Here is a 111,771-nt window from a genome sequence, read left to right as displayed (position 1 = left end):
TACAGCCACATCCGGTGGATCGACGAGATCACCACCACAATTGATGTGGCACAAAGAATTCCGACCAGTATTCGCACCAGCCGGCGGTCGGCAGCAGTGACCCTTCCCGCCACCCGAATCACCCCACTGAGCACCAGCAGCGTCAACGCGGACACCCACAGCAACTGCCAGAACCCCTGGCGCGCGTACTCGGCATACGTCAGCCCCTCGGTCTCCAGCACATGGGTGTGCCCGCCGAACAACACAGTGGCCTGTACCGCGACGAACGCGACGAACAGTGCGTCGAGCACTCCCAGCGGCAGCGCCCACTCCCACCGCGGGACCGGCTGCATGGGCGCCGGGGCCAGCGCATCCAGCCTCGGCGGGAACCGCACCAGGTATGCACCGCCCAGTACGAATGTCACCACGATGCCGAAGACGACTGCCCGTGCCGCGAAGTCGACGCCGCCGAAGGAGGGCACCAGGTTTCCGGCGAGGTGCGCGAACGCCGGGTCGGCGGCGGCGAACAGAGCGCCGAAGATCACCACCAGGCCGACGGTGAGTCCGGCCACCGCCGCCACGCGACCCAGGCTGGGCAGACCCGAGCGATCCGGTAAACAGGCCTTGACCGCCTGCTCCACCCAACCGCGCAACCGACCGAACAACACCCACGGAACGAACGGCCCGGTGAACACGGCAGTCCAGGTACGGCCACCGACCAGAGTGCACCAGCCGACGATCCAGGCGGCCGCCAGACACAGGCCACCCATCCACTCGGCGGCCAGCAGTGCAGGCACGGCCAGCAAGGCCAGCGTCAGACCGATACCCACCCATTCGGAACGGCTCGGCCGGCGCGGCGCCGTGCCGTAGACGACCCCGAAGACCAGCACACCGACCACCAGATAGCCGACGCTGAGCACGGACACCCGCCAGACCGCCGTGCCGACCAGTCCGGCGACCAGGGCCGACGCCAGGACCCGGCGTGGCGCAGCGGCCAGCGGGGCAAGCGGCCACACCCGGCGGGACCACACCGTCCAACCCGGCTCACCCTGGCGCGGCAGCGCCGGCCCGATCAGTGGTGCCGGCAATCCCGAAACCGTTGTCGTCATCGTGGCCTCTCCCCCGTCGCGGACTCAGGGATGCTGACCCTGATCCGACATCCCGTATCGGTGTCCATCACTTCGATGACACCGCCGTGCAATTCGACGGCCCACCGTGCGATCGCCAGACCCAGACCGGTGCCGCCGTCGGAGGTGGCACCACGGGTGAATCGTTCGAAAACCCGCTCACGTTCGGCGGGTGCGATGCCCGGCCCCTGATCGGTCACCTCGATCCGCAGACCCGATGCCTCCCGAGTCGCGAGCACCGTCACCCGGCCGCCGGCCGGACTGTGCCGAATCGCGTTGTCCACCAAGTTCACCACGACCTGCCGCAGCCGCGCCGGGTCCGCCACGGCCTTGAGGTCCGGCGGCGACACCTTGAGCGCCACGGACACGTCGGTGGCCGACACAGACACGTGTTCGACGGCCTCACGCAGGAACTCGTCGACATCGAACCTGCTGATCTGCAACGGAATTGCGCCACCTTCGACGCGCGACAGGTCGAGCAGATTGGTCACCAGCTCACCGAGGCGTTCGGTTTGAGACAGCGCCATCCGCATGGTCTCGGGATCGGGTTCGACGACCCCGTCCACCACGTTCTCCAGCACGGCCTGCAGCGCGGTGATGGGCGTGCGCAGCTCGTGAGACACGTTGCCGATCAACCCGCGCCGATACTCGTCGGCGGCCCCGAGGTCGGCGGCCATCTGGTTGAATGCCGTTGCCAATTGGCCGATTTCGTCGCGCGAGGTGGCGCGCACCCGGAGGCTGTAGTCACCACGGGCCATGGCCCGCGCGGCCGCGGTCATCTGCCGCAGCGGTGAGGTCATGCCGTGGGCGAGGAACTGCGTCAGGATCAGCGAGGTGGCGAGCGCGGCCAGCAGCGCATACCGGAACTGCCAGCTGGCGCCGACCCAGAACGTGAAGGAGGCCAACAGGATCGCCCCGCCCACCAACAGTCCGGTCTTGACCTTGAACGACGCGAACGGGTCCAGTGGTCTGGGTAGCCGGTCCCAGAACTCGGCGATGGCGCTCACCGTGGAATCTCCAAGGCGTAACCGACGCCGTGCACCGTGCGGATCAATTCAGATCCGAGCTTGCGCCGCAGCGCCTTGACGTGGCTGTCCACCGTCCGGGTCTCCACCTCCGACGCCCAACCCCAGACGTGTTCGAGCAGCGTCTCGCGGGGCACCGCAGCCCTGGGCCGCCCGGCCAGAAACGCCAGCAGGTCGAATTCAGTTCGGGTCAGGTGGATCTCCTGATCGCCCTGATGGACCCGGCGCTCGGTCAGGTCGATGCGGTAGTCACCGACCGACAACGGCTGATCACCGGCCGCCCGGTCCACCCGTCGCAACAGGACCCGTACCCGCGCCACCAGTTCGCGCATGCTGAACGGCTTGGTCAGGTAGTCGTCGGCGCCGATACCCAGACCGATCAGCATGTCGATCTCGTCGCTGCGCGCGGTCAGCATGAGCACCGGCACCACCCGCTCGGCCTGGATACGCCGGCACACCTCCAGGCCGTCGAAGCCCGGCAGCATGACGTCGAGTACGACCAGATCGGGCTGGGTCGTCGCAGCGGTTGCCACGGCCGAGGGTCCGTCGACCGCGGTCTCGACCTCGAACGCCTCCGCCCGCAGCCTGGTCGCCACCGCGGACAGGATCGTCGGCTCGTCGTCGACCACCAGGATTCGCTTCACGGATCTGAGCGTAAGCGCAGGTTGTGGCGCTTCTCGGCAGTCATTGTGAAGATCCGGTGGAGGAGACCGTCAGATGCGGAGACATTTGCATCCATTCCACCGTCGCGAGGCCGTTGCCGTCGATACACTCCCGCGCATGGCCATGAAGCCGTGGGACGGTGACCGACCCCAGACTCCACGTACGGTGCTCAAGCAGGACATCGTCTCGGCCCGCGGCTTGTCGTTCAACTTCGTCAGCGAACGGATATCCGCACCCACCGATTGGTGCAGCGTCGACGCCACCAACCACGTGATGTACGTATATCGGCACGGAGCCATGCGCTCAATGGAGACGCTGCTCGACTGGGGCCCCTCAGGACGTGTTCCGCCCAGCGCGGGAGACATCTGGTGGAAACCTGCCGGCCTTGCCTGCGCAGCACTGGTCCAAGGCGACACTGCGGGATATTGCGAGATCTCAATTCCTGGTCGTGCGATTGGCGATGCGGCTTTGATTCCGCGGGTCAAATATCGAAACCCGCTGATCCATCATCTCGTTGAGGAGATCTGCAGCGTTGCCGGTCGTGAGGACACGGTCGCTCGGTTACTCAAAGAATCTTCGGCAGAGACACTGCGACTGCTCATCGTCGACGCCCACACGCTAGGCCGGCAAGGAAAGCGCGACGAGCGTCGGTCTCTGGACGCCACCACTCAGGCGGCGATCGTCGAGTACCTGAACGACGGCTTGGACTCCGAGATCAGCGTGGACTCGCTGGCGCGGTTCGCCGGGATGCCCGTCGAAACATTCATCAAGGCATTCCGGCGGGCGTTCCACACCACCCCGTATCAATTCCTGTTGGATCGCCGCATCGAGCAGGCCAAGACCTTGCTGGTGAGCACCTCCTTGTCGATGACAGAAATCGGCTCTGCGGTGGGCTTTCCGAACCCGAGTCACTTTGCCGCCACGTTCGGACGTCGTGTCGGTCTATCGCCTCGCGCCTACCGCCGGTCAGTGCGATAGACCCTGATACAGGGCCGAATCCCGAATTCACCTCACCCCTACGCCGTCCCGAGCCATTAGATCGGAATCGTTGCGGATTGAAGTAATTGAAACGTGTTCCACAAGAATCGAAAAGTAGCCAAGAATTGAAAAGCTTTCTCAGCTGACTCTCAGATACCTTCGTCCGGTCACTGACACCTAGTGCCCTCGAAGGGGTTTTGATGCACAGAGCTCTACGTCCGTTCTCCACGGCTGCAATAGCCCTGACTGCGGCGAGCGTGGTCGCCGTCGCGCCTATTACGGCACCCATGCCGGAAGTCCAAACGCCGGCGATGTCGTCGGCCTCCGTACAACTCGCCGCCTCCACCTTCGTGGACCCCATCGCCCGCTGGAGCGAGGTGCTCACGACGACGCAGACAAATCTGCAGAGGATCGTCGACGCGGCATCCGCCAAACCGTTTCCAGTGCTGACTCAGGTCATCGAGAACCAGACGCGGTACGCGAACACAGTCGGCACCGCCCTGTCGTCAAGCGCTCAGGGCCTCTTCACGTTTGTAACTGGCAACGGCGCCGGCGACCTACCCACGTTACTCACAAAAGCCCAGGAGTCGCTCGCCGACGGCAATGTGAAAGATGCTGCACAACAGATCAGCTTCGCCCTCACGGCCATGGGCACCGCGCTCTTCCCGATGCTCTCGATGCTCTCGATTCCTGGCCAAATCACCCAGAACATCGCGAACGTAGCGAAGTTGATTGCGGCGCAGGGCTTGGACACCGGAATCATAGGCAAGCCCGCGTTTGGCTTGCTCAGTCTGGCGCAGAATATGATCGCCGTGACGGCCACCATCGCTCAATCCTTCGTTGATGCAGCAACTGCCGGTGACCCGATCGCCGCAGTCAGCACGATCGTCAACGCTCCCGCCGAGTTCACTGACGGAATGCTCAACGGGCAACTCATCATCCGACGGCCACCCTGGCCCCCGGCACGAGGTGTCGGGATCCTGACTAAGAGCGGATTCACCTACTGGTCCCCCGCCGAGGCTTTGTTCGTCAAGATTCCGCAGGCGATCGCGGCAGCGATCACCCCTCCCGCACCACCCACCGCCGTGGCAGCTTCCACAACCGACACGTCGCCCCAGCCGGACATTGCGGCCGTGTCGGCGCCCGAGGCTCCATCCGTGCCGACCGAGGCCGACACGGCCACGGATGACACCACCGAAGCTGCCGCTCCCGCCGCAGCGACCGTCAGTTCCAATGGCGCAACCGATCTTTCGGCCGGAAACAAGGCAGAACCCGGCAAGATCGGTACCACTTCAAGCCGGCCCGCCCAGCAGATCCGTACCTCGGTGGAGAGTGCGGCCAATGAAGTCAACAAGGGCCTCAACGACATTCGCCAGGGTATCGAGAAGTCGGTCACCGGACTGAAAGATCGAATCAGCAAGACGACCACCACTAGCGAGGCCAGCAGCAGCGCGAAGGACGCAACCGGTAGCTCCGACTCCGGCAGCGACAGCTAGCACCACACAATGCGGCCCCTGCCCGGAGTTCCGGACAGGGGCCGCATTGCAGGAACCAGATCAGGCGCGCTGGCTGGAAACCGAGATGACCTCGCCGGTCAGGTAGCTGGAGTAGTCGCTGGCCAGGTAGGCGATCGTGGTGGCGATCTCCCACGGTTCGGCCGCGCGGCCGAACGCCTCGTCCGAGGACAGCCGGTCCAGCAGGGCCGCATCCGCCGACTTCTCGAGGAACTTGTGCCGCGCGATGCTCGGCGAGACCGCGTTGATCCGCACGCCGTATTCGACGGCTTCGATTGCGCTGCAACGGGTCAGTGCCATCACGCCGGCCTTGGCGGCGGCGTAGTGCGACTGCGAGTGCTGTGCGCGCCAGCCGAGAACGCTGGCGTTGTTGACGATCACACCGCCGTGTTCGACGTCGCGGAAGTACCGCAGCGCGGCGCGGGTGGCCCGCATGACCGAGTTCAGCGTCACGTTGAGAACGCGATCCCACTCGTCGTCGGTCATGTCGACCAGCGGGGTCTCGCCACCCAGTCCGGCGTTGTTCACCAGGACGTCGAGGCGACCCATCTTCTCGACCGACCGGGCGATCAGCGCGTCGACCGCCTCGGTGGAGGTGACGTCGCAGACCACGGCCTCGACCCGGCCCAGGCCGAGCTCGGCGAGCTGGTCGCGGGTCTCGTTCAGTCGCCGCTCGTGGTAGTCGGACACCACGACGTCGGCACCCTCGAGCAGCGCGCGACGGGCGGTGGACGAGCCGATGCCGGTGCCGGCGGCAGCCGTTACCAGGACGACCTTGCCCTTCAGCAGGCCGTGGCCCTCAACCTCTTTGGGGGCGACTGAAAGGTCACTCATCCCTTTGCCTCTCGGGGTAGGCCGAGCACCCGCTCGGCGATGATGTTGCGCTGGATTTCGTTGGACCCGCCGTAGATGGTGTCCGACCGCGAGAACAGGTAGAGCCGCTGCCACTCGTCGAATTCGCCCTCGGGCAGCGTCAGCCCGGCCGTGCCCTGCACGTCCATGGCGATCTCGCCGAGTTCACGGTGCCAGTTGGCCCACAACAGCTTCGACACATTGTCCTGCCCGGGCTGCTCGACATCCATGGTCGCCAGGGCGTAAGACCGCATGGCCTGCAGGCCGGTCCACGACTCGGTCAGCTTTTGGCGGATCAGCGGATCGTCGGCCGCGCCGCTGCGCTTGGCCAGCTCGACGAGGTTCGAGTGCTCACGGGCGTAGCGGATCTGCTGACCCAGCGTGGACACCCCGCGCTCGAAAGTCAGCGTGCCCATGGCCACGCGCCAGCCGTCACCGGGCTGACCGACCACCAGCGAGGCATCGGTGCGGGCGTCGTCGAAGAACACCTCGTTGAACTCGGAGTCGCCGGTCAGCTGGATGATGGGCCGGATCTCGACGCCCGGCTGATCCAGTGGCACCAACAGATAGGACAGGCCGGCGTGCCGCTTGGAGCCCTTCTCCGTCCGCGCCACGACGAAGCACCACTGCGCCCAGTGCGCCAGCGACGTCCACACCTTCTGGCCGTTGATCACCCATTCGTCGCCGACCAGCTCAGCCGTCGTCGCCACATTCGCCAGGTCACTGCCGGCGTTGGGCTCGGAGTAGCCCTGGCTCCACAGCTCGGTGACGTCGAGGATCTTGGGCAAAAACCGCTGCTGCTGTTCGGGGGTGCCGTACTCGATGAGCGTCGGCCCGAGCAGTTCCTCGCCCAGGTGGTTGACCTTGTCGGGCGCGTTCGCGCGGGCGTACTCCTCGTAGAAGGCAACGCGGTGTGCGACCGACAGGCCGCGGCCGCCGTGCTCCACCGGCCAGCCGAGGCAGGTCAACCCCGCCGCGGCCAGATGCTGATTCCACGCCCGACGCTCTTCGAAGGCTTCGTGTTCACGCCCCGGTCCACCCAGGCCCTTGAGCGCTGCGAATTCGCCAACAAGATTGTCTGCGAGCCACTGCCGGACCTCGGCCCGGAACTCCTGGACCTCTATCACCCTTGTAGGCTAACCTACCAAGCACTTGCTTTGTTAGGGGAGTCGATGGCCAGGGCACACCACCCGCTCGCGGGGCAAGATCGCCGCACCGTTCCGGCGGTGCTGGACCGGGTTGCCGAGCAGTTTTCCGACCGTGACGCGCTGGTCAGCGATCATAAGAGCCTCACCTACTCGGAACTGCGCGCCCACGTACGCCAGGCCGCCGCGGCGATGATCGACCTCGGTGTCGAGCCCGGCGACCGAGTGGCGATCTGGTCTCCCAACACCTGGCACTGGGTGGTGGCCTGCCTGGCCACGCATTACGCCGGCGCGGAGATGGTGCCGCTGAACACCCGCTATACCGCCAGTGAGGCCACCGACATCCTGGCCCGCACCGAGGCCCCGTTGCTGATTGCCTCGGGCGAGTTCCTCGGTTCCGACCGCGCGTCCGAACTGGACCGCGAGGCACTTCCCGCGCTGCGACACATCGTGCGGGTGCCCGTCGAGAAACAGGATGGAACCTGGGACGAGTTCGTCGCCCGGGGCACTGACCTGGAAGCGGTCGACGCGCGTGCGGCCGCGGTGCAGCCCGACGACGTCTCCGACATCCTGTTCACCTCCGGCACCACCGGACGCAGCAAGGGTGTGCGCTGCGCCCACCGCCAGTCGCTCGACGGATCGGCCGCCTGGGCCGAGTGCGGACAGGTCACGAGCACCGACCGCTACCTGTGCATCAACCCGTTCTTCCACAATTTCGGCTACAAGGCCGGCATCCTGGCCTGCCTGCAGACTGGCGCGGCGCTGTACCCAGTGCTCACGTTCAAGCCCGAACAGGTGCTGAAAACCATTGCCGAACAGCGCATCACGGTGCTGCCCGGCCCGCCGACGATCTTCCAGACCCTGCTGGACCATCCCACGCGGGCCGACTACGACCTGTCCTCGCTGCGCTTCTCGGTGACCGGCGCGGCTGTGGTCCCGGTGGTTCTGATCGAGCGGATGCAGTCCGAGCTCGACATCGACATCGTTCTGACCGCCTACGGCCTGACCGAGGCGGCCGGCTTCGGCACCATGTGCAGTGCCGACGACGACGCCGTCACCGTGGCCACCACCTGCGGCAGGCCCATCGCCGATTTCGAACTGCGCCTCGCTGATTCGGGCGAGGTGCTGCTGCGCGGGCCCAACGTCATGCTCGGCTACCTCGACGACCCCGAAGCCACCGCGGCCGCGATCGACACCGAGAGCTGGCTGCACACCGGCGACATCGGGACGCTCGACGCCCGCGGCAACCTGACCATCACCGACCGGCTCAAGGACATGTACATCAGCGGCGGGTTCAACGTGTACCCGGCCGAGATCGAGCAGGTGCTGGCCCGGTTGGACGGTGTCGCCGAGACGGCGGTGATCGGTGTGCCCGACGACCGGCTCGGTGAGGTCGGCAAGGCCTTCGTGGTGCTCAAGCCGGGCGTGACGCTCGACGAGGCGGCCGTGATCGCTTACGCACGTGAGCATCTGGCGAACTTCAAGGCGCCGCGATCAGTTGAGTTTCTGGATGTGCTGCCGCGAAATCCGGGCGGCAAGGTGATCAAACCGGTGCTGCGCAGCAGAGGGACCCGAGAAGGGGTGCAATGGACCTGACATTCGACGACGAGACCGAGGCCTTTCGGGCCGAGGTCCGTGAATTCCTGACGGCCAATCGGGATTGGTTCCCGACGAAGTCATACGACACCCTTGAGGGTTTCGAACAGCACCGCCGCTGGGACAAGGTGCTTTTCGACGCCGGACTGTCGGTGATCGCCTGGCCCAAGTCCTACGGCGGCCGCGACGCCACCTTGCTGCAGTGGGTGGTGTTCGAGGAGGAGTACTTCCACGCCGGCGCTCCCGGCCGGGCCAGCGCCAACGGCACCGCCATGCTGGCGCCGACGCTGTTCGCCCACGGCACCGAAGAGCAGCTCCAGCGCGTGCTGCCGAAGATGGCCAGCGGCGAGGAGATCTGGGCGCAGGCCTGGTCCGAGCCCGAGTCGGGAAGCGACCTGGCCTCGCTGCGCTCGACGGCCACCAAGGTCGACGGCGGCTGGAAGCTCAACGGGCAGAAGATCTGGAGCTCACGCGCGCCCTTCGGTGAGCGCGGCTTCGGCCTGTTCCGCTCCGACCCGGAGGCACAGCGCCACAAGGGTCTGACCTACTTCATGTTCGACCTCAAGGCTCCCGGGATCACCGTCCGCCCGATCGCCCAGCTCGGCGGCGACACCGGTTTCGGCGAGATCTTCCTCGACGACGTGTTCGTGCCCGACAACGACGTGATCGGCGGCGTGCACGAGGGCTGGCGCGCAGCGATGAGCACGTCGAGCAACGAGCGCGGCATGTCGCTGCGCAGCCCGGCACGCTTCATGGCGCCGGCCGAACGCCTTGTCGAGCAATGGAAGTCCAACCCCGATCCGGTGTTCACCGACCGGGTTGCCGACGCCTGGATCAAGGCCCAGGCCTACCGGCTGCACACCTTCGGCACCGTGACCCGCCTGGCCAACGGCGGTGAACTGGGTGCCGAGTCCTCGGTGACCAAGGTGTTCTGGTCCGACCTGGATGTGGCACTGCACCAGACCGCCCTGGACCTGCAGGGACCCGACGCCGAGCTGGTTGACCACTGGACCGAGGGGCTGCTGTTCGCGCTCGGCGGCCCGATCTACGCCGGCACCAACGAGATCCAGCGCAACATCATTGCCGAGCGCCTTCTTGGCCTGCCCCGGGAGCCTAAGTGAATTTCGAGATCGACGAACAGCAGCGGGACTTCGCGGCCAGCATCGACGCGGCGCTGGGCGCCGCTGATGTCCCGGCCGCAGTGCGTGCCTGGGGCGAGGGTGACACCGGTCCGGGCCGCAAGGTGTGGGCACAGCTGGCCGACCTCGGGGTCACCGCGCTGCTGGTGCCCGAGAAGTACGACGGCATCGAAGCCCATCCGGTCGACCTCGTCGTCGCTCTGGAGCGGTTGGGGTACTGGGCAGTGCCCGGTCCGGTGACCGAGTCCATCGCCGTCGCACCGATCCTGCTGGCGAACGACGAGCGTTCCGGAGCGTTGGCCTCCGGTGAGCTGATCGCCACCGTCGCCATGCCGCCACAGGCACCGCGGGCCGTCAACTCCGATTTCGCGGGATTGACGCTGCTGGCCGCCGACGGTCAGGTCGGTGACGCGACTGCCGGCGCCGGCCACGATTCCGTCGACCCGGCCCGAAAGCTGTTCGACGTCACCGCATCCGGTGACACCCAGGCCGCCGACACCGCGCGGGCCTACGAGTTCGGTGTGCTGGCCACCGCCGCCCAACTGGTCGGTGCGGGCCAGTCGATGCTGGACCAGTCGGTCGAATACGCCAAGCAGCGCACCCAGTTCGGCCGGATCATCGGGTCCTACCAGGCCATCAAGCACAAGCTGGCCGACGTGCTGATCGCCGTCGAACTCGCCCGCCCGCTGGTGTACGGCGCTGCCCTGTCGCTGGCTAGCGGTTCGCCCGACACCGCCCGTGACATCAGCGCCGCCAAGGTGGCCGCCGCCGATGCGGCGCTGCTGGCCGCCCGCTCGGCGCTGCAGACCCACGGCGCCATCGGGTTCACCCAGGAACACGACCTGTCCCTGTCTCTGCTGCGTGTGCAGGCGTTGCGCAGTGCCTGGGGCGATCCGACCGCACATCGTCGTCGACTGCTGGAGGCCATCTCGTGAGTGAAGAACGGCAACTGCTGCGCGAAACCGTCGCCGCACTGGTGGACAAGCATGCCTCCCCTGAGGCCGTGCGCGCCGCGATGGAATCTGAGCGCGGCTACGACGAGAAGCTGTGGAGCCTGCTGTGCGAGCAGGTCGGCGCGGCCGCCCTCGTGGTCCCCGAGGAGCTCGGCGGCGCCGGTGGCGAACTTGCCGATGCCGCAGCCGTTCTCGAAGAGCTCGGCAAGGCCCTGGTGCCGACCCCGCTGCTGGGCACCACACTGGCCGAGCTCGCGCTGCTGGCCGTCGAAGATCACGAACCGCTCGAAGGCCTGGCCGAAGGCACCTCCATCGGCACCGTGGCCTTCGATGCCGACTTCGTCATCAACGGTGACGTGGCCGATGTCGTCATCGCCGCTGACGGGGAGAACCTGACCCGCTGGACCACCTTCACCGCCACCCCCAAATCCACCATGGATCTGACCCGCCGGCTGTCCGCGGTGATCCCCGGTGACACCGTCGTCCTCGGAGCCGATCCCGGCCTGGCCGACACCGCAGCCCTGCTGATGGCCGCCGAACAGATCGGCGCCGCGTCGCGCTGCCTCGATCTGACGGTCGCCTACACCAAGGACCGGGTGCAGTTCGGCCGCGCCATCGGCAGTTTCCAGGCGCTCAAGCACCGGATGGCCGACCTGTACATCAAGGTGTCCTCGGCGCGTGCCGTCGTCAACGACGCCATCGCCGCCCCGTCGCCCGCCAATGCGTCGCTGGCCCGCTACTTCGCCAGCGAGGCGCTGTCGGCGGTGGCCGCCGAGGCCGTCCAGCTGCACGGCGGCATCGCGATCACCTGGGAAAGCGACATCCAGCTGTACTTCAAGCGGGCCCACGGCAGCGCCCAGCTGCTGGGCCCGCCGCGCGAGCACCTCCGCCGACTCGAGGCTGAAGTCTTCTAGCCTGCAATACATGACCAACCACGTCGCCCTACGAGCCGGGATCCCGCCGTTCCACGTCATGGACGTGTGGCTGGCCGCGGCCGAACGCCAACGCACACACGGGGACCTGGTCAACTTGTCGGCCGGGCAGCCCAGTGCCGGTGCGCCGACGCCGGTGCGCGACGCCGCCGTCGCCGCCCTGAACCAGGGCCCGCTCGGTTACACGGTCACACTCGGCATCCCGGAGCTACGCGCCGAGATCGCCGCGTCGTACCGCAGATACAACGTCGAGGTGAGCGTCGACGAGGTGGTGCTCACCACCGGATCGTCGGGCGGATTCCTACTGACTTTCCTGTCCTGCTTCGACGCCGGCGATCGGGTCGCGATCGCCAGCCCGGGCTACCCCTGCTACCGCAACATCCTGACCGCGCTGGGGTGTGAGGTGGTCGAGATCCCGTGCGGCCCCGAGACTCGGTTCCAGCCGACGGTCGCCATGCTCGAGGCGCTGGATCCCCCGGTGGCCGGCGTGGTCATCGCCAGCCCGGCCAACCCGACCGGCACCGTGATCCCGCCCGCCGAATTGGCTGCGATCGCCCACTGGTGTGACCAGAGCGGCGTGCGGTTGATCAGCGATGAGATCTACCACGGCCTGGTCTATCCCGGTGCGCAGAGAACCAGTTGCGCGTGGGAGACCTCGCGGAATGCCGTGGTGGTCAACAGCTTCTCCAAATATTTCGCGATGACCGGGTGGCGGCTGGGCTGGCTGCTGGTGCCCACCGAACTGCAGCGGGCGGTGGACCGGCTCACCGGCAACTTCACCATCTGCCCGCCGGCCCTGGCCCAGTATGCCGCGGTGGCCGCGTTCACCCCGGACTCGCTGGCCGAGGCCGAGGGCCTGCTGTCGCACTACGCCGACAACCGGCAACTGCTGCTGGACGGGCTGCGCGGCCTCGGCATCGATCGGCTGGCCCCGACCGACGGCGCCTTCTATGTGTACGCCGACGTCAGCCAGTACACCGACGACTCCTTGACCTGGTGTTCAAAGCTGTTGGCCGAGACCGGCGTCGCCATCGCACCCGGCATCGACTTCGACACCGTGCGCGGCGGCTCGTATGTCCGGCTGTCATTCGCCGGCCCGACCAGCGACATCGAAGAAGCTCTGCGCCGGATCGGTGCCTGGCTGGCTTAGCTCGACGCTGCGACGGCCTTCAGATCGGCACCGTCCACGTCGGCCAGGTCGATGCCCTTGGTCTCCCTGGCGAAGTAGACCGCGATCAGGGTGATCACCGAGGCCCCGGCCAGGTAGATGGCAATCGGCACCGATGAGCCATAGACGTCCAGCAGTCGTACCGCGATGATCGGCGCCAGCGATCCCGCGACGATCGCGGTCACCTGATAGCCAAGGGAGACACCGGAATAACGCATCCTGGTGGGGAACATCTCCGACATCATCGCCGGCTGCGGGGCGTACATGAAGGCGTGGAACAGTAGGCCGATCACCACGGCCGACATGATCACCAGGTGGTTGGTGCTGTCCATCATCGGGAACGCGAAAAACCCCCAGGTGCCGGTGGCGACCGTGCCGATCAGGTACACCGGACGCCTGCCGATGCGATCCGACAATCTTCCGACCAGCGGGATGGCCACCAGGTGCACGGCATGGGCGACCAACAGCCAGCGCAGGATCGCGCCGGTGTCGGCGTGCGCCTGCACCTTCAGGTACGTGATCGAGAAGGTGACGACCAGGTAGTACATGATGTTCTCGGCGAAGCGCAGACCCATCGCGGTCACCACCCCGCGCGGGTAGCGTCGCAGCACTTCCACGGCGCTGAACGACGACGCCTTGATCTGCTCTGCTTCCTGTTGCGCCGCAACGAAGATCGGCGCATCGGTGACCTTGGTGCGGATGTAGTAGCCGATGAGCACCACTACCGCCGACAGCCAGAACGCGACCCGCCAGCCCCAGGACAGGAAATCTGCGTCCGACAGGGTGCTGGTCAGCACCAGCAGCACGACGGTGGCCAGCATGTTGCCGACGGGAACACCGGCCTGCGGCCAACTCGCCCAGAAACCCCGGCTGCGGTCGGGACTGTGCTCGGCCACCAGGAGCACCGCCCCACCCCATTCGCCACCGACGGCGAACCCCTGGAGGAAGCGCAGCACCACCAGCAGGGTGGGCGCCCAGGATCCGATCTGCCCGTACGTCGGCAGACAACCCATCAGGAAGGTCGCGACACCGACGAGCAGCAGCGAGAACTGCAGCAGCTTCTTGCGGCCGTACTTGTCGCCGAAGTGGCCGAACACGATGCCGCCCAACGGCCGCGCCACGAACCCGACGGCGTACGTGACGAACGCCGCCAGGATCGCGTCGAGGTCGCTACCGGACTGCGCGAAGAACACCTTGCTGAAAACCAGCGTCGCAGCCGTGCCGTACAGGAAGAACTCGTACCACTCGACCACCGTGCCGGCCATCGACGCGATGACGACGCGTTTCAGGCCGGAGGTTGGTGAGAGGCCCACGGTGGCATCGCGATCGGCAGCACACATGGTGTGTGAGTATGCAGGCCGGTGCAACCCCGCGGTGGGCTAACCCTGAATCAGCACTGCGCCGGTGGCAGCCTGAACCTCGTCGAAGGTGAGGCCCGGAGCGGCTTCTACCAGGGTCAGCGTGCCGTCGTCGGAGATGTCGATGACGGCCAGATCGGTGATGATCCGGTGGACGACGCGTTCTCCGGTCAACGGCAGCGTGCAGCTTTCGACGATCTTCGGCTGCCCCGACTTGTCGACGTGTTCCATCAGGACGATGACCCGGCCTGCGCCGTGGACGAGGTCCATCGCCCCACCCATGCCCTTGACCATCTTCCCGGGCACCATCCAGTTCGCCAGGTCACCGAAGCGCGACACCTGCATGCCGCCGAGGACCGCGACGTCGATGTGGCCGCCGCGGATCATCCCGAAGGACAGCGCCGAATCGAAGAATGCGGCCCCGGGGAGCACCGTCACGGTTTCCTTGCCCGCGTTGATGAGGTTGGCGTCGATCTGATCGGCGGTCGGGTACGGGCCCGTGCCGAGGATCCCGTTCTCCGAGTGCAGCGTGACATGGACGTCGGGGTCCAGGTAGCCGGGAATCAGTGTCGGGAGGCCGATTCCGAGGTTGACGTACTGACCGTCGGACAGTTCGCGTGCGGCCCGGGCGGCCATCTGCGCACGGTTCCAACCTTTGGTGATCACCGAACCGGTCATGCGGACACCTCCGTCTCCTCGCGCACGGTGCGCTTCTCGATACGCTGCTTCTGCGGTCCGGTCTCGACGACCCGCTGCACGAACACACCCGGTAGGTGAACCGCTTCCGGGTCCAGTTCGCCTGGCTCGACCAGCTTTTCGACCTGGGCGATGGTGATCCGGCCGGCCATCGCGACCAGCGGGTTGAAGTTCATCGCGGTCTTGTCGAACACCAGGTTGCCGTGGGTGTCACCGACGGCGGCGTGCACGAGGGCGAAGTCGGCGTTGATACCGGTTTCCATGACGTAGCGCCGGCCGTTGAACTCCCGGGTCTCCTTGGGAGGCGAGGCGACCGCGACAGAACCATCGGCCGTGTACCGCCACGGCAGCCCGCCGTCGGCGACCAGCGTGCCCACCCCGGCCGGCGTGTAGAACGCCGGGATACCGGCCCCACCGGCGCGCAACCGCTCGGCGAGTGTGCCCTGCGGCGTCAGCTCGACCTCAAGCTCGCCGGCCAGGTACTGCCGCGCGAATTCCTTGTTCTCCCCGACGTAGGACGCCGTCACGCGTCGGATGCGCCCGAGGCCCAGCAGCACACCGAGACCTTCACCGTCGACACCACAGTTGTTGGAGAACACCGAAAGATCTCCGACGCCGGAATCAGCCACCGCCTGGATCAGGCTGTCGGGGATGCCGCAGAGTCCAAATCCTCCGACGGCCAGCGAGGCGCCGGCGCCGATGTCGGCGACCGCCTCGTGGACGTCAGCCACCTTCTTACCGGCCATACTCCATGCTCCTACGTCTGTCTGTGGGTCGCTTGCCTAGGCGAGAACATCATCATCAACTGCTCAACGCAAGCCCCTGCCGGTCAATGATGGTGTTCTGTCCGCTCAGGTGACACGGAACGGCAGTGGCGTCCACTGAGTGGACGCTACAGTCTGTAGTTGTGGCTGAAGGTGGATCCGGCACGCCGGTGATCACGCGGGCTGCGGCGATCCTGCGCGGGCTCGCCGATGCCCGCTCGGACGGAGTCACCACGACCGAGCTCGCGCGCTCGACGAACATGCCGCGCGCGACGGCGCACCGCATGCTGACCGCGATGGCCGGCGAAGGCCTTGTCGACCGGGCGGCCGACTCCGGGTTGTGGTTTCTGGGCCCGGAGGTCTATCTACTGGGCTCGGTGGCGGCCGCCCGGTACGACGCGGCACCGCTGGCCACCGACATCCTCCGCGCCCTGACCCGGGACACCGGGGAGAGCGCCTTCCTGTCTGCCCGGCGCGGTGACGAATCGGTCTGCGTCAGCGCCGAAGAAGGCAGCTTTCCCCTGCGCTCCCACGTGCTACATCCGGGCAAGAGGTTCCCGCTGGGTGTCGCGTCGGCGGGAATCGTCATGCTTGCCCACCTGTCCGATCCGGAAATCGCGGCGTATCTCGATCGGGTCGATCTGACCGCGGATTGGGGCGAAACGCATTCGGCCGCCCAGCTTCGACGCCGGATCCAGCAGACCAGGCTCAAAGGGTATTCGGTCAACCCGGGCCTGGTCGTCGAGGGCAGTTGGGGCATCGGCGCGGCGGTGTTCAACGAGCTGGGCCAGCCCATGTGGGCGTTGAGCCTGACCGGCGTGGAGATACGTTTCGGGGCGCAACGCCAGGCTGCCCTCGGGGAGGCGCTGTTGCTTGCTGCGCACACTCTCGGCCAACGCCTCAAGCGCAAGCGGTAGCCGGTATCGGCTGATTGCTTGCGAACCGCCCCTGATGTTGCTGCAGTGGGGGGATGCCATTCATCGAGCACGGTCGCGGTCGGGCCTACTGCCGGCACTGGGCCACACCCGAACCCCGCGCAGCCGTCATCTTCCTGCACGGATTCGGTGAACACACCGGCGTCTACCACCGCTACGGTTTCGCGCTCAATGCTGCGGGCATCGACCTGTGGGCGGTCGACCAGTTCGGGCACGGCCTGACCCCGGGAACCCGAGGGGATTTCGGCAGCATCGAGGACAGTTCGTCGCTGGCCGAGGCACTGACGGCACTCGCCGAGCAGGAGACTCCGGGCATACCACTGGTGGCACAAGGACATTCATTCGGCTCGGTGGTGACCCTGTTCCGACTACTCGGTGAACCGGCCCGGTACCGGGCCGGCGTCATCTCCGGCGCCCCGCTGGTTCCGATCCCCGAAATGCTCGACACGAACACCTCATTGGACCTGGATCCGAACTGGCTCTCGTCCGATCCGTTCTACCTCGACAGCCTGGAGAACGACCCGCTGGCCTTCGTCGACGCCGACGGGGCTGCGCTCACCCGCGAGCTGGACCGGGCCTGGGACCGGTTCGGCGCCGAGCTGCCCAAACTCACCGTGCCGACCCTGGCCCTGCACGGATCGGCCGACGTCATCGCCCCGGCCGGTGCGGTGAGGGCCTATGCCGAACAGATAGAACCGCTGCAGTTCAAGGAGTTTGACGGCGGCCGTCACGACATCCTCAATGAGTCCGCGCACCGCGAGGTCGCTGCGGACATCGTCGAATTCCTCGACGGGCAGATCCGCTAACGTCCCGCGTCGTAGCCCGCGGTGAGCCAGTAGACGGTCCGGTCCAGGCTGGGCAGGATCTCGGTGATGTCGATCTCGCCTGCGGTGAAGCGGCCGACCAGTCCGAACACCAGACTCGTCACGATGTTGTCGAGATCGTGGACGAAGGTCTCGTCGACCCCGGACAGGATGGACAAGCCAGCAGGCACCACGGCGTCGAGGCCGCGGCGCACCAGTCGGTCCCCACCCGGCGCCGCCCGGGCCCGCGAGTAGGCCCTGAGCATGTCGGGGTGCTTCTCCCAGGGTTCGAAGATGATGCGGAACATCCGCATCAGCGCCTCGTACAGCGACTCCTCCGGCCCGCGCGTCTGACCGGCCACTCCCGAATACCGGTTCTCCGCCATCCAGGAGTCGAGCGCGGCCAGGATCAGCTCGTCGCGGGTGGAGTAGCGCTTGTAGATCGTGGCCAGCGAGGTCTTGGCCCGGCGCGCCACCTCGCGCAGTTGCACGGCCTCATAGCCCTCGGACTCGAGGATCTCCACGACGATGCCGAGGATCCGATCACGCTCATCTGCCACTTCGAGAACACCCTTGCCGCCGGAGAGTAACCACGTTACCGTACCGCTGTAACACGGTTACACCCATTCGAGCGAAGCGAGGATCAATGGGGAATCTGGACGGAAAAGTCGCCTTCATCACCGGGGTAGCCCGAGGTCAAGGCCGCAGCCATGCGGTAGCGCTTGCCAGTGAAGGCGCCGCCGTCATCGGCATCGACATCTGCGCGGATATCGCATCCAACCCGTACCCGATGGCCAGCCGCGACGAGCTCGACGAGACCGTCGCCCTGGTCGAAGCGGCCGGCGGCAAGATGCTCGGTTCGGTCGCCGACGTCCGCGACTTCCACGCCGTCAAGAGCGCACTCGATGCGGGGGTCGAGCAGTTCGGGCGGCTGGACATCGTGCTCGCCAATGCCGGCGTCGCCCCCACCGCGTTTCGTGAGGTGACCATCGAAGAAGACCTCGAGATGTGGTCCGATGCGGTCGGCGTCAACCTGGTCGGCTCGTTCCACACCGCCAAGGCCGCCATTCCCCACCTCATCGCAGGCGGGCGAGGCGGGTCGATCGTGTTCACGAGTTCCACGGCCGGACTGCGCGGCTTCGGCGGCATGCAGGGCGGCGGCCTGGGCTATGCGGCGTCAAAGCACGGCATCGTCGGACTGATGCGCACTCTGTCCAATGCCCTTGCCCCGCACAGCATCCGGGTCAACACCGTGCACCCCACCGCGGTGAACACCATGATGGCCGTCAACCCGGCCATGACGGCCTTCCTGGAGAACTACCCCGACGGCGGTCCGCACCTGCAGAACCCGATGCCGGTCTCATTGCTCGAGCCCGAGGACATCAGCGCGACGATCAGCTACCTGGTCTCCGACGCTGCCAAATACGTCACCGGGGTCACCCTCCCCGTCGACGCCGGCTTCACCAACAAACTCTGATGGGGCGCGTCAGCGGCAAGCGCGTGCTGATCACCGGCGCAGCACGCGGCATGGGCCGAAGCCACGCGGTACGTCTCGCCGAGGAGGGCGCCGACGTGATCCTCGTCGACATCTGCGAATCGTTGCCCGAGGTCGAATATCCGTTGGCCACCCGCGATGAGCTGGACGAAACCGCCCGTCTGGTTACCGAACTCGGCCGTCAGGCGCTGCCCTATGTGGTCGACGTCCGTGACGGCGGGGCGTTGAGCGCCGCGGTGGCCGACGGAGTCGAGAAGCTGGGCGGCCTGGAGGCCTCGGTCGCCAACGCCGGGGTTCTGACCGCGGGCACGTGGGACACCACCACCGCGGAGCAATGGCGCACCGTCGTGGACGTGAACCTGATCGGCACCTGGAACACCTGCGCGGCCGCACTGCCGCATCTGGTGGAACGCGGCGGCAGCCTGATCAATGTCAGTTCGGTGGCGGGGATCAAGGGCTCACCGCTGCACACGCCCTACACGGCATCCAAACACGGCGTGGTCGGCCTCAGCCGTGCCCTGGCCAATGAGCTTGCCGCGGTGAATGTCCGGGTCAACACTGTGCATCCCACCGGGGTCGCCACCGGACTGCGGCCCGACACCCTGCACACCCTGATCCATGAGACCCGTCAAGACCTGGGGGCGATCTTCCAGAATGCGCTGCCGATCCAGATGACCGACGCGCTGGACATCAGCAATGCGGTGCTGTTCCTGATCTCCGATGAAGCCCGCCACGTCACCGGGCTGGAGTTCAAGGTCGACGCCGGGGCGACGATCCGATGACCGCCTCCGATACCCGCGCCGAGCGGGGCAGGCGCGAGTTCGCCGAGGTGATGACGTTCGCGGCGCCTTCCGACGATTCCCCGGCGACCGCGAACCTGATCGACTTCGTGTTCGCCGAGGTATGGCCGCGGGCCGCCTTGAGCCGCCGGGATCGGCGATTCGTCACGCTGCCGTGCGTCGCGGCGGCCGATGCCGACGGGCCGTTGCGCGACCACGTGTACGCCGCACTCAACAGCGGCGATGTCTCCATCGTCGAAATGCGGGAAACCGTCCTGCATTTCGCGGTGTACGCCGGCTGGCCCAAGGCCTCGAGGTTCAACGGCGTGGTGGACGAGCAATGGGAGCGCATTCACCACGAACGCGGTCTCACGCCGCCGGCACCGAGTCCGCTCCTGCCGCTGACCACACCGAGTGATCCAGAGGACCGCTTGGCCTGCGGCGAGCAGTCCTTCCGGGACGTCAACTGCATGCCATACACGCCGATTCGGGACAATCCCTTCTCAGGTGCCGGCATCCTCAACTTCGTCTTCGGGGAGATGTGGTTGCGCCCCGGACTCGGGATGAAGGAACGTCGACTGGTAACGGTGGCCTGTGTGGCGTTTCAGGACGCGCCCATTCCAATCGTCAGCCACGTCTACGCCGCGCTCAAGAGTCGCGACGTGTCTTTCAAGGAAATGGACGAACTGGCATTGCATTTCGCGGCCTATTACGGATGGCCCAAGGCCTCGCACCTGAACCAGGTGATCGGAGAGCAGAAGCAGCGGGTGTTGCAGGAATGGGAAGCCGAAGCGTGATCTTCGAGCACATCTACCCGGCGACCGGCCAGCCGAATGGGACGGTGGACCTGGCCGGTGCCGCCGAGATCGACGACGCGGTCCAGGCCTCGGCGAAAGCGCAGCGGGAGTGGGTCTCGCTGACCGTCGACCGGCGTCGGGACCTGCTGATCGGCCTGGCTGACGTGGTGCACGAGCACCTTGACGAACTCGCGAAACTCAATGTGGCCGACTACGCGGTGCCGATCTCGTTCGCCGGCACCGCAATGCTTCTCGAACGGTTCCTGCGGCATTTCGCGGGCTACACCGACAAGCCACACGGAGTGACGACCCCGGTCAACGGGTCGTTCGACATCAATCTCGTCGAGCGCGAGCCATACGGCGTCGTCGGGGTAATCACTCCCTGGAACGGCTCTCTGGTCGTCACCGGATCGTGCGTTGCCCCGGCCCTGGCCGCCGGCAATGCCGTCGTCCTAAAGCCTTCGGAGCTCGCACCGTTCGCGGCGCTGCGTTTCGGTGAACTGTGCGTCGAGGCGGGGCTACCCGAGGGACTGGTGACCGTCGTCCCCTCTGACGCCGAGGGCGGCGACGCCCTGGTCCGTCATCCCCGCATCGGCAAGATCGCCTTCACCGGCGGAGGCGCGACGGCACGGAAGGTATTACGGTCCGCCGCAACGAATCTCACCCCGGTGGTCACCGAGTTGGGTGGCAAATCAGCCAACCTCATCTTCGCCGACGCCGATCTCGACCTCGCCGCCACGCTGTCGGCACATCAGGGCCCGCTCATGCAGGCCGGGCAGAGCTGTGCGTGTGCGAGCCGGATACTCGTCCACGATGCCGTTTACGACGAATTCCTGGAGAAGTTCCTCGGCGTCGTCAGCGCAGCCCGCATCGGTGACCCGATGGATCCCGCGACGACGTTCGGTCCGGTGATCAGCGAGGCCGCGGCCGACCGGATCCTGTCAGCCGTCGACACCGCATTATCCAGCGGCGCGGGTGAACTGCTGTTAGGCGGCAAACGGATCGGAGGCGACCTCGCCGAGGGCTACTACGTCGAGCCGACGGTATTCGGCGGCGTGGACAACGCCTCGGAACTCGCGCAGCTGGAGACCTTCGGCCCGGTGGTATCGGTGATGCGGTTCAGCGACGAAGAGGACGCGGTACGGATCGCCAATGACACCCCGTACGGCCTCAACGCCTTCGTCCAGACGACGGATCTCAACCGTGCGCACCGGGTGGCCCGGCAGCTGGAATCCGGGTCGGTTTGGATCAACCAGTTCAGCGACATCTCACCACAGGGTCCCTACGGCGGTTACAAGCAGAGCGGTTCGGGACGCACCGGCGGTATCGAGGGACTCAACGAGTTCCAGCAGGTGAAGAACGTCCGTATCGCCGTGCGTTGATACGGTTTGCCGGTGAAGTTCAGGACGAGAACTTCCGGATCGGCAATGCATTTTCGCGTCGAGAACACCACCCGGCTGCTGGGCCTGGGCGCCGACCCCAACCCGGTCGACAACGTCGGGATGACGCCGCTGCACTTCGCTGCGCAGAGCGACAGCGTCGACGTCGTGAAGATCCTGCTCGACGCCGGCGCCGACGTGAATGCCGTAGCCGAAGACCGCCACACACCGCTGTATCCGGCGGTCCGCAACACCAACGGGAAACGTGCCGACATCGTGGCGCTGCTGATGGCGGCCGGCGGTGCTGAGATTCATTGCCCCCTTCGGAGACACCGAACTGCGCGACATCATGACCCAGTACGGGTACCGCGGCTAGCCTTTCGCCGGGGTAAACGTGATGTGTAGTTCAGTGAGACCCCGCAGCAGGAACGTCGGCTCGTAGGCGTAGTTCCGCTGCCCGGCCGGGCCGTGTGCCGACTCGTCGATGGTGATGTCACGCATGCGATCCAGCAGGCGTCGGACGGTAATCTGTCCTTCCACCCGCGCCAACGGGGCGCCGGCGCACGTGTGGATGCCGCGCCCGAAGGCGATGTGCTCGCGGACGTTCTTGCGATCCGGGCGGAACACGTGGGGATCATCGAACTTTCGGGGATCGCGGTTGGCCGCGCCGAGGCACAGCATCACGATGGTCCCCGCCTTCAGATGGACGCCGCCGAGCGTGGTGGTCTTACGGACCAGCCGGAAATCGATCTTCGTCGGCGAATGCATCCGCAGCGCTTCCTCGATGAAAGTCGGGATGCGGTCGGGGTTCTCACGCAGCATCTGCTGGTATTCGGGGTGGTCCCCCAGCGTCTGCACCGCGGCGGTGAGCAGCTTGGTGACGGTCTCCTGCCCGGCGGCGAACAGGAAGGTGGCCGGCTTGACGACCTCCAGGAGTTCCGGCGTCGAGCCGTCGGGGTAGGTGGCGGTGGCCATGCCGGAGAGCACATCACCACGGGGCTCTCGCCGGCGCTCGGCGAGGTACCCGGCGAACTTGTCGTCCAGGTACTGCAGCGGGTCGAGGCCCACCGGCTCGCCGTCGAGTGCCCCGACCCGGTTGCCGTCAGGCCGCTCGGCACCAAGTGCGGCAAGGAATTCGGGGCGATCTTGCTCGGGGACCCCCAAGAGATCGATGATCGCCGAAGTGGCGAAGGGTTTGGCGTACTCCGAGAGGAACTCGCATTTCCCGTTCTCGATGAACTGGTCGAGCTGGTGGTCGACCAGCTGCCACATGTAGTCCTCGTTCTCCTTGAGCCGACGAGGCGTGAGCAGCCTGCTCAGCAGCGAGCGGGCCCGCTCATGCTGCGGCGGGTCCATCACCACCATGTGCTCGTGGATCGGGAACAGATGGCGGTGCGCCTCGATCTGCTCGCTGATGTCGTCACCCTCGGGCTCGAACGGCAGCGGCGGGAACAGGCCGCCGATCGCGTTCACGGCTGAGAACGACCCATGGTCCTTGAAGGCCGCCATGACTTCCTGGTAGCCGGTCACTGCCACCACACCGTGATGCGGTTCGGCGAACACCGGCCCGTTGCTACGCAGATATTCGTAGTACTCGTACGGATCCTGGGCGACGGCCGGGTCGGCGAAGTAGTCGACGGAGGCGAAATCGGTCATGGCTCACTGGCCTTTCGTGCTGATGTCGAGCAGGCTGATCGCCTGGCGCGGACAGGCGTCGACGGCGGATTTGACGTTGTCCCAGGTGTCTCGATCCCACGGTCCCTCCGCCTCGGCGGCGCCGGCCACCTCGTCGTCGGACAGGTCGAACACCTCGGGGGCGAGCTGGATGCACAGTGCATGGCCCTCACACAGGTCGGCGTCCACCCGGACCCGGGCTGTGGTCAAATCTTCGGGCATCTGATTCCTCAGTTCTAGATTTGATCAATCGATCAAATCGTTAGGATGGCTCATGCTTACCACCCCCGGCCTTCGGCGGTCAAGGATCTCACTTGGCGATAAACAACTGTTGTCGGGCAATGATTTTCGGAAGCAACACTGATGCCGGCCGCACGCGCCGCCAAAGAGAAGGACGCGGGCACCCGTCGGCGCCTGATGGAGGCAACCGCCCAGGTCATCCGGGACGAGGGGTACGCCGCGGCCACCACCCGGCGAATCGCGGCCGTCGCCGGCGTGCGTTCGGCGCTGGTCTACTACTACTTCGACACCCTCGACGACCTTTTCGTTTCGGTGCTCCGTAGCGGCGCAGACGCGGCGCTGGCCCGGCTGCGCGAAGCCGTCACCGCCGATGATCCGCTCCGGGCGCTGTGGCTGATCAACTCCGACTCCAGGGTGACCGGGCTCAACACCGAGTTCATGGCGCTGGCCAACCACCGCAAGGAGATCGGCGCCGAACTCAAGGCCTACTCCGAGCGGGTCCGCGACATCGAGGCCACGGCCATGGCCGGGGTGCTGCGCGCCCACGGTGTGGACATGGATGAGTTCCCGCCGGTCGTGATGTCGATGCTGCTCACCCAGTCCGCCCGCAGCCTGTGCAACGAAGAGGCGGTCGGCGTGACCGAGGGCCACGCCGAGTTCCGCGCCTTCGTCGAGCGGTTCCTGCGCCGGTTCGGCAGCGATCAGGCCGCTACTTGAGCATGCTGCCCGCATCCACCGTGACCGGCAGACCGGTGATGTAACGGGCCTCATCCGAGGCCAGGAACAACACCGCATTACTGATGTCGACCGGCTCGACCCAGCCGATCGGAAGCACGTGCATCAGCTGGGCGACCACGGCCATGTCGTCGGGACCCGGGTTCTCCAGGTCGGGACGGAACAGCTTCATCGTGCCCTCGTTCATGAACATCGGCGTGTTGACGTTCGTCGGGCACACCGAGTTGACCCTGATCGAGTGCTGCCCCAATTCCACCGCGAAGCTGCGCATCAGACCGATCACCCCGTGCTTGGCCGCGATGTAGTGACCGGTGTGCGGGTAGGCCTTGAGCCCGCCGACCGAGCTGGTCAGGATGATCGAACCGCCACGTCCACCGGAAAGAATGTGCGGCACTGCGGCTTTCACAGACTTCCAGACGCCGGACAGGTTGACGCCGATCATGTCGTCCCAGTCGGACTCTTTGGTCTCGTGCAGGACATCGCCACCGTTGCCGATGCCGGCGTTGGCAACCACGATGTCGAGACGGCCCAACTGCTCGACACCGCTGTCGACGGCCTCCTTGAGCGCAGCGAAGTCACGGACATCGACCTCGGTGGTGACGATGCGGCGATTGAGACCCTTGACCAGATCCGCCGTCTCGGCAAGGTCGTCCGGCGTGGACGCCGGAATGGCAGTGGTGTCGGTGACCGGGCCGCAGACGTCGACCGCGATGATGTCAGCACCCTCTTGCGCCAATCGCAGTGCATGACTGCGTCCCTGTCCGCGCGCCGCACCGGTAACGAAGGCGACTTTGCCCTCTACCCGACCAGTCATGTGTGTCCTCTCGCCGATGTTTTGATCGATTGATCAAACTTTGGCAGAGCACAAGATGTTCGTCAAGAGCTGGTTTGATCAACTGGTCAGCTTTGGAACGCTTCCGACCGCGCCCCGATTTCTACCGTGGGGTCGTGATCCGCGTCGGCGAGCAGCCCAGGCGCAGAAAGCGGCGAGCGGTAGCGCGGCCATCCGTCCAAACGTAACTGGGCCCCACCCTGACGGATGGGGCCCAGCTACACACCGTGCTACCTACTAGGACTCAGAGCTCGAGTTCCCCTTGGAATCGCTGGACTTGCCGGCATCGCCGCCCTTGGTCTCCGTGGCTTTGGTTTCCTTCGAGGTGGCTTTGGTCTCCTTCGAGGTGACCTTCGCCGCCTTGGACTCCTTGGCTTCCTTCGCCTTCGCCTGCCTGCCTTCCTTGGCCTCACTGACCTTGGCCTTGATCCGGTCCGCGATCTTGGTCTTGCCCTTGGTCTTCGCCTCGTCCTCGGTATTGACCGACGTGCCGGTGACCGACGTGCCGGTTGCCGACTCGGTTGCCGGGCCGGACACGGAGCCGGCAGCAGCCTCATCCGTGGCAGCCGGAACGGCAGCGACGGCAGGGGTCTCAGCCTTCAGCGACGCGGCAACCGGGGCCTCAACCTTCGGCGCCTGAACCTTCAGCGCCTCGACGGCCGGGGTCTCGACGTTCACAGCCTCAACAGCGGGCGCGGGCAGGGCCGCAGGTGCCGGACTGCTCAGGTCAGCCGCAACCCGCTGCGTCGCGGTGCCTTCCGGGGTGTTGTCGATGGCCGCGGCAAGCTTCGCCGGGATGTCCACGAACAGACTCTGCAGCAATCCGCCGACGACCTTGACGCCCGGTCCGGCCTGGCCGGGGACGGCGAACCTGATCAGGCCCGGCCACTCGGTGACGCCGCCGGCACCCTCCTCATCGGCGTCGGCATAGTCGAATCCGTTGAGGAAGGCGTTGGCCAGCACGCCCGGCGTGTTCGCCAGGACGTTGGCCGCCCCCTGAATGTCCTGGGCGGCCACACTCGTGGAGAACGCCTCACCGACTCGGGAGAGCTCGAACATCGTCCCGCTGACCGCGCCGAACGCACCCTGGAACACACCGCTGACGAGCACGCTCGAGGTGAAGGTCGCGCCGATCAGATTCGTGAAGTTCTGGGCGATCTGTTCCGGAATTCCGGTCAGGTACTCGGTACCGCCGCGCGGGATGCCCGAAAGGATGAACCCGGGGGCGATCAGCGGGCCGAAAGCGCCCTGGAACGCGTACAGCATGGAGTGGTTGAACCACTCGTACGCGTCGCCGATCTCGCCGGCCACCAGGTGGGCCTGCGCTTTCTCCAGCATCACCTTGCCCTTGGGGCCCTCGTACCACGTCTTCAGCGAGGCCGGGACAGCCTCGAACGCCGCGCCGAACTTCGCCGCGTAGCCCAGTTGGTTGTCCAGCACCTGGCTCAGCAACGGGGCCGGATTGGCGGCGAGCGCTGCGCCCAGCCCGGTGAGGTTGGTGAAGGTGTTGTTGGCCAGCGCTCCGTAGATGACGGTCGGCGAGGCGGTGGCGTCCATCACGGCCGTCAGATCGTAGGCAAGGGTTTGGGCCTGCTGAACGACCACCGAGTTCTGGGCGACCGGGGTTACCGCGATGGCGCCGGCACTGACCATGGCGACGCCGGCGAGAAGGAACTTGTCCTTGCGACTGACCGCCGGGGTTTCACCGGAGGAGAGGGCGGGAAGGTGCACAAAAACTCCCTGAAAGCTGATAGTTGACTGAGGAACGACCAGAAATTAGCTTAGGTTTGCCTAAATTGCAATAGGTATGCCTACCCTGAGTTCCCGCTTGTCAATGCACGCGAAAGGTGCCGTAAACGCAGCCTGGGCACCCTCCCGAGGGAGAGGGCCCAGGCTGTGTCAACGACGAAAAGTCAGAGCCAGGTATCAGGCGTGGTGGCGGTGAGGAATGCGTCCAGATCATCACGCCACTGCGCCGGAGTGTTCTTGTCCGGCTCGATCCCGGTGTACTCGCCGCGGTAGAACAGCAGCGGCCGGGGCTTGCGTTTGGGGACCTCGGACAGCGAATGCACCGCACCGAACACCACGAAGTGATCCCCGCCGTCGTGCACGGAATGGACGTTGCAGTCGATGTGGGCGAGGCTGCCGTCAATGACCGGAGAGCCGAGTTCCGATGGCGTCCAATCGATTCCGGCGAACTTGTCCGGCGCCTTGGAGCCGAACTGCGCGGACACATGCTGCTGATTCTCGTGCAGCATGTTCACGCAGAATTTTCCGCTGGCCTCGATCGCCTGCCACGCCCGCGACTGCTTGGTGGGGCAGAACAACACCAACGGCGGATCGAGCGACAGCGCCGCAAATGACTGGCAGGCAAAGCCGATCGGTACGTCATCGTGCAGGGTGGTGATCACCGTGACGCCAGTGCAGAACTGGCCGAGCACATTTCGGAACGTGCGCGGGTCGAGCGGCTGAGCCTGGGTCATGAGAACGCCCGTGTCACTTGAACCCGACGGAGAAATCGTGGCCCCATAGGCTGACGCCCACGCTCTCGCGTGCGATCCAGCTCTCGTCCTCGACTTCCAATCCCTCACAACCGAATTCCATGTCGAACCCACCTGGGGTCTTCATGTAGAACGACAGCATCTTGTCGTTGATGTGCCGGCCCAACGTCGCCGACATCTTGACCTTACGGCGGTTGGCGCGGTCCAGGCACAGCCCGACATCGTCGGAGTTCTCCACCTCGACCATCAGGTGCACAATGCCGGTCGGGTTGGGCATCGGCATGAACGCCAGCGCGTGGTGGCGCGGATTACAGCCGTAGAAGCGCAGCCAGATCGGATCCCCGTCGGCCGGGCGACCCGCAAGCTGCGGTGGCAGCTGCATCGAGTCGCGCAGCTTGAAGCCCAGCACATCCTGGTAGAACGCCTGTGCCGCGGCATCGTCGTCGCAGGTCAACACGACGTGCCCGAGCCCCTGCTCGGAGGTGACGAACTTGTGGCCGTACGGGCTGACGAACCGGCGCCCCAGGTACTGGGCGCCGTAGAACGCCTCGAGGACATTGCCTGCGGGATCGGAGAACCGGATCAGGCCCTCGACCCGGCGCTCGCGGATCTCGTCCTTGGTGCCCTCGACGAAGTCGACGCCCGCCTTGGACAGCGTCTCGCGCAGACCTTGCAGCGCGGGTGCGTCGGCGACCTCCCAGCCGGAGATCAGTAGCCGGTCGCGGTCGCCGGGCACGATCACCAACCGGGCCGCGAAGTCGTCCATCCGCAGGTACAGTGCGCCCGGGATGCCCACGTTGTCAGGGGCCGAGCCCTCGACCATGCCCAGAACCTTCAGCCCGAACTCGCGCCAGGCGGCCACGTCGGTGGCCTCGATGCGCATGTAGCCGAGTGCCTTGATGCTCATCTGCTAACCCCCAAGGAAATCGATGGTGAGTTGGTTGAACTCGTCGAACTTCTCGACCTGAGCCCAGTGTCCACACTGCCCGAAGACATGCAGCTGGACCCTCGGAATCTGCTTGAGTGCCACCAGTGCGCCGTCGAGCGGATTGACCCGGTCCTCACGGCCCCAAATCAGCAGCACCGGCTGGCGCAGCTTGTAGACCTCGCGCCACATCATGCCGAGCTCGAAGTCCGCACCGGCGAACGACTTACCCATCGCGCGGGTGGCAGCCAGCGATTCGGGCGTGCTCGCGATGGCGAACCGCTCGTCGACCAGTTCCGGAGTGACCAGCTTCTGGTCGAACACCATGATCCGGATGAAGGCCTCGAGGTTCTCCCGCGTCGGTTCGAAGTTGAACTTCGCGAGGGCCTTGACACCTTCGGTCGGGTCGGGCGCGAACAGGTTGACGCTGAGTCCGCCGGGGCCCATCAGGATGAGCTTGCCCGCCCGGTCGGGGTAGTCCAGCGCGAAGCGCACCGCGGTGCCGCCGCCGAGCGAGTTGCCCAGCAGCGGGATCCGGCCCTGCAGACCGAGGTGGTCGAACAGGCCCAGCAGCGCCTTGGCGCTGTAGCGGTTGTACTGCTCGTGCTCGGTGTGCTTGTCCGAGTGCCCGTAACCGGGCTGGTCGACCGCGATCACGTGGTAGTGCTCGGCCAGCACCGCGATGTTGCGGCCGAAGTTCGACCAGCTCGAGGCACCGGGGCCACCGCCGTGCAACAGCACGATGGTCTGCGCGTTGGGATCGCCCGCCTCGTGGTAGTGCAGCCGCATGTCATCGCGGACCTGCGCGTACCTCGAGGTGGATTCGAACGTGATCTCTTGAGTGGCAGTCATGTATCAGACCATGGTGTCGGCCGGGGGCAGGCCGAACTCGTTGTTGCCGAAGATCAGGTAGGCACGCTCGGGATCGTTGGCCGCGTGCACCCGGCCGGCGTGCGCGTCACGCCAGAACCGCTGCACCGGAGCATCATTGGACAGCGCGGTGGCACCCGAGGCCTCGAACAGCCGGTCGATCGAGGCGATCGCACGGCCGGTGGCACGCACCTGATCGCGCCGCGCCCGGGCCCGCAACTCGAAGGGGATCTCCTCACCGGCGACCAGCAGGGCGTACTCGTCGGCGACATTGCCCGACAGCTGACGCCAGGCGGCGTCGATGTCGCTGGCAGCCTCGGCGATCCGGATCTTGGCGAACGGATCGTCCTTGGCCTTCTCACCGGCGAACGCGGCGCGCACCCGCTTGCCCTGGTGCTCGACGTGAGCCTCGTAGGCGCCGTAGGCCATGCCGACGATCGGAGCCGAGATGGTGGTGGGATGGATTGTGCCCCAAGGCATCTTGTACACCGGAGCGGTGTTGGTCTGGTAGCCGCCGGCGGTGCCGTCGTTCATCGCCTTGTAGGACAGGAAGCGGTGCTTGGGCACGAACACGTCCTTGATCGGGATCGTGTTACTGCCGGTGCCGCGCAGGCCGACCACGTGCCACACGTCATCGATCTGGTACTCGGTGCGCGGGATCAGGAAGCTGCCGAAGTCGACCGGCCGGCCGTCCTTGATGACCGGGCCGCCCAGGAAGGCCCAGCTGGCGTGATCGGAGCCCGAGGACCAGTTCCAGGAGCCGTTGACGATGTAGCCGTCGCCGGTCTCGGTCACCACACCGGCGCCCATCGGGGCGTAGGAGGAGGAGATCCGCACCGCGGTGTCCTCACCCCAGACGTCTTCCTGGGCCTGCTGGTCGAACAGGGCCAGGTGCCAGTTGTGGACGCCGATGATGCCGGCCACCCAACCGGTGGAACCGCAGGCGCTGGCCAGCCGCCGGACCGCCTCGTAGAACACCGTCGGGTCGCACTGCAGGCCACCCCACTGCTCGGGCTGCAGCAGTCTGAAGAACCCGATGTCCTCCAGCGCCTTCACGTTCGCGTCGGGCAGCTTGCGCAGATCCTCGGTCTCCTGAGCGCGCTCACGCAGCGTCGGCAGCAGTTCGTCGATGCCGGCCAGAACTGCCTGCACGTCACGCTGTTCAATGGATGTCACGGAAATGCCTCCCAAGAATCGGACTGCGATAAGCGCGAGCTGACCGCCTAGACAGAGATTAGAACACGTTACGATTTGTGTCGAGTAGGGCCTGGCAATGCAGGGCTGGACCTGGGCAAGTACGTTTTTGTAACCTGTTCTAGTTATGAGTGAAGAGAGGGGCCAGCCGTGACCGATGAGCCACTGGGCAGCCATGTGCTCGAACTGCAGGTCAGCGCAGTCATCGAGGAGACTGCCGACGCACGGTCGATCGTGTTCTCCGTACCCGATGGTCCAGGAGATCCCGCGATCCCTTCCGAAAGGCTCCGCTACTCCCCTGGCCAGTTCCTGACCCTGCGCGTGCCGAGCGACCGCACCGGCTCGGTGGCGCGCTGCTATTCGCTGTCCAGCTCGCCGGTCACCGATGACCAGCTGACCGTCACGGTCAAACGGACCGCCGACGGCTACGCGTCGAATTGGCTGTGCGACAACGCGCACGCCGGGATGAAGATGCACGTGCTGGCCCCGTCGGGGACGTTCGTGCCACGCAACCTCGACACCGACTTCCTCCTGCTGGCCGCCGGCAGCGGCATCACCCCGATGATGGCGATCTGCAAGTCGGCGCTCGCCGAGGGCACCGGCAACGTCGTCCTGGTCTACGCCAACCGCGACGAGAACTCGGTGATCTTCGGAGCGACCCTGCGCGAACTGGCCGCCAAGTACCCCGACCGGTTCACCGTCGTGCACTGGCTGGAGACCGTGCAAGGCCTGCCCAGCGCCGCCGCACTGGCCGCGCTCGTCGCGCCCTACTCCACTCGCGAGGCCTTCATCTGCGGGCCCGGACCGTTCATGGCCGCTGCCGAGCAGGCGCTGCAGCAGGCCGGCGCCGCCGACGAGCGCATCCACATCGAGGTGTTCAAGTCGCTGGATTCCGACCCGTTCGCCGCCGTGGTCATCGAAGAAGACGACAGTGACGAGGGCCCCGCCACCGCGATCGTCACCCTGGACGGCGCCACCCATGAGGTCCGGTGGCCACGGTCGGCCACACTGCTCGACGTCCTGTTGGACAAGGGCCTGGACGCCCCGTTCTCCTGCCGCGAAGGTCATTGCGGCGCCTGTGCGGTGCTCAAGAAGTCCGGGGACGTCGAAATGAAGATCAACGACGTACTCGAACCGTCCGATCTGGAAGAGGGCCTGATCCTGGGCTGTCAGGCCAGACCGGTGTCGGATTCAGTCGAAGTCACCTACGACGAGTAACGAGCGGATACCTTTCTTGACGATGACGATCAACAGGCTTTCTGCAGCGAGCACGGCAGCAGTGCTGACCGCGGCTGCGCTGGCGTTCCCCACGTCGGCCACGGCCGCCTCCAACTCGGCCGTCAGCTCGATCCCGAGCCCCCAGGGCACGATCGAGATGCACGTCAGCGCGGACTGCGCGGGTACGCAGTGCACGTTCAACACATCGGCCAACCTGCTGACGCCGGACGGCCCCATCGGATTCCCCGGTGATGCGTGGGCACGTCAGACGATCACCCTGCGCAGTTCCAACAAGGACACGTGGCAGGAAGCGTCCTACAGCGCGCCCGCCGGGATGCCCCGGGAGATCAAGGGCTCCAACCACGACAACGTGTTGTCACGGTTGCTCCGGTCGGTCAACAAGGTCGAGATCTCGACGACCTACTTCGGTGGCGGGCCGATCGAACGCTTCAGCATCGAGGGCGTATCGACCCCGACCGATTGGCGGACCGGCCAACCGAACACCAAGGATCAGTTCATCATCTGCTCAGACATCCACGTGGTCTGGGGCGGCGTGAACCTCGCCACTCCCCCGGCCTGTGCGCAGACGGGATTCTGACCGGCGTCTGCGGGATTAGCGCGGCAGCCCGAGCAGGCGCTCACCGGCAACGGTCAGCAGGATCTGCTCGGTGCCGCCGGCGATCGTCAGGCAGCGCGTGTTGAGGAAATCGTGCACCTCGCGGTTGCGTACCACGCCCCCGCCATCGGACAGCTCCAGCCGGAACTCCGCCAGCGTCTGGCGATAACGCACGCCGATCAGCTTCCGCGCGCTGGCCTGTGCACCGGTGTCCTGGCCGCTGACCGCCAACTGTGCGATCCGCTGGTCCAGCAGTGACCCCACCTGGGCCGTCAGGATCAATTCGCCGAGGCGGTCCAGATCGGCCGGGTCGACATCCGGCTGCGCGCCGAGGGTCTGCAGCAGTTCCTCCATCGGATTGCCCAGTGCTGTACCGCCGGCCATCGCCACCCGCTCGTTGGCCAGCGTGGTGCGGGCCAACCGCCAGCCGTCGTTGACGGTGCCCACCACCATGTCGTCGGGCACGAACACGTCGTCGAAGAACACCTCGTTGAACAGTTCGTCACCGGTGATCTCCCGCAGCGGGCGGATCTCGATGCCCGGCGTCAACATGTCGATCAGGAAGTAGGTGATGCCTTTGTGTTTCGGGGCGTCGGCGTCGGTGCGCGCCAGGCACACGCCCCAGTGCGCCTTCTGCGCCGCCGAGGTCCACACCTTCTGGCCGGTCAGCTTCCACCCCGGCTCACCGTTCGGACCTTCGGCGCGAACAGCTTTCATGCGCAGCGCAGCCAGGTCCGACCCGGCGCCCGGCTCGGAGAACAGCTGGCACCAGGCCACGTCACCACGCAGGGTGCCCGGCACGAACCGGTCGATCTGTGCCGCGCTGCCGTGGTCCAGGATGGTCGGCACTGCCCACCACCCGATCACCAGATCCGGGCGCACCACCTCGGCTGCGGCAAGCTCCTGATCGATCAGCAGCTGCTCGGCGGGAGATGCGTTGCGCCCGTAGGGACGTGGCCAGTGCGGGGCCAACAGACCGGACTCGGCCAGGGCCACCTGCCGCTTTTCCACCGGCAACGCGGCCACCTCGGCCACCGCGGCACTGATCTCCGGACGCAGGTCGGCCACCGAGTCCAGGTCGATCCGAAGTTCACGACGCACACCCTGCTGGGTCAGTGCGGAGACCCGGCGGATCCACCGACGCCGGCCACCGAGTGCATGCGAAATCCCGTACGCGCGACGCAGATACAGATGCGCCTCGTGTTCCCAGGTGATACCGATACCGCCGAGCACCTGGATGCAGTCCTTGGCGTTGGCCTCGGCCGCGCCGACGCCCGCGGCGGCCGCCACAGCGGCAGCGATCGACAGCTGGGAATCATCGGACTCCGACACCGCACGCGCCGCATCGGCGGCCGACACCGAGATCTGCTCCGAGCGCAACAGCATCTCGGCACACATGTGCTTGACGGCCTGGAAGCTACCGATCGGCTTGCCGAACTGCTCGCGCACCTTGGCGTACTCAGTCGCGGTCTGCAGGGTCCAGCGGGCCAACCCGGCGGCCTCGGCGGCCAACACGGTGGCGGCGATGTCGGAGAACCGCTGCGGCGAGACGTCGAGCACCTGCGCGGGTGCGGAATCGAGCACGACCCGGGCCAGCGGCAGCGAGAAGTCGGTGGCGGTGAGCAGTTCGATGCTCACCCCTGCGGCACTCGCGTCGACCAGCACCACGCGGTCCCCGGCAGGCAGCAGCAGGACCCCGGCGGCGTCGGCGCCCAGGACGTACTCGGCGGTGCCCGAGACGGTGCCGGTTTCGGAGTCACCGGACAGCGTCAGGTCCGCGTCCAGCGCCGCACCGGCGGTGCGCTCACCCGATACCAGTGCCTCCAGTACGGCCTCGTCGGTGACGATCAGGGTGGCCAGTGCCGTGGTGGCCACCGGACCGGGCACCAGCGCGGCGGCGGCCTCGTCGACCATGGCGCACAGGTCCTCGACCGTGCCGCCGGCCCCGCCCTTGTCCTCCGGCACGGCAACGCTGAAGATCCCCAGTTCGGCGAGACCCTGAAAGGGACTGCGCCAGGCATCGGCATCATCTTCACCGGATCGGACCGCCGCGGCGGTGTCGGTTGCGGCAGCCCAGCTCCGTACCAGGTCGCGGGCGGCAAACTGCTCGTCGGTGATGGTGGCAGATGCGCCGGCCATGGTGGACCTCCTAGCCCCTCACGCGAGAAGTCCGTGCTTCCCACTAGAACGTGTTCTAATGGTGACAGTGTTCGACCGTCAAGTCGAACCGCATAACAGCAGGACACGTCCGTGTGTTTGACGGCGCGGAGGTGCGAAGAAGGAGTTCGCCGTGCGTATCGTTTTCGACAACGTACGCGACGAGAGGGGGCCACACACCGCATGTCCAGCGCACCACAACAGGCAGGCAGCGAACCGTCCGGGTCAGACACCCGACCGCGTGAGGTCCTGAACGTGGCCGTCCTCGCCGAATCCGAACTCGGCTCAGAAGCTCAGCGGGAGCGCCGAAAGCGCATCCTGGACGCCACCCTGGCCATCGCCTCCAAGGGCGGCTACGAAGCCGTCCAGATGCGGGCCGTGGCCGAACGCGCCGATGTCGCCGTCGGCACGCTGTACCGCTACTTCCCGTCCAAGGTTCACCTGCTGGTGTCCGCCCTCGGCCGCGAGTTCGAGCGCATCGACGCCAAGACCGACCGGGCCGCCCTCGCCGGTGGCACCCCCTACCAGCGGCTGAGCTTCATGGTCGGCAAGCTGAACCGGGCCATGCAGCGCAATCCGCTGCTCACCGAGGCCATGACGCGGGCCTTCGTCTTCGCCGACGCCTCCGCGGCGGGCGAGGTCGATCATGTCGGCAAACTGATGGACTCGATGTTCGCCCGCGCGATGAGCGACGGCGAGCCGACCGAGGACCAGTACCACATCGCCCGCGTCATCTCGGACGTATGGCTGTCCAACCTGCTGGCCTGGCTGACCCGGCGCGCCTCGGCCACCGACGTCAGCAAGCGACTGGATCTGGCCGTGCGATTGCTGATCGGCGCCGAGGACAAACCTAAGATCTGACGGGTGACCCTTCCCGTCGAACTCCAGGACGCACTGGCCCGGGCCGCACGCATACCCAGGCTGCTGATCACCTCCGATTTCGACGGCACCCTCGCCCCGATCGTGAACAACCCGGCCGACGCGCGCCCGCTGCGCGACGCCGCCGATACGCTCATCGCACTCGCCGACCTGCCCGGCACCGCGACCGCCCTGATCTCAGGGCGCGCCCTCGAGGTACTGCGGGATCTTTCGGGCATGCCCACGGCAGTGCACCTCGTCGGCAGCCACGGCGCCGAGTTCGACTCCGGATTCGCCCACCCGATCGATCGCGCCCGGCTCGATCAGATCGCCGCCGAACTCACCGCGATCGCCCGTAACCGGCCCGGGGTGACCGTCGAAATCAAACCCGCAAGCGTGGCCCTGCACGTGCGCAACGCCGAACCTGCCGACGCCGACTCCGCGTGCGCGCAGGCACGTGCGGCGTCAGCGGCCTGGGAGGCCGAGCTGACCGAGGGCAAGGCCGTCCTCGAGTTCGCCGTGATCACCACCGACAAGGGCGAGGCGATCGACGTCCTGCGCGACGAGCACAGCGCGTCGACGGTGATCTATTTCGGCGACGACGTCACCGACGAGAAGGCGTTCCGGCGGCTGCGCGACGGCGACGTGGGCGTCAAGGTCGGACCGGGCCAGACGCTGGCCGGGTACCGGGTGGACGAGCCCGAAGATGTTGCGGCCGCACTGAAATACCTGCTCGACGCGCGCCGCTCCGCCGAAACGGTATTCCGGCAGGAAAAGGCCGAGTAGGCATCTGCTGGAATACCGTTTCGGCGAATTGAGAAGAGGTCAGGCCGGCGGGCCAGACGTCCGGCCGCGCACCACCTCGGTTTCCAGCACGTCGATCACCGGCAGCCCGTCCCGCGGCGGATTGTGCAGCAATTCACCGGCTCTGCGCCCCTTGGCCATACTGGACTGCACGACCGTGGACAGGCCTCGGCGCAACGCGTCGGGCACCCCGTCGAAACCGGTCACCGTCATCTGCCCGGGCACATAGATGCCGCGGGAACGCAGATAGTCCATGGCCGACAAGGCCAGTACGTCGGCGGTGCACATCAGCGCGGTGATGCGGGGGTTGGCGTCCAGCGCCACCTCGGCAGCAGCTCCGCCGGACGTCGGCAGATGGTCGTAGCTCTCCACCACGGTCAGCCTGTCCGGCGCCAGGCCGGCAGCTGCCATCGCGTCGTACACCCCGTGGATCCGTTCGCGCTGCACATGGAAGTGCGGAGTCAGAACCCGATCTGGATCTGCCAGTGCGGGTTTCGTGCCGGCGTGTATCCAGTCGCGACCCAGCCGCATGGTCAGCAGGCCGATGTCGCGATGACCCAGTTCGAGCACATGCTCGGCCAATTGCCGCATCGCGCCGCGATCGTCGATGCCGACCCGCGAGACCCCGGGAACGTCCTTAGGCTGATCGACCACCACGACGGGCAACTGCCGCTGACGCACCACCGACAGATACGGATCGTCGTCGGAGGCCGAATACACCACGAATCCGTCGACACCCGCGGCGAGTACGGCCGCCGAACCGTCCTCGAAACTGCGGTTGGGACCGATGGCCACCAACAACAGCCCCTGCCCAGCCGCCTCGCAGGATTCGGCAAGCCCGGCAACGAAATCCAGCGCGGCGGGATCACTGAACGAGTAGTTGAGCGGCTCGGTGATGATCAGTCCCACCGCACCGGCCCGCCGGGTGCGCAGCGACCGGGCCACCGGATCCGGTCCGGCGTAGCCCAACCGCTTGGCCGCATCGAAGATCCGGTCGCGAAGCTCGGTGGACAACTGGTCAGGCCGGTTGTACGCGTTGGAGATCGTGGTCCGCGAAACCTTCAGTTCGGCCGCCAACGAAGCCAGGGTGGCCCGCCGCGGCGGGTGAGGACTCCTTGGCATGCTTTCTGAGGCTAGTGGATCTCCGAATTCCGCACCCGGTCAACCGTCCACACCGCCAGCCAGATCCCGCAGGCGATCGTGACGATCACGAAGCTCGGCGGCATGTTGAAGATCGCCGAAACCGCCAGCCCCGCCCACACCGACGCCACGCTGATCCCGGTTGAGATCGCCATCGCGAGAATCGGCCGGGCCGTCACCATGATCGCCGTCGCGGCCGGGGTGACGACGAGCGCGAACAGCAGCAGCGTGCCCACCGCCAGCACCGCCATCGTCACCGCAATTCCCAACAGGACCATGAACAGCACCGACAACGCCCGGACCGGCACCCCTTTGGCCTCGGCCACCTGCGCGTTGACCGACGCGAACAGCAGTGGGCGGAAGACGAATACGACCGCGGCGGCCAACACCACCAACAGTGCGGCGAACATCAGCAACTGCTGGTGGGTGATGGCCAGCAGGTTCCCGAACAACACATTGGTCAGGGTGGACGAATTCTTGGTGGCCAGCGAGTTGAAGAACAGGCCGAAACCGGTGGCCAGCGCCAGAACGGTGCCGGTGGCCACCTCACGGTCGTAGGCCCGGCTGCCCAGCGCCCCGATCACCAGCGCGCCGCCGATGCAGAACGCTCCCAGCCCCAATCCGACCGGAAGCCCCAGCAGCGCCGCGCCGGTGGCGCCGGGCAGACCGATGTGGGCCAGCGCGTGCGCGGCGAAGGCGGTGTTGCGGACGATGACGAAATAGCCGATCAGGCCGGCGGCCAGCGCCACCAAAGTGCCGCCGATCAACGCGTTGCGCATGAACACCGACGTCAGAATCTGCCACCAGTTGTGCTGGTAGCCCAGTGCCAGATTGCCTTGGGCGAACGCTCCAGCAGCAGCCAGACCGGCCGACATCACACGCTCCTCATGTACATCTGCCCCAGCGGGGTGTTCGCCACCTGCACCTGGGTTCCGTAGAGGTGGGTCAGCAGGTCGGCGTCCACCACCTCGTCGATCGCGGCGTGGTGTGCGTGCCCGTCGAGCAGGTAGATCGCACTGTCGAGCACGCTCAGCAGTGGATTGAGGTCATGTGCGACAACGAGAATCGTCACACCCAGGTCCTTGTTGAGTTTGGCCAGCAGCTGCACGATCTCGTGTTGGTTGCGCAGGTCGAGTGCGGCCAACGGCTCATCGAGAATGAGCATTTTCGGATGTCCGACAAGGGCATTCGCCAGGGCGACGCGCTGGCGCTGGCCTCCGGACAGCTCCGACAACCGCATGTTCGCGAACCCGGTGGCCTCGACCCACCCCAGGGCCTCGTCGACCCGGGCCCGGTCGGCGGCCGAGGTGCGGGTGAAACCCCAGCGACGCCCCGTGAGCCCGAGGGTCACCGCACCGCGGGCCCGGATGGCCTCCCCCGCGCCTGCGGCGTAGTCCTGGGGGACGTAGCCGATCAGATCGTTGTGTTCACCCGGCGCGCCGCCGATCACCCGCACCGAACCCGAGGCCGCGGGCAGCAGGCCCAGGATGACCTGCAGCATGGTCGACTTGCCCGACCCGTTGGAGCCGATCAGCGCGACGATGCCGCCGGTCGGGATCTCGAAGGTGCCCTCCGACCAGATCAGCCGTCCCCCGCGCACAGCGCTGACGTCGTCGAAGACGACGGCGGGCGGCGGCGCGTCCGTTGACACTAGGGCTGGACTCCGAGCGCCTTGGCCAGCGCGGTCAGTTGGTTCACCTGCCAAGCCTCGAACGAATCCGCTCCGGGCGCCACCGTTTCGGTGACATCGACAACCGGAATCCCGGCACTCTCGGCGGCGGCCCGGATCTGCTTGGGCAGCGCGCCCTCGGTCTGGGTGTTGTAGATCAGCACATCGACACCGTGATCGGAGAGCAGTCGCAGGAATGCGTCCAGATCCGCCGGTGACGGGTCGGTGTGGTTCGACACGGCCGCCTGAAACCCGGCAGGAGTCTGGTTGACCAGGCCGAGCGCGGCCGCCATATCGTCGAACAGCACTTCGGTGGCGGCATAGCGCTTGCCGGGCGCCTTGGCCTTGATGTCGGCGATCAGCTGTTGGTAGGGCTGCATCGCGGTGGTGAACTCGGCCCGGCGCGCCAGGAAGTAATCCCGTGCCTCGGGAGCCGCTTGACCGAGTTCCTCGGTGACGGTGTCGGCGACGCCGCTGACCGCGGCGGGGTTGTACCAGGCGTGTGGGTTGGCCCACGATTCGTCGGACTGGCCGACGGCCGAGACGACGATGGCATTCGGCGCGGCGCTCTGTGCCAGTTTGTTGGCCCATGCGTCGTAGTTCCCGCCGTTGACGACGACCAGTTGGGCGCCCTGGAATTTCGCCGCGTCGGCGGGCGCGGGCTCGAAGTCGTGCGGATCGACCGACGACCCGGCGATTACGGTGGTCACCTTGGCACAGTCACCACCCAGGGCGGACACGATGTCGCCCCACTGGTCGACGCTGACGACGACGTTGACCGGTGTCGTCACGCAGTTGCCGGCAGATTCGGGCTGGGCCTCTTCGGAGCCGCAGGCGGCCAGCGGGGTGACGAGCAGCAGGCCCGCCAGTGCGTAGAGCTTGAGGTTCACGACCACATCACCCAGTAACGATAACCGTTTTCATTAGTGGCCGCACACCGGGGTCCGATGGCCCACACCCCAGACCTTGCGCATCGCCGCGGAGCGGTAGGCGAAGTCGGATCCTGCAGGGCGGCCCTGCCGGCCGCCACCGCAACTCGGTCCCAGCCTGGCCACCCCATAAGCTCCAATCGTGTCCGAGCATGCCTTCAGCCCCGACGAACGTCGCGCCGTCTACCGGGCCATCGCCGAACGCCGGGATATGCGCCGGTTCGTCCCCGGCAGCACGGTGCCGCCCGAGGTCCTCGGCCGCCTGCTGCACGCCGCCCACGCCGCCCCGAGCGTCGGCCTGATGCAGCCGTGGCGGTTCATCCGGATCACCGACGACGAGTTGCGCCGCAAGATCCACGCCCTCGTCGACCAGGAACGAATCCGGACCGCCGATGCGCTCGGCTCGCGCGGCGACGAGTTCCTGGCCCTGAAGGTAGAGGGCATCCTCGACTGCGCCGAACTGTTCGTCGTCGCGCTCGGCGAGAACCGCGATCGGCACATCTTCGGTCGGCGCACCCTGCCCCAGATGGACCTGGCCTCGGTCTCCTGCGCCATCCAGAACATGTGGCTGGCCGCCCGCGCCGAGGGACTCGGCATGGGCTGGGTGTCGATCTTCGAGCCGCTGCCGCTGGCCCGGTTGATGGGCATGCCCGACGACGCCGAGCCGGTGGCGATCCTGTGCCTGGGCCCGGTACCCGAATTCCCGGACCGGCCGGTGCTGGAGATCGAACACTGGACGGTCGGGCGCCCGTTGCCCGAGTTCGTCGCCCAGAACAGCTGGCCGGCCGAGCCGTCGCCCTAAGCTGGACACATGGCTGCCGCCGTCGATCTCAATGCCGACCTGGGCGAGGGCTTCGGCGCGTGGAATCACGGTGACGACGAGGCCATGCTCGCCGTGGTCACCAGCGCCAACATGGCCTGCGGTTTCCACGCCGGCGATCCCGCGCTGCTGCTGCGCACCTGCCGGCAGGCCGCGGCCCGGGGCGTGCGGGTGGGCGCCCAGGTGAGCTACCGGGACCTGGCCGGATTCGGCAGACGCTTCATCGACGTCAGCCCCGAGGACCTCGCCGCCGACGTGATGTACCAGATCGGTGCGCTGCAGGCCCTCGCGCACGCCGCGGGAACCACCGTGGCCTACGTGAAACCCCATGGTGCGCTGTACAACGCCATCGTCAGCCACCGTGAACAGGCAACCGCAGTGGCCGCCGCGGTGGCCGCCATCGACGCTCGACTACCGGTGCTCGGGTTGGCGGGTTCGGCGTTGTTCGAGGAGGCCGACCGGCTCGGCCTGCGCACTGTCGCCGAGGCGTTCGCCGACCGCGCCTATCAACCCGACGGCACCCTGGTGTCGCGGCGCGAACCAGGGGCGGTGCTGCACGATCCCGCGGAGATCGCCGACCGGGTGGCGCGCATGGTCACCGCCGGTGAGGTAACCGCGGTGGACGGTTCTGTCATCAGCGTGACAGTGGATTCGGTCTGTGTACACGGCGATTCACCGGGTGCGGTGCAGATCGCCACGACGGTTCGCGAGCGCCTGACCGACGTCGGGATCACGCTGGCCGCATTCAGTTGAGAGCGCAATCCCCGCACTTCGATCCGCCTGCCACCCGGTAGTAGAGGCAACAACTGCGGCGGCGGAACGTCAACCCCTCCAGGTGGCCTGCTCCAACCAATTCGCCTGTGGCCAAGAGTGATTCGGTGACATTTAGTACGTCGTCCCGCAGTTCCGGGCGGGCCCGGGCCAGCTCGGCCGCCGCCGCGACCAACGCCGCCGCGGCATTGCCGTAGAGCAGCCCCGACGCCATCTTGACCCGAAGCCCGGCGGCGAGCGGCTCGAGATGGTCGGTGATCACCAATCGATACAGCTGCCGCACCATCTCCGGTCCGGCTTCGGCAGGTTCGCCCAGCGGCTCCGGCAACCGGAGTTCGGTACTGGTGCTGCGGCGCTGCAGATCGGTCAGCTCGGGCAGCACCCCGTACTGCAGCGCACACCCCAGCACCGGCGACCACAAGCGCGATGCGTGGCTGAACTGAACCAGGGAGGCACCGATACGAAGGTCCGTCGTGCGGTATCCGGCGGCGGTCTTGCCCACGAGGTCATCGCAGCCGTCGTCATAGCAGCGCCACACCGGAACCCAGCCGGCCGGATCTCCGCCGACGGTGATGGCAAAGAACCCGCCGAGCGAGGCGATCTCGCCGAGTTGGGTGCCGATGTTCACCACGGCGCCACCGCCTCGGGCACGATGGTGATCTGAGGTCTTCCGGCATCGACAGTGATCCGGGCTGCGACCCGGTAGACGTCGGCAAGTAAATCCACGGTGAGGACCTCCACAGGGGTTCCGATGGTAACCAGTTCTCCGCCGTCGAGCACACAGATCCGATCGCAATATGCCGCAGCGAGATTCAGGTCGTGCAGTGCGGCAATGACCGTCGCACCGGACTCCCGCAGCAGGCCCAGGGCCTCGTGCTGATGGCGCAGATCGAGGTGGTTCGTGGGTTCGTCGAGCACGATGACGTCGGCGCGTTGCGCCAACGCGCGAGCGATGAGCACACGTTGCTTCTGCCCTCCGGACAGCCGGCCGTAAGCGGCCCCGCCCAGGTCCGCAATATCCAGCGCCGCCAGAGAGCTGCCGATGATCTCGCGGTCCTCACGGCTGTCGGACTCGAAGGATCGCTTGTACGGGGTGCGACCCATGGCAACCATGTCGAACACGGTGAGCTCGAAATCGCCTGCCGCTTCCTGCAATACCGCCGCGACGCGACGTGCGGCCAGCTTGCCGGGCAATCTCCACACGTCGGCGCCGTCGACCAGAACCCGTCCGGCGCTCGGCCGCAGGGCTCGGTACAACGTCCGCAGGAGTGTCGTCTTGCCCGCCCCGTTGGGACCCACCACGGCCAGTACCTCACCCGGGATGACCGTCAGCGAAACATCGGTGACCAGGGGCTTGCCTCGCACCGACACCGAGACCGCGTCGAACACCACACCCGCCGTCACGCCGCGGCCTTCCGTCGCATCAGCCACAGGAAGAACGGTCCGCCGACGAGTGCGGTCAGAATCCCGACGGGCAGTTCCTCCGGCGCGGCGACGGTGCGAGCCACGATGTCGCACAGCACCAGAAATGCCGCCCCCAACAGCGCGGCCGCCGGCAGCGCCCGGCGGTGGTCGGCACCGACCAGCAGGCGCACCACATGCGGCATGACCAGCCCGACAAACCCGATCGTCCCGCTGACCGCAACCATGGTTCCGACCATGAGCGCCACGACGACGAACATTCCCGCCCGCAACCGATGCACATCGAGCCCGAGTGAGGCGGCCGCCTCTTCGCCGGTGTAAAGCAGGTTCAGCGATCGCGTGAACGCCAGCAGCACCAGCACACCGAGGAGCACCGCCACCGCGGGCACCCAGACCATCCGCCAGGTGGTGCCGCCCAGGCCGCCCAGCATCCAGCGCACGGCCGACTGCGCCTTGTGCGGATCGTCGGAGGTGACGATCATCAGGCTCGCCAGCGCGGACAGCACTTCGGCCACCGCCACGCCGGCCAGAACCAGCCGCACAGTCGCCATCCGCCCGCCCGAGCGGGCCAGGAAGTAGACCGCGACGAGCGCGAGGAAGGCCCCGAGGAAGGCCGCCAACGGCAGGGTCAGTGCCTGAAGTGCACCGGCCCCGAACACCAGGATCACCACGGCGCCGACCGAGGCTCCAGAGGAGACGCCCAGCAGCATGGGGTCGGCGAGGGGGTTACGCACCACGGCCTGTAGCACCGTGCCGCACGCCGCCAGACCCGCACCGACGACCGCGCCCAGGACCACCCGCGGTAGCCGCGCATCGAGCACGATGGACTCCCTTACCGCAGGCCAACTCTGCTCGACAAGGCCCGGATGGACGGCGTGCAGCACGATCGCCCACACCTGCCCGGGCGGGATGGATACCGAACCGATGGCCACACCGGCGGTCACTGCCACCAGCAGCAGCCCGGTAAGCACCGCGAGGGTCAGCCGGTAGGGAATCACGCAAACCGGTCCGGGTGCAGCTGTCGCGCCAGGGCCTCCACCGCCCGGCCCACCCGCACGCCGACCACCACCGAAGACAACGGGAGGACCGCGAACCGCCGCTGTGCGACCGCCGGAACATGCTGCAACAGAGGATGTTCGGTGAGGAATCGTTTCTTGTCGGCGACCGGCTGATCTCCGTAGTCGTAGATCACGATGACCTCGGGTGCGCGCTCGGCGAACTGCTCCAGCGATACGTCGCCCCACACCTTCGGCACATCGGTGAACACGTTGGCGCCACCGGCGGCCTCGATCATCGGGTTGCCGATACCCTTGCCGCCCGAGGTGAACACCGTCGCCTCGCCACTGTCGTAGACCGCGACCCGTACCGGCTGGACCCCGCGTAGTTTCGCCTCGGACCGCGCGAGCTCTCGATGAAGCTTTCCGATCTGTTGTTCAGCCCGGTCGGTGACACCGAAAATTGTTCCTATGCTACGGATTTCGTCATCCACGACGGACATCGCGACGGGCCCGGACCGGCAGTCCTCGATGTTGAGGTAGGTGTTCACCCCGGCGTCGGTCAACCGTTGCCGGGCGCGACCCTCCTTCTCGTCGAACGCGCTGTCCCACCCGCCGTAGACGAAGTCGGGCTCGACCGCCAGCAGCGACTCATACGACGGGTATTCCTTGGCCAGGATCGGAACGCTGTCGTACGCGGCCTGATACTCGGGCAGGATCCGGTCGTCGAGGAACGACGTGCCGACCATCGAATCCTCCAGGCCCAGCGCCAGCAGCATCTCGATCGCATGCTGGTTGAGCGCCACCGCGCGGGTGGGCGGACGGTCATAGGTGGCGCTGACGCCGCAATTGTCCACGGTGACCGGGAATCCCGGCGGCGCGTTGCCCGCGGTCTCTGGTGTCGCCGGGGAAGCACACCCCGACACCAGTAACGCCGACGTCAGGCCGGCGATCAGCCAACGAGCAGCCATGGGCGTACCCATCCTCTCCGGGGAGATCCGCCCCAGTACATGAGGTGGCGACTGCGGTGTGTATCTGGCTCTACAGTGGCGGGACCGCGCCGGATTCTCACCGGCTTCCACGATCCGCAGTCGCCCTATCGCCGTCGATGGTAGGTCAAGCGGGGCCGACCACCGGCAGCAGCGCCATCTCCCTGGCGTTCTTGATCGCCGCGGCGACCTGGCGCTGTTGTTGCGGGGTGAGCCCGGTGATGCGCCGGGACCGGATCTTGCCCCGCTCGCTGATGAAAGTGCGCAGCAGATGGACATCCTTGTAGTCGACCTCGGTCACGCCGAGGGCCTTCAGCTGATTGCGCCTGGGTTTCTTGAGCTCGGTCCGTCGTTCGGCGTAGCGCTCCACGGGTTTCCGGCGCTGCTCGTTCTTGACGATCTTGGATCGCTTGGCCATCAGCGCTCCTCACGGAATTCGACGTGACGACGGATGACCGGGTCGTACTTGCGCAGCACGATCCGGTCCGGGTCGTTACGGCGGTTCTTGCGGGTGACGTACGTGTACCCGGTGCCCGCGGTCGACTTCAGCTTCACGATCGGCCGGATATCGGTGCTGGCCATCAGATCTTCTCCCCTGCGCTGCGCAGCCGGGCCACCACGGCCTCGATGCCGTCACGGTCGATCACCTTGATTCCCTTGGCGCTGACCCGAAGCCGGACCCGGCGCCCCTCGCCTGCCAGGTAGTAGGTCTTGGTCTGGATGTTGGGGTTCCAGCGGCGGCGACTGCGTTTGTGCGAGTGCGACACCGTATTGCCGAACCCGGGCGAGCGCCCGGTGACTTGGCAGTGGGCAGACATCGGTCTCCTTCGGATGGGGTAGCCTCACGATAATGATAACCATTTTCATTAACAACTTTCTGGGGAGGTGCGGTGCGAACCCCTGTGGTGCTGATCGCCGGTCAAGGTGACAGCAACGACGTAGCGGACGAACTGGGCCGCGGGCCCGGAACCGTGTTGGTGCGCCATATCTTTGACGGCCACGTGGTGCTGCGGACCGTGTCCGACCGGAACGGGACATCCGAACTCGCCCTCGAGCTCGCCCACGGTTGCGTGTCCTGCACCGTCCGCGACGACCTGCTGATCCTGTTGCGGCGTCTACACCGGCGCGGCGACGTGGATCGCATCGTGGTTCAGTTGATGCCCTGGCTGGAGGCCGAGCCGGTGTGCTGGGCGATCAACACCATCCGGGTCCACGTCGGGCCCGGTTACCTCGACGGGCCCGCCGCTCGCGACGTCACCATCGAGGCAGTGATCGCATGCCTGGACGCGGCGGTCTGGCTGCAACAGTCTGTCGGCGACGAGGAACTGCCCGACGGACGCACGGTCGCCCAGGTGGTCGTCGGTCAGGCCGAGTTCGCCGACATGCTGGTGCTCAACGAGCCCGAGGCCACCACCCTGGCGGTGCTGCACCGACTCGCGCCCCGCGCCCGCATCACCGTGGGCCCCGACCGCGTCGAACTCGCCCTGGCGCATCTGGAGCCGAACAGCCGGCGCGGGCGCACGACCACCCCGCACGATCCACTCCTGGCCGGTGAACCGCCGCTGGCGCCCGACGACGAGGTCATCATCATCGAATTCGCCGCGCGGCGGCCGTTCCACCCGCTGCGCCTGCACGACGCCGTCGACCTCCTGCTCGACGGGGTGGTGCGCACCCGCGGTCGGGCCTGGCTGGCCAACCGCCCGGCCGACGTCATGTGGATCGAATCTGCAGGCGGCGGAATGCATTTCAGCAACGCCGGAAAGTGGCTGGCGGCAATGGAATCCACCGAGCTGGCCTACACCGATCCGGAACGCGTGGCGATGGCCGCGATCGCCTGGCATCACCAGTTCGGCGATCGTCACGTATCGCTGACGGTCCTGGCCTGCGGTGCCCGGCCCGGCGAGGTCATCGAGGCGCTGCGCGGCGCGCTGCTCACCGACGACGAACTCGCACAACCCGACCTGTGGGCCGATTACCCCGACCCGTTCGGGGACTGGCACCAAGAACCCTGTCAGCCACCGGTCGGGCAGGTGGAGAAGTTCCGCCGCCGCTACGGGTAGGTCCAGGTTCTAGGGTGGAACCATGCGGCTCAAGCCCGGCAGACCCGACCTGGCCCCCTATGCGCGGTTCTTCGACGCACCGTCGGCCACACCGCAATCCCCGGTCACCGTCACCTGGGCCGGGGTCAGCACCTTGTTGGTCGACGACGGTTCCTCGGCCATCCTGACCGACGGGTTCTTCTCCCGGCCCCCGCTGCCGAACGTCATCTTCGGCAAGCTGGCGCCGTCACTGCCCCGCATCGACGGCAGCCTGGCCCGCCTCGGCCTCGACAAGCTCGAAGCGGTGCTGCCGGTGCACACGCACTTCGACCACACCATGGACTCGGCCGTCGTGGCCGAGCGGACGGGTGCCCGACTCGTGGGCGGCACCTCGACCGCCCAGGTGGGTGCCGGCGGTGGCCTGGCACCCGATCGGATCGTCACGGTCACCCCGGGCGAAGCCATCACCCTCGGTGCTTACGACGTGACGCTCTTCGAGTCCGAACACTGCCCGCCGGACCGCTTTCCGGGCGTCATCACCGCGCCCGTCGTGCCGCCGGTCAAGGTCGCGGCCTACAAGTGCGGCGAAGCCTGGTCGACGTTGGTGCATCACCGGCCCAGCGACCGCCGCCTGCTGATCGTCGGAAGCGCGGGTGCGGTGCCGGGCGCCCTCGACGGACAGCGCGCCGAGGTCGTGTACCTCGGGATCGGCCAGCTAGGGCTGCAGTCCGAGGGGTATTTCGAGAGCTACTGGGCCCAGACCGTGCGTGCGGTCGGGGCACGTCGGGTCGTGCTGATCCATTGGGACGACTTCTTCCGCCCGCTGCACAAGCCGCTACGCGCCCTGCCATATGCCGGTGACGACCTCGATGTGTCGATGAAAAGACTGACCAGACTTGCAGACCAGGACGGGGTGAGCCTGCACCTGCCCACCGTGTGGGAACGGTCCGACCCCTGGCTCTGATTTTCGCGCTCGGCGCGCTGGCTGTGGTCCTGGCTTTCGCGCTGGCGCGGCCCGAGGGCTGGCCCGAAGCAGTCGCAGCGGTGCCCGCTGCCGGCCTGCTCATCGCGTTCGGGGTGATCTCTGGGCCCGACGCGCTGGCCGAGGTGAATCGCCTACTGCCCGTCGTCGGATTCCTGGCGGCGGTGCTGGTGCTGGCCCACCTGTGTGACGACGAAGGCCTGTTCCACGCCGCGGGCGCGCTGATGGCCCGGGCGAGCCGGGGTGATCCCCGGCGACTGCTGACCCGGGTGTTCCTGATCGGGGCGACGACGACGGCCGTGCTGAGCCTGGACGCCACCGTCGTGCTGTTGACGCCGGTGGTGCTGGCCACCGCCCGCACCTTGGCGATACCGCCCCGGCCGCATGCCTATGCCAGCGCACATCTGGCCAACTCCGCGTCGCTGCTGTTTCCGGTGTCGAATCTGACGAACCTGTTGGCGTTCGCCGTGGCAGGGTTGTCCTTCATCCAGTTCAGTGCGGTGATGGCGCTGCCCTGGCTGGCCGCCATCGGCGTCGAATTCGTGCTTCTGCGTTGGCTTTTCCACCGTGAGCTGAGCCACCCGGCCGCCGAGGTGACTCCGCCGCCGACCGAGGTTCCGGTGTTCGTGCTCGTGGTGTTGGGTTTGACGCTGACGGGTTTCGTCGTCACGTCGGCCTGCGATGTGCCGCCGGCCTGGGCAGCACTGGGCGGGGCGGTCGTGCTGGGCCTGCGCAGTCTGGCCCAGCGCCGCAGCACGATTCGCGGCATCGCGCGCGCCGTCAATGCGCCGTTCCTGGCGTTCGTCGTGTGTCTGGGTGTCGTGGTGGACGCCGTCGTTCAGAACGGTCTCGGCGACGTGATGGGTGGGGTGCTCCCCCTCGGCGACTCGTTGCCCGCGCTGCTGGGCCTGGCGGCCGTGGCTGCCGTGTTGGCCAATGTGGTCAACAACCTGCCGGCAGTGTTGGTGCTGCTGCCCTTGGTGGCCGGTGCCGGACCGGGAGCGGTGTTGGCCGTGCTGATCGGGGTGAACGTCGGCCCCAACCTGACCTACGTCGGATCATTGTCAAACTTACTGTGGCGCAATGTGGTTCACCGCGAAGGCCTACCTGCGCGGTTCACCGAGTTCAGCCGGGTGGGGCTGTTCACCGTGCCGCTGACCCTGGTGGCCTCGGTGCTCGGATTATGGCTGAGCCTGAGGCTTTTCGGCGTCTAGAAGGTCGGGCTCACCATTCTTTGAGCACCCGCAGCTTGTTCGCCTTGTTCATCGCTTCGCGCCGCAGGCGCTTCAGCTCCGGGTAGAAGGCGTTGTCCTTGTTGGATTCCTGGCCGTTGAGCGGCAGATCGACCGTGGCGATCAGCTTTTCCTCCAGGAACCACGGCTCGGGGTGCACCATCCACGACACCAGGGCGTTCTCGGCCATCCACTGCGTGAGAACGGCCTCTCCACCGGCGAAAGTCCGCCTGTCGCCCGAGCCGATCCGGCGCAACTTGAAGCCGAGCTCACCGGCAAGCAGGATGCCGAGCGTCTTGCGCAGCGTCGAGCCGTCAGCGTCGGCATTGGCTGCCCCGTAGTGGTACTTCACCCGCTTGCGGAGATTCTGGGTGCTCGGCGGCTTCCCGTCGGCCGGCGGGCGGGTTGGACTGATCCCCACGTAGAGCAGTGTCAGGCCGTCCCGCTGCCGGCACTCCGAAACGTCGATGCCCGCGGGCACCGTGCGGAACCACCAACCGTTGGCTCCGGGAAGCTCGGGAACCGGGCAGGGTTCGCTGAACACTTCCTCGCGGGTGAACGGCCGTGCGGCGAGAAAGTCCGCGGGATTGCTGGCGCTTCGTCCTTTCGACATGCGCCTAGCTCCGGCGCTGACGGGCGATCTCGGCCAGCACCACACCGGCCGCGACCGAGGCGTTCAGCGACTCCGTCGGCCCCGCCATCGGAATCGACACCACCACATCGCAATTTTCCCGCACCAGGCGAGACAGTCCCTTGCCCTCCGAGCCGACCACCACGATCATCGGGCCGCTGCCTTCGAGCTCGTCGAGCGAGGCGTCGCCACCGGCGTCCAGGCCGACCACCTGCAGACCTGCATCGGCGTAACTCTTCAGCGTCCGAGTCAGATTCGTCGCCCGCGCGACCGGCGTACGGGCCGCAGCCCCGGCGCTGGTGCGCCACGCCACGGCGGTCACCGAGGCTGAACGACGCTGCGGGATCACCACACCGTGCCCACCGAATGCGGCCACCGAGCGCACGATGGCACCGAGGTTTCGCGGATCGGAGATGTTGTCCAGAGCCACCATCAGGGCGGGCTCCCCGGAATTCCGGGCCGCCTTCAACAGGTCGTCGGGATGGGCGTAGCTGTACGGCGGAACCTGCAGGGCCAGGCCCTGATGCAGCGTGTGGTTGCTCATCCGATCCAGGTCGTGGCGCTGCACCTCCAGGATCGAGATGCCGCGGTCAGCGGCGATCTGTACGGATTCGGTGAGCCGCTCGTCGGCCTCGGCGCCCAGCGCCACGTACAGCGCGGTGGCCGGAACCTTGGCCCGCAGGCACTCCACCACAGGGTTGCGGCCCAGCACCAGCTCGGTGTCGTCGGTCTTCTTGTGCCTGCCCTGCGCCTGCCGCGCGGCCTTCGCGGCCTTCTTGGCGGCCGGATGATGGGGCCGCTCGTGCGCGGCAGGCGTGGCCCCACGGCCCTCCAGCCCGCGACGACGCACGCCGCCGGATCCGACCGTCGGCCCCTTCTTGGTCCCCGGCTTGCGCACTGCGCCGCGCCGCTGCGAATTCCCGGCCATCTATGCTCCGTTCCCGTCCACCAGTGCCCACTGAGGACCGTCAGCGGTGTCGGTTACCTCGATGCCGGCCGCCTTGAGCCGATCCCGGATGGCATCGGCCGCCGCCCAGTCCCGGTTGGTCCGGGCCTCGGCTCGGCCGGCCAGAGCCCACTGCACAAGTTCGTCTACGGCAGCCAATGCGGCCGATGTCTCGTCACGCGACTCCCAGCGCTCGTCGAGCGGATCGCAGCCCAGGATCCCCATCATCGCCCGGATCGAGGTGGCCTGCGCCATCGCACCCTCGTGGTCACCGGCATCCAGCGCGCGGTTGCCCTCGGCACGGGCGGCATGCACCTCGGCCAGGGCGACCGGCACCGCGAGATCGTCATTGAGGGCAGCCGCGAACTTCGGTGTCCAGTCGCCGACGGCAACGGCACCGACCCGGTTGCGCACGCGGTGCAGGAAGTCTTCGATTCCGCTGTAGGCCTTCACTGCGTCCTGCAGCGCGTGCTCCGAGAACTCCAGCATGGAACGGTAATGCGCGCTGCCCAGGTAGTAGCGCAGCTCGGCTGCCCGAACCCGTTGCAGCACAGCAGGAATCGAGAGTACATTGCCCAGCGACTTGCTCATCTTCTCGCCACCCATGGTGACCCAGCCGTTGTGCAGCCAGTACCGGGCGAAACCGTCGCCTGCAGCCTGCGCCTGCGCGATCTCGTTCTCGTGGTGCGGGAAGACCAGGTCCATACCGCCGGCGTGGATGTCGAACTCCGCACCCAGATAGGCCTCGCACATCGCCACGCACTCGGTGTGCCAGCCGGGGCGGCCGCGGCCCCATGGCGTCGGCCACGACGGCTCGCCCGGCTTGGCGCCCTTCCACAGCGTGAAATCGCGCTGGTCGCGTTTTCCGGTGGCCGCACCCTCGCCCTGGTGCACATCGTCGATGCGGTGGCCCGACAGCGCGCCGTAATCGGGCAGGCTCAGGACGTCGAAGTAGACGTCGCCGCCCGCGGCATAGGCGTGGCCCTTCTCGATCAGCCGGTCGATCAGCTCGATCATCTGGGTGATGTGGCCGGTGGCCCGCGGCTCGGCCGACGGGGGAAGCACGCCCAGCGCGTCATACGCGGCGCTGAACGCCCGCTCGTAGGTGGCGGCCCACTCCCACCACGGCCGGCCCGCATCGGCGGCCTTGGTGAGGATCTTGTCGTCGATGTCGGTGACATTGCGAATGAACGCAACGTCGTACCCATTGGCGGTCAGCCAGCGGCGCAGCACGTCGAACGCGACTCCGCTACGAACATGGCCGATGTGTGGCAGGCCCTGAACGGTGGCACCGCACAGATAGATCGAAGCGTGCCCCGGCTGCAGCGGTCGGAAATCTCGTACGGCACCCGCCATGGTGTCGTACAGCCGCAGATCGGTCACCTTGGCTGCCCGTTCGCTCCGCTCACGACGGCCCAGCTTACCGGCCTATTCGGCAGGAACCACCAATGCGCTGGCTATCGCGGCCAATCCTTCACCCCGGCCGGTCAGGCCGAGCCCGTCGGTGGTGGTGGCCGACACCGATACCGGCGCCCCGATCAGCTCGGAGAGCAGCCGCTGAGCCTCCTCCCGGCGCGGCCCGATCTTGGGCCGGTTGCCGATCACCTGCACGGTGGCATTGCCGATCTCGAAGCCCGCGGTCTGCACCAGTCCGCGAACGTGTCGCAGCATGTCGGCGCCGGTGACTCCCCGCCATTCCGGTCGGTCGGTGCCGAACACCCCGCCGAGGTCGCCGAGGCCCGCCGCGCTGAGCAGCGCATCACACAGTGCGTGGGCGGCAACGTCGCCATCGGAATGGCCGGCGCAGCCGTCGGCACCGTCGAAGAGCAGGCCCAACAGCCAGCAGGCGCGCCCGGGCTCGATCGGATGGACGTCGGTACCCAGCCCGACCCGTGGAATCTTCACGTGGCACGCGCCATGACGGCCTCGGCGAGCAGCAGGTCCAGCGGAGTGGTGATCTTGAAGGCCAGCGGGTCGCCCTCGACGATCTGTACCGGGGTTCCGATCTGTTCGACGAGCGAGGCGTCATCGGTGACCGCACCGACCCCGGCCCGCTGATAGGCCCGGCGTAACACGTCGGTACGGAAGCCCTGCGGGGTCTGGACGGCTCGCAGGCCAGCCCGTTCGGGAGTCCCCAGCACCGCTCCGTTGGCGTCGACGGCCTTGATGGTGTCGGCCAGCGGAAGGCCGGGAACGACGGCGGCATAACCGTCAGTCAGTGCCGTAACCACTCGGGCGATCAACGAAGGAGGGGTCAACGCCCGGGCGGCGTCGTGCACCAGGACGAAATCCGGATCGCCGGCCGCCGCCAGAGCCAGCGCCACCGATTCGGTGCGATCGGCTCCCCCGGCCACGATCTGTGCACGTCCACCGAATACCAGGATGGCCTCGTCGGTGAGCGTGGACGGAACCGCGACCACGACCTTGTCGATCACCCCGGAGGCCAGCAACCCGTCCAGGGCATGCTCCAACAGGGGTTTGCGCCCCAGTTTGACGAATGCTTTGGGCCTTCCCGCACCCAGCCGCTCACCCGAGCCGGCGGCCGGGACGACCGCGACAGTTGTTGCCACCACGCGTCAGGACGCGGCGGCCAGAACCTCGTCGAGGATGATCGAGGCCTTGGCGTCATCGGTGTTCTCGGCCAGCGCAAGCTCGCCGACCAGAATCTGCCGGGCCTTGGCCAGCATTCGCTTCTCACCCGCGGACAGACCGCGTTCCTGATCGCGACGCCACAGATCCCGGACAACCTCGGCAACCTTGTTCACGTCACCGGAGGCCAGCTTCTCGAGATTGGCCTTGTAGCGGCGTGACCAGTTCGTCGGCTCTTCGGTGTGCGGAGCCCGCAGCACCTGGAAAACCTTGTCGAGACCCTCCTGGCCCACGACGTCGCGGACGCCGACATACTCAGCGTTGTCCGCGGGAACTCTCACGGTCAGATCCCCTTGGGAAACCTTCAGGACGAGATATTCCTTCTGCTCGCCTTTGATGGTCCGGGTTTCGATCGCCTCGATCAACGCAGCACCGTGGTGTGGATAGACGACGGTGTCTCCGACCTTGAAAATCATCTGATTCGAGCCCCTTTCGCTAGTCCATCCTAACACGGGCCCAGATCACGCGCGCACCAACTCCGCAGGTCAGGGGCACCGCAGATGGTGAATGGGGGTTGACATGATGACCAAAGCGTGCAACCACCAGGCCCGCCGGGCGGCCGAAAGAGGTGTCCCCGCATGGGTGTTGAAGGCCTGCGGCGGCCGTGGTCGAGCCCCCATTCACCCCGTCTGGCACGCCCTCGCATTCCGCCCGCCGACCTCACCTACTACTGTGCATAGTCGAAGTACGCCGACCCAGCTCAGGAGGCTTGAGTGAACCGCTTCGCAATGCGTGCCTCGGCCGGTCTGGCCGCATGTGGCCTGACCGCAGCCGTTCTCACCGGGTGCAGCGCCGGCCAGGTCTCCCAGACGGCGACCCAGGAGCCCGCAGTCAACGGCGTGAACGCACAGGCCGGCGCGATCGCGCTGCGCAACGTGCACCTGCGTGCGCCGCAGCAGAAGGACTACGTCGAACCCGGCTCCGAGGCCGAACTGCTGTTCGTCGCAGCCAACGAGTCCAACGAGAAGGCCAACAAGCTCATCTCGATCAAGACCACCGTCGGCGACGTGACACTGACCGGTGACCAGACCATCCCGACGGGCGGAGTGCTCATCGTCGGTGAGCCCGACGGCCAGCTCAAGCCGCTGGAGACGACCGAGGCCGCCGACGCTGTCACCGCCAAGGTCACGCTGACCAAGCCGGTCACCAACGGCCTGCTCTACGACTTCACGTTCAAGTTCGAGAATGGCGAGACCACTGTCGCCGTTCCGATCTCGGCAGGCGATGCGCCCCGGCGTGACAAGAGCGGCGACGGGCCCATCGAAGGCGGCGCAGCCGGCGGGCACTGACCTGTCGCACCGCTGACCCGCGGGCCCCGACCGGCGCGTACGCACCGCCGATGTCGGGGGCAGCCGTTACTGTCACGGCGTGGCCGGTTCGAAAGTACGTTCGCAGTACCGCTGCTCGGAATGTCAGCACGCCACCCCGAAATGGGTGGGCCGCTGCGCCAATTGCGGCACCTGGGGAACGGTCGACGAGGTAGCGGTACTCGCCTCTGTGGGCAGTTCGGTCCGCCGCTCGGTGGCGCCGACGTCCCCGGCAGTACCGATCACGTCGATCGACCCGGGCATCACCCGGCACTACGCGACCGGCGTCACCGAGCTGGACCGGGTTCTCGGCGGCGGACTGGTGGCTGGTTCGGTCACGCTGCTGGCCGGGGATCCCGGCGTCGGCAAGTCCACCCTGCTGCTCGAGGTGGCCAACCGTTGGGCGCACACCGGCCGCCGCGCGCTGTACCTGTCCGGTGAGGAATCGGCGGGCCAGATCCGCCTGCGCGCCGAACGCACCGGTTGCACACACGACAACGTCTATCTGGCGGGCGAATCCGATCTGCAGATCGCTCTGGGCCACATCGATGAGGTCAAACCGAGTCTGGTCGTAGTGGATTCGGTGCAGACCATGTCCACCACCGAAGCCGACGGGGTGAGCGGCGGGGTCACGCAGGTGCGCGCGGTGACCACGGCGCTGACCGGCTATGCGAAAACCGCTGTCGGAGACCCGGCGGTCGCTATGATCCTGGTCGGGCACGTGACGAAGGACGGCGCCATCGCGGGCCCGCGTTCCCTGGAGCATCTCGTCGACGTGGTGCTGCATTTCGAGGGTGATCACACGTCGAGCCTGCGCCTGGTGCGCGGGGTCAAGAACCGGTTCGGCGCCGCCGACGAGGTTGGCTGTTTTCAGATGCACGACAACGGGATCGAGTGCGTGAGCGATCCGTCCGGGCTGTTCCTCGACCAGCGTCCGGCAGCAGTTCCCGGTACCGCGGTCACCGTCACCCTGGACGGCAAGCGCCCGATGATCGGCGAGGTGCAGGCGCTGGCCGTCCAACCGGTCGGCCCGCCGCGGCGGGCGGTCAGCGGTATCGACTCGGCCCGCGCGGCGATGATCAGCGCAGTGTTGCAGACCCGCTGTGCGCTGCCGATCGGCGGCCACGACCTGTACGTGTCGACCGTCGGCGGTATGCGGCTGACCGATCCGTCCTCGGACCTGGCCGTGGCGTTGGCCATCACGTCGGCCTACCTCGACATCGCGCTGCCGATGAATGCCGTGGTGATCGGCGAGGTCGGACTGGTCGGCGATCTGCGCCGGGTCACCGGCATGGACCGCAGGCTCGCCGAGGCCGCCCGGCTGGGTTTCACGATTGCCGTGGTGCCGCCCGGAGTCACCAGCGCACCGGCCGGGCTGCGGGTCATCACCGTCGATCACATCGGAGCGGCATTGCGGGCACTCAAAGACATCGCGATTGCCAGCAATCACGAACATCGCGGACAATAGCGGCCGACCCTAGGAGAATCGATGGCCGTGAACTCCGGTGCCAGGACCAGCCGCACCGTCGTGCACCTGGCACGACCGACGCTGCGGGAAACCCTCGGCCGGCTGGCGCCCGGCACACCGCTGCGCGACGGCCTGGAACGCATCCTGCGCGGCAGAACGGGTGCTCTGATCGTGCTCGGGTACGACGACAGCGTGGAAGCCATCTGCGACGGTGGATTCGCTCTGGACGTGCGGTACGCGCCCACCCGCCTGCGTGAGCTGTCGAAGATGGACGGCGCGGTGGTGCTGTCCAGTGACGGCAGCCGGATCGTGCGGGCCAACGTGCAGTTGGTGCCGGATCCGTCCATCCCCACCGACGAATCCGGCACCCGCCACCGTTCAGCCGAGCGCACCGCGGTCCAGACCGGGTATCCGGTGATCTCGGTGAGCCACTCGATGAGCATCGTGACCGTCTACGTTGCCGGGGAGCGCCACGTGGTGCCCGATTCGGCCACGATCCTGTCGCGGGCCAACCAGACCATCGCCACGCTCGAGCGCTACAAGGGCCGGCTCGACGAGGTCAGCAAGCAGCTGTCCACCGCCGAGATCGAAGATTTCGTGACGCTGCGCGACGTGATGACCGTCGTTCAGCGCCTGGAGATGGTGCGCCGGATCAGCCTGGAGATCGACGCCGACGTCGTCGAGCTCGGCACCGACGGACGCCAGCTCAAACTGCAGCTCGACGAACTCGTCGGCGACAACGAGGCCGCGCGTGAGCTGATCGTGCGGGATTACCACGCCTTGCCGGATCCGCCGACTGCCGCACAAGTCCATGCGACGCTCGATGAGCTCGATGCCCTGACCGACAGTGAGCTACTCGACTTCACCACGCTGGCAAGGGTTTTCGGATATCCGTCGACGGCGGAGGCACAGGACTCGGCGATGAGCTCACGCGGCTACCGCGCCATGGCGGGGATACCGCGACTGCAGTTCGCCCACGTCGATCTGCTGGTGCGCTCGTTCGGCTCGTTGCAAGGGCTGCTGGCCGCCAGCTCCGACGATCTTCAGTCGGTGGACGGTATCGGATCGATGTGGGCGCGGCACATCCGCGAGGGGCTGTCCCTGTTGGCCGAATCGACGATCGCCGACCGGTTGGCCTGAGCGTCAGTTACCCGGTGCAGCCGGCCCGACGTCCGGTGCGCCCTCGGCGGGCGGCCCGGGCAGCTGCGGATTGGGTTGGGCCAGGATGAACGGCACCGGTGCCGATCTGAGATTGCCGAGCTGCACCATCAGGTTGTAGGTGCCGGGCCCGATCGGCTGACGCGGCATCGGGCACTGCGGCGCCGATCCCATGCCGGTCCAGGTCACCTCGGTGGTCACCTGCTCACCCGGATTGAACGTCTTCACCAGGGTCTCGTTGGACGGCGCACAATCCAGGTTGGACCAGAGCCGGTTGTTGTCCAGCGCGTACACGTAGGCCGCCAGGACAGCGGCGCCGACGTCACGTTTGCAGGCCACCAGGCCGATATTGGTCACGACCATGGTGAACTTCGGTTGGTCACCCACCAGATACTCGGGTTGGCTGGTGATGCCCTTGACCGCCAGGGTCGAATCCGGGCAGTCGTCGCCCTCCTTGAGCAGCGGCGGCGGCGTGACCGCTGCCGTCGGTGTGGCCGTCGGCGCCGGAGCGTGCTGGGCCGGCGGCACCACAGGTGTCTTGACCTCGGGGTTCTCACCCGGCAGCGGTGTCGCCGGGGCGGCGGTGGCCGACGGTTCGTCGGCGGACTTGGTCTCGGCACCGGAGTTGCTGGTCACGATCACCGCGACGATCGCGGCGATGATCCCCACGACGACTACCGCGATTCCGATGGCCAGCGCCCGGCGCCGCCAGTAAATCTGCGAGGGCAGTGGCCCATGAGGTTCGAGATCCAACACGACCTTCACGGTAAGCCCAGGTCATGCCCAGTTGTCCGAGGCGCCTCGGCGTGTCGGGACTGCAGCGAAATTCTCAGGCTTCGCCGATATCGCCGACGTAATCGCGCAGCTCCACCCGACCGTCGGCCAGGTGGTACGTGACGCCGACGATGGCCTGGGTGCCGGCGGCAATACCGTTGGCGATGGCCGACGAACGCGCCTGCAGTTGCGCCACCGTCTGGTTGACGTGCTCGGCCTCGAACTCATCGACCCGGGTGAGCCCCGCGCGCCGCCCCAGCAGGATCGACGGGGTCACCCGCTCGACGATGTCGCGCACATAGCCGCCGGGGATCTGGCCCTCGTCCAGCGCGGCGAGCGCGGCCTTGACCGCACCGCAACTGTCGTGGCCGAGCACCACGATCAACGGAACATCCAGGATCGAGACCCCGTACTCGATGGAACCCAGCACCGCGCTGTCGAGAACGTGGCCCGCGGTACGCACCACGAACATGTCACCCAGACCCTGGTCGAACAGCAACTCCGCGGCGACGCGGCTGTCACCGCAGCCGAACACGACGGCAGTGGGCTTCTGGCCGTGCGCCAACTTGGCCCGGCGGGCGGTGTCCTGGCTGGGGTGCTGCGGTTCACCCGCCACGAAGCGGGCGTTACCGTCCTTGAGTGCCTTCCATGCGGATATCGGGTTCGAGTTGGGCATGTCAGTCATTGTGCATGAGTCACCGATGAGCATCGACCCGGGACAGCTCGTGGGTTGGTATGAAAATGCCCAGCGTGACCTGCCGTGGCGCCGACCTGGTGTTTCTGCCTGGCAGATCCTCGTCAGCGAGTTCATGTTGCAACAGACCCCGGTGTCCCGGGTCGAGCCGATCTGGCTGGCCTGGATCGAGCGGTGGCCCACGCCGTCGGCCACCGCTGCCGCCGGTTCTGCCGAGGTGTTGCGCGCCTGGGGCAAGCTGGGTTACCCGCGGCGGGCCAAACGCCTGCATGAGTGTGCTGTGGTGATCGCAGGCGAATACGGCGACGAGGTACCCACCGACGTCGAGACGCTGCTGACCTTGCCCGGAGTCGGGGCCTACACCGCGCGCGCGGTGGCGTGCTTCGCGTATTCGGCGAGCGTTCCGGTGGTCGACACCAACGTGCGCCGCGTGGTCACCAGGGTGTTGCACGGCCAGGCGGACGCGCCGCCCCGGGCCCGCGACCTGGACGACGTGGCCGCACTGCTGCCGGCCGATGAATCGGCACCGATCTTCTCGGCCGCTCTGATGGAGTTGGGCGCGACCGTGTGCACCGCACGTGCGCCGCAGTGCGGCACGTGCCCATTGAGCCGGTGCCGCTGGCGCACCGCGGGTTACCCCGCCGCAGCGATCACCAAGCGGGTGCAGCGTTACGCCGGCACCGACCGCCAGGTCCGCGGCAAGCTGCTGGATGTCTTGCGCGACAGCAGTTCTCCGGTCACCCGTGCCCAACTGGACGTGGTCTGGCTGACCGACACCGCCCAGCGCGACCGGGCACTGGACTCACTGCTGGTGGACGGACTGGTGGAGCAGACCGTCGACGGGCTCTTCGCGCTGGCGGGCGAAGGCGACTGATCACGCCGTCTCTTCGGTTTCGTCGGCACCGCAGGCGAATTGGCGCCGGTAGTCCGACGGTGTCACTCCGATGATCCGGCGGAAGTGGTGACGCAGCAGCGTCGCGGTACCGAACCCGGCCTGCCCGGCGATCCGGTCGACATCCAGATCCGTCGCTTCGAGCAGTCTGCGCGCATAGAGCACCCGTTGATCGGTGATCCATTGCATCGGGGTGGTCCCGGTCTCCTCGACGAACCGGCGGGCGAAGGTACGCGTGGACATCGAAGACCGCCTGGCCAGTGTCGCCACGGTGTGCGGCTGGTCCAGGTTGGTGAGAATCCAATCTAGTTGTGGTGCAAACCCTTCCGAACACCTCACCGGGATCGGCTGGTCAATGAACTGGCGCTGCCCGCCGTCGCGCTGCGGCGGGACCACCATGCGCCGGGCGATCCTGTTGGTCACCTCGCTGCCGAGTTCCCGGCGAACCAGGTGCAGGCACGCATCGATGCCGGCCGCGGTACCCGCGCTGGTGATCAGATTGCCGTCGTCGACGAACAGCACGTTGCGGTCGACACGTGCGGTGGGATATCTGCGGGCCAGGTCATCGGCGTGCATCCAATGCGTGGTGCACGGCCGTCCGTCCAACAGGCCCGCCGCGCCGGCCAGGAACGCACCGGAACACACGGTCAGGATGATCGATCCCGCATCGGCGGCCGCACGGACAGCCTCCAGCGCCTCGGGCAGGTAGTCCGTGCCACCGATCGCGGGGATCGCGACCAGGTCCGCGCCCCGGAGTGCATCCAACCCGTGTTCGGGGGTCAATGTCGCCCCAACCGATGTCCGCAGCGGCTTCCCCGGTTCGGGCCCGCACACCTTGAAGTCGAAGTTGGGCACCCCGTCCGCGGACCGATCGATCCCGAAAACCTCACAGATGACCCCGAACTCGAAGATCGCCAGCCCGTCGAGCACCAGCGTGGAGACGCTTCTCAGCATGGCAGCATTTTATCGCAAGGTGTCAGCACTGCCACTGTTGGCGGAATATTGTTCTTACAACAATTACTGCCATGACTGTTGCACTGGCGCTGATAATCCTGGCCCTGCCCCTCGCGGTCGCCGCCGCGGTGAGTTGGGCGGCACATCGCAACGCCGTCCCGCGTTTCCGCCTGGATCAGTTCGACCCAAGCCCGCCCGACTACGAGATGTACCGCGCGGGCCACGATCTCGACGCGGTCCGCAGCCGGTTCGAACGCCGGCCGTCGTGGCCGAGCGCCGGAGCCCTAGGCGAGCGTCGCTAGAAATTCCGACACGGCTTCCCGGTACACCCCGGGTGCGTCGTCGTGGATCAGGTGACCCGCACCGGGCACGTACAGATACCGGGCGTCCTGACCGATTTCGGCCATTCGACGCATCTGCCCGGGAGGTGCCACCGAGTTCTCCGCCTCGATGAGCAAGGTCGGCACAGCGACAGCCCGCCACTGCTGCCAGTAGTCCCGCGTCCCCCACTGGGCAGCGATGTCCAGCCACCACTGCGGATAGCCGTGCAATCTCCAGCCGGTAGCCGTGCGGTCGAACGCCTCCAGGAAATACTGGCCGGCGACCGGACCGAACTCGGCGAAAACTTCTTGGGCCGAACCGAACTCGACCGGAAGAGCGTGTACCCACGGCTCCCAGGGCCCGGTGGTACGTCCCACGAAGTCGGGGGCCATATCCTCCACCACCACCGCCTTGACCAGTTCCGGGCGGGCCGCGGCCAGACACCAGGAATGCAGTGCACCCATGGAATGCCCGACCAGGATCACCGGCCGACCGAGCCCGGCCACGGCCTCACCGAGATCCGCGACGAAACGCTCGGTGCTGATCGGATAGGGATCGACCACATCGCGCCCGCGGTGCCACGGCGCGTCGTAGGTGTACACCTCGCCCAGCGCGGTCAACCACGGCACTTGGCGTGACCAGGTGCTGCCGCGACCCATCAGGCCGTGCACGAGGACGATGGGCTCGCCGCGCCCGCCTTTGCGGGTGAGGAGATCTGTGACCATGCCGTTATCTTGCCGGGAGCGACAGGTAGCCTGGACACCATGCCTGTCGTGAAGATCAACGCCATCGAGGTACCGGCCAACGCAGGCCCGGAACTGGAGAAGCGGTTCGCCAATCGCGCACACTCCGTCGACAACCAGCCCGGGTTCCTCGGCTTCCAACTGCTACGTCCGGTCAAGGGCGAGGAACGCTACTTCGTGGTGACGCAGTGGGAAACCGAAGAGGCCTTCCAGGCGTGGGCTTCGGGGCGCGCCGCCGACGCCCACAAGGGTGAGCACGCCAACCCGGTGGCTACCGGCGCATCGCTGCTGGAGTTCGAGGTTGTGCTGGACGTTGCAGGGCCCGCTGCCCAGGCGTAGCCACGCCCGGACGCCGCGCCGCGCGGTCGGCCTGACGGCCATCGCGGCGGTCGCCGCGGCCCTGGCTTGTGGCTGTGCGCCGAGCGTCGCGCCCGCGGCCGAAGTGTCCTACGGCGCGCACATCGACACCATCACCCCACCCGGTCTGCGGGCCAAGCAGACCATGGACATGCTCAACTCCGACTGGCCCATCGGCCCCATCGGCGTCCGCACCCTGGCCGTCCCCGAAAAGGTCGACCTGGTGGGCACCAAGATGGACGCGATCTGGTGGGATCGGCCGTTCAAGGTCACCTCGGTGGACATCGGTGCCGCGCAGGCGACGTTGCACGTACTGACCTCCTACAACGTGGCCCAGGACATCGAACTGCGGACCAACGACAGCGGACTCGTCGACCGCTTCGATGTCACGCTGGTGCCGCCGAAGATCGACACCTGGTCCGATATCGACACCGAGCTGACCAAGTCGGGTGCGCGTTACTCCTACCGCGTGTCCAAAGTGGTCGACGGCAAGTGCGAGCAGGTCGCCGGCACCAACACCGACATGTCACTGCCGCTGGCTTCGATCTTCAAACTCTATGTACTGCTTGCAGTTTCGGACGCGGTGAAGGCCGGCACCCTCAGCTGGGACGATCACCTCACGATCACCAAGGAAGGCAAGAAGCTCGGCTCCGCCGGGTTGGACAAGCTGCCCCCCGGCGCTCTGATCACGGTGCGGACCGCCGCCCAGCAGATGATCTCGGCCAGCGACAACATGGCCACCGACCTGCTGATCGCACGGATGGGTCCGGCCGCCGTGGAACGCGCACTGGTGACCGCAGGGCACCACGATCCCGCCAGCATGACTCCGTTCCCGACCATGCACGAGGTGTTCTCGGTCGGCTGGGGTGAACCCAACCTTCGCGACCAGTGGAAGACCGCCTCACCCGCTGACCGGGTGGCGCTGCTCCAGCAGACCAATTCCCGTCCCTACGAACCGGATCCGTACCGCACCCATACGCCGGCCTCCAACGACGGCCTCGAATGGTTCGCCAGCGCGGCCGACATCTGCCGGGTGCACGCCGCGCTGCAGGCCTCTGCCCACGGTGCCGCCGCACCGGTGAAGGACATCCTCTCGGCGTTGCCCGGGATCGACCCGGATCCGGCGAAGTGGCGCTATATCGGCGCCAAGGGCGGCAACCTGCCCGGCGATCTGACCTTCAGCTGGTATGCGGTGGACTACACCGGGCAGCCGTGGGTGTTCAGTTTTCAGCTGAACTGGCCCAAGTTCCGGAGCCCCACTGCCGCAGGATGGTTGCTGCAGATCGCCAAGCGGGCGTTCGCCATGGCACCTGTGGGCTAATTGCTCCGCAGCGTCCAGGCCTGACCGCGCAAGTGCATCACGGTCCGGCTCATCGGCGCGATGTCGATACGCCAGAACGATTTCGGTGGGGCGTCCAACGCAACGAGGATCGCCGCTCGGATCACCGCCGGGTGGGTCACCGCCACGATGCGCCCGCGCGCCGAGGCCAGGCTGTCCATCCAGCCGTGGACCCGACTGAGGAGATCGACCACCGATTCGCCACCGTGCGGCGCCCGGGCCGGGTCGTCCAGCCAGACCGCGAGGTCAGCCGGCGGTACCCGGTCCAGTACCCCACCGCACCAGCCCCCGAAATCCAGATCTGCCAGTTGAGGTTCGACCACCGCCGACACGCCCAGCAGTTCGGCGGTCTGACGGGACCGTTTCTCCGGACCGCAGTACGCGGCGTCGACGACGCCCAGTTCGACGGTGGCATCGGCTTGCCGATGGCCCAGCTGATTGAGCGGCTCATCGGTGGGGAATCGTCCGGCCGCCGTGGCGTCGGTCATGGCATGCGACACCAACGTCAGCCGGACGACCTCACTCATCGAAAGTCACCCGAAATCACGCCGAGACTGACTCCCGCTTCTTCTCATCAAGCACCTTCGACGCCAGGGCACCGAATACCAGCCCGATCGTCGCCCAGATCACCACCTGGGTGCCCAGGGAATACAGCCGGAAGTCATAGAGGTCGCCGGCCGGGAACGTCGACGGGGTCTCATGGATGCCCGGCAGGATCAGGAAGACCACGGCCATCGACACCACATAGTCCGCGACCCCGATCAGGGTGGCGTTCCAGATGCCCAGCTTCGGTGTGAGTCGACGTGCCAGCAGCACCGAGCCCACGAACAACCCGGCCGACAGCACCACCAACAGCAGGTACAGCAGGGTCCGCTGCTGGATGGTTTCGTCGAGGCTGACCGCAGGCGGATTGGGCGGATATTTCAGCGCCGGGACGATCCACAGCGAGACCAGCATGCCGCCGGCGGTCAGGGCGGCCAGCGCCCGCGCCGACAGGCTGGTCCGGCCGTAGACCACGCAGAACACGACGGCCAGCAGTGCGCCCATCGCCACGCTGAAGATCAGGACGCCCAGACCCATCCCGATGTTGGATTGCACGCCGCGGCTGAACAGCTCGACGCCCTCATCGCCGCCGTGCGAGTGCCCGGCAGGACCGTGCTCGGCCGCTTCGTGCGCGGCGCCGACACCGTTCTCGAAATCGATCGCCCGGCCGATGACCGGTTCGATCAGCACCTTCGACCAGAAGAATGCGAACACGCCCCCCAGGGCGCCGGCCAGAATGCCGCGCCCGATGAGTTGTCTTTCCATTGGCTCTGTTATCTCGGTTTCAGGTCAGTGACAGGGGAAACCGAGCAGGTGCCGTGCGTCATGCACGAACTCGTGCACGTAGGTGTTGTTGCCCAGAACCGAGGTTGCGCCCTGGTCCATTCCGACGAAGTAGAGGGCCAGCAGGGCGATGAACGCCGTCAGGGTCAGCCAGAGCACCGCCTTGGTCGCCGACAGGTTGATCGGCCGGGCGTGAACCGTGCGTGCATCAGTGGAAGTCATCTACGTGCCTTTCCGGGAATTCGCGTCCCAGTCCGTATCGTGACAGGCCAGGGTCTGACTGTTAACAGTGGCGCGGCCGCTCTGGACTCTCACCAGATTCCTTTGCCTGTCGATTACAACAGCATCCTAGCTACCCGCGCATGAGTTCTCTCTTTCGGTGCACGCGAAAATGCCCCCGTCTCGCGACGGGGGCATTTTCGTCAGAACCTTATTCGGCGGTCGCGCCGGCCTTGGCCAGATCCGGACCGTCGGAGCCGGCCGCCTTGGGCGCACCGGAGAACGTGAACTTCGCGTTCTCGCCGGCACCTTCGCCGTCCCAGCCCTCGACATCGACCGTGATCAACTGACCGGGGCCGATCTCCTCGAAGAGGATCTTCTCGGAGAGCTGGTCCTCGATCTCGCGCTGAATGGTGCGCCGCAGCGGGCGGGCACCCAGCACCGGATCGAAGCCGCGCTTGGCCAGCAGGGACTTGGCCTTGTCGGTCAGCTCCATGGCCATGTCCTTGGCCTTGAGCTGGTTTCCAACCCGACCGATCATCAGGTCGACCATCTTGATGATCTCGTCCTGCGTCAGCTGGTGGAAGACGATGATGTCGTCGATGCGGTTGAGGAACTCAGGCCGGAAGTGCTTCTTGAGCTCGTCGTTGACCTTCTGCTTCATCCGCTCGTAGTTGTTCTCGCCACCACCCTGGGTGAAGCCCAGCCCGACAGCCTTGGAGATGTCGGAGGTGCCCAGGTTCGAGGTGAAGATCAGCACGGTGTTCTTGAAGTCGACCGTGCGACCCTGACCGTCGGTGAGGCGACCGTCTTCCAGGACCTGCAACAGGCTGTTGTAGATCTCCTGGTGCGCCTTCTCGATCTCGTCGAACAGCACGACCGAGAACGGCTTGCGGCGCACCTTCTCGGTGAGCTGGCCGCCCTCTTCGTAGCCGACGTACCCCGGAGGAGCACCGAACAGCCGCGACGCGGTGAAGCGGTCGTGGAACTCGCCCATGTCGATCTGGATGAGCGCATCATCGTCACCGAACAGGAAGTTGGCCAGCGCCTTGGACAGCTCGGTCTTACCGACACCGGACGGGCCGGCGAAGATGAACGAACCGGACGGACGCTTCGGGTCCTTCAGGCCGGCACGAGTGCGGCGGATGGCCTTGGAAACAGCCTTGACCGCATCCTCTTGCCCGATGATCCGCTTGTGCAGTTCGTCTTCCATGCGCAGCAGCCGAGTGGTCTCCTCCTCGGTCAGCTTGAACACCGGGATACCGGTCCAGTTGCCCAGAACCTCAGCGATCTGCTCGTCGTCGACCTCAGCGACCACGTCGAGATCACCTGAGCGCCACTGCTTTTCACGCTCGCCGCGCTGAGCGACCAAGGTCTTCTCGGTATCGCGAAGGCTGGCCGCCTTCTCGAAGTCCTGCGCGTCGATCGCGGACTCCTTCTCCCGGCGCGCGTCGGCGATCTTCTCGTCGAACTCGCGCAGGTCTGGCGGAGCGGTCATCCGGCGGATGCGCATCCGCGCACCGGCCTCGTCGATCAGGTCGATCGCCTTGTCCGGCAGGAACCGGTCGTTGATGTAGCGGTCGGCCAGGGTGGCCGCGGCCACCAGGGCGCCGTCGGTGATCGAGACGCGGTGATGCGCCTCGTAGCGATCGCGCAGGCCCTTGAGGATCTCGATGGTGTGCTCGACCGTCGGCTCACCCACCTGGACCGGTTGGAACCGGCGCTCCAGGGCGGCGTCCTTCTCGATGTACTTGCGGTACTCGTCGAGCGTGGTGGCGCCGATGGTCTGCAGCTCGCCACGGGCCAGCTTCGGCTTCAGGATCGATGCGGCGTCGATGGCACCTTCGGCGGCTCCGGCTCCCACGAGGGTGTGCAGCTCGTCGATGAACAGGATGATGTCGCCGCGGGTGTTGATCTCCTTGAGCACCTTCTTCAGGCGCTCCTCGAAATCACCGCGGTAGCGGCTGCCGGCCACCAACGAACCGAGGTCGAGGGTGTAGAGCTGCTTGTCCTTGAGCGTCTCGGGGACCTCGCCGTGCACGATGGCCTGCGCCAGGCCCTCGACGACGGCGGTCTTGCCGACGCCGGGCTCGCCGATCAGCACCGGGTTGTTCTTGGTGCGGCGGGACAGCACCTGCATGACCCGCTCGATTTCCTTCTCGCGGCCGATGACCGGATCGAGCTTGCCTTCCATCGCGGCGGCGGTCAGGTTGCGGCCGAACTGGTCGAGAACCAGAGAGGTGGACGGGTTGCCGGACTCGCCGCCACGGCCACCGGTGCCGGCCTCGGCGGACTCCTTGCCCTGGTAGCCGCTCAGCAGCTGGATGACCTGCTGGCGCACCCGGGTCAGCTCGGCGCCGAGTTTGACCAGCACCTGCGCGGCCACGCCCTCGCCCTCACGAATCAGGCCGAGCAGAATGTGCTCGGTGCCGATGTAGTTGTGGCCGAGCTGCAACGCCTCGCGCAGGGACAACTCCAGCACCTTCTTGGCACGCGGGGTGAAGGGGATGTGACCGGACGGCGCCTGCTGGCCCTGGCCGATGATCTCCTCGACCTGGCTGCGCACGCCTTCCAGCGAGATACCCAACGACTCCAGCGACTTGGCGGCTACGCCCTCGCCCTCGTGAATAAGACCCAACAGGATGTGCTCGGTCCCGATGTAGTTGTGGTTGAGCATCCGGGCTTCTTCTTGCGCCAGGACGACGACCCTGCGGGCACGGTCGGTGAATCTCTCAAACATCGGTGGTTACCTGCTCTCCATCGCGTAGCGATACCCGCGTACGGCTTCGTTACATCGGTTTTCTCGTAGCCCGCACGGAGTTTCTACCGTCCACTCTAATGGGCGGCCGTCCCGGGTGCGGAGGTTGGACCCAGGACAAGCTGTCCACATCAAGTGCTGCACAAGAGCAACGCTGCCGGTGGGCGAATCGTTTCCGGAAACTACCCGTTTCGGGTTCGCCGCTAGCGAAAAACTCCGGACCGGGAATTCTCACCGGTCCGGAGCTGGCAACTATCGGTTACGTTGCGGTCGTTTATGTGGCGGCGTGGAAAGCATCGATGACGTCGGCGGGGATGCGACCCCGCGTCGACACGTTGTGGCCGTTGCGACGGGCCCATTCGCGGATGGCGGCGCTCTGCTCGCGGTCGATGGCGCCGCGGCCACGGGCCGGCCCTGCCGCCCGTCCGCGCCGGCGCCCACCGACCCGGCGCCCGGCCTCCACCCACTGCTTCAGATCGTTCCGGAGCTTGGTTGCGTTTTTCGAGGAAAGGTCGATCTCATAGGTGACACCGTCGAGGGCGAATTCGACCGTCTCGTCGGCGGTGGCTTCACCGTCGAAATCGTCGACCAACGTTACGGTCACTTTTTTCGCCATTACTCAACACCGAACCCTTCTGCAAACGCATTGGTAACTACCACCGAGTATCCCGCACCCGCGCCCTAATGTGCCACAAAACATGCACATTTCCAACAACGGGACGATCTGAAGAGTTCAGTTGCTGTGACTCAGTTACCTTGACGACGAACAATCGGGAACAAAACCGTCTCCCTAATAGACAACCCCGTCAGCGCCATCAACAGGCGATCCACACCCATTCCGGTGCCGGTCGTCGGCGGCATCGCGTACTCCAATGCGGCAAGGAAATCATCGTCGAGAACCATTGCCTCGTCATCGCCGGCGGCGGCGGCGCGGGCCTGGGCCTCGAATCGCTCACGTTGGATTACCGGGTCGACGAGTTCAGAATATCCGGTAGCGAGCTCGAAACGCCTTATGTAAAGGTCCCATTTCTCGGTCACGCCGGGAATGCTGCGGTGCGCCCGGGTCAGCGGAGACGTCTCCACCGGGAAATCGCGGACGAATGTTGGCGCCCACAACTTTTCACCAACTGTGTGCTCCCAGAGTTCTTCGACCAATTTCCCGTGACCGTAGCCGCGGTCCCGCGGAATCTCGACCTCTAGACGATCGGCAATACGCCACAAGTGTTCGACCGCGGTCTCCGGTGTGATCTCCTCACCGAGCGCCTCCGACAGCGAGGGATACATTTCCAATGTGTCCCATTGCCCGTCGAGATCGTAGATAGTGCCATCAGGCAATGGCACTTCACGAGTTCCGATCGCCTCGTCGGCAACTTCTTGAATAAGTTCGCGGGTGACCACTGCAGAATCGTTGTAGTCACCGTAGGCCTGGTACGTCTCCAGCATCGAGAATTCCGGTGAGTGCGTGGAATCAACGCCTTCGTTGCGAAAGTTCCGATTCAACTCGAAAACCCGGTCAAAACCGCCGACGATGCAGCGCTTGAGGAACAGTTCCGGCGCAATCCGCAGGTACAGATCAACGTCGAGCGCATTGGAATGGGTGATGAACGGCCGGGCCGCCGCTCCGCCGGCCAGGGTCTGCAGCATGGGAGTCTCGACCTCGAGGAAGCCGCGGCGCTCCAGAGCCGAACGCACCGCCCGCACCACCGCCACCCGCTGACGCGCGACACTGCGTGCTTCCGGACGCACGATGAGATCCACGTAGCGCTGACGCACCCGCGCCTCTTCGCTCATCTCTTTGTGAGCAACAGGCAGCGGGCGCAGCGCCTTGGCCGTCATCTGCCACGAATCGGCCAGCACCGAGAGTTCACCGCGCTTGGAGCTGATCACCTCGCCGTGGACGAACACGATGTCGCCGAGGTCTACGTCGGCCTTCCACGCATCGAGCGACTCCTGCCCCACCTGGGCCAGGCTGATCATCGCCTGCAGCTGCGTACCGTCACCCTCCTGCAGCGTCGCGAAGCACAACTTGCCCGAATTGCGGGCGAATACCACCCGGCCCGTGACACCGACCAGCACGCCGGTCTGCGTATCGGCGGCCAGGTCCGGATAGGCGCTGCGCAGTTCAGCCAGAGAGTGCGTACGCGGGACGGTCACCGGATAGGGTTCACGGCCCTCGGCCAGCAGCCGCTCCCGCTTGGCCTGACGAATCCGGAACTGTTCGGGAAGGTCGGCCTGGGACTGGGACGCGTCGTCGCGATCGGCGGGGCTCACAGAATGTGAGCCTAACTTTCCCAGCGCGAGCAGGAGAAATCACCGTGCCGGTTTGAGCCGGCCGCGCTGACTGTCACGGTTGCGCTCGAATACCAACCGCAGGCCGTCGAGGGTGAGGTGGCGGTCGTAATGCTCGACGGTGCGCAGGTCGGGCAACACCAGTGGCGCGGTATAACCGGTCGCCACCACCGCGACGTCGTCACCGGCGAACCCGTCGACATCTGCGCGAATCCGGTTGACCAGACCATCGACCAGCCCGGCGAAACCGAACACCGCCCCGGCCTGCATACATTCGACGGTGTTCTTGCCGATCACCGAACGCGGACGGGTCAGCTCGACCCGGCGCAGGCCGGCCGAGCGGGCTGCGGCGGCATCCGAGGACACCTGCACACCGGGGGCGATCGCCCCGCCCAGGAACTCTCCCTTGGCCGACACCACGTCGACACAGATCGACGAGCCGAAATCGACGATGATCGCCGCGGTGCCGTACTTGTGATAGGCGGCAAGGCAATTCACGATGCGGTCCGCGCCGACTTCCTTCGGGTTGTCGACCAGCAGCGGAATACCGGTACGCACACCGGGTTCGATCAGCACATGCGGCACCGCCGGCCAGTACTGATCGAGCATCAAGCGCACCTCGTGCAGTACCGAGGGCACCGTGGAAAGGGCAGTCGCACCTGTTAGTTCGTCAGTGGCATCACCGATCAGGCCGTCGATGGTGAGCGCCAACTCGTCGGCGGTCACCTCGGACTCGGTGCGGATCCGCCACTGCTGCACCACTTTCGCGTGATCACCCGAACCGGAGATCAGCCCAACCGTGGTGTGGGTGTTGCGGACGTCGATGGCGAGCAGCATCAGCGCGGCGACATCAGTTCCGACACGTCCTCGGGGACGTAGGCCGGATCGTGGCCGTGTTCACCGAGGTCGATCTGCCGGTTGTCCGCATCCACGAACACGATCCGCGGCTGATAGGCACGGGCCTCGGCATCCTCCATCACCCCGTAGGCGATCAGGATGACCAGATCACCTGGGTGGATGAGATGCGCTGCGGCACCGTTGATCCCGATCACCCCGGTGCCGCGCTCACCGGTGATGGCGTACGTCACCAGGCGGGCACCGTTGTCGATGTCGACGATCGTCACCTGCTCACCCTCGAGCAGGTCTGCCGCCTCCATCAGGTCGGCGTCGATGGTCACCGAGCCCACGTAGTGCAGGTCGGCCTGCGTCACCGTGGCGCGGTGAATCTTAGATTTCAGCATGGTGCGCTGCATCAGTTCCTCCAGGGCAGTTCGTGATTGTCGCCGTCACCGACGCGAGGGTGTCCGTCGATTCCGGCGGACGCTCCGATGTCGACAGAGATGTTGTCCAGCAGTCTGGTTCGGCCCAACCGGCCGGCCACCAACAACCGGGCCTGACCTTCGCGCGGTGCGGGACCCAGCATCGGGTCGCGCACTTCGAGGTAGTCGACGTCGATGGCGGGTACCTCGTCGAGCACCGCCCGGGCCGCGTCGACGGCGGCCGCCGCCCCGCCTGCCGCGGCATACTTACCGGCCAGCAGGGCCGCGGACAACGCTCCGGCCTGTTCGCGCTCGTCGGCATCGAGGTAGCGATTGCGCGACGACATCGCCAGTCCGTCCGATTCCCGGACGATGGGCACGCCCACAATCTGCACGTCGACGTTGAGATCGGTCACCATCTGCCGGATCAGCGCCAATTGCTGATAGTCCTTTTCGCCGAAGAAGGCCCGATCAGGTCGGACCACCTGGAGCAGCTTGAGCACGACCGTCAGCACACCGGCGAAGTGTCCGGCGCGCGCGGTGCCTTCCAGTTCATCCCCGGCCGGCCCCGGCTGCACCCTCGTGCGGGGGCCGTTGGGGTACATGTCCGAACCACTTGGGGTGAAAGCGATCTCCACGCCCTCGGCACGCAGCGCGGCCAGGTCCTCGTCGAGGGTCCGGGGGTAGGCATCGAGGTCTTCTCCCGCCCCGAACTGCAGCGGGTTGACGAAGATCGACACCACCACGACCGCGCCGGGAACGCGCTTGGCCGCCCGGATCAGCGTCAGGTGACCCTCGTGCAGCGCACCCATGGTGGGCACGAGGGTGACGCGACGCCCGCTGGCCCGCAGGGCGCGGCTGACGGCGGCGACATCGGCAGGCGCCGAGTAGATGTTCAGCTCACCGGCGACGAACGTGGGAGCGTTGCTGTGGGTCATCCTTGACTCGTTTCAGGGCTGGTTTCCGGTCCGATGTCCGAGAGCACCGCAAAAACGTCCACGGGCGCATGAGCCCGCTGGGCGGTACGCAGTGAATCAGCCCGATACGCCTGGGCCAGTTGGGGATCCAATCCGCGCAGGGCATTCAGATGAGCGCCCACCGCAGCTGCGTCACCACGCGCAACGGGCCCGGTCAGCGCGGCCTGGCCGCGTTGCAGCGCGTTCTCCAGCGCGGCGCGCGCCAGCGGGCCCACGACGCGCTCGGGCAGCCCGCCGGGCGCATCTCCGACGAGTTCCTGACCGAGCAGCTCCTGGCCGCGCAGCGCGGCTCGCAGGGCGTCCACAGCGTCGAGCACCAAGGTGACCAGGTGGTTGCTGGCATGCGCCAGCGCCGCGTGGTACTGCGTCCGGGCGTGCTCGGGGACCCGGAACGGTTCGCCACCGATCTCCAGCACGAGCGACTGCCCGATCGCGTACCCGATCTCGTCGGCCGCGGTGATGCCGAAACACGCATCGGGCAGCCGCGCGAGATCCTCGTCGGAGCCGGTGAACGTCATCGCCGGGTGGATGGCCAGCGGAATGCACCCCTGCTCGGTCAGCGGGGCCAGAATCGCGACCCCGTTGGCGCCGGAGGTGTGCACCACGATCGTGCCGGGCCGTACCGCACCCGTGGCAGCCAGGCCGGACACCAGAGCAGCCAGCTCGGTGTCGGGAACCGTCAACAGCAACAGTTCGGCTCGCTTGGCCACCTCGGGCACCGGGAGGACGGAGCTGTCCGGTAGCCGGCGCTGTGCCCGCAGCCGCGACGCCTCGGAGATCGCGCTGCACGCCACCACCACGTGTTCCACGCGTTCCAGGGCATGGCCCAGCGCGGTGCCCACCCGGCCCGCCGACACAATGCCGACGCTGAGCCTGGCCGGACGCAGACCCTCGGGTGGGGACCACCCGTTTACAGGGGGTTGCTCCATCGCAGGAGACCTCACAGGTTGAATAGGTAACTTCCTCGTTCCGGTCCCGCGTTGCGGGTACCGGACGGTCGTCACGAGACTAGCTCACTCCTCGCGACGTCTGCGACGCCCGCCTTCGACCGGGGTGGACTGGAACCGAGCCAACAGCTCGCTCACCGACTGGCCATCGGCATGGTGCCCGTTCGGCGGCTCGGGCTCGTTGTCGCTGCGGTGCCGGGATGCCCGCCGCGGCGGTTCGGGTGGTTGCGAGGATTCGGTGGCCAACGCCGGGGAGGGCTGGGCGGGCTCGGGCCGACCGGGGTCGGCTGTGCCGGAGTGGCGGCCCCGGGGCGGCTCGGGAGCCGGTCCTGGCGACATGGCGGGCGCCGGAGTCGGCTCGGGCTCGGGTGGCGAAGGAGGGACCGGTGCCGCTTCCGGGGCGCGGCGCCTGCCGACGTACTCGGTAGCCGCACCACTCTGGGCCGGCGGCGCAGACCAGTTGCTGCCCGGCACGCCTGCGGGAATCCACTGCCCCTCGGCGGGGGCGGGCCGCCAGCCTGCGGCCGCGGGTTCAGCGACCGGCTCAGGTGGCGCCGGGGGCTCGGGCAGTGGCGAAGGCTCGGGTTGCGGGGCTTCGATAGTGGGCGACGGCTGCATCGGCGGCATGGCAGGAGGCGGCGGAGGCGGAGCCCAGGTCGACGGGGGCTCGGGCTGCCGACGGGCGGCCGGTTGAGGTTCGGGCCGCGCCGGTTCGGGCCGTGCCGGTTCCGGCTGGCGCCGCCGACGACGCGGCTGGTCACCGGCAGGCATCGGCCGCGATGGCAACCGATGCGCACCGCCGGCGGTCGCCCAGTCATTCTCCGGCGGATGCGGTTCGGCCGGGACGTCGATGATCGGGCTTTCCTGGGTGCGCGACATCCGAATGTCGGTGACCTCGACCGGCGGCACATCCAGGCGGCTGGCCGTGACCCGGCCGGTGGTCCGCACCGCGCTCTTGTCGGTCTCGAGGGCCGGGCGGTGCACCAGGTCGGTGTCGAACAGGATCTCCAGATTCGTCCGCAATGCGGCCAGCTCGGAGCGCAGCGCAGCAACCTCATCGGCGGCCTGCGCGCGCAGTTCCGAGGCGAGCTCTCGACGCAGCTGGGTCTCTACGGTCAGCTCGTACTCCCGCCGCGCCGAGATCTCGCGATCCAGCTGCAGGTCGTAGACGAATTTCAGATCACGGGCCTTGGCCTGGTCCAGGTCACTCTGACGCCGGTAGATCACGGAGACGAACGCCGCCACGACGGCAGCCCACAGGGCCAGGATGACAGCGAGTTTCAGCAACTCGACGCGATCGGTGAACACCAATGCGGAACTGGCCAGAATGGCCAGTACCAGCAATACCGTTAAGAGCAGCCAGCCTGGCCTTCGGCCGCCGCGCCGTGGCCGACCACCCCGGGGCAGAACGGACATGCGCCGACTGTACCCGTCACGGGTCATCCAGCCTGGTGACCGCTGCGGCGATTCGGCCAACTACCTGGCCTACATCGTTCACTCGGTCGCGGCATCACCGTTGTCCGGCGGTTCCCCGGGAGATTTGCAGCAATGCTGTAACCACACCGCCGCGACGATCAACGCCAGGGCACTGATCGCAGCCACCACCGCGCCGGGAGTGTCCTCGCCGGCCACCCTCAGATCGCCGCGCCGGGGCAGCAGGTACAGAAGCACCCCGATCCACCAGCCCGCCACGATGGCGCCGACCCAGGCCGAGGCCTTGCCGACGACGACCGACCGGGCCACCGTCAGCGGATGCAGTCGGCCGGCACCGACCCCGATCTGTCCGTCGTTGATCTTGGCCCGCACATAGAACGCCCAGCCCGCTTCGAGGATCGCGCCCGCCAGCAATGAGAGGCCGGTCCAGATCGTGAGCGGCGGGAACCACTTGTAGAGCCCCCCGACCAGCATGTAGCCGACGATGGCGACGACGGCCACCGCGCCGGCCAGGTCACGTTTTCGGGTCGGGCCCATCAGTCGGCCGCCGCTTCGGTGCGCAACGTCAGCGTCAGATCGGTGCGCCTGACCCCGGTTCGTTCGGCCGGGTCGATCTCCTCCAGGAGGTGCGCAACCCGGCGAGACCGGCCGACGACCGTCAGCGTGGCATCCGGATCCACCGCCAACCAGGGGATCAACACGAATGCCCGCAGGTGCGCCAACGGGTGCGGCAACGTCAGGTCGTCATCACGGGACTGCACCTCGACATCGTCGTCGTGGCAGGTGACCAGGTCGACGTCGAGAGTGCGCGGGCCCCACTTCTGCTCCCGGACCCGGTCCGCGGCCTGTTCCAACTCCTGGCCGCGTCGCAGCCAGCCGTGTCCGTCGAGGCCTGGATCATCGGCGATCAGTACCGCGTTCAGGAACGGACTCTGCTCGACTCCGCCCCAGGCGTCGGTCTCGAACACCGGCGACACCGCCCGGACCGCACTGCCCAGGCCGTCGACCACCGACTGCAACCGGGCCAGCCGGTCGCCGATATTCGATCCGATCGAAAGGACGGTCGAGGTCACGTGGAGGTCCCTCGTCGGGACCGCCGGGCCACGACCGCGACATCATCGAAGGTCAGCGGAATCGGGGCGCTCGGCTTGTGCACGACAACCTCGACCGCGTGCAGGCGCTCGTCGGCCATGATGGCGTCGGCGATCTCGGCCGAGACCGTCTCGATCAGATTCCGCGGCGGGCCCGCGACGATGTCTGCGGCCCGCTGGGCCAGTGCGCCGTAGTCGAGAGTGTCGGCGAGATCGTCGGTGGCTGCCGCCCGGCGTAGGTCCACCCATGCCGTGATGTCCACGACGAACTCCTGGCCGTCGCGGCGCTCGTGGTCGAACACGCCGTGGTTGCCACGGACCCGTAAGCCGCGCAACTCAATTCGATCAGCCAACCCGACCTCCAGATTTCCAGGCTTCCAGTACGGCGAGCGCGTCGACCGACGCCACCACATCGTGGACCCGAACACCCCAGGCTCCGTGCTGGGCAGCGAGCATGGAGATCACCGCGGTGGCGGTCTCCCGGCCGTCCGGTGGGCGCACGGTCCCATCCGGCCCGGCCAGCAACGCACCCAGAAAGCGCTTGCGTGACGCTCCGACCAGGACCGGGATCCCGGTCTCGACGAGTTCGGGCAGCGCATGCAGAAGGGCCCAATTGTCCTGCGCGGTCTTGGCGAATCCCAGTCCCGGATCGATGATCAGCCGTTCCGGGGTCACGCCCGCAGCGACCGCGGCGTCGACCGCTGTCAGCAGTTCAGCCCGGACCTCGGCCACCACATCGCCGTAACCCGGAGCGCGGTGCGGTTGCTCGGCGCCGACCGAACGCCAGTGCATCAGGATCCAGGGCACGTTCGCCTCAGCGAGCAGCGGCGCCATGTTCGGGTCTGCCAGACCACCGGACACGTCGTTGACGATCTGCGCGCCGCTGTCCAGGGCCACCTTCGCGACATCGGCGTGCATGGTGTCGATGCTGACCGTGATGCCTTGGGAGGCAAGCGCTTCGATGACCGGGGCGACCCGGGCCGCCTCCACCGCAGCGTCGACGCGCACCGCACCCGGGCGAGTCGATTCCCCGCCCACGTCGATGATCGCGGCCCCCGCGGCGGCCAGTGCCAACCCGTGTTCGACGGCGCGGTCGCGGTCGATGAACTTGCCGCCGTCGGAGAAGGAATCGTCGGTGACGTTCACAACTCCCATGACCTGCAAAAGGGTGGGCTTCACTTCCGCAGGATAAGTTCCAGCGCCTCGGCCCGGGATGCCTTGTCGGTCTTGAACTGTCCCCGCACCGCTGAGGTGGTGGTGACCGCGCCCGGCTTCCGGACGCCACGCATGGCCATGCACAGGTGCTCGGCCTCGATCACCACGATGGCTCCGCGCGGATCGAGCTTGCGCATCAGCGCATCGGCGATCTGGGCGGTCAGGCGTTCCTGCACCTGCGGGCGCTTGGAGTACAGGTCGACCAGTCGGGCGATCTTCGATAGACCGGTCACCCGGCCGTCCACACCGGGGATGTATCCGACGTGCGCCACCCCGTGGAACGACACCAGGTGGTGCTCGCAGGTGGAGTACATCGGGATCTGCTTGACCAGCACGAGCTCGTCGTGTCCCTCGTCAAAGGTGGTGTTGAGCACTGCGTCCGGGTCCGTGTAGAGACCGGCCATCAGCTCTTTGTACGCACGCGCCACGCGGGCCGGGGTATCCAGCAGACCCTGACGATCGGGGTCCTCACCGATGGCGATAAGCAGCTCACGCACGGCCGCCTCGGCACGCGGTTGGTCGAACACCCGCGTGGCCGTATCGGTGTTGTTGTGATGCTCGCGCAGCGACTGCGACATCGACGCCTCCGTTCTCAGGTCAGCCGTGGGCCGGTGGGTTGGACCGGTCGGTCCGCTCAGGAGCAGAACCCCGATCCTGGCCCGCCCCCTCGGCCGGATCGGGTTGACCTGGATGAGGATAGGGCTGGTACGGGTACGGCTGGGGCTGCTGCCATCCCGACGGATGCGGCGGCGGGTACCAGTGGCCCTGCTGTTGCTGCGGCGGCTGGTATCCCGGCTGCGGCGGCTGGTATCCCGGCTGCGACGGCGCGGGCGGCCATCCCGGGGCGTGCCAGCCGGCCGGCGCGCCGTAGTCGGGCTGGGTCGAGCCGTTCTGGTTCGACCCGTTCGGCGGGGCGCCGTTGGTCCCGGCAGCGTTGGTCTCGTTCGCCGCCTCGGCCTCGCGGCTGGCGGCGGCGATGGCGGCCTTGAACGCCGGCTCGGGCACCGGCGGCGGCCACGGCTCACCGCGTTCGATGGCGATCTCGCCCGGAGTCTTGATCGGAGGCTTGTCCGACGGCACGCGGCCACCGAAGTCGTCGAACACGGTCAACCGGGGACGCTTCTTCACGTCACCGAAGATGGCCTCCAGCTCGACGCGGTGCAGCGTCTCCTTCTCCAGGAGCTCACCGGCCAGGGTGTCGAGCACGTCGCGGTACTCGGTGAGGATCTCCCACGCCTCGGTGTGGGCGGCCTCGATGAGCTTGCGGACCTCGTCATCGATGTCCCGGGCCACCTCGTGGCCGAAGTCGGCCTGGGTGCCCATGGTGCGGCCCAGGAACGGATCACCGTGCTCGGTGCCGTAGCGCACGGCCCCCAGCTTGGTACTCATGCCGTACTCGGTGACCATCGCGCGGGCGATCTTGGTGGCCTGCTCGATGTCGGACACCGCACCCGTGGTGGGCTCGCGGAAGACGAGCTCCTCGGCGGCGCGACCACCCATGGCGAACACCAGCCGGGCGATCATCTCCGAGCGGGTCATCAGGCCCTTGTCGTCCTCGGGCACCGCGACGGCGTGGCCGCCGGTGCGCCCGCGGGCCAGGATGGTCACCTTGTAGATCGGCTCGATGTCGGGCATCGCCCACGCAGCCAGGGTGTGGCCGCCCTCGTGGTAGGCGGTGATCTTCTTTTCCTGCTCGCTGATGATGCGGCCCTTGCGACGCGGGCCGCCCACCACGCGGTCGACGGCCTCTTCCAGCGCGGCACCCGTTATGACGGTGCCGTTCTCGCGGGCGGTCAGCAGCGCGGACTCGTTGATGACGTTGGCCAGATCTGCGCCGGACATGCCGACGGTGCGCTTGGCCAGGCCGTCCAGATCGGCGTCGGGGGCGATGGGCTTGCCCGCCGAGTGCACCTTGAGCACCGCGCGACGGCCGGCCAGGTCAGGATTGGACACCGGGATCTGGCGGTCGAAGCGGCCGGGCCGCAGCAGGGCCGGGTCGAGGATGTCGGGCCGGTTGGTGGCCGCGATGAGGATGACGCCCTGGCGGTCGCCGAAGCCGTCCATCTCGACCAGCAACTGATTCAGCGTCTGTTCGCGCTCGTCGTGACCGCCGCCCATGCCGGCACCGCGCTGGCGGCCCACGGCGTCGATCTCGTCGACGAAGATGATGCACGGGCTGTTCGCCTTGGCCTGCTCGAACATGTCACGCACGCGGGAGGCGCCGACGCCGACGAACATCTCGACGAAGTCCGAACCCGAGATCGTGAAGAACGGCACCCCGGCCTCACCGGCGACGGCGCGGGCCAGCAGGGTCTTGCCGGTTCCGGGCGGGCCGTAGAGCAGGACGCCCTTGGGGATCTTGGCGCCCAGCGCCTGATACCGGCTCGGGTTCTGCAGGAAGTCCTTGATCTCGTAGAGCTCCTCGACCGCCTCGTCGACGCCGGCAACGTCGGCGAACGTGGTCTTGGGCATGTCCTTGCCCAGCTGCTTGGCCTTCGACTTGCCGAAGCCGAATCCCATCCGGCCGCCGCCCTGCATCCGGGAGAACATCACGAACAGCCCGACCAGCAGCAGCAACGGCAGCATGTAGATCAGCATCGAGCCGAGGAAGCTGCCCTGGTTGACGGTGGTGCCGAACTTCACGTGCTTGGCATCGAGCTGGTCGACGAGCTTCACCGCATAGCCGGTCGGGTACTTCGTGATGACCTTGTCGCTGTTCTCGGTCTCGTCCTTGCCGCTCTTCAGGTCGAGTCGCAGCTGTTGCTCGCGGTCGTCGATCTGGGCGCTGTTGACGTTGTCGGCATTGATCTGGGCCACCGCCACCGAGGTGTCGACGGGTTTGTAGCCGCGGGTGTCGTCGCTGAAATAGAAAAACGACCAGCCCAGCAACAGCACGACCGCGATCACGGTCAGCGTACGGATCACATTTTTGCGGTTCATCGATCACTCGGCCGAGTTCGGCCCGGTCCTTCCAACGTGCGCAGTTGAGACAATCAAGGCTACCGCTAGACCAACGTCCGGCAGTTCCCGACGGTATCTAGCCGACACCGGACCGGTGTGCTTGGGTGAGATCGTGCTCACACCGACCGAGCGGTTAGTCGATACCAATGGCGTGACGTTGAAGGTGACCGAGGCGGGTGAGCACGGAAATCCGGTGGTGGTGCTGGCCCACGGGTTCCCCGAGCTGGCCTATTCGTGGCGGCACCAGATCCCCGCGCTCGCGGCGGCCGGCTATCACGTCCTGGCCCCCGACCAGCGCGGTTACGGTGGCTCGTCGCGGCCCGAGGGCATCGATGCCTACAACATCGTGGAGTTGACCGCCGACATCGCGGGTCTGCTCGATGATGTCGGCGCCGAGCGGGCGGTGCTGGTCGGCCACGACTGGGGTTCGCCGGTGGCGACCAACTTCCCGTTGTTCTACCCGGAGCGGGCCGCGGCGGTGGCCGCGCTGAGCGTGCCGCCCATCCCCCGGGCCTCGGCGCCCCCGACGCAGATCTGGCGCAAGATCTTCGGCGACAACTTCTTCTACATCCTGTATTTCCAGGAACCCGGGGTGGCCGACGCCGCGCTGGGGGCCGACGTGCGCGAGTCGATGCGGCGGATGATCGCGTTGGAGGGCTTCGGCGGACCGCCCGAGAGCATGGTCGACCGCCCGCTGCCACCACTTCCGGACTGGATCACCGCTGACGAGTTCGAGCCCTACGTGCAGGCGTTCACCGAGACCGGGTTCACCGGGCCGCTGAACTGGTACCGCAACTTCGACCGGAACTGGGAGCTCACCGACCCGGCCTCAGGTCGAACACAGGCCCAGACCATCGACGTCCCGGTGCTGTTCCTGGCCGGGGCCGCCGACCCGGTGCTGAGCTTCACCCCCCGGGACCGGGTGCGGGACGTGGCCACCGGCGACTACCGCGAGGTGCTGCTCGACGGCGCCGGACACTGGTTGCAGCAGGAACGGCCCGACGAGGTGAACACAGTGCTGTTGGAATTCCTGGGAGGCCTCAAATGAGTCCGTTGAATTTCGGTGTTTTCATCACGCCGTTTCACCCGGTCGGCCAATCCCCGACCACCGCACTGCAATACGACATGGACCGGGTAGAGGCGCTGGACCGGCTCGGTTACGACGAGGCCTGGTTCGGCGAACATCATTCCGGCGGTTACGAACTCATCGCCTGCCCCGAGGTGTTCATCGCCGCCGCGGCCGAGCGGACCAGACACATTCGACTGGGCACCGGCGTGGTGTCGCTGCCGTATCACCACCCGCTCATGGTGGCCGACCGTTGGGTGTTGCTCGACCATCTCACCCGCGGCCGGGTGATGTTCGGAACCGGGCCGGGTGCGCTGCCGTCGGACGCCTACATGATGGGTATCGACCCGGTGGACCAACGGCCGATGATGCAGGAGTCCCTCGAAGCGATCCTGGCGTTGTTCCGGGCCGCACCCGGCGAGCGGATCAACCGCAAGACCGACTGGTTCACCCTGCGCGACGCTGCGCTGCACATCCGCCCCTACACCTGGCCCTATCCGGAAATCTCCACCGCAGCAATGGTTTCCCCGTCCGGACCGAGACTGGCCGGAACCTTGGGCACGTCACTGCTGTCGCTGTCGATGTCGGTCCCCGGTGGCTACGCAGCCCTGGAAACCACCTGGGACACCGTGCGCGAACAGGCCGCCAAGTCCGACCGACCCGAACCGGACCGGGCCAACTGGCGGGTGCTGGGCGTCATCCACCTCGCCGATACCCGCGAGCAGGCCATCGAGGACTGTACCTACGGCCTGCAGGACTTCGCCAACTACTTCGGTGCAGCCGGATTCGTCCCGCTCTCGGACAAGACCGAGGACACCGGGACGCCATATGAGTTCGTGGAAAACTATGCCTCCAAAGGCAATTGCTGCATCGGCACCACCGACGACGCGATCGCCTACATCCAGGACCTGCTGGACCGCTCCGGCGGGTTCGGCACCTTCCTGCTCCTCGGCCACGACTGGGCACCACCGGCGGCCACCTTCCATTCTTACGAACTGTTCGCCCGTGAGGTGATCCCGCACTTCAAAGGTCAACTCACCGCTGCGCGGGCATCGCACGAGTGGGCCAAGGGCATGCGGGATCAACTGCTGGGGCGCGCCGGGCAGGCCATCGTCAATGCGATCACCGAAGCAGTCACCGAGGACACCGCCGAGGGGAAGGCATGATGCGCGCCGCGGTGCTGAGCGACGGGCGGATGATCGTCCGCGATGACCTGCCCGAACCGGTGCCCGGCCCCGGGCAGGTGCTGGTCGAGGTGAAGGCCTGCGGAATCTGCGGCTCCGACCTGCATTTCGCCACCCACGGCGCCGACATGCTGGCCGCGAGCGCCGATCTCGAAGGCATGCCCGACATGGACATCGACCTGGCCGGCGATGTCTACATGGGACATGAGTTCAGCGCCGAGATCCTCGACGCCGGACCCGGCACCGAGGCGCCTGCGGCGGGCACCCTGGTCACCTCGGTACCGGTGCTGATCTCGCCCGGCGGGATCGACGCGATCGTGTACAGCAATACCACCGTCGGCGGCTACGCCGAGAAGATGCTGTTGTCGGCGCCGCTACTGCTGCCGGTACCCAACGGCCTGAGCGCCGCACACGCCGCGCTCACCGAACCGATGGCCGTCGGCCTGCATGCGGTCAACGCGTCGCGCATCGAGCCCGGCGAGGCGGCGCTCGTCGTCGGCTGCGGCCCCGTCGGCATCGCCATCATCGCCGCACTGAACCTCCGGGGAGTGAAAACCATTGTGGCGTCGGACTTCTCCCCCACCCGACGGGCACTCGCCACCACCATGGGCGCCCACCTCACGCTGGATCCGGCCGCGGATTCGCCGTTTCATCAGTGCCAGCCCGCGGTGGTGTTCGAGGCGGTCGGCGCCCCCGGAGTCATCGACGACATCCTGCGCCGCGCACCCGCGGGCATCCGGCTGGTGGTCGCCGGGGTCTGCATGCAGCCCGACACCGTCCATCCGTTCTACGCGGTCACCAAACAGATCAACATCCAGTTCGTCTTCGGCTACGACCCCACCGAGTTCGCAAACTCGTTGCGCGCCATCGCCGAGGGTGAGATCGACGTCGCCCCGATGATCACCGGGACGGTGGACCTCGACGGCGTGGGCACCGCGTTCGACGAGCTCTCCTCCCCCGACCGACACTGCAAGATCCTGGTGACGCCCTGACGTCCCGGTAGGGTTCTCCTCATGCCGATCGCTGCGAATACGAAGCTACGGGTACTCGGCGTTGCCGCGGCGGGACTGATCGCGGTCAGCGTCAGCGCGTGCGATGCGACCTCGGGACCCGGCGCGAGCTCGCCGGTTGATGCCCGACAGGTGACCGTCGTCGGATCCGGCCAGGTGCAGGGGGTACCGGATACCCTGACCGCCGATGTCGCCATCGAGTTCACCGCCCCGGATGTGTCCGGCGCCCTCAACCAGTCCAGCCAACGGCAGCAGGCCGTGATCGATGCACTCGTCGGATCGGGCATCGACCGCAAGGACATCAGCACCACCCAGGTCAGCGTGCAACCGCAATTCACCGATAGCGCGATCTCGGGTTACCGCGCATCCAATGCGGTCAAGGTCAAGATCCGCGACACCGCCAAGGCCTCGCAGACGTTGGCCTTGATCGCAGGGACCGGCGGGGACGCCACCCGCATCAACTCGGTCAACTATTCGATCGCGGATGACTCGGATCTGGTCCGCGACGCCCGCGCCCGCGCATTCGACGACGCCAAGAACCGCGCCGAGCAGTACGCCGGATTATCTGGACTGCACCTGGGCAAGGTGATCTCGATATCGGAACAGTCCGGTGGCTCGACCCCGCCCATGCCCACCCCGATGCCGCGGGCGGCGATGGCGGACGTTCCCCTGGAACCCGGTCAGCAGACGGTGGACTTCGCGGTGACGGTGATCTGGGAGCTCACCTAACCCAACGACACAGATGACGTTGAAACCACGCACACCGCTACCCGCAAAAACGCAGCGTCAGTTCAAAGTCAACAAGGAGTTCTTGCGCCGGTCAGGGCCCTTCGTACACCTTCGGTTCGAGGGTGCCGATGTAGGGCAGGTCGCGATAGCGCTCGGCGAAGTCCAGGCCATAGCCGACGACGAACTCATTGGGGATGTCGAACCCCACATAGGCGACATCGAGTTCGGCCTTGACGGCCTCGGGCTTGCGCAGCAGCGTGCACACCCGCAGCGAGCGCGGATGACGGGTGGCGAGGTTGCGCAGCAACCAGGACAGGGTGAGACCCGAGTCGATGATGTCCTCGACGATCAGCACGTCACGGTCGTTGATATCGCGGTCGAGGTCTTTGAGGATGCGCACCACGCCCGAGGACGAGGTCGACGAGCCGTAGGAGCTGACCGCCATGAACTCCAGCTGCGTGGGCAGCGGGATGGTCCGGGCCAGGTCGGTGACGAACATGACCGCGCCCTTGAGCACGGTGACCAACAGCAGGTCGTCGTTGCCCAGATCGTCTCGGTATTGCTCGGCGATCATCTCGGCGAGTTCGACGGTGCGGGTCCGGATCTGCTCCTCGGACAACAGCACCGATTTGATGTCTCCCGCATAGAGCTCGGCAGAGTCGACAGGCACTCCGACAGCGTGCCACGTGAAGGGGTCGCTTTCCAACGCGGATCGCTAGACAGGTTCGGTGTGCATCGTCAACACACCCGCACGCCGCGCCGCGAACAACCGCTGTTTGCGCAGCCCGGACCCGACGGCCACGCCGCCCTGCCCGCGCCAGTCCGTCACGAACCGGTCGACCCCGCGGATCTGGATGTCGGTGAGATCACATGCACCGCCGTCCAGCAACCACGCCCGGATCACCCGCCGGCGCAGCGCATCGGGCAACAGCGCCAACCGCGCCGTGTCCAGATCGCCGGCCTCGGTGCGCGCCGCCGCCAGAGCCTCCCCGGCCAGGGCATCGAGCGTTTCGGTGTCCTCGCGCAGCGCGGTGGCCGTCCGGGCCAGAGCCTCGGCCACCCCGCCGCCGAGCACGTCCTCCAGTAGCGGCAGCACCTCGTTTCGCAACCTGACCCGGGTGAACCGGTCCTCGGCATTGTGCGGGTCCTGCCACGGGGTGAGGCCGAGCTCCTCGCAGGCCGCATGGGTCACGGTCCGTCGCAGACCCAGCAGCGGCCGATGCCACGGCGGGTCGTGCGGGCGCATCCCGGCGATCGAACGGGCACCCGATCCGCGGCCCAGCCCCAGCAGCACCGTCTCGGCCTGATCGTCGAGGGTGTGGCCGAGCAGCACCGGCGCGCCGTCGCGGGCGTCGTCAAGCGCCGCGTAGCGGGCCTGCCGGGCCGCCGCCTCCGGCCCACCAGAGCGGCCGACGTCGACCGAAAGAACCTGTGCGGCAACGCACCCGAGGGCGATTGCCTGCCGGCGGGCCGTCTCGGCCACCTGATCCGACCCCGATTGCAGCCGGTGGTCGACGACCAGCGCGGTGGTGGGTCGCAGGGTCGCCGCGACCGCGGTCAGCGCCAGTGAATCCGGACCGCCGGACAGCGCCACGCACCAGCGCGCACCGTCGATCCCGGCGGCGGTCAGCGCGTGCCGCAGCGCGGCTACAGCACCCGTTCGATCCATCGCTGCGGTTCGTCGATCTCGTCGGGCAGCGGCAGGGCGTCGGGGCTGGACCAGACGGTGTTGAACCGGGCCATCCCGACGGTCGCGACCACGTGGTCGACGAACGCCTTGCCCCGGGTGTACTGGCTCATCTTGGCGTCGAAGCCCAGCAGGGCGCGTACCAACCGTTGCAACGGTGGCTGCTTGCGCTGCCTGCGTTCTTCGAAGCGGCGCCGGATGGTCGACACCGTGGGCACCACTGCCGGGCCGACGGCGTCCATCACGTGATCGGCATGCCCCTCCAGCAGAGTGCCCAGCACCAGCAGCTGGTCCAGTGCACGACGCTGCGGTTCGGCCTGCACGGCCCGCATCAGGCCGATCACGCCGGCCGAATTCGGTTCCGGCGCAGCCCCGTTGCGCTGGTTCCGGGCGAACTCGGCGAGCCGGCCCACGATCTCGGTGACATCCTCGCCGGCATCCTGGGTCAGCACCGCCAGGGCCTGTGACATGTGGTCGGCCAGCCACGGATTGGCCCGGAACTGCACCCGGTGGGTGACCTCGTGCAGGCACACCCACAGCCGGAAATCAGCTGGCGGAACGCGCAACTGGCGTTCCACCGCGATGACGTTGGGATACACCAGCAGCAGTTCACCACCGCCGGGGCCGAACGGGTCGTACTGGCCGAGGATGCCCGTGGAGATGAACGCCAGCACGGCGCCGGTCTGCGCCCCGGTCACCCGTCCGGTGATGAATCCTGGCTTCTGCGAGTCACTTTCGTCATCGGATTGGGCTCCGGTGGTCATCACCCGCATGGAACGGGTGGCGGCGCGGATCCACTCGGGACGGTCCACCACGCGGGCCTCGGGCAATTCGGCACCCTCGATCAGTCCCGTGACCTCGCGCACCGGCAGCTCGGCAGCCTTCGAACTCTCCGAGAGCTGTTCGATCACCTGGTTGCGGGTGTAATCCGTGGACGGCGGGGCGGACCGGGCCAACTTCGCCCCGACCGTCGCGGCGAAGTCCCAGTCGACCGCGCGGCCCGCGGTCATGGCGACCCGATCGCTCACGTGCCACATCCGCACGACCGCAGCACCGCGGCCAGCTCGTCGATCGCGGTACGTCCGGTTGGGCCTGCGTCATTCGAGATCAGTGCGAACGTCAGCACCCGGCCGTTGTCGTCGGTCACGATGCCGGCCAGCGCGTTGGTCCCGGTCAGCGACCCGGTCTTGGCCCGCAGCCAACCCGCGGCGTCACGCCCGGCCTCGGTGTCGAGGTAGCGGTTGGACAGCGTGCCGCTGCCGCCGGCGATGGGCAGCAGATCCACCAGCGGGCGCATGGCCGGTTCGGTGTTGCCTGCAGCGAGGTTGACCACCTCGTCGAGGATCCGGGCGGTCAGCCGGTCATCGGTCGACAGGCCGCTGGCATCGACCAGCTTGGCCGCCGACGTGTCGATGCCGACCCCGTCGAGTTGACTCAGCACCGCATCGACGCCGCCGTCGAAGCTCTGCGGCCGGTGCAGCTGCCAGGCCACCTCGCGCGCGATCGACTCGGCCATCACGTTGTCGGATTCGTTCATCATCTGACGCAGGCGCTCGATGAGGGGGGCGGACTGCACCGCGGCGATCTGCCTACCGCCCGAGACCTCGGCGGGCAGCACCGTCACCGTCGCGGGGTCCACCCTCAGTGCGGCGGCCAGCGCCCGGCCGGCGTCGAGCGCCGGTGTCGTCGACCGTCGAGATTCCACCGTCGTCGGCTGGATACGTCCGCCGTCGAGCATCACCGACTCCATCGGTGCGATGTCACCGCCCTCGATATCGGCGGGATCCCAACCCGGCGCCATCGTCGGGCCGCTGTACTCGCTGGTGTCCACCCGCACCGCGGTGACCGCGATACCGCTACTGCGCACCTGCTCGGCCAGGTCACTGATCCGGGCAGCACCCTTGTACCAGGTGTCGACGTCCTCGGGCGCCGCCGAGAGTGTGGTGTCCCCGCCGCCCTTGAGCACCACCAGACCGGGCTGCGAGTCGACGGCCAGGACCGTGGTGGCCAACCGGGCGTTGCGGTCCAACGTGAGCAGCGCGGCAGCCGTCGTCAGCACCTTGTTGACCGAGGCCGGCTGCATCGGCACCCCGGAATTCTGTTCCCACAGTTCGGCGCCGGTCTCGGCATCGGTGATCCGGCCGGTCACCTGACCGAGATCGGGATTCGCCAGTGCCGGCGCCAGGGCTGCGGCCAGGCCGCTCACGGTCGGAGTCGGCGCCGACATGTCCACCGGGACGATCGCCGGGCTGGCGGTCGCAGGAGGGGGCGCAGGCGTGACCGCCTCGGCATCGCTGGACCGCTGCCCGGTGAGCACGGCAGCAAGCGCGACGACGGCGGCGACCAGCACCAGGACCACGACGCCAACCGCCACATGGGTGGACTGCCGCCACCGAGTGGGCCGCATATTTCTCCTGCTCTGCCGGTGGTGGGAACGAGCCACCCGTTTAGGCCAGACTATCGCTCTATTAGGGTTGACCCGCGTCGTCGCCTGACGACCCAAGCCTGACCGCAGATGCGAAGGAGCCGCGACGGTGAAGTTCGACGTCGTCATCGAGATCCCGAAGGGTTCGCGCAACAAATACGAGGTTGACCACGAGACCGGCCGGGTCAAGCTCGACCGCTACCTCTACACCGCCTTCGGCTACCCCGCCGATTACGGGTTCTTCGAGGACACCCTCGGCGAGGACGGCGACCCGCTGGACGCGCTGGTTCTCCTGCCCGAGTCGGTGTTCCCCGGCTGCACCGTCGAGGCCCGCCCGGTCGCGATGTTCAAGATGACCGACGAGGCCGGCGGCGACGATAAGTTGCTGTGCGTGCCCGCCGGGGATCCGCGCTGGGACCACATCCAGGACCTCGGCGACGTGGCGCAGTTCGAGCTCGACGCCATCAAGCACTTCTTTGTGCACTACAAGGACCTGGAGCCGGGCAAGTTCGTCCAGACCGCCGACTGGGTGGGCCGTGAAGAGGCCGAGGCCGAACTGCAGCGTTCGATCGAGCGGTTCAAGACCTCCGGACACTAGATCTCCGGAGAGTTAGCCTCGCCGTAACACGGGGTAACTCTCCTGTGCTCTGCGCCTCTCATGCTTGAGCAGGTGTTGATGCATCAGGGCTTGGGACTTGAGGCGTACAACGCGCTGCCCCTGCGGCGTGCGGTGCACGCCGTGTACGAGTGCTGCTACAGCGTGGTGCTGGCGACCGATCTTGCCGGTGGGCGCCCGTTCGCCGACCACGACTCGCTTTTTCGACAGGCCGACGCCCTGCTGTTCAGCCTCGGCGAGGATTCCATCGACCGCGTGCTGCAGGCGCATCCGCATATCGGCAGGCGTCCACGCAGCCCGAAGTCGGTGTGCGAACAGTGCGCGGTGTGGGATGACGATCCCGCGGTGATGACACAGCTCAACGACGAGGTCGGCCACTACGCCGAGCGGTTCGGGTTCGACTTTGTGATGTTCGTCGAGGACTGCTGCGCAGCCAGCACCCTGGCCGGGATCGTCGACCGGTTGCACAACGACCGGGAGACCGAACGCAAGGTCGTCCGCAACGAGCTGGCCCACATCAACCGGGCCCGGCTGGAACGCATGCTCGGCCCCGAAGGCGGCTACTACAACTGGTAGACGGGACCCTTGCGCCTCAGCAACATTCGTAGCATACTCGAACACATGTTCGAAGCTGACGAGTCCTGGGAGCTGGTGCTCTGCCTCGGCGATTCGGTCAGCGAAGAGGCCATGCTGATGGCCTCCCGGATGTCGATGATCGGCGAATTACTCAACCGGCGGATCGCTGAGGTCGAGGCCGAGGACTCCGATCCGGGCTACATGTTGGTGACCGGGTTTTCACGCACGGTCGCCGAGGTGGGCGCAGCGATGAACATCTCCCCCAAAACGGCCACCGTGGTCGTCTCGCAGGCCGAAGCGTTGACCGACCGGCTGCCCGCTGTGGCGGAAGTGTTGCGACGCGGCCAGATCGACTGGGCCACCGTGGCGATCATCATCGAGCGCACGGAACTCGTCACCAACAGTGGGATCATCGCCCGCCTGGACACCGAGCTGGCCGACCGGATCTCCGGCTGGACGTCATGGTCACGGCAACGGGTCATCAACGCCGTGGACGCAGCGGTACGAAAGCTGGACCCCGACGCCATCCGCGAACGCGAACGGGCCGAGCGGCGCCGCGATGTGCGGGTACGCCCCCAAGCCGACGGCACCGCCCGACTGGACGGGACATTGACCGCGAAGGCGGGTGCGATCTTCTACCAGCGCCTGACCCAGCTGACCGAAGGGGTGTGCGCAGAGGATCCGCGCACACCGGGCCAGCGCCGAGCCGACGCCGTGGAAGCCCTGTCCGAGAACCGCACGTTGGTGTGCCTGTGCGGGCGTCCCGAGTGCCCACACGCCGCGCCGGCCGCACCATCGGCCGTACGAGTGGTGATGAACGTGATCGCACCGCAGAGCGCACTCACCGGCGGGAACCAGCCCGGGTACCTCGCCGGGTACGGCGTGATCGACGCCGAAAAGCTGCGAGAGTTGGCGGAACAGGCCGTGCTGCGGGTGGTGCAGGCCCCAGAGGTGACGACGGCCGAAGCACTGCGGTACCAGGTGTCGGCCGCGCTGGCCCGATGGGTCCGCTGTCGTGATGTCACCTGCCGGTTCCCGGGGTGTGACCGTCCTGCCGAGCACTCCGACCTCGACCATACGATTCCGTTTGACCACCAGCACCCCGAAAAGGGTGGACTCACGGTGCCGTGGAACCTGAAATGTCTATGCCGCCAACATCATCGGCTCAAAACTTTCCACGATGGCTGGCGCGATCAACAGCTCCCCGACGGGACCATCGTGTGGACTGCTCCCACCGGGCAGATCTACACGACAAGCCCGGGCGCGGTCGAGCTGTTCCCACAGTCCCGGCCGCGACGGGCGCCTCGCCGCACCAGACTCACTCCGCGTGCCGATCGCATCGCCGCACAGCGGGCGAAGAACCATCGGTTGCGTCCACTCAACGCGGAGGCCCGCAGGATCCGACGCGCCCGCACCGCCGAGATCCGTCGTCGCACCGAACACAACCGGATGCGCGCCACCCTCACCCTGTTCAAGGGCAACCAACCGAGCACCAGCCCGTTCTGCGCCTGGATCAACGAACCCTACGAACCCGAGACACTGCCCGCCGACTGGCAACCCCCACCACCACCGGACCCAGGACCAGACCTCCCGCCGTTCTGAATTTCGCCGAAGCCGACGACGGGTAACGATCGGTCCCGCATGATGTCGCGATGGATGACCTTGTACACGGCCACTGTGACGACCGCTTTCGGGCCGTGCGCGACGCGTTGGCGGACGCGCTTGCCGGCGGAGAGGAAACCGGCGCGGCCATCGCGATCGACATCGACGGCCGGACCGTCGTCGACATGTGGGGCGGGCACGCCGATGCCGCGCGGACCAGGCCCTGGACCGAGGACACCATCGTCAACGTCTTCTCGTCCACCAAGACGGTGACGGCACTGGCCGGACTCATGCTCATCGACCGCGGCCTGATCACCGCCGACACCCCGGTGGCCGAGTACTGGCCCGAGTTCGCCGCGAACGGCAAACAGGACATCAAGTTTCGCCATCTGTTGACGCACAGCTCGGGGTTGTCCGGATGGGACCAGCCGTTCACCATCGAGGAAAGCTACGACTGGGAGAAGTCCACCGCCGCGCTGGCCGCCCAGGCACCGTGGTGGGAGCCGGGTACCGCGTCGGGGTATCACGCCCTGACCCACGGGCACCTGATCGGCGAGGTGGTGCGCCGAGTCACCGGCAAGTCGCTCAAAGAATTTGTCCGCGAAGAGATCTCGGGACCGCTGGGCGCCGACTTCCAGATCGGGGCACACCCTGAGGACGCGCACCGCATCGCCGACATCATCCCGTCCGATGAACCGCTCGACCTGCCGTTGGACCAACTGTCCGAGATCGCGCTCAGGACCTTTATGGGTGCGCCGTCACCGGAGATCGCGAATACCGCGGACTGGCGCGCCGCCGACATCGGTGCGGCCAACGGGCACGGCAATGCGCGGTCGCTGGCGCGGATCCTGTCGGTGATCTCGTTGGGCGGCACGGTGGACGGCATCACCCTGCTCAAGCCCGAGACGGTCGAGTCGATCTTCGAACCACAGCTCGACGGCCCCGATCTGGTGCTCCTCGGGCATCCGCTGCGCTGGGGACTCGGCTTCGGTCTGCCACAGACGCAGACCGTGCCCTACATCCCCGAAGGCAAGATCTGCTTCTGGGGCGGCTGGGGCGGGTCGTGGGAGACGTGCAACCCCGATCACCGCGCCACGTTCGCCTATGTGATGAACAGGATGGGTCCCGGCGTCGAAGGATCCGAACGCACCGCTCGCTATCTCAACCTGTTCTACGAGGCTCTGGCTGACAAGGTCAATCGGCGGCCCGCGGGGCGGGCTGCAAACGGCTGACGGGGCTCACAACGCTAGTATTGTCGACGCGTCCTTGGACACTGTCTCCATTGGCGCACGAACCACGTCGGAGGTGACCGGATGACCAGCCAACCGGACCCGACAGGCTGCTCAGTAAAAGAGAGCCGTGTCGGTCAGGTCAGTGTGGTGACAGTGGCCGGAACGGTCGACATGCTCACCGCGCCCCAGCTCGAAGAGGCGATCAACTCTGCCGTAAAGAGCTCAGCCCCGGCCATCGTTGTCGATATGAGCGCCGTGGAGTTCCTGGCCTCGGCCGGGATGGGCGTCTTGGTGGCGGCACGGGAACAACTTGGGGACACCGCGCGGTTCGCGGTTGTCGCCGACGGACCGGCCACCAGTCGACCGCTCAAACTGGTCGGGATCGCCGAGGTCGTTGATCTGTTCGCGACGCTCGACGAGGCATTGGCCGCATTGAAGACATAGCGCAGGCGACTACGGGGTAGCCATTAGGTCGACATGACACACGCAGGCCAGTCAGCTCAGTTCGCCAAGGATGTGACGGCCGCACCGGAGGCTGCGGCCCAGATACGCCGTGAGTTCTCCAGTTGGCTGAGCACGCATTTCACGCTCGACCCAACCAAGGCCAACGATGTGGTGCTGGCCGTGAACGAGGCGCTGGCCAATGCCGCCGAGTTCGCGTACATGAATGCCCAGGCGCCCGGCGTGATGCACGTGCGCGCCGATTACGACGGGGACACCGCGGTACTCACCGTCACCGTCACCGACGAGGGCGTCTGGCGCATCGATGAGGCCGGCCAGAAGAACCCGGCCCGCGGGCGGGGGATCCCGTTGATGCGCGCGCTCACCGATCACGCAATGATCGACTCGAACCACGCAGGTACCGAAGTCCGCCTGCAATGGCGTCACATCGATCAGGACTGCGGAAGCCGCACCACCTGAACAAAGAACTCGTCTATCTGGCGGACCGCGCTCATGAACTGGTCGAGGTCAACGGGTTTGGTCACATAGGCGTTCGCGTGCAGTTTGTAGCTGCGAAGGATGTCCTCCTCGGCCGAGGAAGTGGTCAGCACCACGATCGGGATATAACACAATTCGGAGTCGGACTTGATCTTCTCCAGCAACTGCCTGCCGTCGTATTTCGGAAGGTTCAGGTCGAGCAGGATCAGATCCGGCCGCGGCGCGTCTTCGAAGGCGCCACGCCGATAGAGAAAGTCGAGGCCCTCCTCGCCGTCACGAGCGACGTGCAAGTTGTTCTTGATCTTGTTGTGCTCGAAGGCTTCCCGGGTGATGAGTTCGTCACCGGGGTCATCCTCGACCAACAGGATGTCAATGGCTCGGTTGACCGATGTGGTCACTGTGGAGTTCCTTCCAACTGGGCTTTTGGCACGACGTTGGGCACGGTCGTGGGTGTCTCGGGCAGGGTGAACATGAACCGGGTACCGGGCGAGTATGCCGTGTCGATCCAAATGGATCCGCCGTGGTGTTCGACGATCTTCTTGCACAGCGCGAGTCCGATACCGGTGCCGCTGAAGGCGTCGCGTCCGTGCAGGCGTTGAAAAATCACGAACACCTTGTCCACGAACTCCTCGCCGATGCCGATCCCATTGTCCGAAACACTGAATACCCAGTTCTCGGCCAGTTCACCGGTACCGGCCCGGCAGTCGATGACGATCCGGGGCACAACCCCCTCGCGACGGAACTTCACCGCGTTGCCGATCAGGTTCTGCCACAGCATGGCCATCAGCGTGGGATCACCGTCTATCTGCGGCAACGGCTCATCCGGTCGCTCGATCTCGGCGCCCGACTCCCCGACCGCCGTCGCCAGGTTCTTCAACGCGCTGTCGAGCGCCTCGTCGAGGTGCACCTCGGTATGGGTGGCGTTGAGCCGGCCCACCCGCGAGAACGTCAGCAGATCGTTGATCAGTGATTGCATACGCTTGGCACCGTCGACGGCGAAGCCGATGTACTCGAGTCCCCGCTCGTCCAGTTTGTCGCTGTAGCGCTTCTCCAGCAGCTGGCAGAACGAGGCGACCTTCCGCAACGGCTCCTGGAGATCGTGCGATGCGACGTAGGCGAACTGCTCGAGTTCGGCATTGGATCTGCGCAACTCCTCGGCCTGCTGATCGAGGGCTTCCTGGGCAGACCGCGATGCATCGAGTTCATCGACAACCCGCTGCCGCATATCCTCGACGTCGGCGGCCATAGCCCGAATATCCTTGGGGCCCTTGGGGATGATGCGTTCGGAGAAGTTCCCCTCGGTGATCCGGCGACACGAGGCTGCCAACGCGGCAAGTGGCCGGGTGACGGCACTGCGCACCAGCATCGTCAACAACACCGCCATGATGAAGAAGGCCGCGATCATCGCGATCACCACGCCGTCACGCCAGTTCCGAACATGGGCCAGCTCATCCATACTGGCCTGCCTGGCCTGACTGAGGCTGGTGTTCTGCACATCGAAAAGCCCACGCAGACCGTCGAATTCCTTCTTGCCGCGATCTGTGGAACGGGTGTCGACGACCGCGGGCCTGCCGACCTGGATGCCGGCGACGAGCGGCTCTGCATAGTTGGTCCGCCATGCCGCCGCCGCCGTCTCGATCGAGTCCAGATCAGCCAGCAGGTCGTCGTGGCCGGCCAGGTAACCGCGGATGTCCGCTGCCGCCGCCGCTTCGGCGCCCTGCCCGTCGCCGTAGGGCTCCAGGAACCGAGGGTCGGCGGCAATGGCGTATCCACGCACGGCCGTCTCCTGGTCCCGCAGGGCGGCCTGCAGTTGGTACGCAGCAACCCGAGCGGGCTGAATGTTGGCGATCAGCTCTCGCGATACGGCGTCGGTGCGGCTCACCAGCGCGATACCGGCGACCGCACCGGTCAGGACGATCACACACATCACCGACACCAGCAGGTTCTGCCAGCCTTGCACCGTGAGCTTCATACCGGTGAACGCTCCACTCTGATCACCGCGATGTCATCGCTGAGACCGCCGTGTGGACGCGCGCGGGATTCGACCTCGCCGATCAGTGCATCGACGAATTCGCGTCCGGGCAGCTCCGCCAGCGAATTCGCCAGCTCGAGCAGGCCTCCTTCACCGAGACGTTCGCCGTCGGGGCCCGCGTGTCCCTCGAATAATCCGTCGGTGAGCAGCACGAGACCGTGTCCTTCAGGCAGTGCCAGCCGGTTGACGGGCCACTCCTTGGCCCCCAGCCCGAGCGCGGAGCCCGCGGTGGGCTCAATCCATCGCACGGCATTGCCGCCGTGTAGCAGCAGACCCGGATGTCCGGCCCGAACCACGTCGTACTGCCTGCTGTCGGGATCGAGCGCCACGCTGAGCAGGGTCGCGAAGATTCCCGGTCCGTGGCGCTCGGTGGTCAGGATACGGTCGAGCTGACGCATCCGCTCGTTGCCCCGCAACCCGGCGAATGTGAGTGCGCGCCAACCGATCCGCAAAGCCACGCCGAGGGCGGCCTCGTCAGGGCCGTGTCCGGCGACGTCGCCCATCATCACGTGCACGGTCCGGTCGGGGGTCTGCACGATGTCGTAGAAGTCTCCGCCCAGCAGCGCATCCCGACGGCTGGGCAGAGACTTGGTGACGATCTCGACACCCGGATCGTCCAGGAGCAACGCCGAGGGCAGCAGGCCGCGCTCGAGGCGAGCGTTCTCCCGTTCACGCAGCCGGCTGGCGTGCAGGTCTACCGCCGTCAGCTCGGCGCGCTTGCGCTCGATGGCGTACACCAACGCACGTCGCAGCATCTCCGGATCGACGCGTCCCTTGACGAGATAGTCCTGCGCGCCCGAAGCGACCGCGGATACGCCGAAATGCTCGTCGTTGAGACCGGTGAGCACGATGACCGGAATAGCAGGGTCCAGCCTGCCCAGCCAGTGCAGCGCATCAATGCCCTGCGCGTCGGGCAGATTCAGGTCGAGCAGCACGCAGTCGGGGCGGTCATCGACCAACACGCGTTCGGCGGCCGCCATGGACTGCACCCAGGTCAGGTCGATGTCAGCGGTGTCGGCCAGATCGGCGATCTGCTCTTCGACCAGCAGTGCGTCACCACGGTCGTCCTCGACCAACAACAGAGACAATCGCCGTCCCAGAGCGGGACCGGCGAGTGTGGCAGAGGGATACGGCTGCTCCACGCGCATGGGGTCACGTCCTTCACTCACTGAGGCCGCCCGGTCGCGCTGACCTCTGCATTAGTGACGACGTGGTCGAGAGTACCTAGACGCGGGCGTCAATTCACCGGCAGTCGACCAATTACGGGCTTGAGATCAGGAGGCCCGGGCCTGCGAGCGCAGCTCCAGCCTGCGCAGCACGTCGCCGCCCAGAACCCGCGCATCCTGGCCCGGCGTGGCCGGGATGAGGGTGACGCCGTCGGCGACCTCGGCGGCCTCGATGTCGGCGATCAGACCGGTCAGGCCGTCAACAGTCCCGACGTACCGCACCTCGGCCTCGGGGCCGGCCAGCTCGAGCCATCTGCGCGCCGAGCGGTAGGCGGAGCCGAACTCTCTGGCCACCGCGACGGTGACATCGAGGATCACGGAGAGGGCCTCGTCCTCGGACTTGAGACCGGACCGGATCCGGCGCGCCTGGGCCAGGTCGGACGCAGAGATGCGCGCCGTCGGCTCGTCGCCGTCGGTCAGCTCGGTCCAGGTCTCGTCGTCCGCCGCGAATATCCGCACCACGCCACGCTAAGTGCAGATACCGCACCTGCCCAGAGTTACGTTCAGGCCGAATGCAAGGAACTAACGCGCGTCCCGCACCCGCGTCTTGTACAGACTCGCGATGGTGGTGATGGCCAACGTCACCACGATCACGCCGAGGCTGGCCAGGGTCGGGATCTCCGGCACGTGCACGGGCTCGCCACCGTTGATGAACGCCAGTTCGTTCTCGTGCAGCGCGTGCAGCACCAGCTTCACGCCGATGAAGGCCAGGATGAACGCCAGGCCCTGCGACAGGTAGACGAGCCGCTTGAGCAGGTCGCCGAGCAGGAAGTACAGCTGGCGCAGACCCATCAGCGCGAACACGTTGGCGGTGAACACCAGGTAGGGCTCCTGAGTCAGCCCGTAGATCGCCGGGATCGAGTCCAGCGCGAACAGCAGGTCGGTGGTGCCCAGGGCCACGATGACCAGGAACATCGGCGTCATCAGCCGTTTGCCGTTCTCGTGCACCCACAGCTTCAGGCCGTCCCACTTGTCGGTGGTGCGCAGGTGCTTGCGGGCGAACCGCACCACACCGTTGTCACCGTCGTCGTCGTGGTTGGTGTCTCGGACCAGGTTGATCGCGGTGTACACCAGGAATGCGCCGAAGATGTAGAACACCCAGGAGAACTCGTTGATCGCCACCGCGCCGAGCGCGATGAAGATGCCACGGAAGATCAGCGCCAGGATGATGCCGACCAGCAGGGCCTGCTGCTGGTAGATCCTCGGCACCTTGAAGCTGGCCATGATGATCAAGAAGATGAACAGGTTGTCGACCGACAGGCTGTATTCCGTGAGCCACCCGGCGAAGAACTCCAGCCCGAACTGGCTGCCGTGGAAGTACCAGACCCACACGCCGAAGGCCACCGCCATGCCGATGTACATCGACAGGTAGGTCGCAGTCTCACGGGTGGTGGGTTCGTGTGGGCGTCGCCCGATCACGACGACGTCGAACAGCAGAACGGCGATCGTCACCGCCAGGGTGATGATCCATTCCAGCTGGGTTACCTGCATCGAGAAATCCTCCGGTCGTCAAAACGCCGGAGGTCTCTTCCACCGGTGACCGGCACCGGCCCGCGACACCGATCGATCGATTGACGACCGACGTGATGACGACATCGCGGCGAAGGAATACTCCCCTCCTGCGACCAGTCTGCCTGACCGGCCTCCCGAATTGAAATCGAACCGGCACGCCGCGCCGACCGCCGAGCCGTCGTGACGCGGGCTTAGTAGTTTGTACTCGTGACAGCTGCCGCCAGTGCACACGAGATTCCACCCCAGTACTTGCTATCCCCACTGGCCCCCGAACCACGCACACTCGTCGACATCCTGCACGACACGGCCAGGCGTTTTCCTGATGCACCTGCCCTCGATGACGGCTCCGTACAGCTCACCTACTCCGAGCTGATCACCGACGTCGCCGACAGCGTGGCCTGGCTGGCGGCGCGCGGCATCGGCCGCGGTGACAAGCTCGGAATCCGGATGCCCTCGGGCAGCTATGCGCTGTACGTGGCGATCTTGTCGGTGCTGGCCTGCGGCGCGGCCTACGTCCCGGTGGATGCCGACGACCCCGACGAGCGGGCCGAGCTGGTGTTCGGCGAGGCCGCCGTGGTCGGGGTGATCACCGAGGCCGGTCTGGTCCGCGGGCCGGGTTCGTCGCGGGGCTGGCGGGCCGCCGAGCCGTTGGGACGCGACGACGCGTGGATCATCTTCACCTCGGGTTCGACCGGCACCCCGAAAGGGGTGGCCGTCACCCATCGCAGCGCCGCCGCGTTCGTCGACGCCGAGGCGCGAATGTTTCTGCAGGACAACCCGATCGGACCCGGCGACCGGGTGCTGGCCGGGCTGTCGGTCGCGTTCGACGCCTCGTGCGAAGAGATGTGGCTGGCCTGGCGACACGGCGCCTGCCTGGTGCCCGCCCCTCGCTCGTTGGTGCGCAGCGGCATGGATCTGGGGCCGTGGCTGGTCTCGCGGGACATCACCGTGGTGTCCACGGTCCCCACGCTGGCGGCGCTGTGGCCGGCCGAGGCGCTGGAAGCGGTGCGGCTGCTGATCTTCGGAGGCGAGGCCTGCCCGCCCGAGCTGGCGGCCCGGCTCGCGGTCGACGGTCGCGAGGTATGGAACACCTACGGACCCACCGAGGCGACCGTGGTGGCCTGCGCCGCCCAGTTGGACGGGCAGGGTCCGGTCAGCATCGGCCTGCCGCTGGCCGGCTGGGACCTGGCGGTGGTGGACAAAGCGGGCTTGCCGGTGGCGATCGGCGACGTCGGCGAGCTCGTGATCGGCGGCGTCGGGCTGGCCCGCTACCTCGACCCCGAGAAAGACGCCGAAAAGTACGCCCCGATGCCGACGCTGGGCTGGAGCCGGGCCTACCGCAGCGGCGATCTGGTGCGGCTGGAGGCCGACGGCCTGTACTTCCAGGGCCGTGCCGACGATCAGGTCAAGGTCGGTGGGCGCCGCATCGAACTGGGTGAGGTCGACACCGCACTGGTGAATCTGCCCGGGGTGAGCGGCGGTGCCGCCGCGGTCCGCAAGACCGCCAGCGGCACCCCGCTACTGGTCGGCTATATCGCCAGTACCGACCCCGACTTCGACCTGACCGCCGCCCGGGCCGCGCTGGCCGCATCCTTGCCCGCAGCCCTGGTCCCGCGGCTGGTACTGCTCGAGGATCTGCCCACCCGCACCTCGGGCAAGGTGGACCGCAACGCACTGCCATGGCCGCCACCGGCGGGTGCCGATCAGGACGCCCCGCAACTGGGCGGCACCATGGGCTGGCTGGCCGGGCTGTGGCGCGACGTACTCGGCACGCCCGTCGAAGGTCCGGAGTCCGACTTCATCGCGCTGGGCGGCGGCTCGCTGTCCGCCGCACAGTTGGTGGCCGCGCTACGCCGGCGCTATCCGCTGGTGACCGTCGCCGACCTCTACGACCACCCCCGGCTCGGCTCACTGGCCGGCTACCTCGACGAACTCAAACCGCCGCCGCAGATCCAGACCCGCGAGGTCAAACCGACCCCGCTGCTCACCCAGGCCGCACAGGTCGCACTGTCGCTACCGTTGGCCACCCTCACCGGCGTGCAGTGGGTGGTCTGGCTGGCACTGCTGAACAACCTGGCCGCCCAGACCGGGATCGTGTCGTGGGCGCACCCCCTCAGCTGGTGGTGGGTGTTGGCCGGGTTCCTGCTGTTCGTCACGCCGCTGGGCCGCATGGGCATCGCGGTGCTGTTCGCCCGGATGCTGCTGAGCGGGCTCGAGCCGGGCACCTACCGCCGGGGCGGCGCGGTCCATCTCCGGATCTGGATCGCCGAGCGGCTGGCCGATGCCAGTGGCGCGGAGAACCTGGCCGGCGCGCCGTGGATGGTCTACTACGCCCGCGCGCTGGGCAACAGCGTCGGCAAGGGCGTCGACATGCACTCGGCGCCGCCGGTGACCGGCATGCTCAAGATCGGCCACCGTGCCTCCGTCGAACCGGAGGTGGATCTCGCCGGGCACTGGATCGACGGCGACCTGTTCCACGTCGGGCCGGTATCGATCGGCAACGATGCCACGATCGGCGCCCGCACCACGCTGTTGCCGGGGGCGAGCATCGGTAAGAACGCCGATGTCGCACCGGGCTCGGCCGTGATCGGCAAGGTCAAGAACGGGCAGTTCTGGAAGGGCTCACCCGCCGTGAAATCCGGCAAGGCCCGTCACCCGTGGCCCGATCACCGGCCGCGGCGCGCCCCGGTGTGGGTCGCGGTGTACGGGGTGTCCTCGCTGCTGCTCGCCGGCCTGCCGCTGCTGGCCCTGGCCGCCGGCCTCGCGGTAATAGCCTGGGGCGTCCGAGGCACCGCCGCACCGGCCGACGCGCTGCTACCCGCACTCGCGTGGGCTCCGGCCGCCGCCGTGGTGGCACTGCTGACCTACGCCGCGCTGACCGTGATCGGGGTGCGCATCCTCTCGGTGCGACTGTCCGAGGGGTACCATCCCGTGCGCAGCCGCGTGGGCTGGCAGCTGTGGACCACCGAGCGCCTGATGGACGCGGCCCGCAACTACCTCTTCCCGATCTACGCCAGCCTGCTCACGCCGTGGTGGCTGCGCCTGCTCGGCGCGAAAGTCGGTAGGGACACCGAGATCTCTACGGCATTGTTCACCCCGAAGTTCACCGAGGTCCAGGACGGCGCGTTCCTGGCCGACGACACCATGGTGGCCTCCTACGAACTGGGCGGCGGCTGGATCCATGTCGCCAAAGCGACGATCGGCAAGCGCGCCTTCCTCGGCAACTCGGGCATCACCCAACCGGGCCGCAAGGTGCCCGACGACGGCCTGGTGGCGGTGCTCTCGGCCACTCCCCACAAAGCCAAGGCCGGCTCCTCCTGGCTGGGCAGCCCACCGGTTCGGTTGCGACGCAACGCAAGCGCCGCCGATGCGCTGCGGACGTTCCACCCGTCGGTCCGGCTCAAGATCATGCGCTCGGCGGTGGAGACCTGCCGGCTGATTCCGGTGATCGTCACCTTCGCGATCGGCATCGCGGTGCTCGGTGCGATGCAGGCGGTGACGATCCGGTTCGGTTTCCTGTGGACGGCGCTGTCCGGGGGCCTGGTGCTGCTGGTCGCCGGACTGGTGGCCGGGACCATCGCGGTGATCGCAAAGTGGTTGGTGGTTGGGCGGATTCGTGCGGTCGAGCATCCACTGTGGTCGTCGTTCGTGTGGCGCAACGAGGTATCGGACACCTTCGTCGAAACCGTCGCCGCACCCTGGTTCGCCCGGGCCGCCAGCGGCACCCCGGTGATGAACCTGTGGCTACGCGGGCTGGGCGCCTCCATCGGTCGCGGCGTGTGGTGCGAAACCTACTGGCTGCCCGAAGCCGATCTGGTGGCGCTGGAGTCCGCGTCCACCGTCAACCGCGGCTGCGTCGTGCAGACCCACCTGTTCCACGACCGCATCATGCGGTTGGACAGCGTGGTACTCGAAGAAGGTTCGACGCTGGGGCCGCACTGCGTGGCCCTGCCCGCGGCCCGATTGGGTGCCGGCGCCACCGTCGGGCCGGGTTCACTGGTGATGCGGGGCGACGAGGTACCCGCGTCGACGCGCTGGCAGGGCAACCCGATCGCCCCGTGGAATATGTTCGGCAAGAAACGTTCCACCGACAAGGCCGCCGACAAGGCCTCCGACAAGACTGCCAAGAAGACAGAAGACCCTGCCGCGTGACCCGATCGAAGAAGGCTGCAAAGAAATTGGCAACCCCGCCCGTGATCGACCCCTATCTGCCGCGCAACGGCAATTTCGGGTACCGGGTGTCGCGGTACGAACTCGACCTCGAATACAAGGTGGCGATCAACCGGCTGGCCGGAACCGCCACCATCACCGCGGCGACCCTGGCCGCAGTGCGCACCTTCACCCTCGATCTGTCCGAGGCTCTCAGCGTGTCCCGGGTTTCGGTGAACGGCCGCCGCCCCGCCCAGTACCGATGTTCAGCTGGGAAACTGTCGATCACCCTGCCCTCGGCATTGCCGGCCGGCGCCGCGATGACCGTCGTCATCCGCTACAACGGAACCCCGCGGCCCATCGAATCCATGTGGGGTGAAGTCGGTTTCGAAGAACTGTCGAACGGCGCCCTGGTCGCCGGCCAACCCAACGGGGCGGCCTCCTGGTTTCCGTGCGACGACCATCCCAGCTCGAAGGCCAGCTACCGGATCCAGATCAGCACCGATAGCCCCTACTACGCCCTGGCCAACGGCGAGTTGATCTCCCGGAAAGCCCGCGCCGGACACACCGTGTGGACCTACGAGCAGGCCGAACCGACATCGACCTACCTGATCACCCTGCAGATCGGCCAGTACGAGAACCAGCGGCTGACCAAGACCCCGGTACCGATGCATGCGGTGCTGCCCCCGCAGTTACGCCGCAATTTCGACCATGACTTCGAGAATCAGCCGCAGATGATGAAGCTCTTCATCAAATTGTTCGGCCCCTACCCGCTGGCCAGCGGCTACACCGTCGTAGTCACCGAAGACGATCTCGAGATCCCGTTGGAGGCCCAGGGCATCTCGATCTTCGGGGCCAACCACTGCGACGGGCACCGCGGCGCCGAACGGCTGATCGCGCACGAACTGGCCCACCAGTGGTTCGGCAACTCGGTGACGGCGCGCCGCTGGCGCGACATCTGGTTGCACGAGGGGTTTGCCTGCTACGCGGAGTGGCTGTGGTCCGAAGACAGCGGCGGGCACACCGCCGCGGAATGGGCGAAGCACTATCACGAGCGGTTGCGCGACAAGCCCCAGGACCTGCTGCTGTCCGATCCCGGGCCCGAGGACATGTTCGACGACCGGGTCTACAAGCGCGGGGCACTGACCCTGCACGCGCTGCGCACCCTGATCGGTGACCACAGTTTCTTTGCGCTGCTGAGGGATTGGACGGCTCGCTACCGGCACAGCGCCGCGTTCACCGATGATTTCACCGGGCTGGCCGCCGGCTACACCGACGAGCCGCTGCAGCCGCTGTGGCAGGCCTGGTTGTATTCCAAAGAGCTGCCGGACCTGTGACCGATGCCGGCGGCGCACCCGCACCCGGCCCGGTCACGCGCAGCAGCGTCGCCCGCGTCGGACTGGCGACGGCGATCAGCGCGCTGTGCGGCTACGCCGTGCTCTACCTGGCCGCGCGTGACCTCGAGCCGGCCGGATTTTCGATCTTCAGCGTGTTCTGGGGCGCGTTCGGTCTGGTGACCGGAGCCGCCAATGGCCTCTTACAGGAGGCCACCCGTGAGGTCCGCTCGTATCGACACCTCGATCTCAGCGGTGCGCCCACGACCCACCCGATGCGGATCGCGGGACTCGTCGGCATCGCTGCGGCCATGGTGATCGCGCTGAGCTCACCGCTGTGGAGCGGGCACGTATTCGCCGAGTCGCGGGCGCTGAGCGTGGTGCTGCTCAGCGTCGGACTGGCCGGGTTCTGCCTGCACGCCACCCTGCTCGGCATGCTCGCGGGGGTCAACCGCTGGAGCGAGTACGGGGCCCTGATGGTCACCGACGCCGGAATCCGGGTAGCCGTCGCGGCGGCGACGTTCGTGCTCGGCTGGGGACTCGCCGGGTTCCTGTGGGCCACCGTGGCCGGCGCGGTGGCCTGGCTGATCATGCTGATCGCCGCGCCCGCAGCGCGTCTGGCCGCAGGCCTGCTCACCGCGGGCAGTCCCACGACGTTCCTGCGCGGCGCCGCACACTCGATTGCCGCGGCGGGCGCCAGCGCGATCCTGGTGATGGGGTTCCCCGTGCTGCTCAAGGCCACCTCGGGTGACCTGGGTGCGGCCGGCGGCGTGGTGATCCTCGCCGTCACGCTGACCCGGGCGCCGCTGCTGGTTCCGCTCACCGCGATGCAGGGCAATCTGATCGCGCACTTCGTTGACCAACGCGACAAGCGACTGCGGGCACTGCTGGGCCCGGCGGCCGCGGTGGCCGCGTTGGGCGCCGTGGGCGTGGTCGCAGCGGGACTCCTCGGCCCCTGGCTGCTGCGGGTCGGGTTCGGCGACGAGTACCGCGCCGGCGGCACGCTGCTGGCCTGGCTGACCGCAGCCGCCGTCGCCATCGCCCTGCTCACCCTGACCGGCGCCGCCACCGTCGCCGCCGCCCTGCACCGGGCCTACGCGGCGGGCTGGATCATCGCCACGGTCGCGGCAGTGGCGCTGCTGTTGCTACCGGTGGGGCTGGAGACCCGCACCGTCATCGCGCTGCTGTGCGGACCACTCATCGGGATCGCCGTTCACCTGGGCGCGCTGGCCAGTCTCGCGCGGTCATGACCGTGTAGTTTGGTGCCCATCGACATGCGCTTTCACGACGTTTGGATCATCATCCCCGCCTTCAATGAGGCGAGCATCATCGGCGACGTCGTCTCCGATGTGCGTTCGGTTTTCCCTCATGTGGTGTGCGTCGACGACGGCAGCCGCGACGACACCGCAGGCTTGGCCTTGGCGGCGGGCGCACACGTCGTCCCACATCCGGTGAATCTGGGTCAGGGCGCGGCAATCCAGACCGGTGTCGAATACGCCCGCAGCCGACCCGGCGCACGCGTGTTCGCCACATTCGATGCTGACGGTCAGCACCAGGTCAAGGATGTGGTGCGGATGATCGACCGGCTCGATACCGACGGTGCCGATCTGGTGGTCGGCAGCCGGTTCACCAGCTCGGAGTCCCAGTCCAGCACCCACGTCCCGCTGCTCAAGCGGGTAATCCTCCGGGCCGCGGCGTTTCTCAGCCCGCAAAGTCGCAGCCTCGGGCTGACCGACGCGCACAACGGCCTGCGAGTGTTCAACAAGACCGTCGCCGACGAACTCAACCTCACCATGAACGGCATGAGTCACGCCGGTGAGTTCATCTCGCTGGCGTACGAAAACCGTTGGCGCGTAGCCGAGGAACCCGTCGAGATCCTCTACACCGACTACTCGAAGTCCAAAGGGCAACCACTGCTCAACGGGGTGAACATCCTCTTCGACGGCCTGTTACGCAGAAGGATGTCGCGATGAACTGGATCCAGGCACTGCTGATCGTCGCGGTGCTGGTGCTGTTGGCGTACCTGCTCGGGTCCCGGCGCAGTGCACGATCCAAGGCCTGGGTGAAGGTCGGCTTCGTGCTGTTCGTGGCGGCGGGCATCTACGCGATCCTGCGCCCCGACGACACCACCGTGGTGGCCAATTGGCTTGGGGTGGACCGTGGTACGGACCTGATGGAGTACATGCTCATCATCGCGTTCGTATTCGTCACGCTGTCGACGTACCTGCGCATCAAGGATCTGGAGCTGCGCTATGCCCGCCTGGCCCGGGCCGTGGCCCTGCAGAACGTACGGGTGCCGGAAGATACTTAGCGGCTGAACAGCTCCGTCAGCAACGCGATCCGCTGGCCGTCGAGTTCCCCGTGCTGTCCCAGCACCGGCCGAAACAGCGCGGCACCGTCGAAGGTGTTGATCATGATCGCCAGCGCTGCCACGAGATCGCCCTCGGGGATCTGCTCGGTCACCGGCACGGTTCTCGCCAATGCATAGATATTGACGACGTACTCGTCGAACGTCTTCTGCAATGCCGCTCTGAGCTTTTCGTCGGTCCGGGCCGCCACGACCAGCTCGTGCATCACCGCGTTGGTGTCATTGCCGGTGACGTCACCCAAGACGGTCAGCACCGCCTCCAACGGCGGCCGCTCGGCGGGAATGTCGGCTGCTCCTTTTGCGAACAACTCCAGCTGACGGCGCGCCACCTCTTGCGCGGTGGCCGCCATGAAGTCGCTCATGGTGGGGAAATGCCGGAACAGCGCGCCGTCGGAAACCTTGGCCCGCTTGGCGATCACCGCTGCCGAGGCCTTGGCGTAGCCCACCTCGATGATGGTGTCGATGGCAGCGTCGAGTAGCCGGGCGACGGTTTCCTCGCGGCGCTGCTGCTGGGTTCTGGCCATCCCTAGACCGGGGTGTGGTCCATCTGCTCCGCACCGGCGCGGAGGTAGCGGCCCGATTTCACCGATTCGCCGTAGCCGTCGCGGAACTGACCGTCGCGGAAGACCACCGCACCGTTGACGGCGGTGGCGACAACGGCCTCGTCGCTGCGGTTCACCATGCGGCTCAGCCCACCGTAGAACGGGACCGGTTCCTCGTGATAAGCCTCCACCGAGTCGTTGAGGCCGGCGGGGTCGATCACCACGAAGTCGGCCCGATCACCTTGGCGCAGCGTGCCGGCCGCGACGCCGAACCAGTCGGCCACCTCGGCGGTGAGCCGGTGCACAGCGTGCTCGGGGGTCATGAACGGCCGGCCGGCCAACTGGGCATCGCGCACCCGCTTGAGCAGCTTCACCGGGAAGTTGTAGAACGCCATATTGCGCAGGTGCGCACCGGCATCCGAGAAGCCCATGTGCACCGACGGTTCCTTGGCCAGCTTGTCCAGGAACTTCGGCCGGTTGTTGGCCACGATGGTGGTCCAACGCACGTTGCGCTCACCGTTGTCGACCAGCACGTCGAGGAACGCGTCGAGCGGGTGGATGCCGCGCTCGTCGGCGATCTGCCCGAAGCTCTTGCCGATCAGCGTCTCGTCTGGGCACGCGACGATCGTGGCGTCGTGAAAATCGCGGTGCCACAGGGTCGGTCCGAGCACGCGGCGGTCGAACGATTTGCGGAACCGGCGGCGGTACTCGGGGTCGGCGAGCAGCTTGTTGCGCTCAAGCTGGTCCTTGAGGTGCAGCGCCGCGGTACCGGCACCGAACTCCTCGAAAACCGGCAAATCGATTCCGTCCGAATACAATTCGAACGGTACCGGAATGTGTTGGAACCGGACCTTGGCGCCCAGGATCCGGTTGAGCAGCCGGACTCCCGGCCCGAGCACCCGCACCGCACCGGGCGAGGACTTCGCGTCGGCCGAGACCAGCAGGCTCATCCGCACGTCCGGGCGCCTACCGAACTGGCCACTGCTCTCCAGGAAGAAGTTCAGTGCCTCATGAATTTTCGCCACATTCGGCGCGCTCTGCAGGATTCGCCCGCGCTTGCGCAGGACCTTGATCAGGCGCCGACGCTCACGCCAGGTCGCGAATGTGGACGGCAATGCGCGGGACCGGAAACGGTCCCCGTCGAGCTTGTCGATCGCCGCGTCCATCCCGGACAGACCGAGCATCCCCGCGTCGAGCGCCTCGTCGAGCTTGGCCGCCATGGTCTCCAGTTCGGCGTCGGTCGGGGTGACACCGCGGGTGGTGGCCCGGTCCAGCCCCAGCACCGAGGCCCGCAGATCCGAATGACCCAGCAGCGACGCGATATTCGGGCCCAGCGGCAGCTCGTCGATGACCTTCACGTATTCGGCCGGACCCGACCAGGTCTTGTGCTCCTGCAGGGCGCCCAGCACGAACTGACGCGGGACCGCCTCGACGCGGCTGAACAGGTCGGCAGCGTCCTCGGTGTCGGAGTAGACCGTCGACAACGAACACATGCCGAGCAGGACGGTGGTCACGCCGTGACGCACCGACTCCCGCAGGCCCGGATCGAGCAGGACCTCGGCGTCGTAGTGCGTGTGCACATCGACGAAACCGGGCAACACCCATTTGCCGCCGGCGTTGATGACATCCGGGCAGTCGGTCTCATCAAGGGGCGTGGCCGACACCGCGACCACCACCCCGTCGCGGATTCCCAGCGTGCGGACCTGCGGCGGGGCGCCGGTGCCGTCGAACCACAGGCCGTTGCGAACGATGACGTCGTAGGACATGACGCCACGCTAAACGAGAAAGTGAGTACTCACAATCTTTTAGCGGGAATTACTCCGGAAGAATTCGACCGTCTTGGGGATGCCCGCGGCCAGATCCACCTGCGGCCGCCAGCCCAGTACGTCCCGGGCCCGGCGAATGTCGAGCTGCGAACGACGCAGGTCACCGAGCCGCGGCGGGTGCATCTCCGGTTCGTCTGCGGCGCCGACCGCCAGGGCGATCGCGGTGTGCATCTCGCGGGTCGAGGTCTCCACCCCGGTGCCGACGTTGAACCGTTGACCACCGCCATCCGGCCCGGACGCCTTCACGAAGGCGTCGACCACGTCGTCGACGTACACGTAGTCACGGGTGTCGGAGCCGTCACCGAAGATCTTGGTGGGCCGCCCGGCCAGCAGCGCCTGGGCGAAGATCGCCACCACGCCGGCCTCACCGTGCGGATCCTGCCGCGGACCGTAGACGTTGGCCGGCGCGATGTGCGAGCAATCCAGGTTGTACAGATTGCGGAACATGTTGAAGTAGACCTCGCCGGCCACCTTGCTCGCCGCATACGGCGACGCCGGATTCGTCGGAGTGTCCTCACTGGTCGGGTAGGACGGCGGGGTGCCGTACACCGAACCGCCCGACGACGTGTGCACCACCTTGCGAACGCCGGACTGCCGGGCCGCCTCGGCCAACCGGACCACGCCCACCACATTCACCGTGGAGTCCAACTGCGGGTCGTCCACCGAACGCTTGACCGAAATCTGAGCGCCCAGGTGAAAGATCACCTCAGGCTGGGTGTCCTTGAACAGGCCCAGCAGGTCTGCGTCGACGATGTCGGCCTTGACGAACTCGAAGTCCTTGTTGCTGTCGGCGCTCTGCAGGTTGTCGATGCGCCCCGAACTCAGGTCATCGAGCCCGACAACGCTGTGCCCGTCCGCCAGCAGCCGGTCGACCAGCGCCGAGCCGATGAAACCTGCCGCACCCGTGACTAGTGTTCGCACTCGCCCACCGTACAGTCGACAAGAGTGAACAAAGTCGCCCGCACAGCCGCCGCGCTCATCGCGCTGCACCTGCTGGTCCGGGCGATCCTCGCGTTCGGGGGCTACTTCTACTGGGACGATCTGATCCTGATCGGCCGGGCCGGAACCCAGAATCTGCTCTCACCGGCCTTCCTGTTCGACGATCACGACGGCCACGTCATGCCCGCCGCATTTCTGGTGTCGGGGGCGGTCACCCGACTGGCACCGTTCTCTTGGGTGCTGGCCGCGGTGAGCCTCGTGGTGATGCAGCTATTGGCTTCGCTGGCGTTGCTGCGGGCACTGTGGGTGATCCTCGGCTGGCGGCCGGTGTTGCTGGTGCCGCTGACCTTCGCCCTGTTCACGCCGCTGGCGCTGCCCGGGTTCGCGTGGTGGGCGGCGGGGCTGAACACGCTGCCGATGCAGGCCGCGCTGGCGTGGGTGGTGGGTGAGGCCGTCCTGCTCGTGCGGACCGGAGCGTCGCGGCATGCGGTTGTTGGTGTGCTCGTCTTTCTGGGCGGGTTGTTGTTCTTCGAGAAGGCCGCGGTGATCCCGTTCGTGGCGTTCGCGGTGGTCGCGCTCCTGGGGTACGTCACGGGGACCTTTGGCTTGCGCGAGGTGTGGCGCCGCGGGTTCCGGTTGTGGGTCGGCTGCCTCGCACTCGTCGTCGCGTGGATCGGGGTGTACCTCGTCGTCGTCGATCAGAAGCGGTGGAGCTTCGACCTGGCGATGACGTGGGACCTGCTCAACCGCTCCTTCACCCACGGCATCGTGCCCGGAATCGTGGGCGGGCCCTGGTCCTGGCAGCGCTGGGCGCCGGCTTCGCCGTGGGGCACGCCGCCCGTCTCGGTGATGGTGCTGGGCTGGATCGTGCTTGGTGTTGCCGTCGCGGTGGTGCTGGTGCGCAAACGGCGGATCTGGCCGGTGCTGGTGGTGGCATTGGGCTACGCCGTCGCCTGCCAGATCCCGATCTATCTGATGCGCTCGTCCCGGTTCACCGCGTTGGAGCTGGCGCAGACGCTGCGCTACCTGCCCGATCTGGTGGTGGTGCTGGCGTTGTTGGCGGCCGTGGGATTCTGTGCGCCGAACCGGCAATCCTCTCGTGCGCTTTCCGCGTCACGGGCGCGCACTGCCGTATGTGTCAGTGTCGCGGTGCTTTTCGTGGCGAGCAGCCTGTATTCGACGTTCACCTTCCTGAAGGTGTGGCAGGACAGCCCGGTGCCGGCTTATCTGAACAATGCCCGCGCGTCGCTGGCGTCCACGTCGTCGGCGGCACCGCTGCTGGATCAAGAGGTCGATCCGCTGATCCTGCAACGGGTGGCCGCTCCGGAGAACCTGGCCAGCCACATGTTCGCGCTGGCATCACCACGGCCCGAGTTTGGCTCGGCCACAACTGATCTGCGGATGTTCGACCGGACCGGGACGCTGCTCCCCGCGAAAGTGACCTGGGTGCGCACCATCGTCGAAGGTCCGGAGCCGAAATGCGGATTCCTGGTGCAGCCTGACGAGCCCGTCGTCATGCCACTGGACGGGCCGCTGCTGCCGGCCGACTGGACCACCGAGATCAACTACCTGGCCAACAGCGACGGCTCCTTGACCATGGCCCTGGCCGAAGGGCCCGAGGTGAAGGTGCCCGTGCGGCCCGGGCTGAACCGGGTGTTCGTCCGCCTGCCCGGAGCCGGGCAATCGATCTCCGTCGAGGCCAACACCGCTGCCCTGTCGGTCTGCATCTCCCCCGGACCCGTCGGATTCCTGGCACCGAGGTAGTTCAGGTGCTGAGATACTGAGGGTTGACTATCGGGATTTGTCGAGGGGGACGCTTCTGTGAGCGCGCTTGATGGCTTCTATTCGACGTGGTCCAAGGCGAAGGACACATTCGGCGCGGGCGTCCCTACCGACGGCTCTCAGTACAACGGCAGCAGTTCCCAGCTGCTGAACATGAAGGGCATGATCGACTCGGCATTGCCCGATGACCGTTGGCAAGGCAAGGGATCAGAGTCCTATGCAGCCGCGAACAAAGAGCATGCCGCCGTATACGAGAGGCTGGCGGCGCTCGACAAGAAGATGGCCGCCGAAGTCACCAACGCGGCCAATATCGTCACCAACGGGCGCGCTCAACTCGACACCACGAAGTCCTGGGTCGACAGCGCCGTCAACTCACTGCCCAGTTCACTGAGCTCCCAAGCCCGCGAGAACAGCCTGATCCCGATCGCCAAAGAAGGCATCACCCAGGTCAACAACACCGTCAGCACCGCCAACGGGGACATGCTCAAAATCGGGTTCCGCGTCACCGACATCAGGAACCAATATGACGAACTGAAGGGCCAGAAGTTCGGACCTGCTGACGTGCTGAAGGCTGCCGGGGACAAACCGGAAGATAAA

116 protein-coding genes and 1 riboswitch (2 of these 117 only partly in view) are annotated in these 111,771 nt (G+C 66.9%); of the genes, 48 read left to right on the top strand and 68 right to left on the bottom strand.

The genetic code is table 11. The features are described from left to right. The 3 genes in view from G6N44_RS20990 to G6N44_RS20980 are tightly spaced (at most 5 nt apart) and all read right to left on the bottom strand, a layout consistent with a single transcriptional unit that may run on beyond the window. Positions 1-1,088: the 5' portion of a DUF4153 domain-containing protein gene (locus G6N44_RS20990; protein ID WP_163667114.1), read on the bottom strand. The gene continues 442 nt to the left of window position 1, outside the view; 1,088 of the gene's 1,530 nt are visible here — the first part of the coding sequence; its start codon is at positions 1,086-1,088; its stop codon lies beyond the left edge, outside the window. Next, positions 1,085-2,104, bottom strand: a complete 1,020-nt coding sequence (locus tag G6N44_RS20985) for a HAMP domain-containing sensor histidine kinase (RefSeq protein WP_163670209.1) — start codon at positions 2,102-2,104, stop codon at positions 1,085-1,087. The genes G6N44_RS20990 and G6N44_RS20985 overlap by 4 nt, the downstream gene beginning before the upstream one ends. 5 nt (positions 2,105-2,109) lie before the next feature. Next, positions 2,110-2,775: a response regulator transcription factor gene (locus G6N44_RS20980; protein ID WP_064899236.1), complete on the bottom strand. Its 666-nt coding sequence runs from the start codon at positions 2,773-2,775 to the stop codon at positions 2,110-2,112. 136 nt (positions 2,776-2,911) lie between these two features. Here G6N44_RS20980 and G6N44_RS20975 point away from each other — a divergent pair, with 136 nt between their 5' ends. Both G6N44_RS20975 and G6N44_RS20970 read left to right on the top strand, forming a co-directional pair. Further along, complete coding sequence (locus tag G6N44_RS20975; protein ID WP_066900007.1) at positions 2,912-3,772, top strand: helix-turn-helix domain-containing protein; 861 nt, start codon at positions 2,912-2,914, stop codon at positions 3,770-3,772. Positions 3,773-4,059: 287 nt separating this feature from the next. Next, positions 4,060-5,268 carry a hypothetical protein gene (locus tag G6N44_RS20970; RefSeq protein ID WP_163667111.1) on the top strand — a complete coding sequence of 403 codons (1,209 nt, stop codon included), beginning with the start codon at positions 4,060-4,062 and terminating at the stop codon, positions 5,266-5,268. 60 nt (positions 5,269-5,328) lie between these two features. On the opposite strand, the gene ipdF is transcribed toward G6N44_RS20970, so the two are convergent. Beyond that, positions 5,329-6,120, bottom strand: a complete 792-nt coding sequence (gene ipdF / locus G6N44_RS20965) for a (5R,7aS)-5-hydroxy-7a-methyl-1-oxo-2,3,5,6,7,7a-hexahydro-1H-indene-carboxyl-CoA reductase (RefSeq protein WP_047036207.1) — start codon at positions 6,118-6,120, stop codon at positions 5,329-5,331. After that, the gene (gene ipdE1, locus G6N44_RS20960) at positions 6,117-7,265 is read right to left on the bottom strand and encodes an acyl-CoA dehydrogenase IpdE1 (RefSeq protein ID WP_163667108.1); all 1,149 of its coding nucleotides are present in this window, start codon (positions 7,263-7,265) and stop codon (positions 6,117-6,119) included. Before ipdE1 ends, ipdF begins: the two co-directional genes overlap by 4 nt. Before the next feature lie 45 nt (positions 7,266-7,310). Between ipdE1 and fadD3 the strand changes: the two genes are divergently transcribed. Genes fadD3 through G6N44_RS20935 form a run of 5 tightly spaced genes read left to right on the top strand, consistent with a single transcriptional unit; the run spans position 7,311 to position 13,053 of the window. Further along, complete coding sequence (gene fadD3 / locus G6N44_RS20955; protein ID WP_163667106.1) at positions 7,311-8,879, top strand: 3-((3aS,4S,7aS)-7a-methyl-1,5-dioxo-octahydro-1H-inden-4-yl)propanoate--CoA ligase FadD3; 1,569 nt, start codon at positions 7,311-7,313, stop codon at positions 8,877-8,879. Then, positions 8,870-10,000 carry an acyl-CoA dehydrogenase family protein gene (locus tag G6N44_RS20950; RefSeq protein ID WP_163667103.1) on the top strand — a complete coding sequence of 377 codons (1,131 nt, stop codon included), beginning with the start codon at positions 8,870-8,872 and terminating at the stop codon, positions 9,998-10,000. The genes fadD3 and G6N44_RS20950 overlap by 10 nt, the downstream gene beginning before the upstream one ends. Next, entirely contained in the window at positions 9,997-10,953 is a 957-nt protein-coding gene (locus tag G6N44_RS20945; RefSeq protein ID WP_163667100.1) for an acyl-CoA dehydrogenase family protein, read from the top strand. The genes G6N44_RS20950 and G6N44_RS20945 overlap by 4 nt, the downstream gene beginning before the upstream one ends. Next, entirely contained in the window at positions 10,950-11,885 is a 936-nt protein-coding gene (gene ipdE2, locus G6N44_RS20940; RefSeq protein WP_163667099.1) for an acyl-CoA dehydrogenase IpdE2, read from the top strand. Before G6N44_RS20945 ends, ipdE2 begins: the two co-directional genes overlap by 4 nt. 10 nt (positions 11,886-11,895) lie before the next feature. Then, on the top strand, positions 11,896-13,053 hold the full coding sequence (locus tag G6N44_RS20935; RefSeq protein ID WP_163667097.1) for a pyridoxal phosphate-dependent aminotransferase: 1,158 nt from the start codon (positions 11,896-11,898) through the stop codon (positions 13,051-13,053). On the opposite strand, the gene G6N44_RS20930 is transcribed toward G6N44_RS20935, so the two are convergent. Genes G6N44_RS20930 through G6N44_RS20920 form a run of 3 tightly spaced genes read right to left on the bottom strand, consistent with a single transcriptional unit; the run spans position 13,050 to position 15,871 of the window. Continuing rightward, positions 13,050-14,411 carry an MFS transporter gene (locus G6N44_RS20930; RefSeq protein ID WP_163667094.1) on the bottom strand — a complete coding sequence of 454 codons (1,362 nt, stop codon included), beginning with the start codon at positions 14,409-14,411 and terminating at the stop codon, positions 13,050-13,052. The genes G6N44_RS20935 and G6N44_RS20930 overlap by 4 nt on opposite strands. A gap of 39 nt (positions 14,412-14,450) precedes the next feature. Further along, positions 14,451-15,107 carry a 3-oxoacid CoA-transferase subunit B gene (locus tag G6N44_RS20925; protein ID WP_163667091.1) on the bottom strand — a complete coding sequence of 219 codons (657 nt, stop codon included), beginning with the start codon at positions 15,105-15,107 and terminating at the stop codon, positions 14,451-14,453. Continuing rightward, the gene (locus G6N44_RS20920) at positions 15,104-15,871 is read right to left on the bottom strand and encodes a CoA transferase subunit A (protein WP_163667088.1); all 768 of its coding nucleotides are present in this window, start codon (positions 15,869-15,871) and stop codon (positions 15,104-15,106) included. The genes G6N44_RS20925 and G6N44_RS20920 overlap by 4 nt, the downstream gene beginning before the upstream one ends. A gap of 161 nt (positions 15,872-16,032) precedes the next feature. Between G6N44_RS20920 and G6N44_RS20915 the strand changes: the two genes are divergently transcribed. Together G6N44_RS20915 and G6N44_RS20910 are read left to right on the top strand one after the other, a co-directional pair. Continuing rightward, positions 16,033-16,806, top strand: a complete 774-nt coding sequence (locus G6N44_RS20915; protein ID WP_163667085.1) for an IclR family transcriptional regulator — start codon at positions 16,033-16,035, stop codon at positions 16,804-16,806. 53 nt (positions 16,807-16,859) lie between these two features. Continuing rightward, complete coding sequence (locus G6N44_RS20910; RefSeq protein ID WP_163667082.1) at positions 16,860-17,630, top strand: alpha/beta fold hydrolase; 771 nt, start codon at positions 16,860-16,862, stop codon at positions 17,628-17,630. Here the strand turns inward: G6N44_RS20910 and G6N44_RS20905 are convergent. Then, a complete protein-coding gene (locus tag G6N44_RS20905; RefSeq protein WP_163667080.1) occupies positions 17,627-18,187 on the bottom strand; it encodes a TetR/AcrR family transcriptional regulator in 561 nt (186 codons plus the stop codon). The two genes, G6N44_RS20910 and G6N44_RS20905, sit on opposite strands and share 4 nt — an antisense overlap. 86 nt (positions 18,188-18,273) lie before the next feature. Between G6N44_RS20905 and G6N44_RS20900 the strand changes: the two genes are divergently transcribed. The 5 genes from G6N44_RS20900 to G6N44_RS20880 are packed head-to-tail and all read left to right on the top strand — an operon-like array spanning position 18,274 to position 22,482. Continuing rightward, a complete protein-coding gene (locus G6N44_RS20900) occupies positions 18,274-19,104 on the top strand; it encodes a mycofactocin-coupled SDR family oxidoreductase (protein ID WP_163667077.1) in 831 nt (276 codons plus the stop codon). Then, positions 19,104-19,904 carry a mycofactocin-coupled SDR family oxidoreductase gene (locus G6N44_RS20895; RefSeq protein ID WP_179964424.1) on the top strand — a complete coding sequence of 267 codons (801 nt, stop codon included), beginning with the start codon at positions 19,104-19,106 and terminating at the stop codon, positions 19,902-19,904. The genes G6N44_RS20900 and G6N44_RS20895 overlap by 1 nt, the downstream gene beginning before the upstream one ends. Continuing rightward, positions 19,901-20,698 (top strand): carboxymuconolactone decarboxylase family protein, encoded by a 798-nt coding sequence (locus G6N44_RS20890; RefSeq protein WP_163667074.1) that lies wholly within the window; start codon positions 19,901-19,903, stop codon positions 20,696-20,698. Before G6N44_RS20895 ends, G6N44_RS20890 begins: the two co-directional genes overlap by 4 nt. Then, positions 20,680-22,080, top strand: coding sequence for an aldehyde dehydrogenase family protein (locus G6N44_RS20885; RefSeq protein ID WP_235682828.1), 1,401 nt, complete (start codon positions 20,680-20,682; stop codon positions 22,078-22,080). The genes G6N44_RS20890 and G6N44_RS20885 overlap by 19 nt, the downstream gene beginning before the upstream one ends. 45 nt (positions 22,081-22,125) lie before the next feature. Beyond that, positions 22,126-22,482, top strand: coding sequence for an ankyrin repeat domain-containing protein (locus G6N44_RS20880; protein ID WP_163667071.1), 357 nt, complete (start codon positions 22,126-22,128; stop codon positions 22,480-22,482). Here G6N44_RS20880 and G6N44_RS20875 read toward each other — a convergent pair. Together G6N44_RS20875 and G6N44_RS20870 are read right to left on the bottom strand one after the other, a co-directional pair. After that, positions 22,450-23,733 (bottom strand): cytochrome P450, encoded by a 1,284-nt coding sequence (locus G6N44_RS20875; RefSeq protein WP_163667069.1) that lies wholly within the window; start codon positions 23,731-23,733, stop codon positions 22,450-22,452. The two genes, G6N44_RS20880 and G6N44_RS20875, sit on opposite strands and share 33 nt — an antisense overlap. A 3-nt stretch (positions 23,734-23,736) precedes the next feature. Next, positions 23,737-23,973, bottom strand: a complete 237-nt coding sequence (locus G6N44_RS20870) for a ferredoxin (RefSeq protein WP_163667066.1) — start codon at positions 23,971-23,973, stop codon at positions 23,737-23,739. A gap of 141 nt (positions 23,974-24,114) precedes the next feature. Here G6N44_RS20870 and G6N44_RS20865 point away from each other — a divergent pair, with 141 nt between their 5' ends. Beyond that, positions 24,115-24,708: a TetR/AcrR family transcriptional regulator gene (locus G6N44_RS20865; RefSeq protein WP_055117939.1), complete on the top strand. Its 594-nt coding sequence runs from the start codon at positions 24,115-24,117 to the stop codon at positions 24,706-24,708. Here G6N44_RS20865 and G6N44_RS20860 read toward each other — a convergent pair. From G6N44_RS20860 to hsaA, 6 genes are all read right to left on the bottom strand, one after another. Next, positions 24,701-25,540 (bottom strand): mycofactocin-coupled SDR family oxidoreductase, encoded by an 840-nt coding sequence (locus G6N44_RS20860; protein WP_163667064.1) that lies wholly within the window; start codon positions 25,538-25,540, stop codon positions 24,701-24,703. The genes G6N44_RS20865 and G6N44_RS20860 overlap by 8 nt on opposite strands. 255 nt (positions 25,541-25,795) lie before the next feature. Beyond that, positions 25,796-27,289, bottom strand: coding sequence for a hypothetical protein (locus tag G6N44_RS20855; RefSeq protein ID WP_235682827.1), 1,494 nt, complete (start codon positions 27,287-27,289; stop codon positions 25,796-25,798). 182 nt (positions 27,290-27,471) lie between these two features. Further along, positions 27,472-28,041 (bottom strand): 3-hydroxy-9,10-secoandrosta-1,3,5(10)-triene-9,17-dione monooxygenase reductase subunit, encoded by a 570-nt coding sequence (gene hsaB, locus G6N44_RS20850; RefSeq protein ID WP_055117943.1) that lies wholly within the window; start codon positions 28,039-28,041, stop codon positions 27,472-27,474. A gap of 13 nt (positions 28,042-28,054) precedes the next feature. Further along, positions 28,055-28,966, bottom strand: a complete 912-nt coding sequence (gene hsaC, locus G6N44_RS20845) for an iron-dependent extradiol dioxygenase HsaC (RefSeq protein ID WP_163667061.1) — start codon at positions 28,964-28,966, stop codon at positions 28,055-28,057. A 3-nt stretch (positions 28,967-28,969) separates the two neighbouring features. Further along, entirely contained in the window at positions 28,970-29,836 is an 867-nt protein-coding gene (hsaD, locus tag G6N44_RS20840; RefSeq protein WP_163667059.1) for a 4,5:9,10-diseco-3-hydroxy-5,9,17-trioxoandrosta-1(10),2-diene-4-oate hydrolase, read from the bottom strand. A gap of 3 nt (positions 29,837-29,839) precedes the next feature. Then, entirely contained in the window at positions 29,840-31,030 is a 1,191-nt protein-coding gene (gene hsaA, locus G6N44_RS20835; RefSeq protein WP_163667057.1) for a 3-hydroxy-9,10-secoandrosta-1,3,5(10)-triene-9,17-dione monooxygenase oxygenase subunit, read from the bottom strand. Between the two features lie 168 nt (positions 31,031-31,198). Here hsaA and G6N44_RS20830 point away from each other — a divergent pair, with 168 nt between their 5' ends. Then, positions 31,199-32,266 (top strand): ferredoxin--NADP reductase, encoded by a 1,068-nt coding sequence (locus G6N44_RS20830; protein ID WP_163667055.1) that lies wholly within the window; start codon positions 31,199-31,201, stop codon positions 32,264-32,266. A 28-nt stretch (positions 32,267-32,294) separates the two neighbouring features. Beyond that, positions 32,295-32,864 carry a hypothetical protein gene (locus G6N44_RS20825; RefSeq protein WP_163670201.1) on the top strand — a complete coding sequence of 190 codons (570 nt, stop codon included), beginning with the start codon at positions 32,295-32,297 and terminating at the stop codon, positions 32,862-32,864. Positions 32,865-32,879: 15 nt separating this feature from the next. Here G6N44_RS20825 and G6N44_RS20820 read toward each other — a convergent pair whose 3' ends face one another. Next, entirely contained in the window at positions 32,880-35,021 is a 2,142-nt protein-coding gene (locus G6N44_RS20820; RefSeq protein WP_163667053.1) for an acyl-CoA dehydrogenase family protein, read from the bottom strand. Positions 35,022-35,222: 201 nt separating this feature from the next. Here G6N44_RS20820 and kstR point away from each other — a divergent pair, with 201 nt between their 5' ends. Both kstR and otsB read left to right on the top strand, forming a co-directional pair. Further along, the gene (gene kstR, locus G6N44_RS20815) at positions 35,223-35,900 is read left to right on the top strand and encodes a cholesterol catabolism transcriptional regulator KstR (RefSeq protein ID WP_163667051.1); all 678 of its coding nucleotides are present in this window, start codon (positions 35,223-35,225) and stop codon (positions 35,898-35,900) included. 3 nt (positions 35,901-35,903) lie between these two features. Next, the gene (gene otsB / locus G6N44_RS20810) at positions 35,904-36,683 is read left to right on the top strand and encodes a trehalose-phosphatase (RefSeq protein ID WP_163667049.1); all 780 of its coding nucleotides are present in this window, start codon (positions 35,904-35,906) and stop codon (positions 36,681-36,683) included. A gap of 39 nt (positions 36,684-36,722) precedes the next feature. On the opposite strand, the gene G6N44_RS20805 is transcribed toward otsB, so the two are convergent. The 4 genes from G6N44_RS20805 to G6N44_RS20790 are packed head-to-tail and all read right to left on the bottom strand — an operon-like array spanning position 36,723 to position 40,400. Next, a complete protein-coding gene (locus tag G6N44_RS20805; RefSeq protein ID WP_163667046.1) occupies positions 36,723-37,823 on the bottom strand; it encodes an Rv3575c family transcriptional regulator in 1,101 nt (366 codons plus the stop codon). 11 nt (positions 37,824-37,834) lie between these two features. Beyond that, on the bottom strand, positions 37,835-38,716 hold the full coding sequence (locus G6N44_RS20800; protein WP_163667044.1) for a metal ABC transporter permease: 882 nt from the start codon (positions 38,714-38,716) through the stop codon (positions 37,835-37,837). Continuing rightward, on the bottom strand, positions 38,716-39,492 hold the full coding sequence (locus tag G6N44_RS20795; protein WP_163667043.1) for a metal ABC transporter ATP-binding protein: 777 nt from the start codon (positions 39,490-39,492) through the stop codon (positions 38,716-38,718). Before G6N44_RS20795 ends, G6N44_RS20800 begins: the two co-directional genes overlap by 1 nt. Then, positions 39,492-40,400: a metal ABC transporter solute-binding protein, Zn/Mn family gene (locus G6N44_RS20790; protein ID WP_372508216.1), complete on the bottom strand. Its 909-nt coding sequence runs from the start codon at positions 40,398-40,400 to the stop codon at positions 39,492-39,494. The genes G6N44_RS20795 and G6N44_RS20790 overlap by 1 nt, the downstream gene beginning before the upstream one ends. 181 nt (positions 40,401-40,581) lie before the next feature. On the opposite strand from G6N44_RS20790, the gene bluB reads away from it, so the two are divergent. After that, a complete protein-coding gene (bluB, locus tag G6N44_RS20785) occupies positions 40,582-41,241 on the top strand; it encodes a 5,6-dimethylbenzimidazole synthase (RefSeq protein WP_163667039.1) in 660 nt (219 codons plus the stop codon). Between the two features lie 9 nt (positions 41,242-41,250). Further along, positions 41,251-42,012, top strand: coding sequence for a LamB/YcsF family protein (locus tag G6N44_RS20780; RefSeq protein WP_163667037.1), 762 nt, complete (start codon positions 41,251-41,253; stop codon positions 42,010-42,012). Here the strand turns inward: G6N44_RS20780 and G6N44_RS20775 are convergent. From G6N44_RS20775 to rpmB, 7 genes are all read right to left on the bottom strand, one after another. Beyond that, complete coding sequence (locus tag G6N44_RS20775) at positions 42,005-42,658, bottom strand: (2Fe-2S)-binding protein (protein WP_163670199.1); 654 nt, start codon at positions 42,656-42,658, stop codon at positions 42,005-42,007. The two genes, G6N44_RS20780 and G6N44_RS20775, sit on opposite strands and share 8 nt — an antisense overlap. After that, complete coding sequence (locus tag G6N44_RS20770) at positions 42,655-43,461, bottom strand: ABC transporter ATP-binding protein (RefSeq protein WP_235682826.1); 807 nt, start codon at positions 43,459-43,461, stop codon at positions 42,655-42,657. Before G6N44_RS20770 ends, G6N44_RS20775 begins: the two co-directional genes overlap by 4 nt. Further along, a complete protein-coding gene (locus G6N44_RS20765) occupies positions 43,431-44,450 on the bottom strand; it encodes a FecCD family ABC transporter permease (protein WP_170309415.1) in 1,020 nt (339 codons plus the stop codon). The genes G6N44_RS20770 and G6N44_RS20765 overlap by 31 nt, the downstream gene beginning before the upstream one ends. After that, positions 44,447-45,418: an ABC transporter substrate-binding protein gene (locus G6N44_RS20760; protein ID WP_163667035.1), complete on the bottom strand. Its 972-nt coding sequence runs from the start codon at positions 45,416-45,418 to the stop codon at positions 44,447-44,449. Before G6N44_RS20760 ends, G6N44_RS20765 begins: the two co-directional genes overlap by 4 nt. A gap of 38 nt (positions 45,419-45,456) precedes the next feature. Further along, a riboswitch (cobalamin riboswitch) is annotated at positions 45,457-45,552 on the bottom strand. Between the two features lie 11 nt (positions 45,553-45,563). Beyond that, positions 45,564-45,854: a 30S ribosomal protein S18 gene (rpsR, locus tag G6N44_RS20755; RefSeq protein WP_235682825.1), complete on the bottom strand. Its 291-nt coding sequence runs from the start codon at positions 45,852-45,854 to the stop codon at positions 45,564-45,566. After that, on the bottom strand, positions 45,854-46,018 hold the full coding sequence (gene rpmG / locus G6N44_RS20750; RefSeq protein ID WP_036442423.1) for a 50S ribosomal protein L33: 165 nt from the start codon (positions 46,016-46,018) through the stop codon (positions 45,854-45,856). The genes rpsR and rpmG overlap by 1 nt, the downstream gene beginning before the upstream one ends. Further along, a complete protein-coding gene (rpmB, locus tag G6N44_RS20745) occupies positions 46,018-46,254 on the bottom strand; it encodes a 50S ribosomal protein L28 (protein WP_163667033.1) in 237 nt (78 codons plus the stop codon). The genes rpmG and rpmB overlap by 1 nt, the downstream gene beginning before the upstream one ends. A gap of 72 nt (positions 46,255-46,326) precedes the next feature. On the opposite strand from rpmB, the gene mrf reads away from it, so the two are divergent. From mrf to G6N44_RS20730, 3 genes are read left to right on the top strand one after another with little or no spacing between them, the layout of a single operon-like run. Then, on the top strand, positions 46,327-47,496 hold the full coding sequence (mrf, locus tag G6N44_RS20740; RefSeq protein WP_163667031.1) for a ribosome hibernation factor-recruiting GTPase MRF: 1,170 nt from the start codon (positions 46,327-46,329) through the stop codon (positions 47,494-47,496). 22 nt (positions 47,497-47,518) lie between these two features. Further along, positions 47,519-48,439, top strand: coding sequence for an MBL fold metallo-hydrolase (locus G6N44_RS20735; RefSeq protein ID WP_163667029.1), 921 nt, complete (start codon positions 47,519-47,521; stop codon positions 48,437-48,439). Next, on the top strand, positions 48,430-49,671 hold the full coding sequence (locus tag G6N44_RS20730) for an SLC13 family permease (protein ID WP_179964595.1): 1,242 nt from the start codon (positions 48,430-48,432) through the stop codon (positions 49,669-49,671). Before G6N44_RS20735 ends, G6N44_RS20730 begins: the two co-directional genes overlap by 10 nt. Before the next feature lie 10 nt (positions 49,672-49,681). On the opposite strand, the gene G6N44_RS20725 is transcribed toward G6N44_RS20730, so the two are convergent. The 6 genes from G6N44_RS20725 to carD all read right to left on the bottom strand — a co-directional run bounded on the left by G6N44_RS20725 (position 49,682) and on the right by carD (position 54,331). Beyond that, a complete protein-coding gene (locus G6N44_RS20725; protein WP_163667027.1) occupies positions 49,682-50,302 on the bottom strand; it encodes a GIY-YIG nuclease family protein in 621 nt (206 codons plus the stop codon). A gap of 4 nt (positions 50,303-50,306) precedes the next feature. After that, positions 50,307-51,248, bottom strand: coding sequence for a 23S rRNA (guanosine(2251)-2'-O)-methyltransferase RlmB (gene rlmB, locus G6N44_RS20720; protein WP_163667025.1), 942 nt, complete (start codon positions 51,246-51,248; stop codon positions 50,307-50,309). Beyond that, positions 51,249-52,622 carry a cysteine--tRNA ligase gene (gene cysS / locus G6N44_RS20715; protein WP_235683110.1) on the bottom strand — a complete coding sequence of 458 codons (1,374 nt, stop codon included), beginning with the start codon at positions 52,620-52,622 and terminating at the stop codon, positions 51,249-51,251. Between the two features lie 72 nt (positions 52,623-52,694). Then, a complete protein-coding gene (ispF, locus tag G6N44_RS20710) occupies positions 52,695-53,171 on the bottom strand; it encodes a 2-C-methyl-D-erythritol 2,4-cyclodiphosphate synthase (RefSeq protein ID WP_163667021.1) in 477 nt (158 codons plus the stop codon). Next, positions 53,168-53,836, bottom strand: coding sequence for a 2-C-methyl-D-erythritol 4-phosphate cytidylyltransferase (gene ispD / locus G6N44_RS20705; protein WP_163667019.1), 669 nt, complete (start codon positions 53,834-53,836; stop codon positions 53,168-53,170). Before ispD ends, ispF begins: the two co-directional genes overlap by 4 nt. Positions 53,837-53,842: 6 nt before the next feature. Continuing rightward, positions 53,843-54,331: an RNA polymerase-binding transcription factor CarD gene (carD, locus tag G6N44_RS20700; RefSeq protein ID WP_163667017.1), complete on the bottom strand. Its 489-nt coding sequence runs from the start codon at positions 54,329-54,331 to the stop codon at positions 53,843-53,845. 297 nt (positions 54,332-54,628) lie between these two features. On the opposite strand from carD, the gene G6N44_RS20695 reads away from it, so the two are divergent. The 3 genes from G6N44_RS20695 to disA all read left to right on the top strand — a co-directional run bounded on the left by G6N44_RS20695 (position 54,629) and on the right by disA (position 57,830). Continuing rightward, on the top strand, positions 54,629-55,204 hold the full coding sequence (locus G6N44_RS20695) for a copper chaperone PCu(A)C domain-containing protein (protein WP_163667015.1): 576 nt from the start codon (positions 54,629-54,631) through the stop codon (positions 55,202-55,204). Between the two features lie 79 nt (positions 55,205-55,283). Then, positions 55,284-56,690, top strand: coding sequence for a DNA repair protein RadA (gene radA, locus G6N44_RS20690; RefSeq protein ID WP_163667013.1), 1,407 nt, complete (start codon positions 55,284-55,286; stop codon positions 56,688-56,690). A 21-nt stretch (positions 56,691-56,711) separates the two neighbouring features. Further along, positions 56,712-57,830: a DNA integrity scanning diadenylate cyclase DisA gene (gene disA / locus G6N44_RS20685; RefSeq protein WP_163667012.1), complete on the top strand. Its 1,119-nt coding sequence runs from the start codon at positions 56,712-56,714 to the stop codon at positions 57,828-57,830. A gap of 3 nt (positions 57,831-57,833) precedes the next feature. On the opposite strand, the gene G6N44_RS20680 is transcribed toward disA, so the two are convergent. After that, entirely contained in the window at positions 57,834-58,604 is a 771-nt protein-coding gene (locus G6N44_RS20680) for a hypothetical protein (protein ID WP_179964423.1), read from the bottom strand. Positions 58,605-58,677: 73 nt separating this feature from the next. Beyond that, complete coding sequence (locus tag G6N44_RS20675; protein ID WP_163667008.1) at positions 58,678-59,298, bottom strand: carbonic anhydrase; 621 nt, start codon at positions 59,296-59,298, stop codon at positions 58,678-58,680. Positions 59,299-59,323: 25 nt separating this feature from the next. Here G6N44_RS20675 and G6N44_RS20670 point away from each other — a divergent pair, with 25 nt between their 5' ends. After that, on the top strand, positions 59,324-60,190 hold the full coding sequence (locus G6N44_RS20670; RefSeq protein WP_179964422.1) for an iron-sulfur binding domain-containing protein: 867 nt from the start codon (positions 59,324-59,326) through the stop codon (positions 60,188-60,190). Here G6N44_RS20670 and G6N44_RS20665 read toward each other — a convergent pair whose 3' ends face one another. Further along, positions 60,191-61,162 (bottom strand): GlxA family transcriptional regulator, encoded by a 972-nt coding sequence (locus G6N44_RS20665; RefSeq protein WP_163667004.1) that lies wholly within the window; start codon positions 61,160-61,162, stop codon positions 60,191-60,193. It lies immediately after the preceding gene. 71 nt (positions 61,163-61,233) lie between these two features. On the opposite strand from G6N44_RS20665, the gene G6N44_RS20660 reads away from it, so the two are divergent. Continuing rightward, complete coding sequence (locus tag G6N44_RS20660) at positions 61,234-61,464, top strand: hypothetical protein (RefSeq protein ID WP_163667002.1); 231 nt, start codon at positions 61,234-61,236, stop codon at positions 61,462-61,464. Here the strand turns inward: G6N44_RS20660 and G6N44_RS20655 are convergent. Beyond that, entirely contained in the window at positions 61,447-62,208 is a 762-nt protein-coding gene (locus tag G6N44_RS20655) for an alpha/beta fold hydrolase (RefSeq protein WP_163667000.1), read from the bottom strand. The genes G6N44_RS20660 and G6N44_RS20655 overlap by 18 nt on opposite strands. Before the next feature lie 39 nt (positions 62,209-62,247). Here G6N44_RS20655 and mhuD point away from each other — a divergent pair, with 39 nt between their 5' ends. Next, complete coding sequence (gene mhuD / locus G6N44_RS20650) at positions 62,248-62,565, top strand: mycobilin-forming heme oxygenase MhuD (RefSeq protein WP_163666998.1); 318 nt, start codon at positions 62,248-62,250, stop codon at positions 62,563-62,565. Further along, on the top strand, positions 62,540-63,904 hold the full coding sequence (locus G6N44_RS20645; protein ID WP_179964421.1) for a serine hydrolase: 1,365 nt from the start codon (positions 62,540-62,542) through the stop codon (positions 63,902-63,904). The genes mhuD and G6N44_RS20645 overlap by 26 nt, the downstream gene beginning before the upstream one ends. Here G6N44_RS20645 and G6N44_RS20640 read toward each other — a convergent pair. The 17 genes from G6N44_RS20640 to ftsH all read right to left on the bottom strand — a co-directional run bounded on the left by G6N44_RS20640 (position 63,901) and on the right by ftsH (position 80,377). Next, entirely contained in the window at positions 63,901-64,449 is a 549-nt protein-coding gene (locus tag G6N44_RS20640) for a histidine phosphatase family protein (RefSeq protein WP_163666996.1), read from the bottom strand. The two genes, G6N44_RS20645 and G6N44_RS20640, sit on opposite strands and share 4 nt — an antisense overlap. A 16-nt stretch (positions 64,450-64,465) precedes the next feature. Then, the gene (locus tag G6N44_RS20635) at positions 64,466-65,230 is read right to left on the bottom strand and encodes a CbtA family protein (protein ID WP_163666994.1); all 765 of its coding nucleotides are present in this window, start codon (positions 65,228-65,230) and stop codon (positions 64,466-64,468) included. Positions 65,231-65,254: 24 nt separating this feature from the next. Continuing rightward, entirely contained in the window at positions 65,255-65,470 is a 216-nt protein-coding gene (locus G6N44_RS20630) for a CbtB domain-containing protein (protein ID WP_163666992.1), read from the bottom strand. A gap of 208 nt (positions 65,471-65,678) precedes the next feature. Continuing rightward, positions 65,679-68,207: an ATP-dependent protease ATP-binding subunit ClpC gene (gene clpC1 / locus G6N44_RS20625; RefSeq protein ID WP_163666990.1), complete on the bottom strand. Its 2,529-nt coding sequence runs from the start codon at positions 68,205-68,207 to the stop codon at positions 65,679-65,681. A gap of 292 nt (positions 68,208-68,499) precedes the next feature. Continuing rightward, on the bottom strand, positions 68,500-68,841 hold the full coding sequence (gene lsr2, locus G6N44_RS20620) for a histone-like nucleoid-structuring protein Lsr2 (protein ID WP_163666988.1): 342 nt from the start codon (positions 68,839-68,841) through the stop codon (positions 68,500-68,502). Between the two features lie 131 nt (positions 68,842-68,972). Next, entirely contained in the window at positions 68,973-70,496 is a 1,524-nt protein-coding gene (gene lysS / locus G6N44_RS20615) for a lysine--tRNA ligase (protein ID WP_163666986.1), read from the bottom strand. A 39-nt stretch (positions 70,497-70,535) separates the two neighbouring features. Next, on the bottom strand, positions 70,536-71,351 hold the full coding sequence (locus tag G6N44_RS20610) for a type III pantothenate kinase (protein WP_163666984.1): 816 nt from the start codon (positions 71,349-71,351) through the stop codon (positions 70,536-70,538). Then, the gene (panD, locus tag G6N44_RS20605; protein WP_163666982.1) at positions 71,351-71,767 is read right to left on the bottom strand and encodes an aspartate 1-decarboxylase; all 417 of its coding nucleotides are present in this window, start codon (positions 71,765-71,767) and stop codon (positions 71,351-71,353) included. Before panD ends, G6N44_RS20610 begins: the two co-directional genes overlap by 1 nt. Continuing rightward, entirely contained in the window at positions 71,767-72,711 is a 945-nt protein-coding gene (panC, locus tag G6N44_RS20600) for a pantoate--beta-alanine ligase (RefSeq protein ID WP_163666980.1), read from the bottom strand. Before panC ends, panD begins: the two co-directional genes overlap by 1 nt. Next, positions 72,708-73,679 carry a Rossmann-like and DUF2520 domain-containing protein gene (locus G6N44_RS20595; RefSeq protein ID WP_163666978.1) on the bottom strand — a complete coding sequence of 324 codons (972 nt, stop codon included), beginning with the start codon at positions 73,677-73,679 and terminating at the stop codon, positions 72,708-72,710. Before G6N44_RS20595 ends, panC begins: the two co-directional genes overlap by 4 nt. Before the next feature lie 84 nt (positions 73,680-73,763). After that, complete coding sequence (locus G6N44_RS20590; protein WP_179964420.1) at positions 73,764-75,113, bottom strand: DUF6779 domain-containing protein; 1,350 nt, start codon at positions 75,111-75,113, stop codon at positions 73,764-73,766. 78 nt (positions 75,114-75,191) lie between these two features. Continuing rightward, a complete protein-coding gene (locus tag G6N44_RS20585; RefSeq protein WP_163666974.1) occupies positions 75,192-75,668 on the bottom strand; it encodes a DUF3180 domain-containing protein in 477 nt (158 codons plus the stop codon). Next, the gene (folK, locus tag G6N44_RS20580; RefSeq protein WP_163666972.1) at positions 75,668-76,204 is read right to left on the bottom strand and encodes a 2-amino-4-hydroxy-6-hydroxymethyldihydropteridine diphosphokinase; all 537 of its coding nucleotides are present in this window, start codon (positions 76,202-76,204) and stop codon (positions 75,668-75,670) included. Before folK ends, G6N44_RS20585 begins: the two co-directional genes overlap by 1 nt. Beyond that, complete coding sequence (gene folB / locus G6N44_RS20575) at positions 76,201-76,575, bottom strand: dihydroneopterin aldolase (RefSeq protein WP_163666970.1); 375 nt, start codon at positions 76,573-76,575, stop codon at positions 76,201-76,203. Before folB ends, folK begins: the two co-directional genes overlap by 4 nt. Next, positions 76,568-77,377 carry a dihydropteroate synthase gene (gene folP / locus G6N44_RS20570; protein WP_163670191.1) on the bottom strand — a complete coding sequence of 270 codons (810 nt, stop codon included), beginning with the start codon at positions 77,375-77,377 and terminating at the stop codon, positions 76,568-76,570. The genes folB and folP overlap by 8 nt, the downstream gene beginning before the upstream one ends. Positions 77,378-77,397: 20 nt before the next feature. Continuing rightward, positions 77,398-78,015 (bottom strand): GTP cyclohydrolase I FolE, encoded by a 618-nt coding sequence (gene folE / locus G6N44_RS20565; RefSeq protein ID WP_163666968.1) that lies wholly within the window; start codon positions 78,013-78,015, stop codon positions 77,398-77,400. 19 nt (positions 78,016-78,034) lie between these two features. Next, a complete protein-coding gene (gene ftsH, locus G6N44_RS20560) occupies positions 78,035-80,377 on the bottom strand; it encodes an ATP-dependent zinc metalloprotease FtsH (protein ID WP_163666966.1) in 2,343 nt (780 codons plus the stop codon). A gap of 133 nt (positions 80,378-80,510) precedes the next feature. Between ftsH and G6N44_RS20555 the strand changes: the two genes are divergently transcribed. Genes G6N44_RS20555 through G6N44_RS20540 form a run of 4 tightly spaced genes read left to right on the top strand, consistent with a single transcriptional unit; the run spans position 80,511 to position 84,387 of the window. After that, complete coding sequence (locus tag G6N44_RS20555; protein WP_170309414.1) at positions 80,511-81,446, top strand: alpha/beta fold hydrolase; 936 nt, start codon at positions 80,511-80,513, stop codon at positions 81,444-81,446. Continuing rightward, positions 81,443-82,630: an LLM class flavin-dependent oxidoreductase gene (locus G6N44_RS20550; protein WP_163666962.1), complete on the top strand. Its 1,188-nt coding sequence runs from the start codon at positions 81,443-81,445 to the stop codon at positions 82,628-82,630. Before G6N44_RS20555 ends, G6N44_RS20550 begins: the two co-directional genes overlap by 4 nt. After that, on the top strand, positions 82,630-83,640 hold the full coding sequence (locus G6N44_RS20545) for a zinc-binding dehydrogenase (RefSeq protein ID WP_163670190.1): 1,011 nt from the start codon (positions 82,630-82,632) through the stop codon (positions 83,638-83,640). The genes G6N44_RS20550 and G6N44_RS20545 overlap by 1 nt, the downstream gene beginning before the upstream one ends. 21 nt (positions 83,641-83,661) lie before the next feature. Next, positions 83,662-84,387, top strand: coding sequence for an SIMPL domain-containing protein (locus G6N44_RS20540; RefSeq protein WP_163666960.1), 726 nt, complete (start codon positions 83,662-83,664; stop codon positions 84,385-84,387). 91 nt (positions 84,388-84,478) lie between these two features. Here the strand turns inward: G6N44_RS20540 and hpt are convergent, their stop codons facing one another. From hpt to dacB, 4 genes are read right to left on the bottom strand one after another with little or no spacing between them, the layout of a single operon-like run. After that, positions 84,479-85,057, bottom strand: a complete 579-nt coding sequence (gene hpt / locus G6N44_RS20535; protein ID WP_179964419.1) for a hypoxanthine phosphoribosyltransferase — start codon at positions 85,055-85,057, stop codon at positions 84,479-84,481. A 45-nt stretch (positions 85,058-85,102) separates the two neighbouring features. After that, positions 85,103-86,056, bottom strand: a complete 954-nt coding sequence (tilS, locus tag G6N44_RS20530; RefSeq protein ID WP_163666956.1) for a tRNA lysidine(34) synthetase TilS — start codon at positions 86,054-86,056, stop codon at positions 85,103-85,105. Continuing rightward, the gene (locus tag G6N44_RS20525; protein ID WP_235682823.1) at positions 86,035-87,111 is read right to left on the bottom strand and encodes an Rv3626c family coenzyme F420 biosynthesis-associated protein; all 1,077 of its coding nucleotides are present in this window, start codon (positions 87,109-87,111) and stop codon (positions 86,035-86,037) included. Before G6N44_RS20525 ends, tilS begins: the two co-directional genes overlap by 22 nt. Then, positions 87,099-88,481 (bottom strand): D-alanyl-D-alanine carboxypeptidase/D-alanyl-D-alanine endopeptidase, encoded by a 1,383-nt coding sequence (gene dacB, locus G6N44_RS20520; RefSeq protein WP_163666954.1) that lies wholly within the window; start codon positions 88,479-88,481, stop codon positions 87,099-87,101. Before dacB ends, G6N44_RS20525 begins: the two co-directional genes overlap by 13 nt. Before the next feature lie 127 nt (positions 88,482-88,608). Between dacB and G6N44_RS20515 the strand changes: the two genes are divergently transcribed. From G6N44_RS20515 to G6N44_RS20490, 6 genes are all read left to right on the top strand, one after another. Next, positions 88,609-89,097, top strand: coding sequence for an inorganic diphosphatase (locus G6N44_RS20515; RefSeq protein ID WP_163666952.1), 489 nt, complete (start codon positions 88,609-88,611; stop codon positions 89,095-89,097). Between the two features lie 78 nt (positions 89,098-89,175). Then, positions 89,176-89,691, top strand: coding sequence for a 2-oxo-4-hydroxy-4-carboxy-5-ureidoimidazoline decarboxylase (locus tag G6N44_RS20510; RefSeq protein ID WP_163666950.1), 516 nt, complete (start codon positions 89,176-89,178; stop codon positions 89,689-89,691). A gap of 45 nt (positions 89,692-89,736) precedes the next feature. After that, a complete protein-coding gene (locus G6N44_RS20505; RefSeq protein ID WP_163666948.1) occupies positions 89,737-91,293 on the top strand; it encodes an HNH endonuclease signature motif containing protein in 1,557 nt (518 codons plus the stop codon). Positions 91,294-91,343: 50 nt separating this feature from the next. After that, positions 91,344-92,525, top strand: coding sequence for a serine hydrolase domain-containing protein (locus tag G6N44_RS20500; RefSeq protein ID WP_163666946.1), 1,182 nt, complete (start codon positions 91,344-91,346; stop codon positions 92,523-92,525). Positions 92,526-92,606: 81 nt separating this feature from the next. After that, positions 92,607-92,969 (top strand): STAS domain-containing protein, encoded by a 363-nt coding sequence (locus G6N44_RS20495; protein WP_163666944.1) that lies wholly within the window; start codon positions 92,607-92,609, stop codon positions 92,967-92,969. A 33-nt stretch (positions 92,970-93,002) separates the two neighbouring features. After that, on the top strand, positions 93,003-93,446 hold the full coding sequence (locus G6N44_RS20490) for an ATP-binding protein (RefSeq protein WP_163666942.1): 444 nt from the start codon (positions 93,003-93,005) through the stop codon (positions 93,444-93,446). Here the strand turns inward: G6N44_RS20490 and G6N44_RS20485 are convergent. From G6N44_RS20485 to G6N44_RS20465, 5 genes are all read right to left on the bottom strand, one after another. Continuing rightward, the gene (locus tag G6N44_RS20485) at positions 93,419-93,862 is read right to left on the bottom strand and encodes a response regulator (RefSeq protein ID WP_163666941.1); all 444 of its coding nucleotides are present in this window, start codon (positions 93,860-93,862) and stop codon (positions 93,419-93,421) included. The two genes, G6N44_RS20490 and G6N44_RS20485, sit on opposite strands and share 28 nt — an antisense overlap. Then, positions 93,859-95,436 (bottom strand): sensor histidine kinase, encoded by a 1,578-nt coding sequence (locus G6N44_RS20480; protein ID WP_163666939.1) that lies wholly within the window; start codon positions 95,434-95,436, stop codon positions 93,859-93,861. Before G6N44_RS20480 ends, G6N44_RS20485 begins: the two co-directional genes overlap by 4 nt. After that, on the bottom strand, positions 95,433-96,644 hold the full coding sequence (locus G6N44_RS20475; RefSeq protein ID WP_163666937.1) for a PP2C family protein-serine/threonine phosphatase: 1,212 nt from the start codon (positions 96,642-96,644) through the stop codon (positions 95,433-95,435). Before G6N44_RS20475 ends, G6N44_RS20480 begins: the two co-directional genes overlap by 4 nt. Positions 96,645-96,770: 126 nt before the next feature. Further along, positions 96,771-97,181, bottom strand: a complete 411-nt coding sequence (locus tag G6N44_RS20470) for a hypothetical protein (protein ID WP_163666935.1) — start codon at positions 97,179-97,181, stop codon at positions 96,771-96,773. A gap of 63 nt (positions 97,182-97,244) precedes the next feature. Next, positions 97,245-98,213: a TerC family protein gene (locus tag G6N44_RS20465; protein WP_163666933.1), complete on the bottom strand. Its 969-nt coding sequence runs from the start codon at positions 98,211-98,213 to the stop codon at positions 97,245-97,247. A 228-nt stretch (positions 98,214-98,441) separates the two neighbouring features. Between G6N44_RS20465 and G6N44_RS20460 the strand changes: the two genes are divergently transcribed. Genes G6N44_RS20460 through G6N44_RS20440 form a run of 5 tightly spaced genes read left to right on the top strand, consistent with a single transcriptional unit; the run spans position 98,442 to position 106,028 of the window. After that, on the top strand, positions 98,442-102,386 hold the full coding sequence (locus tag G6N44_RS20460) for a Pls/PosA family non-ribosomal peptide synthetase (RefSeq protein ID WP_163666931.1): 3,945 nt from the start codon (positions 98,442-98,444) through the stop codon (positions 102,384-102,386). Further along, positions 102,383-103,720 carry a M1 family metallopeptidase gene (locus tag G6N44_RS20455; RefSeq protein ID WP_163666929.1) on the top strand — a complete coding sequence of 446 codons (1,338 nt, stop codon included), beginning with the start codon at positions 102,383-102,385 and terminating at the stop codon, positions 103,718-103,720. Before G6N44_RS20460 ends, G6N44_RS20455 begins: the two co-directional genes overlap by 4 nt. Continuing rightward, positions 103,717-104,967: an MATE family efflux transporter gene (locus tag G6N44_RS20450; RefSeq protein WP_163666926.1), complete on the top strand. Its 1,251-nt coding sequence runs from the start codon at positions 103,717-103,719 to the stop codon at positions 104,965-104,967. Before G6N44_RS20455 ends, G6N44_RS20450 begins: the two co-directional genes overlap by 4 nt. A 24-nt stretch (positions 104,968-104,991) precedes the next feature. Beyond that, positions 104,992-105,690, top strand: coding sequence for a polyprenyl-phospho-N-acetylgalactosaminyl synthase PpgS (locus tag G6N44_RS20445; protein WP_163670187.1), 699 nt, complete (start codon positions 104,992-104,994; stop codon positions 105,688-105,690). Continuing rightward, positions 105,687-106,028 carry a DUF2304 domain-containing protein gene (locus G6N44_RS20440; protein WP_163666925.1) on the top strand — a complete coding sequence of 114 codons (342 nt, stop codon included), beginning with the start codon at positions 105,687-105,689 and terminating at the stop codon, positions 106,026-106,028. The genes G6N44_RS20445 and G6N44_RS20440 overlap by 4 nt, the downstream gene beginning before the upstream one ends. Here the strand turns inward: G6N44_RS20440 and G6N44_RS20435 are convergent. From G6N44_RS20435 to G6N44_RS20425, 3 genes are read right to left on the bottom strand one after another with little or no spacing between them, the layout of a single operon-like run. Next, the gene (locus tag G6N44_RS20435) at positions 106,025-106,609 is read right to left on the bottom strand and encodes a TetR/AcrR family transcriptional regulator (protein ID WP_163666923.1); all 585 of its coding nucleotides are present in this window, start codon (positions 106,607-106,609) and stop codon (positions 106,025-106,027) included. The two genes, G6N44_RS20440 and G6N44_RS20435, sit on opposite strands and share 4 nt — an antisense overlap. A 2-nt stretch (positions 106,610-106,611) precedes the next feature. Then, a complete protein-coding gene (locus G6N44_RS20430) occupies positions 106,612-108,393 on the bottom strand; it encodes an N-acyl-D-amino-acid deacylase family protein (protein WP_163666921.1) in 1,782 nt (593 codons plus the stop codon). 39 nt (positions 108,394-108,432) lie between these two features. After that, positions 108,433-109,374 carry a GDP-mannose 4,6-dehydratase gene (locus G6N44_RS20425; RefSeq protein WP_163666919.1) on the bottom strand — a complete coding sequence of 314 codons (942 nt, stop codon included), beginning with the start codon at positions 109,372-109,374 and terminating at the stop codon, positions 108,433-108,435. A 24-nt stretch (positions 109,375-109,398) separates the two neighbouring features. On the opposite strand from G6N44_RS20425, the gene G6N44_RS20420 reads away from it, so the two are divergent. Next, positions 109,399-111,156 carry a hypothetical protein gene (locus G6N44_RS20420; protein WP_163666917.1) on the top strand — a complete coding sequence of 586 codons (1,758 nt, stop codon included), beginning with the start codon at positions 109,399-109,401 and terminating at the stop codon, positions 111,154-111,156. A gap of 57 nt (positions 111,157-111,213) precedes the next feature. Then, on the top strand, positions 111,214-111,771 hold the 5' portion of the coding sequence (locus G6N44_RS20415) for an EspA/EspE family type VII secretion system effector (RefSeq protein ID WP_163666915.1). Its footprint extends 144 nt past the window's final position; only the first 558 of its 702 coding nucleotides appear in the window; the start codon lies at positions 111,214-111,216; its stop codon lies beyond the right edge, outside the window.

It is taken from the genome of Mycolicibacterium alvei, assembly GCF_010727325.1.
GTDB classification, from domain to species: Bacteria; Actinomycetota; Actinomycetes; order Mycobacteriales; family Mycobacteriaceae; genus Mycobacterium; species Mycobacterium alvei.
The sequence above is the reverse complement of the archived record's forward strand: the minus strand, read 5'-3'. Positions and strand labels throughout refer to the sequence as shown.

What these genes read in the sequence shown, in the direction of transcription:
- G6N44_RS20860 (WP_163667064.1), bottom strand. Translation starts at nt 25,540, where the DNA reads ATGACTGGTCGGGTAGAGGGCAAAGTCGCCTTCGTTACCGGTGCGGCG.
- cysS (WP_235683110.1), bottom strand. Translation starts at nt 52,622, where the DNA reads ATGGCGGGTGCCGTACGAGATTTCCGACCGCTGCAGCCGGGGCACGCT.
- tilS (WP_163666956.1), bottom strand. Translation starts at nt 86,056, where the DNA reads ATGGATCGAACGGGTGCTGTAGCCGCGCTGCGGCACGCGCTGACCGCC.
- G6N44_RS20875 (WP_163667069.1), bottom strand. Translation starts at nt 23,733, where the DNA reads ATGACCGATTTCGCCTCCGTCGACTACTTCGCCGACCCGGCCGTCGCC.
- lsr2 (WP_163666988.1), bottom strand. Translation starts at nt 68,841, where the DNA reads ATGGCGAAAAAAGTGACCGTAACGTTGGTCGACGATTTCGACGGTGAA.
- G6N44_RS20610 (WP_163666984.1), bottom strand. Translation starts at nt 71,351, where the DNA reads ATGCTGCTCGCCATCGACGTCCGCAACACCCACACCACGGTTGGGCTG.
- G6N44_RS20780 (WP_163667037.1), top strand. Translation starts at nt 41,251, where the DNA reads ATGGCTGCCGCCGTCGATCTCAATGCCGACCTGGGCGAGGGCTTCGGC.
- hsaB (WP_055117943.1), bottom strand. Translation starts at nt 28,041, where the DNA reads ATGACCCAGGCTCAGCCGCTCGACCCGCGCACGTTCCGAAATGTGCTC.
- G6N44_RS20445 (WP_163670187.1), top strand. Translation starts at nt 104,992, where the DNA reads ATGCGCTTTCACGACGTTTGGATCATCATCCCCGCCTTCAATGAGGCG.
- G6N44_RS20935 (WP_163667097.1), top strand. Translation starts at nt 11,896, where the DNA reads ATGACCAACCACGTCGCCCTACGAGCCGGGATCCCGCCGTTCCACGTC.
- G6N44_RS20735 (WP_163667029.1), top strand. Translation starts at nt 47,519, where the DNA reads ATGCGGCTCAAGCCCGGCAGACCCGACCTGGCCCCCTATGCGCGGTTC.
- G6N44_RS20490 (WP_163666942.1), top strand. Translation starts at nt 93,003, where the DNA reads ATGACACACGCAGGCCAGTCAGCTCAGTTCGCCAAGGATGTGACGGCC.
- G6N44_RS20430 (WP_163666921.1), bottom strand. Translation starts at nt 108,393, where the DNA reads ATGTCCTACGACGTCATCGTTCGCAACGGCCTGTGGTTCGACGGCACC.
- rpsR (WP_235682825.1), bottom strand. Translation starts at nt 45,854, where the DNA reads ATGGCCAAGCGATCCAAGATCGTCAAGAACGAGCAGCGCCGGAAACCC.
- G6N44_RS20975 (WP_066900007.1), top strand. Translation starts at nt 2,912, where the DNA reads ATGGCCATGAAGCCGTGGGACGGTGACCGACCCCAGACTCCACGTACG.
- clpC1 (WP_163666990.1), bottom strand. Translation starts at nt 68,207, where the DNA reads ATGTTTGAGAGATTCACCGACCGTGCCCGCAGGGTCGTCGTCCTGGCG.
- G6N44_RS20665 (WP_163667004.1), bottom strand. Translation starts at nt 61,162, where the DNA reads ATGCTGAGAAGCGTCTCCACGCTGGTGCTCGACGGGCTGGCGATCTTC.
- G6N44_RS20505 (WP_163666948.1), top strand. Translation starts at nt 89,737, where the DNA reads ATGTTCGAAGCTGACGAGTCCTGGGAGCTGGTGCTCTGCCTCGGCGAT.
- G6N44_RS20970 (WP_163667111.1), top strand. Translation starts at nt 4,060, where the DNA reads ATGCCGGAAGTCCAAACGCCGGCGATGTCGTCGGCCTCCGTACAACTC.
- mhuD (WP_163666998.1), top strand. Translation starts at nt 62,248, where the DNA reads ATGCCTGTCGTGAAGATCAACGCCATCGAGGTACCGGCCAACGCAGGC.
- G6N44_RS20480 (WP_163666939.1), bottom strand. Translation starts at nt 95,436, where the DNA reads ATGAAGCTCACGGTGCAAGGCTGGCAGAACCTGCTGGTGTCGGTGATG.
- G6N44_RS20890 (WP_163667074.1), top strand. Translation starts at nt 19,901, where the DNA reads ATGACCGCCTCCGATACCCGCGCCGAGCGGGGCAGGCGCGAGTTCGCC.
- G6N44_RS20500 (WP_163666946.1), top strand. Translation starts at nt 91,344, where the DNA reads ATGGATGACCTTGTACACGGCCACTGTGACGACCGCTTTCGGGCCGTG.
- ipdF (WP_047036207.1), bottom strand. Translation starts at nt 6,120, where the DNA reads ATGAGTGACCTTTCAGTCGCCCCCAAAGAGGTTGAGGGCCACGGCCTG.
- fadD3 (WP_163667106.1), top strand. Translation starts at nt 7,311, where the DNA reads ATGGCCAGGGCACACCACCCGCTCGCGGGGCAAGATCGCCGCACCGTT.
- folP (WP_163670191.1), bottom strand. Translation starts at nt 77,377, where the DNA reads ATGGGAGTTGTGAACGTCACCGACGATTCCTTCTCCGACGGCGGCAAG.
- G6N44_RS20595 (WP_163666978.1), bottom strand. Translation starts at nt 73,679, where the DNA reads ATGGAGCAACCCCCTGTAAACGGGTGGTCCCCACCCGAGGGTCTGCGT.
- panD (WP_163666982.1), bottom strand. Translation starts at nt 71,767, where the DNA reads ATGCAGCGCACCATGCTGAAATCTAAGATTCACCGCGCCACGGTGACG.
- G6N44_RS20885 (WP_235682828.1), top strand. Translation starts at nt 20,680, where the DNA reads ATGGGAAGCCGAAGCGTGATCTTCGAGCACATCTACCCGGCGACCGGC.
- G6N44_RS20635 (WP_163666994.1), bottom strand. Translation starts at nt 65,230, where the DNA reads ATGGAAAGACAACTCATCGGGCGCGGCATTCTGGCCGGCGCCCTGGGG.
- G6N44_RS20800 (WP_163667044.1), bottom strand. Translation starts at nt 38,716, where the DNA reads ATGTCGGCCGGTCTGGCTGCTGCTGGAGCGTTCGCCCAAGGCAATCTG.
- G6N44_RS20525 (WP_235682823.1), bottom strand. Translation starts at nt 87,111, where the DNA reads ATGTGGCACGTGAGCGATCGGGTCGCCATGACCGCGGGCCGCGCGGTC.
- G6N44_RS20895 (WP_179964424.1), top strand. Translation starts at nt 19,104, where the DNA reads ATGGGGCGCGTCAGCGGCAAGCGCGTGCTGATCACCGGCGCAGCACGC.
- G6N44_RS20655 (WP_163667000.1), bottom strand. Translation starts at nt 62,208, where the DNA reads ATGGTCACAGATCTCCTCACCCGCAAAGGCGGGCGCGGCGAGCCCATC.
- G6N44_RS20920 (WP_163667088.1), bottom strand. Translation starts at nt 15,871, where the DNA reads ATGGCCGGTAAGAAGGTGGCTGACGTCCACGAGGCGGTCGCCGACATC.
- G6N44_RS20465 (WP_163666933.1), bottom strand. Translation starts at nt 98,213, where the DNA reads ATGCAGGTAACCCAGCTGGAATGGATCATCACCCTGGCGGTGACGATC.
- G6N44_RS20910 (WP_163667082.1), top strand. Translation starts at nt 16,860, where the DNA reads ATGCCATTCATCGAGCACGGTCGCGGTCGGGCCTACTGCCGGCACTGG.
- G6N44_RS20900 (WP_163667077.1), top strand. Translation starts at nt 18,274, where the DNA reads ATGGGGAATCTGGACGGAAAAGTCGCCTTCATCACCGGGGTAGCCCGA.
- panC (WP_163666980.1), bottom strand. Translation starts at nt 72,711, where the DNA reads ATGACCCACAGCAACGCTCCCACGTTCGTCGCCGGTGAGCTGAACATC.
- G6N44_RS20475 (WP_163666937.1), bottom strand. Translation starts at nt 96,644, where the DNA reads ATGCGCGTGGAGCAGCCGTATCCCTCTGCCACACTCGCCGGTCCCGCT.
- G6N44_RS20670 (WP_179964422.1), top strand. Translation starts at nt 59,324, where the DNA reads ATGAGCATCGACCCGGGACAGCTCGTGGGTTGGTATGAAAATGCCCAG.
- G6N44_RS20760 (WP_163667035.1), bottom strand. Translation starts at nt 45,418, where the DNA reads ATGGCTGCTCGTTGGCTGATCGCCGGCCTGACGTCGGCGTTACTGGTG.
- G6N44_RS20950 (WP_163667103.1), top strand. Translation starts at nt 8,870, where the DNA reads ATGGACCTGACATTCGACGACGAGACCGAGGCCTTTCGGGCCGAGGTC.
- G6N44_RS20545 (WP_163670190.1), top strand. Translation starts at nt 82,630, where the DNA reads ATGCGCGCCGCGGTGCTGAGCGACGGGCGGATGATCGTCCGCGATGAC.
- rpmB (WP_163667033.1), bottom strand. Translation starts at nt 46,254, where the DNA reads ATGTCTGCCCACTGCCAAGTCACCGGGCGCTCGCCCGGGTTCGGCAAT.
- G6N44_RS20805 (WP_163667046.1), bottom strand. Translation starts at nt 37,823, where the DNA reads ATGCCAAGGAGTCCTCACCCGCCGCGGCGGGCCACCCTGGCTTCGTTG.
- G6N44_RS20820 (WP_163667053.1), bottom strand. Translation starts at nt 35,021, where the DNA reads ATGGCCGGCGCATCTGCCACCATCACCGACGAGCAGTTTGCCGCCCGC.
- G6N44_RS20725 (WP_163667027.1), bottom strand. Translation starts at nt 50,302, where the DNA reads ATGTCGAAAGGACGAAGCGCCAGCAATCCCGCGGACTTTCTCGCCGCA.
- G6N44_RS20435 (WP_163666923.1), bottom strand. Translation starts at nt 106,609, where the DNA reads ATGGCCAGAACCCAGCAGCAGCGCCGCGAGGAAACCGTCGCCCGGCTA.
- hsaD (WP_163667059.1), bottom strand. Translation starts at nt 29,836, where the DNA reads ATGACTGCCACTCAAGAGATCACGTTCGAATCCACCTCGAGGTACGCG.
- hsaC (WP_163667061.1), bottom strand. Translation starts at nt 28,966, where the DNA reads ATGAGCATCAAGGCACTCGGCTACATGCGCATCGAGGCCACCGACGTG.
- G6N44_RS20630 (WP_163666992.1), bottom strand. Translation starts at nt 65,470, where the DNA reads ATGACTTCCACTGATGCACGCACGGTTCACGCCCGGCCGATCAACCTG.
- G6N44_RS20585 (WP_163666974.1), bottom strand. Translation starts at nt 75,668, where the DNA reads ATGGGCCCGACCCGAAAACGTGACCTGGCCGGCGCGGTGGCCGTCGTC.
- G6N44_RS20880 (WP_163667071.1), top strand. Translation starts at nt 22,126, where the DNA reads ATGCATTTTCGCGTCGAGAACACCACCCGGCTGCTGGGCCTGGGCGCC.
- rpmG (WP_036442423.1), bottom strand. Translation starts at nt 46,018, where the DNA reads ATGGCCAGCACCGATATCCGGCCGATCGTGAAGCTGAAGTCGACCGCG.
- dacB (WP_163666954.1), bottom strand. Translation starts at nt 88,481, where the DNA reads ATGCGGCCCACTCGGTGGCGGCAGTCCACCCATGTGGCGGTTGGCGTC.
- folE (WP_163666968.1), bottom strand. Translation starts at nt 78,015, where the DNA reads ATGTCGCAGTCGCTGCGCGAGCATCACAACAACACCGATACGGCCACG.
- G6N44_RS20675 (WP_163667008.1), bottom strand. Translation starts at nt 59,298, where the DNA reads ATGCCCAACTCGAACCCGATATCCGCATGGAAGGCACTCAAGGACGGT.
- ftsH (WP_163666966.1), bottom strand. Translation starts at nt 80,377, where the DNA reads ATGAACCGCAAAAATGTGATCCGTACGCTGACCGTGATCGCGGTCGTG.
- G6N44_RS20925 (WP_163667091.1), bottom strand. Translation starts at nt 15,107, where the DNA reads ATGACCGGTTCGGTGATCACCAAAGGTTGGAACCGTGCGCAGATGGCC.
- disA (WP_163667012.1), top strand. Translation starts at nt 56,712, where the DNA reads ATGGCCGTGAACTCCGGTGCCAGGACCAGCCGCACCGTCGTGCACCTG.
- rlmB (WP_163667025.1), bottom strand. Translation starts at nt 51,248, where the DNA reads ATGGCCGGGAATTCGCAGCGGCGCGGCGCAGTGCGCAAGCCGGGGACC.
- G6N44_RS20865 (WP_055117939.1), top strand. Translation starts at nt 24,115, where the DNA reads ATGCCGGCCGCACGCGCCGCCAAAGAGAAGGACGCGGGCACCCGTCGG.
- G6N44_RS20540 (WP_163666960.1), top strand. Translation starts at nt 83,662, where the DNA reads ATGCCGATCGCTGCGAATACGAAGCTACGGGTACTCGGCGTTGCCGCG.
- G6N44_RS20495 (WP_163666944.1), top strand. Translation starts at nt 92,607, where the DNA reads ATGACCAGCCAACCGGACCCGACAGGCTGCTCAGTAAAAGAGAGCCGT.
- G6N44_RS20590 (WP_179964420.1), bottom strand. Translation starts at nt 75,113, where the DNA reads ATGTCCGTTCTGCCCCGGGGTGGTCGGCCACGGCGCGGCGGCCGAAGG.
- G6N44_RS20440 (WP_163666925.1), top strand. Translation starts at nt 105,687, where the DNA reads ATGAACTGGATCCAGGCACTGCTGATCGTCGCGGTGCTGGTGCTGTTG.
- G6N44_RS20870 (WP_163667066.1), bottom strand. Translation starts at nt 23,973, where the DNA reads ATGCCCGAAGATTTGACCACAGCCCGGGTCCGGGTGGACGCCGACCTG.
- G6N44_RS20660 (WP_163667002.1), top strand. Translation starts at nt 61,234, where the DNA reads ATGACTGTTGCACTGGCGCTGATAATCCTGGCCCTGCCCCTCGCGGTC.
- G6N44_RS20550 (WP_163666962.1), top strand. Translation starts at nt 81,443, where the DNA reads ATGAGTCCGTTGAATTTCGGTGTTTTCATCACGCCGTTTCACCCGGTC.
- G6N44_RS20640 (WP_163666996.1), bottom strand. Translation starts at nt 64,449, where the DNA reads ATGAGTGAGGTCGTCCGGCTGACGTTGGTGTCGCATGCCATGACCGAC.
- G6N44_RS20510 (WP_163666950.1), top strand. Translation starts at nt 89,176, where the DNA reads ATGCATCAGGGCTTGGGACTTGAGGCGTACAACGCGCTGCCCCTGCGG.
- carD (WP_163667017.1), bottom strand. Translation starts at nt 54,331, where the DNA reads ATGATTTTCAAGGTCGGAGACACCGTCGTCTATCCACACCACGGTGCT.
- G6N44_RS20930 (WP_163667094.1), bottom strand. Translation starts at nt 14,411, where the DNA reads ATGTGTGCTGCCGATCGCGATGCCACCGTGGGCCTCTCACCAACCTCC.
- kstR (WP_163667051.1), top strand. Translation starts at nt 35,223, where the DNA reads ATGTCCAGCGCACCACAACAGGCAGGCAGCGAACCGTCCGGGTCAGAC.